The following is a 115,343-nucleotide window of genomic DNA, read 5'->3' as shown; positions in this document are numbered from 1 at the left end:
AGAAGTTGATCGGCTAAATCGCATTAAAATTTCCGATCACAAAGTCAAGGAGTACATGGAACTGCTACTGCCTTTGCCGGATGACGCGACAAAGATACAGGAGCGAAACGTTCAACAGCTGCGGGAGGATTTTCAGGCCCGATATTTCGATGCACCTGATCTGAAGGCGGTTGGGAAAACCGGGTATCGGTTTATCAATGCCGTTTCAGATTTTGCCACACATTCCAAGCCGCTTCGGGATACAGCTTCCTTCAAGGAAAACCTGTTTCTTCGGACGATGGAGGGTAATCCGCTGATTGATAAAGCTTATGAACTGATCTTGGCGTCGGCCTGATGTGGAGGTTGCCTATGTCGGAACAAATTCCATACGAATTCAGACGGCTGCTGGCAGACTCGCTTTGCGAAAAACCCGGCAGCTATATTATGGAGCAATTGTTTTCTGTGTTCCCAAGAACCGAGGATTTGATCGAAGCTACGGAACAAGAATTGGCTGCATCGATCAAAGGCATAGGGCATACAAAGGCCCGTCAAATAGTGGCCGCACTGTCACTCGCTCGATCCTTAACAGCTTCCCCCCTTCCTTCTGATAAAATCGTTTCCCCCGCCGATGTATACAGGCTAGTGGAGCCGGAACTGCGTTTTGCGAAAAGGGAACACTTCATCTGTCTGTTTCTGAATACAAAAAACATGATCATCGCCAAGGAACTGATTGCCCTTGGAAGCCTTAACGCTTGCATAGTTCATCCAAGAGAGGTATTCCGCCAAGCCATTAAACGTTGCAGTTCTTCAATCATTTGTGTGCACAACCATCCGAGCGGCAATCCCGAACCAAGCCCGGAAGATGTCGAGATCACCAAAAGATTAATGTCTGCCGGAACAATCATAGGCATTGACGTGCTGGATCATGTCATTATCGGCGATCAACGTTATATCAGCTTAACAGAACGCGGGTTAATGTCCCCCACATATTAACCCGCGTAGCCTTTATTCGGAGGTGCTTTTAAATTGATGTCCACAGCAATTAAATTTCACGCAGATATTCTTGTTGAAACCGAGCGGTTGTCGTACGATCAATGGCTGAACTATCGCCGCGGCGGAATCGGCGGCTCGGATATTGCAGCAATTTGCGGTTTATCCAAGTGGCGAACACCGATTCACGTTTACGCTCCAAGAGCATCGCTCGACAGGCTCAACAGCTCCATTAACTGGTCAAACCACTGCACTTGTCCACCTCGCACTTAATCTATGGAATGGTAAAGAATTTGATCTTACCGAAGGCTTAACTATCTGGGACTACGAACTATACCGCGTTGCACTACAAGCGATAGAAATACGAAGACATACACCGGAGCTTATCATTCAATAATATTCGTAATTTTAGGAGGCTAAACCAAATGAACAATACAGCACACACTATGAAGCTTAACCAACTTAATAATCATAACACTCTTACATTTTCTGAAGCCTGGGAATTTATTTTTCAAGGCAAGATCTCCAAGGACAAACTTTATAGCGAAGTACGGGCAGGCAGGATCCCACACTTTCGTATAGGAACCAAGATTTATTTTAGAAGAACCACATTAGACGCTTGGTTTCAAGAGCAAGAACGCATCAGCTTACGATAATTTCACAAATGTCAGAAAAGCTCGTCGTTCTCACGAGCTTTTCTGATTAGGCATCACTTGATTGTCCAACAAAAAGCTAAATTGGAATTAGGAGGTAACCCGATGGCAAGTATAGAAAAACGCGGAGAAAATTCTTGGAGGCTCGTAGTCGAGACTGGATATGATCCGAGTGGTAAGCGCCTCAAACGTTACAAAACGATCAAAATCGAAGATCAGGCGCTGTTAAAAACCACAAAGCGATTGAAAGATCATCTGCAAGAAGAACTTATGAAGTTCAAGATTGAAGTAGAAGCCGGAGAATATATTGCACCTGAGAAGATGACGTTTGGGGCATTTGTGAAAGAATGGGAAGACAAATATGCAAGTAAACACTTGGCAGAAAAGACCTTATACACTTATCAATCTAACCTAAAAAATAGAATTCTTCCGGCATTTAGTCATTTGCGGATCGACCAAATCAAAACCATGCACATCGTTAGCTTTATAAACTCATTATCAGATGAGGGTAAAAGGCTAGGGTTTAGAAAGGGAAATTTATCTGCCGGTACAATTGAGATCAATCATCGGATATTGAAAAATATTTTCAAACGTGCTGTCGAATGGAAATTAATCAAAGACAATCCGGTTGCTGGAGCGAAGAAGCCTCTCGTCAAACACAAGCAAATTATTCCCTATGATGAAGATGAAGTTCAGGACCTCTTACTTGCATTACAGAAAGAGCCGATACATTGGAGAATCATGATTACCTTAGCCCTTACAACGGCGCTAAGAAGAGGAGAGTTATTAGCCTTAGAGTGGAAACATGTCGATTGGAACACAGGTACTATTGATGTCTTGCAAAGCGTTTCAATGTCACCTGCTGGTAATGCGCATGTAAAAGAGCCGAAGACTAAAAACTCAAAACGGAAGGTATCACTTCCAAACTCCATGTTGGAAGAGCTGAGAGAGTATTATCTTCATAAAATTAAAGAACGTGATAAAATTGGAGACCGATGGCAAGGTGGGGACTACTTTTTCATGTTCTGTCATCCTGATGGAAAGGCCTTCCACCAAGAGCGACCTTACCTATGGTTCCGTCACTTCATCAAGAAAAACAAATTGAGGTACATTCGATTCCATGACCTTCGCCATACTTCAGCTACATTACTCATTAATCAAGGAGTACACGCTAAGATCATTTCCGAAAGACTTGGACATGGGAATATCAATACCACTATGAACGTTTACGGCCATGCATTAAGATCAGCCGATCAGTCAGCGGCTGACAAGTTCGAAACTATCCTATTACGAAAACAGGGACAACAGGGACGGAAATAACTTCCGTCCCCGTTTCGTCCCCAAATCCCCTAACCACCTACTCAAAACCCTTATAGATCAAGGAACAAACAGCCTCAACATGCACCGTATGCGGGAACATATCCACCGGTGTAACCTCGTCGACGCGATAGCCGCCATCAACGAGGACGCGCAGATCCCGCGCGAGGGTGGCGGGATTGCAGGACACGTACACGATGCGCTCGGGCTGCATGGCGAGCATCGTGTCAAGCAGAGCGGTGTCGCAGCCCTTACGGGGCGGGTCGACGACGATGACGTCCGGCGTGATGCCGTCGGCACGCCACGCCGGGATGATCTCTTCGGCCTTGCCGACGGCGAAGTCGACGTTGGCGAGGCCGTTCAGCGCCGCGTTGCGGCGGGCGTCGGCGATGGCTTCGGCGACAATCTCGACGCCATAGACGCGGCCGGCATGCTGCGCGAGGAAGAGCGAGATCGTCCCGATGCCGCAATAGGCATCGATGACGGTTTCGCCGCCCGTCAGCGCGGCATAGTCGAGGGCGGTGCGATAGAGCACCTCCGTCTGCACGGGGTTGACCTGGTAGAACGAACGGGCGGAGATGGCGAATTGAATGTCGCCAATGTAGTCGTGGATCACTTCGCTGCCCCACAGGACATCGGTGCGATCGCCGAAGATGACATTCGTCTGGCGTGTATTGCGGTTCAGGCAGATGCTTTTCACCCCAGGGAGTGCTTTGCGAATCTCTTCGACAAAGGTATCCGCATGCGGCAGCTTGTCTCCATTGATCACCAGCACCACCATGATGTCTCCCGTGCGGAAGCCAATCTTTGCAACCACATGACGAAGCAAGCCTTGGCCGGTTTCTTCCTGATAAGCATTTACGCCAAGCCGACGAGCTATCGCCTTCACCTTGTTTACGACCTCATCGTTGGCCTCGTGCTGGATCATGCAAGCATCCATGTCGATGATGCGATGACTCCCCTGCGCGTAAAAGCCGCCCACCAGACCGCCCTGCTCTTCCCCAAGCGGAACCTGAGCCTTGTTCCGATAGTTCCACGGATCGGACATACCCAACACCGGATGAACGGAAATTGGCTGTTGATGCCCCAAATTGGACAACTCACCCCTATCCGCTGAGTGAACCCGCGATTGCTCCTCCGTTGAATCAACGACAGCGACAATCGCATCCGAATGATCTTGCTGAACCGTTCCCGAAGTAAGCCCGAGGTTGAGGTTCCCCTCTTTGGCCACGGGAAGCTTGCCGATCCGTTCCAGCGCATCGACGACGATCTGCCGCTTGTGACGAAGCTGGGCTTCATAGCTCAAGTGCTGGAGCTGACAGCCCCCGCAGGCGTGGAAGATCGGACAGGGAGCCGCTACGCGGTCCGGGCTTGCCTCGATCACGTCCAACAGCTTGGCATAGCCGTACTGCTTCTTCACCTTCAAGACGCGAACCCGAACCTTCTCGCCGGGAAGCGCCCCCGCTGCAAAAAGGGTGAACCCGTTCACCCGAGCGACGCCTTCCCCATCATGCGTGAGGCCGATGACCTCTGCTTCGTATTCGCCATTCTTGTCTACCGGAAGATCACGAATCTCCAATTGCGTTCTCCCGGGCTCGCTGGATCTCCCGGACTCATGATTTCCTCTTCCGCTCTTTCCCTCTTTCGCCCTTCCGGGCACGGAGGATGATCCGGCTTGCCGTTCCTTCTTCCAAGGGGTGCGGCTCGTTTTGTTTTGCTTGCTCATGGGGGTTTCCACTCCTCAATGAAATGCCAATGGAAAGAGAAAAAGGGAGCGGCAAGCGCCCCCGATTGCTCTATGTATGGTTAATCTTTATGCCTAAGTATAGGCTTGCGTTAAGTATGGGTCGCCTGCTGATGGTGCTCTGATGATACCAGCTGATTACTGGCTCGACTTGCTTGCCGTTCGCCTGCCCGCTAATCTACTCGTCCAGCCCCTCCAGGAGCTTGGGCGGAATCTGGTGGTGCCGGCTTCCCGTCTTGTACGAGAATTGGCCGGATTCGTCCGCGAAGACCTCCAGGTGCGACGGCAGGACCGAGATATTCACCGGGAGCGTGCCGCCGTACTCCCCGTCCAGGTTCAATTGGACGTAATCCGGGGAAGTGACGTTCAACTTCGACGTACGAATATACTTTAGATGCGGATCATTCAGATGATCGCCGCGCATGGCGGAGGTGACGATGCGGATGAACTCCGCAAGGTTGCACTTGCGCAGCAGGATCAGGTCGAGCTTGCCGTCGTTCAGGCTGGCATCCGGCACGAGCTTCTCGAAGCCGCCGACCGAGTTGCTGTTCGAGGCAAGGAAGAGCATAATCTCCTCCTCGATCGTCTCCGTGTCCGTCTCGATGGTCGCCTTGATCGGCTTGAAGGACGGGAGCTTCTCCAGCCCCTTCACATAGTACGCAAGCTGGCCGAGCACCGTCTTCAGACGGCTTGGCACCTCGTAGGTCAGCTCCGTCAGCGACCCGCCGCCGGCGATGTTGATGAAGTACTTCTCGTTGACCTTCCCGATGTCGATCGGGACCGTCTGGTTGCGGGTAATGAGGTCGCACGCCGCCTCAAAATTGCGAGGAATGCCGAGCGCCCGTGCAAAATCATTGGTCGTCCCGAGCGGCAGGATGCCGAGCTTCGGTCGATAGGGCTGTTCCGCGAGTCCGTTGATGACCTCATTCAGCGTGCCGTCGCCCCCGGCGGCAATGACGACATCGAAGCCGCGCTCCACCGCTTCATGTGCGGCGAGTACAGCGTCTCCTTCGCCCGTTGTGGCGTGAGTGGACGTCTCCAGTCCTCCCCGCTCGAGCCGCTGAAGCACCTCCGGAAGCTTCCGGCGCATCGCTTCCCGCCCCGATGTGGGGTTATAAATCAACCTAGCCCGTTTCTTCATTCCCAACCACCCTATATGCAGTTTGTCCTGATTTCGCCAGTCTTCTTCATCCTGGAACAAGCTTATCCAGGAGTTGCGTGAACTGCTCCAGAAGCCAAACCGAGATCATGGGGCTTGGGAGCAGGGCTCCTTCCATATACGCATACTGGCCATGGCTTTCCGCGAGCCGGGAGGGGATCACCTGATGGGTGAACACTCCTTCGCTGAGGAAAACCGGGATTACCCGGACCATCCGGTCCGGCGCTTTGGAAGACAGGCGATCCACCTTGCGGCGCACCTCTTCGGAGTCCGGCAAGAGCAGAGCCGTCTTGGCTTCTCCGTATCCCGCCATCGCCTGCAGGCGAGCGGCCAGCTTGCGGATCATCCGGCGGTAGCGGCGCTCGAGCCGCGGATCCGAGCTTCCATGAGCGACGAGCAGGAGAGCTTCCTTCGTCGGGTCCGCCTGCTGCTCTTCTATTTTAGCATAGATGATTTGAGCGAGGATAGCATCCTCTTCCAGCGGCTGCCCCATATGCACCCTCGACCGCAGCGCAAGGGACGGGATCCTCTCCCGGGCATAGGATGAATCGGCCGCAGCCGAAATCTCGGCTTCCGCTTCCTCTTCCTCCAGCGAGTCCGGGACGAACCGCACCCCGAAGGCCTGAGCAATCTCCTCCACATGGCTGCTGCCTGAGGAAACAAACAACGGAAGGACGAGAAGGTCGGTTACCCCCTGCGCTTCCAGCTCGCGAACGCCGTCCTGAATCAGGCGGCCTTCCACTTGCTCGAGAAAACAGCAAGAAACCGGCGTTCCTTCGGGAAAAGGAACCCCGGCCACCGCTGTATCGACGAGCCTCACCCATTCGGAATCACGAGACCCGTGGCTGACAATGAGTACTCCATAAGTAGACATCTGAATCGCCGGCTTACCGATCGAGCCGTTCCAGTGCCATTTTGTACCCGTCATTGCCGTAGTTGAGGCAGCGTTTCACGCGGGAGATGGTTGCAGTGCTGGCGCCGGTCTCGGCTTCAATCTGGTTATAGGTATTGCCCTTGCGGAGCATGCGAGCGACTTCCAAGCGCTGAGCGAGGGACTGGATTTCATTCACCGTGCACAGGTCATCGAAAAAGACGTAGCATTCGTCCATATCCTTCAAAGTCAGAACGGCTTCGAACAGCTGGTCGATGGATTTGTCGTTGAGTTTTTTGAGCTGCATAGTGCGGTCTCCTTCATCGTGCGATACCTTATCTTTTCGATATGAAAAAGATAAATTCCTGCCGATTCGTTTTGAGTCTGTAAAATTTTTAAGCGTTAGCGCGCTAAATTGCACAAAAGCGGAAAAACTGGGGCATTCGTCCATACGAAACAAGTGCCTACCTCATAGATTATATACAAACACCCATAAAAGGAAAAGGGTTGTGGTTCAAGATGACTATACACCAATCGGGTTACTCCCGGCAACAAGCGGGAGCCCGCGCGGCAAACGCCCGCCCGGCTCCCTCGTATGCTCCGGCTCCTGCCCCCGCTCCTGCGGCAGCGCCGATCCAGGCCGGCGGCTATCCGGCCGCCCCCGGCCTCTGGGACGCTTCCGCCGCAAGCCGTGCCTTCCCCGGCGGCTTCTCGCTTCCGCCTGCCGGAACCGCCGGCATCCCCGGCTTTCCCGGCGGCAACCTCTTCGCGCCCGGCGGCTTCGCCGGAGCCCCGCCCGCCCTGCCAGGCGCAGCCCTTGGCGCCGGACGTCCTCCCGCCTTACCCGGCGCGGGCGGCGGGCTGTTCGGCGGTCGACCGCCGGCACTCCCCGGTGCCGCACCTGCCGGTGGCGGAGGAGGCGGCATTGGCAACCTCCTCTCCAACCTCCTCGGCGGTGGCGGAGGGGGAGGCGGAGCCGGTGGGGCCGCGGGCTTCCCTGGCGCCGCCGCAGGTGCTGGGGGTGCCGGCGCCCTTCCGGGCGGAATCGGCGGCATCCTCCAGAGCATGGGCGGTATCGAAGGGCTGATCGGCACCATCACCAAGGTGCAGAAGCTTGCCGGAACCGTGCAGCAGCTGGCGCCCGTGTTCAAGCTGTTCTCCAGCCTCGGCAAGTCCTCCTCTGGTGACGACGACGGCGACGGCCTCGCACCGGTGAAGCGACGCCGCCGCAAACGGCGCAAGAGCGGCGGCACCTCAAAGAAGAGACGCGGCACCTCCAAGAAAGGCCGCGCCAAAAAACGCAGCCCTCGGCGATAACCGGGGGCCCTCCCTCTACCGTGTCAAGCTCATGGAGTCTGCTTGACGCGGTAGAGGCTTTGTTCGTATTGGACAGGAATGTGACTTCCTGCCAGCTCGGCAGGGAGAGGCTTCCAGCTCCAGGAGGCTTTGTCGAAGAGAAGCCGGGTGTCTGCACCGGCAGTGCCGCTTTCCACAGAACTCCCGCCAGAACCCTCACCAATTTTCACGGCAAGCAATTGAGGGCCAAAGGGCTGGACCCTATACCCGTTGTTCCCTTCGCCCCCGCTGGGTAAAGGAGGCAGCACGCGATCCCGGAGCTTCTGACTCTTGGCAAGCGGGTCCCAATACCGATAGCGATCCGTGCCAACCGCCCCTTCTCCTTTTCGTTTCATCTCCTGCACGTACACGCCCTGTTCATCACCAGCCACCCAGCGAGTGTTTGGGGAGGTGATCGTAGCCCCGCCCTCCTGTTCAAACCAAGTCACAGGCGTTCCCTCCTGCATGCCTCTCCAGAAGATACCGGACCGAGTGATGTGCGGAAGTGCCGTTTGCGCGTTGTACAGTCCTTTTTCATACGTGTCGGTAAAAGCCCTTTCCCTGCTGATCTCTCGCCGTCCTTGCTCTGCATAGCGGATAACCTCAACCGGGAACTGATACTCCTCGCCTTCAAAATGCACATACCCCACGTAAAGACGATCCTTCGCCCGATCATAGGCGGTAAAGGAAGGCGTCACGCCCTCCATCGAGCTTAGGGGTTGAACGGCCTTTTTCCCTTCTTGTCGAGTGTCATATTCCAGTACGGCGTTGCCCTCTGTGAATAAGAAGCGATTCTGATCCAGCCAATGAATCGGACTTTTATCCACCGCATCGAAAAACATCAGCGGCTCCAAGATGCGCGGCGGCTGGCCTTTGCGTTCCAGGATCAAGGCGTACTCGAACCCCTTCGCATCGCCGTCTGCGGGCAGGAGGGGAACAAAACCTACGTAGGACGAACGGTCCGGCGAAAACGAAACCCGATCATAGAACCCGTCGAGCTTGCTCCAGGTGACGGCTTCTCCTTTTCCTGCCTCGGCCCAACGGGCTTCGGGTTTTCGAACCATCTCGATGATCGGCGGCCCAGACCGAGAGAGCGAGCTCCCCGATTCTCCAAAAAGATTGGTTAGGGTAATCCTGCTTGATTTTTCGTTCATGGGAAGAGTGACTCGCAAACGGAATTCATCCAGCCACTCGTGACCTTCCCCCTCGATACGAACCTCCTTCTTCCGGATGGGCTCTGAAAAGGTGATCACCGCAGTGGTTTGCGTTGGAGAGAGAAGAATTTGATAAAAAGGCATTTTATTGCTCAGCAGCGCCAGCCCATCCGTTTCCATTGCCAGAGGATTAGGAGGGGTTAACGTAATGGGGGGAAGATCACCCATTTCCAGAACAACGGGTTTCTGCAGCTTTGGAAGCTCCCATCGGAACTCGAACTTTGAATAATCGGGATTGGGGAGCGTGAGCTCGAGCGGCACTCCATCCACCCGAATATACGAGAGAAGCTGCTTCAGATCCTCCTCAGGCATCGGCTTTACCTTGATGAAGCCGTAGGGCACCCCCAGATTGACCGCATAGCTTCGAGACTCCCATGGAAGGTTCCCCGCTTCAAATTCTACAATGCGCCACGAAGAAGAGTCATCCCGCTGATAAAAAGAGACTTCCGTCACCATATCCCGAAAGCTTGGGATCATCGCCGCCGTAGTGGATGGTTGGACGGTAGGGCTCGCGGACGCTCCAATGGTTGATGAATGCGGAGGCGACTCCACCGTTGCAGCCGATGTGGCCGATGGAACGGCATTCGTTCCTTCCCGCCCATCACAAGCCGTTAACCCCCAGACCGCCAGCCCTAGCAAAACGGCAACCGCCATCCCCCTCCACCAGCGTTTCTTCCTGATTCCAATCCTCTCTTCCACCGCCGCACCCTCTTTATCCGGTTTTCTCCGCAGGTTTCATTCTTCGTGTTCTTCGCTGACACTTTTTCCAACATATGCTACCAAGAAGACGTGATTCGAAGTGTGTTGGTTGCATAAGAAAAAAGCCCCCCGGCGATAACCAGGGGCCCTCCCTCTACCTACGTCAAGCTCATGAAGTCCGCTTAACGCGGTAGAGGCTTTGTTCATATTGGACAGGAATGTGGCTTCCCGCCAGCTCGGCGGGGAGAGGCTTCCAGCTCCATGTGGATTTATCGAAGAGAAGCCGGGTGTCTGCACCGGCAGTGCCGTTTTCCACGGAACTCCCACCAGAACCCTCGCCCATTTTCACCGCAAGCAATTGAGGGCCAAATGGCTGGACCTTATACCCGTTGTTCCCTTCGCCCCCGCTGGGTAAAGGAGGCAGTACCCGATCTTGGAGCTTCTGGCTCTTGGCAAGCGGGTCCCAATACCGATAGCGATCCGTGCCAACCGCCCCTTCTCCTTCTTGTTTCATCTCTTGTAGGTATACACCCTGTTCATCGCCGGCCACCCAGCGGGTGTTTAGGGAAGTGATCGAAGCTCCGTCCTCCTGTTCGAACCAAGTCACGGGCGTTCCCTCCTGCATGCCTCTCCAGAAGATCCCGGACGGAGTGATGTGCGGCAATGCTGATTGCGCGTTGTACTTCCCTTTTTCATAAGTGTGAGTAAAGGCCCTCTCCCTGCTGATCTCTCGCCGTCCTTGCTCCGCATAGCGGGTAACGTCAATTGGAAACTGCTGCGCCTCGCTATTAAAATGCACATACCCCACATAAAGACGATCCTTCACCCGGTCATAGGCGGTAAAGGAAGGCGACACGCCCTCCATCAAGCTTAGGGGTTGAACGGCCTTCCTCCCTTTTTGTCGAGTGTCATATTCTAGAACGGCGTCGCCATTCGTGAACAAGAAGCGGTTCTGATCCAGCCAATCAATTGGATCGTTGTCCAGCGGATCGAAAGATACCACCGGCTCTAGAATGCGCGGCGGCTGGCCTCTGCGTTCCAGGATCAAAGCGTATCTGGAGTCCTTCGCATCTGTATCCACCGACTGGAGGGGAACAAAGCCTACGTAGGACGAGCGGTCTGGTGAAAACGAAATCCGATCATAGAACCCGTCGAGCATGCTCCAACTGATGCCCCCTTCTTTTCCTGCCTCGGCCCAATAGGCTTCCGGCTTCTGAATCACCTCGACTATTTGGAGACCCGGCAAACGCACTCCCTGGTTCATGGTTGCTGATCGATAGGAGAGTGTCACTCGGCCTGATTTTTCGTTCCGGGGCAGAGTGATTTGCAGACGACGTTCACCCAACCACTTGTGGTCCCCCCTTCCTTCCATGCTCAGCTCCTCCCTGCGAATCGGCTCCGAAAAGGTGAGCACCGTCGTCTTAATCGTTGAAGGCAGCAGAATTTGATAATAAGGCGCAGCACTCCGCAGCAGCACTGGCCCATCTGTTTCCATAGTGAACGGATGGGGTGGAGTTAGCGTAATGGCGGGAAAATCACCGATCTCCAAAACCGCTGGCTCTTGCAGCCTTGGAAGCTCCCAGCGGAACTCGAACTTATCATAATCGGGGTTGGAGAGCGTGAGCTCAAGCGGCTCTCCATCCACCCGAATATACGGAAGAAGCTGCTTCAGATCCTCCTCAGGCATCGACTTGAACTTGATGAAGCCGTAAGGCACCCCCAGATTGACCGCATAGCTCTGAGACTCCCTTGGAAATCCCCCCGCTTCAAAGCCCACAATGGGCCACGCAGAAGAGTCATCCTGCTGAAAAAAGGAGACTTCCTCCACCAAATCCCGAAAGCTCGGGATCATCGGCACTGTTTCGGATGGTTGGACGGTGGGACCCGCGGACGCTCCCGGGTTTGGCGAAGGCAACCCGACCGTTGCGGCCGATATGGCCGATGGAGCTGCTTTCTTTCCTTCCCGCCCATCACAAGCCGTTAACCCCCAGACCGCCAGGCCTAGCAAAACGGTAACCGCCATTCCCACCCACCAGCGTTTCTTCCTGATTCGGATCCCTTCTTCCACCGCCGCACCCTCTTTATCCAGTTGTTCTCCACAGGTCTCGTTCATCGAGTTCCTCGCTTATACTCTTTCCAAAATATGCTATCAAGAAGACGTGAATCGAAGCGAGTTGGTTGCATAAGAAAAAAGCCGCCGCATGTCGCGGCGACTCTCATATGCGTGATTTAGATACAGCGCGATGGACTTCCTCAGGAGCCCGACGAAACGGGAACCGTTCCGTAGTACTCCTCCAGGGTGATGCCCTTCTCGCCGATCTCCTTGGAGATCTCTTCGCCTACGTAGCGAAGATGCCAGGCCTCGTAGGTGTAACCGGTGATGGCTTCCTTGCCTTCCGGGTAGCGGATGATGAACCCGTACTCCGTCGCATGGGCGGCCAGCCATTCTGCTTCCGGGGTATCTGCGAAGCCGGGCTCGGCGGCAAACTTGCCGTCACTGCCGGATACGTCGATGGCGAGGCCGGTCTCATGCTCGCTGTGGCCCGGGACGGCGCTGTAGGTCTTCGCCTTTTCCTCGCCGTCCTTCTCCACATAGCGGTTAAACACTGCCGTTTGTGTCGCATGGGAGCGATAGGCCGATACTCCAGCCAGGTAGATGCCGTCTTGCTTGGCAGCGGCGAACAGCTTTTCGAGGGCGGCGGCCGCTTCCTTGCGCATCATGCGCTTCTCGATCTTTTCCTTGAACAGAAAGGGAACGTCCGGGTAGACGAGGTCATCCGGCGAATAGTCGTCCGGCAAAGCATACTCCTTGTTAACGAGCACTGCGGTACTGGCCGGATCGGTGATGACAGGACGCACTTCCGGAGAAGGGGAGGCCGCTACGATGGAGGTCGAAGTCGGCTCTCCGCTCGTCGAAGAGGCGGATGGAGTTGCCTCCTCCTTGTCACAGCCCACCAGAAGGGAAGCAACCAGCATCGAGGACAGGAGGGCGGCGGACAGTTGCTTTTTACGCAGGTTCATCTTAGGGATCTCCTTTGGAATGGACGTCATCGACAGGAAAAGACCGCCCGGAGGCCGGACGGTCTTGCAGTCGAACGGTCTGGATTGCGTCTGGCTCCGCCGCTAAGAGACTGCGACGAAAGGAGCTCCTTAATCCCGGGAGAACCCGAGCAGACGGAGCACATACAGGAACAGGTTGATGAAGTCAAGGTACAGGTTCAGCACGGCGAACGGAATCATTTCCTCTTCGAGGCCATGCTTGTAATGCGAGATATCATACAGGATGTAGCCGGAGAAAATCAGCGTGCCGCCGATGGCGATGCCGAGTCCAAGCGTGCCGCCGAAGCCGCCGGTGAACAATCCGATGACGCTAAAGCCGATCAGGGTGATAACCCCCATGACGAGGAAGCCGCCCAAGAAGCTGAAGTCCCGCTTGGAATAGTAGGCGTATGCGGTCAGGCCGCCGAAGATCAGCGCCGTGATCAGGAACGCGGTGTTCACGAGCGAGAACCCGCCTTGGGCCGAATAATGCGCGACCGTCGGGTACAGGGTAATACCGCTGATTAGCGCAAAGCTGAACACGAACGGATACCCGATTGCTTTCTTGCGGCGACGAACGAAGAACGCCGAGATGATCATCACGAACTCGACGACCACGAGCGGAATGAACAGGATGGTTGGAATAAACATTCCCACCAGGGTGCCGAGGAACGACACCAGGATCGAAAGCGTAAACATTTTCAGGAGCTTATGGAAGGATGAGTTGTATTCCCTCTCATAGCCGATTGATTGCTGTTGTTCGAAATCCAAACGAATTCCCACCTTTTCCCCTATTTTGGATGCGAGAGGCTCGCAAATCGTAAAGCTAGTATAGCATTCCTCTACGTGAAAAGCACGGTTTGGTTTCCATTTTCGGCAAAAAGCCGGAATCGCTTAAAAAAGCGGACCCTCCCAGGTCCGCTCTCTTCGGCATGCCCTTTTGGGGCTGCCGCTTATTCTTCTGATGCTTCAACAGCCTCCGCAGCCTCGATTGCCGCGATCCCTGCGAGCGCCTTTGCGGCGATGTCGCTTCGGTGATGCGCTCCTTCGAAGCGAATGCGCGCTACGGCGGCGTATGCACGGTCTCGCGCTTCGGCGATGTCGGCTCCGCGGCCGACAACACCGAGCACGCGGCCGCCTGCGGTCGCGACGGACTCGCCGTCAGGCGCCAGCGCGGTCCCGGCATGGAAGACGAGGGCGTCCCATTCGGCATCCTCGATGCCGGTGATGGTGCGGCCCTTCGGGTAGCTGCCGGGGTAGCCCTCGGAGGCGAGGATGACGCAGACAGCGGCCGAATCGCTCCAGCGAATATCCGATTCGTCCAGTCGGCCTTCGGCCACGGCGAGCAGGATGTCGAGCAGATCGGATTCCAGCCGGGGCAGAATCACCTGCGTCTCCGGGTCGCCGAAGCGGGCGTTGAACTCGATGGTCTTCGGCCCGTCCGAGGTCAGCATGAGACCTGCGAAGAGAACGCCCTGGAAGGGCCGCCCTTCCTCAACGAGCGCATCCGCCGTCGGCTGAACGATGGTGCGGATCGCTTCCTCGATGATAGCCGGATCGATGTGAGGCAGCGGCGAGTAGGTCCCCATGCCGCCCGTATTCGGCCCCTTGTCTTCGTCGAAGACCGGCTTGTGATCCTGCGAAGGCTCCATGACACGAACGGTTCGGCCGTCTACGAAGGCAAGCAGCGACATCTCCTGGCCTTCAAGGAACTCCTCGATGACCACTTTCTCGCCCGAAGCGCCGAACGCTTTGGTTACCATGATGCTGGCAAGGGCGGCTTCGGCTTCCTCTGCCGTATGAGCGACGATCACCCCTTTGCCTGCGGCGAGCCCGTCTGCCTTGATGACAATCGGCAAGGGACGCGTCTTCAGGTAGGCGAGTGCTTCATCATGTGAAGTGAAGGTCTCATAGGCCGCAGTGGGAATCTGATACTTGCGCAGCAGCTCCTTCATGAAGGCTTTGCTGCCTTCGATCTCGGCGGCGTTCTTTCGCGGACCAAATACCTTCAGCCCTTCGGCCTCCAGGTGATCGACGATGCCAGCAGCGAGCGGATCGTCCGGTCCGATGACGACGAAGTCGATGCTCTTCTCCTTGGCAAACGCGGCAATGCCGGCAAAATCCATCTCTTCAATCGGCACGCATTCCGCCAGTGCAGCGATGCCTCCATTGCCCGGTGCGCAGTAGAGCTTCTCCACGCGCGGACTCTGGGCGATGGCCCACGTGATTGCATGCTCCCGGCCTCCCCGGCCGACGATCAATACCTTCATGCTTCTTCCTCCCGTGCTCCGGTCTATCAACTTTGTTGGATCATGCCCGCATCTTGTTCATGCGGATCGATGAGGGAGCCCTTGGAACCAAACCAGACCCCAAAGACCCTCTCTGACCTGATTAATGCTTGAAGTGGCGAATGCCCGTGGCGATCATGGCGATGCCGTATTCGTTGGCCACCTTGATGGAATCCTCGTCGCGGATGGAGCCGCCCGGATGGATGACAGCGGTGATCCCCGCCTTCGCCGCTAGCTCCAACGTGTCACTCATCGGGAAGAACGCATCCGACGCCATCACCGAGCCGCTCGCTTTCTCTCCCGCTTGCTCGATGGCGATGCGGGCTGAACCGACGCGGTTCATCTGCCCTGCGCCGACGCCCACCGTCATGTCGCTGTTCGCGAGCACGATGGCGTTCGACTTGACGTGTTTCACGACCTTCCATGCGAAGAGCAGCTGCTTCAGCTCTTCCTCGGTCGGCTTGCGGTCCGTCACAACCTTGATATCCTCATCCGTCAGACGGCGCTTGTCCGTCTCCTGTACGAGCGCTCCTCCCTGAATAGACGTGACTGCAAGCTCTGGCCCTTGCTCGGCCAGCGCGATATCCAGCTTCAGGAGGCGGATGTTCTTCTTCGCCTTCAGGATGGCGAGCGCTTCGTCCGTGAAGTCCGGGGCGATGACGATCTCCAGGAAGATGCTGTGCATCTTCTCAGCCGTCTCCTTGCCTACCGTGCGGTTGGCAGCGACGATGCCTCCAAAGATGGAGACCGGATCGGCGTCATACGCCTTGGTGTATGCCTCGTCGATGGTCTCGCCGATGCCGACGCCGCACGGGTTCATATGCTTGACAGCGACCACCGCCGGCTCCGTGAACTCTGCGAGGAGCTGCAGGGCTGCGTTGGCGTCATTGATGTTGTTGTAAGACAGCTCCTTGCCGTGGAGCTGTTCGGCCTGTGCAAGCGTGCCTGCACCCCCGAGAGCCTTGCGGTAGAAGGCCGCTTGCTGGTGCGGGTTTTCTCCGTAGCGAAGCTCCTGAGCCTTTTCGTAGGTAACGGTAAAGGTTTCGGGGAACGCTTCGCCCGTCGTCTTACGGGTCAAATAGTCTGCGATGAGGGAATCGTAGTGGGCGGTGTGGCGGAACACCTTCGCGGCAAGGCGCTTGCGGGTAGCCAGCTCGGTATCGCCCGAGGCATGGATCTCCTCCAGCACCTGCGCGTAGTCCGAGGCGTCGACGATCACCGTCACGTCTGCGTGGTTCTTGGCTGCGGAGCGAAGCATGGTCGGACCGCCGATGTCGATATTCTCCACCGCATCCTCGTAAGTCGCATCCGGCTTGGCGATGGTCGCCGCGAACGGATAGAGATTGACCGCAACGAGATCGATGTAGCCGATGCCGTTCTCCTCCATTTGCGCCCGATGCTTCTCGCTCGCGCGAACGGCGAGCAGCCCTCCGTGCACGGCGGGGTGCAGCGTTTTGACCCGTCCGTCCATGATCTCGGGAAATCCGGTGACGTCCGAGATTCCGGTAACGGGAATCCCATTGTCCTTCAGCAACTGATAGGTGCCCCCCGTGGAGATGATCTCCACGCCCAGTCCAGCAAGCTCTTGGGCAAAGGGAAGAATTCCGGTTTTGTCGGACACGCTGATCAGCGCGCGTTTGATAGCCACAGCAGCAACCTCCTCAAGATGGGTAAAGGTGATGGATGGAACAAGGAAAAGCAAAACCTCACTTGCGCAAGCGAACCTTGCGCCCGTCGAGCTCGACGCGGCCTTCACTGAGAAGGCGGATCGCCTCGGGGTACAGCTCATGCTCGACCGCATGAATGCGGGCGGCGAGCGTCTCTTCGGTGTCGTCGTCCAGCACCTCGACGGCACGCTGGAGCAGCACCGGGCCGGTGTCGAGCCCGGCGTCGACGAAATGCACGGTCACGCCAGTCACTTTGACGCCGTACTCGATCGCTTGGCGTACCCCATCCACGCCGGGGAACGACGGAAGCAGCGAGGGGTGGATGTTGACGATCCGTCCCGCGAAGGGCGTGAGCAAGGTCGAGGTCACGAGCCGCATATACCCGGCGAGCACGATGAGATCGACCTCAAGCTCCGTCAGCCGCGCGACAATCTCGGCTTCGTAGGCCTCGCGGGAAGCATAGTCGCGCGGGCGGAAGGCAAACACCGGCACGCCGGCGCGCTCTGCCCGGTCGACCACGGCCGCCTGCGGCTTGTCCGTGACGAGCAGGACGAGCTGGGCAGCCGGGATGCGGCCTTCGGCGACGGCATCGGTCAGCGCCTGAAAGTTGCTGCCGCTGCCGGAAGCGAAGACGGCGACGCGGGTCGGGCGCTTCATCGGGCCGCCCCCGTGTAGTGCACCACAGATTCGCCGGCAACGGCGCGGCCGATGCGATAGGGCTTCTCGCCATGGGCGCGAGCGAGCTGTTCCACCCGCTCCGCATCTTCAGGAGCGACGGCGAGCACCATGCCGATTCCCATGTTGAAGGTGCGGAACAGGTCATCTTCGCTCAGATTGCCCTTGGACTTCATAAGAGTGAACAGCGGATGCACCGGCCAACTGCCGAGCTCGATCTCGACGCCGACGCCTTCGGGCAGCATGCGCGGGATGTTCTCGGTGAAGCCGCCGCCGGTGATGTGGGCCATCCCCTTCACAGCCACCTCTTCGAGAATGCCGAGGATCGGCTTCACATAGAGGTGCGTCGGCTCCAGCAGGGCATCGCCCAGCGTGCGGTCGGGTTGGCCGTTCTTTTCTGCCTCGCGGGTAAGCTCTTTCAGCTCCGCGATGGATGTAAGCGGCTGGTCGAGCGTGAGCCCGGCTTCTTCGAGAAGCAGGCGCCGCACGAGCGAGTAGCCGTTGCTGTGCACGCCGCTCGAAGCGAGGCCGATCAGCACGTCGCCCGGACGGATCGCCTGGCCGTCGATGATCTTCTTGCGGTCGACGATCCCGACCGCGAAGCCGGCGATGTCATAATCCTCTGCGCTGTACATACCGGGCATTTCAGCGGTCTCTCCGCCGATCAGCGAGCAGCCGGAGCGCACGCAGCCTTCGGCGATCCCGGCGACGATCGCCTCGATCTTTTCCGGTACGACCTTACCGCAAGCGAGGTAGTCGAGAAAGAACAGCGGCTCAGCGCCTTGTACGACAATGTCGTTCACGCACATGGCCACGGCGTCGATGCCGATGGTGTCGTGCTTGTCCATGGCGAAGGCCAGCATCAGCTTCGTGCCGACGCCGTCCGTCCCGGATACGAGGACCGGTTCCTCATACTTGTCCTTGTTCAGCCCGAACAGGGCTCCAAAGCCGCCAAGTCCGGCCAGCACCTCCGGGCGCATCGAGCGCTTTACGTGCTTTTTCATGCGCTCCACGGCTTCATTGCCGGCGGCGATGTCGACTCCTGCCTTTTTGTATGCGTCAGACACAGGGTTCACTCCTTCGAATGGATACGAGATACGGGGAACGGATCAAATCTTATCGAAAAACGGGCTATCTGCAGCAGGTACCGCTACGAAATGCTGACGCGCAGCAGATACGGAATGCTGATGCATATACAGATGCAAATGCGGTGTATACGCGATAAAACGAATCACCCTGCTGAGAATTCCTCAATCAACAGCCGCAGCTGTCCGCATCGGGCGGAACGCTCGTCGGGTAGTCGTTGTCGAAGCAGCCGGTGCACATGCCGCGGTTGTATTCTCCAACAGGCCGTCCGATGGCGGCGAGCAAGCCTTCCTTGGAGAGGAAGTAGAGCGAATCCGCATCGATGGCACGGCGAATTTCTTCGACGGTATGGCTGGACGCGATCAGGTCGCGGCGGCTTGGCGTATCGATGCCATAGAAGCACGGATTCGCGTAAGGCGGCGAGCTGATGCGCACGTGCACCTCTTTCGCTCCGGCGTCGCGGAGCATTTTGACGATGCGGAGGCTCGTCGTGCCGCGCACGATCGAATCATCGATCATGACGACGCGCTTGCCCTCGACCACCTTGCGGACTGCACTCAGCTTCATCTTCACACCGCGCTCGCGCAGCTCCTGGCTCGGCTGGATGAAGGTACGGCCGGTGTAGCGGTTTTTGATCATCCCGAGTTCGTACGGGATGCCGGTCTGTTCGGCGAAGCCGATGGCCGCCGAGGTGCTGGAGTCCGGTACGCCAGTGACCACGTCGGCATCGACGAACGCCTCCATGGCGAGCTGCATGCCCATCCGCTTGCGGGCAGCGTGCAGGTTGATGCCGTCCAGGTCACTGTCCGGACGAGAGAAGTAGATGTATTCCATGGAGCAGATCGCACGCCGCTCAAGAGGAGCGATACGATCCGTGCGCATGCCGCCGTCCTGGTCGAACACGAGCAGCTCGCCCGGTTCGATGTCGCGGATGTACTCCGCGCCGATCGTCTCGAACGCGCAGGTCTCGGAGGCGAACACATACGCCTCGTCGAGCTTGCCCATCGCGAGCGGCCGCAGGCCGTGCGGGTCGCGGGCCACAACGAGCTTGTCGTTGACCATGATGAGGAAGGCGTAGCCGCCCTTTACCTTTTGCAGGGCAGGCTTAACGGCCTCCTCCATCGCGATACCCCGGGCTCTTGCGATCAGATGGACGAGCACCTCGGTGTCGCTCGTCGTCTGGAAGACGGAGCCCGCCTCCTCCAGTTCGTCGCGAATTTCATCCGCATTGACGATGTTGCCGTTGGTAGCAATCGCGATGTGACCGTGCCGGAACCGGAAATGGAGCGGCTGGGCATTCGCGATCAGGCTCGCCCCCGATGTAGAGTAGCGCACGTGTCCGATCGCGGTGGAGCCCTTCAGCATCTCCATGTGCTCGTTGGTGAACACTTCCTTGACGAGCCCCATGCCCTTGTGGATGAAGAACTCGCTGCCATCCACAGTCGTGCAGATGCCGGCGCTCTCTTCGCCTCGGTGCTGGAGGGCGTGCAGGCCGTAAAAGGACAGGGCCGACGCTTCGGGATGGCCGAACACGCCGAATACCCCGCACTCCTCCTTCAGCTTGTCGAACGAGCCGTCCATTCCCTCGTTGTAATAGTCCCCGCACCAGTGCGGCACATAGAGGGAATGGCCCGCTGGTTCCCTTCCTGCCGGACGGCCTGCCATCAAGCGTTCATCCGGCATGGGATCGCGTCCTTCCAAACGGTTTTCAGTCCACCCACCGGGCGTTCGATCGCGGCGACGCCATTGACGGCGACCGTCAATTCCGTTCCGCCTACCGTGCCGATGGCCGTTACTGGAACATCGCGATCCTGGATGAGGCGGATCAGCTCATCCGCTTGCTCCGGCTTTACGCTGAGCAGGATGCGGGATTGCGTTTCGCTGAACAGCGCGTGGTCCGCACGCAGAGAGGTCGCGAGCTCCACCTTCGCACCAACGCCTGCGCCGAAGCAGCTTTCCGCAAGAGCGACCGCAAGACCGCCTTCGGCGAGGTCATGCGCCGATGCAACCAAACCCGCGCGAATGGCGGCAAGTACCGTTTCCTGCAAGCGTTTCTCGGTGACGAGGTCGAGCACAGGCGGACGGCCCTCCGTCTTGTCGAACAGGACCTTCTGAAGCTCGCTGCCGCCGAATTCAGCCTGGGTTTCGCCGAGCAGCAGGATAACATCCCCCTCTGCCGCAAAAGACTGAGTCGTGATGTGGTCGAGATCCTCCACCAGGCCGACCATACCGACAACCGGTGTCGGGTAGATCGCGCCCTTGGCGTTCTCGTTGTAGAGGCTGACATTCCCGCCGATCACGGGCGTGTTCAGGAAGCGGCAGGCTTCGGCCATGCCGTCGACGGCCTTTTCCAATTGCCAGAAGATTTCCGGCTTCTCCGGGCTTCCGAAGTTCAGATTGTCCGTCACCGCGAGCGGCAGAGCGCCGGAGCAGACCAGATTCCGTGCTGCTTCTGCTACGGCAATGCGTCCGCCCACCTCGGGATCGAGGTACACATAGCGGCTGTTGCAGTCCGTGGTCATGGCGAGCGCCTTGCGCGTTCCGGGAACACCGACAACCGCAGCATCCGAGCCGGGCTGTACGAAGGTCGAGGTCCGCACCATGTAATCGTATTGCGAGTAAACCCATTCTTTACTGGCTATGGAGGGAGAGCCGAGGAGGCTTTCCAGAACGGCATTCAGGTCTTCATACTCAGTAAAAGCCGCCGAGTCGACGGCACCGCCAAGCTCGTAGTAAGCCGGAACGGAGGAAGGCTTGTGGTAGACCGGACACTCGTCAACGAGCGCACGAACCGGCATGTCGCCGACCACTTCTCCGTGGTGGATGAGACGCAAGCGGCCGTCATCGGTCACGCGGCCGACCTTGTGGCAATCGAGGCCCCAGCGTGTGAATATCGCTCTTGCCTGTTCTTCATGCTCGGGCTTGACGACAAAGAGCATCCGCTCCTGCGACTCGGAAAGCATCATTTCGTAAGCGGTCATGCCGTTCTCGCGCTGCGGTACCTGATCAAGGTTCAGCTCCATGCCGTTCCCCGCCTTACTCGCCATCTCCGAACTGGAGCAGGTGAGGCCGGCGGCGCCCATGTCCTGAATGCCGACGACGATGCCCGACGCGATTAGCTCCAGGCACGCTTCCATGACGAGCTTTTCCATGAACGGGTCGCCGACCTGGACAGCGGAACGCTTCGCTTCCGTCTCCGCCGTGATCTCCTCCGAGGCGAAGGTCGCTCCGTGAATGCCGTCGCGGCCGGTAGCCGGTCCGACGTAGAACACCGGGTTGCCAATGCCGCTCGCCACCCCGCGCTGAATTTGATCGTGGTCGATGAGGCCGACGCACATGGCGTTGACGAGCGGGTTGCCTTCGTAGCTCTCGTCGAAGGTTACTTCGCCGCCTACGGTCGGAATGCCGATGCAGTTGCCATAGCCGGCGATCCCGGAGACGACGTGCTCGAAGAGATATTTGACGCGGGCAGACTCCAGCTTGCCGAAGCGAAGCGAATTGAGCAAGGCCACCGGACGGGCGCCCATCGAGAAGATGTCGCGGATGATACCACCCACTCCCGTAGCGGCGCCTTGGTACGGCTCTACTGCGGACGGATGGTTGTGACTTTCGATCTTGAACACGACAGCCTGGTTGTCGCCGATGTCCACGATGCCGGCTCCTTCGCCCGGTCCCATGAGCACCTTTTCACCCGTGGTCGGGAAGCGGCGGAGCAGAGGCTTCGAGTTCTTGTACGCGCAGTGCTCGGACCACATGACGCTGAACACGCCGATCTCTACGTAGTTAGGTTTGCGTCCCATAAAGCCGCAAATTTTCTCATATTCCTCGTCGGTGACGCCGAATTGACGGTATACCTTTTGCTCGGCGATCTGTTCGGCCGTCGGCTCCTTAGCGGTTAACTGCTGCGCCATTTGTTTCCCTCCATGCATTCAAGATCGACTCAAACATCCCCGCACCGTCTCCCGATCCGAGCCTCACGTGCACCGCACGCTCCGGGTGGGGCATCATGCCGAGCACGTTGCCTTCCTTGTTGATGATCCCGGCGATGTCATTAAGAGAGCCGTTCGGATTCTCGCCTGCATAGCGGAACACGATACGGTTCTCCCGCGTAAGCTCCGCCAGCGTCTCCTCGTCGCAGTAGTAGTTGCCTTCTCCGTGGGCGATCGGGATGTCGATCACCTGTCCCTCTTGATAGGAGCCCGTAAAAGCCGTTCCCGCGTTCTCGACTCGGAGAAGAGCAGAGTGACAGCGGAATTTGAGCGACTGGTTGCGAAGCAATGCTCCGGGCAGCAGTCCGGCTTCGGTAAGAATCTGGAAGCCGTTGCAGATGCCAAGGACGTATCCTCCACGGGCAGCGAAGGCTTGCAGGGCCGTCATGACGGGAGCAAAGCGGGCGATGGCGCCGCAGCGCAGGTAATCTCCGTACGAAAAGCCCCCAGGGACGAGAATCGCATCAAAACGAGACAGGTCCGTCTCGGTATGCCAAACGTATTCGACCGTTTGATCAATCGTATCTCCTACTGCTTTGTAGCAGTCGATGTCGCAGTTCGATCCCGGAAAGACAAGAACTCCGAAATGCATGTGGTTACCCCTCTCTTGAAGCTTGTTCTTGAGCTTGCGTCAGACTTGCCATCAGCCTGCCCTTCCTTACACCAGTTCAAATCGGAAATCTTCGACGACCGTATTGGCGAGCAGCTTCTCGCACATGGCGCGGAGTCTTTCTTCGGCTTCCGCACGGTCGTTCGTGTCGAGCTCCAGTTCCATGTATTTGCCAATGCGAACCTTGCCGACCTCTTCAAAGCCCATGGAGTGAAGAGCTCCTTGCACAGCGTTGCCCTGCGGATCGAGGACGCTTTCTTTGATCGTCACGTAGACGGTCGCTTTCATAACGGTTGGCCTCCTTCATATATGAACCCATTGAGGTTTCTTCTGACTTTGAAAAAGCACGCTTTACCTGTTCATGCTCCCAGCGACTCCCAGCGAAAAGTTGATCTCGCTTTTACACGAGTGCCTCCGAGGCCGGGGCGGTCAATCGGCGGAAAATCTCCTTGTAGCGCTGCGAAGTTCCCTCCACAACCTCCTGGGGCAGCGGGTCCGGCTCGCTGTTCTTGTCCCAGCCGCTGTCGGCCAGGTACGTGCGAACCGGCTCCTTGTCCATGCTGTCGATCTCGATATCGAGCGCATAGCTTCTCTCGTCCCAGAAGCGGGAGGAATCCGGCGTGAGCAGCTCGTCGATCAGGATGATCTCTCCGTCCAAAATGCCAAACTCGAACTTCGTATCCGCGAGAATGATGCCGCGTCCGGCGCAATAGTCGTGCGCATATTGGTAGAGGCGCACGCTCTTCTCCTCCAGCTCGGCTGCAAGCTCCGTCCCGACCAGCTCGGTGAGGCGGTCGATGGTGATGTCCTCGTCGTGGCCGATGTCGTTCTTCGCGGCCGGTGTGAAGAGCGGATGCTCCAGGCGGCCGTTCTTGCGCTTGCCGGAGCCCAGCTCATGTCCGTTCACCTGCCCGCTGTCGCGGTACTGCCGCCAGCCGCCGCCCGTCAGATACCCGCGCACAACGCACTCGATGTCGATGCGCTCTGCCTTCTTCGCGACCATGATCCGCCCGCGCAGCTTGTCCGGCTCGGTTACGAGGTCGCCCAGGCGATCTACATCGGTGTGCACGACATGGTTGTTCTGAAACACCGTCGTCTGATCGAACCAGAAGGCGGACAGTTCATTGAGCACGCGCCCCTTGTCCGGTACGCCCGGCCGAAGGACATAATCGAAAGCAGAGATGCGGTCGGTTACGACGATAAGATAGTGATCTCCGAGGTCGTAGAGCTCCCGAACCTTCCCCTTGTGAACGAGCGGAGCCCGAACGAGTCCTTCGGACGTGTACAGCGGGCTGGCGGCAATCGACATCTTTTCTTCTCCTCCTGAGCCTCGGCCGGCGCTCGGGGAGGAATCCCCGTGGAAACGGAGCAGCAGCTTCGGCTGCCCCTTTTCCTAAGAGGATACTCCTGCTTCCCCTAAACGCGAGACCGGGCGGTTCTGCTTCTTGCGGTTGGCAGAGCATGGTGCGCAGCCGACCTTCTATTCCAAGCCGAGACGGGCAAACACCGTGTCCACATGCTTGAGGTGCCAGGACGGATCGAAGCAATCCGCCAGTTCCTCCGGCGTCAGATGATCGGTGATCTCCGGCGACTCCTCCAGGATTTGGCGGAACGAGCGCTGCTCTTCCCAGGCGCGCATCGCGCGGGGTTGAACGGTGTCATAGGCTTGCTCGCGGCTCATGCCCTTGTCGATCAGCTTGGTGAGCACCCGGCCCGAGAACGGCAGCCCAAAGGTCCGTTCCATGTTCCGTTTCATATTTTCAGGATACACGTTCAGGTTCTTGATGATGTTCCCAAGGCGCGACAGCATGTAATCGAGCAGAATCGTCGAATCCGGCAAAATGATCCGTTCCACCGAGGAGTGCGAGATATCGCGCTCATGCCAGAGCGGCACGTTCTCGTAAGCGGAGAGCATGTGGCCGCGGATGACGCGGGCGAGACCCGAGATGCTTTCGCAGCCGATCGGATTACGCTTGTGCGGCATGGCGGACGATCCCTTTTGCCCCTGGGAGAACGGCTCCTCGACTTCGCGGAACTCGCTCTTTTGCAAGCCGCGGATTTCGGTGGCGAACTTGTCGAGCGAGGTGGCGATCAGGGCCAGCGTACTCAGGTAGTCCGCGTGACGGTCGCGCTGAAGCGTCTGGGTCGAGATCGGTGCGGCAGTCGTGCCGAGCTTGCCGCACACATACTGCTCGATCGAGGGATCGATGTTGGCGTAAGTGCCGACGGCGCCGGACATTTTGCCGAATTGAACACCATCGGCTGCCCGTTGGAAGCGGTCGTAGTTGCGCTTCATCTCTTCATGCCAGAGCGCCAGCTTGAGGCCGAAGGTCGTCGGCTCGGCATGCACGCCGTGGGTTCTTCCCATCATCGGAACGGACTTGTACTTCATCGCCTGCTCGCGCAAAATGGCGATGAACCCGCGAAGGGCTTCGTCCAACAGGTCGTTTGCCTGCTTCAGCAGGTACCCGAGCGCCGTATCCACCACGTCCGTGGAAGTCAGGCCATAATGAACCCACTTCCGTTCCGGTCCAACCTTCTCAGAAACCGCACGGGTGAAAGCGATGACGTCATGCTTCGTCTCCTGCTCGATTTCATAGATGCGCTCGATGTCAAAGCTGGCATTTTGCCGAAGTGCTGCTACGTCCTCCTTCGGGATGACGCCGAGCTCTGCCCACGCTTCGCAAGCAAGCAGCTCCACCTCGAGCCAAGCCTTGAATTTGTTTTCTTCCGTCCACACTGCGCCCATAGCAGGCCTTGTATACCGTTCGATCATGGTTGGATAGACTCCCCTTTGGTTTCATACTGGTTAATGAGTTGTTGCCGGATCCTCTTCGATGAGAATCAACGGGAAACTTCTTATGATTATGGTTGACGTAAGCAAGATAAGAAATAAGGATGTCCCATATCGTTATTTGGCTTCTTGGGCCGCATTTGATGCAAATAGCGATATCTCTAATCCCTATTTTGGACATATCTCTGTTCGTAAAGAGCTCCCAGCCAATTAGCGATATCCCATATCGTTATTTGGCTTCTTTGAGCCACATTTGATGCAAATAGCGATATCTCATATCGTTAATAGCCGCCCCCTACTCCCTCCAAATCCCGGACTGCTCTACCCATTGAAGTGCACGCTCGGGATCATCAGTGAGCAGGGTGATGTGCCCCATCTTGCGTCCCGGCTTGGCTTCCGCCTTGCCGTAAAGATGAAGCTTCACGGCAAGGCCGTCCTCCTCCCGCTCCTCGCGGGCGAGCCAGGCCAGAGCGGGCTCAACATGCTCGCCGAGCAGGTTCACCATGACGGCAGGCGTGACGAGCTCGGTGCTGCCGAGCGGCAAGCCGCAAATGGCGCGCAGGTGCTGTTCGAACTGCGAGGTGCGGCAGGCTTCGATCGTGTGATGGCCGGAGTTGTGCGGACGCGGCGCGAGCTCGTTCACGAACAGCTCCCCTTCCGGCGTCAGGAACATCTCCACCGCAAGCAGGCCGATCGCGCCCAAGCCTTCGACCAGGCGGGCCGCCAGCTCCTCCGCCCGCTTGGCGATCTCTGGCGAGATGCGGGCCGGAGCGATGGAGAGGTGCAGGATATTCCGGCGGTGAAGGTTCTCCGCCGGAGGGAAGGTCCGCACCTCACCCTGCGTGCTGCGGGACGCGATGACCGACAGCTCCCGCTCGAAGCAGATGAACTTCTCCAGCACCAGCTCGGTTCCGGCAGCCGCCAGCTCAAGGTACGCGTCATCCGCCTCTTCCGCGCGGCGAATGACGCGCTGGCCTTTGCCGTCATAGCCGCCGGTCGCCGTTTTGAGCACGACGGGCAAGCCAAAACGGCGGATTGCCTCATGCACATCCGCCTCACTTGTCACTTCCGCATAAGGGGCAACCGGCACGCCCGCGGCTTCAATCGCCTGCTTCTCCCGAAGCCGATGCTGCGTCGTATGCAAAAGCGCATGCCCCTGCGGGACATAGGAATCCTTCGCCAGCATCTCGGCGATCCCGGCATCGACATTCTCAAACTCGTACGTGATGACATCGGATAGACGGGCGAGCTCCTGGGCCGCCTCGGCATCGTCGTATCGGGCGACAAGCTGCTGATCCGCCGTTTGCCCCATCGGGCCGTCCTCGGTCGGATCGAGGGTCACAAAGCGGTAGCCCATCGCGCGTCCCGCAATAGCCAGCATGCGGCCAAGCTGCCCGCCGCCTAGAACCCCAATCGTGCTCCCCGGCAGGATGCGCGGAGCCTCCGCCTGATTCTGGGCGAGCTTACTTCTGCCACACTCCGCATCCGTTCTCGTCTGATTCTGGGCGAGCTCGCTTCCGCTGCAGCCTCTATCCGCCTTCGCCGTGCCCAGCGTGAGCCCGTTTCCTCCGAGCTCTATCCCTATCCCCGTCTCCTTCGTCATCACTGGTTGTCCTCCTCGCCCAGGCGGTCGCTTGATTCCAGCACCGACTGCTTGATCGCTTCGCGCCGTTCGCTCACCCGCTTGCGGACCTCAAGGTCGGACGCCCCGATGATCTGCGCGGCAAGCAGTCCCGCGTTTACCGCACCAGCGGTGCCGATGGCCACGGTAGCAACCGGGATGCCACCCGGCATCTGCACGATCGACAACAGCGAATCCAGCCCGTTCAGGGTGGAGGTCTTCACCGGCACGCCGATGACCGGCAGCACCGTCTTCGCCGCTACCATGCCCGGCAGATGCGCCGCGCCTCCGGCACCTGCGATGATGACGGCGAGACCCCGCTCTTCCGCCGTTTCGGCGTACTCGAACATGAGGTCCGGGGTGCGGTGCGCCGATACAACCTTTTTCTCGTAAGGGACCTGAAGCTCGTCCAGAACGCGGCAAGCCTCCTTCAAGGTGGACCAATCCGATTGACTGCCCATGATGACTCCGACACGTGCCGACATGTGCGCTAGCTCCCCTTTCTTTTCCAACAAAAAAGTCCAGCCCGGGGACATGCTTCCCCGAAAGCCGGACGAGAAAGAGCACCTGGCCTCCGAACGAAAGCGGCCCATCCCTACCTAAGGTCTGCTTCCATATCAAAAAGCCCAAGCGGTGTTCTTCCTCGTAGTCCAAAAATTTACGGTCTTTGGGTAGAGACTTTCGGGCCATATCCCCGATATTATACGAGATTTATTCTATCATCATTCAATGGCGGCGACATGCGCCAGCGAGTATCGTTCGTACCAGAGCAACCCTTGCCGACTGCTCTTGCCCGTCTTTCATAAGGAAAGCCGAGAGACAGCCGAACCGAACAGCCAGGAAAAAGCTGCCGCGTCAGGTTACCTTGTTCGTTTGCCCCTCTATCTTACCAGCCCTTTGCCGAATGTGTCAACGAAAGACGAACATTGGAAGCATTCACATTCGTAAAGTTCGTATTTTAGCTACTTTTGATGCAAAAAATCTGCTTTTCTCCTGCACAGCGTTTTCGAATCACATCAACTGAGCAGTGCGTGTCATCGTATACCTCGTCAAGCCGCACTTCGTCGAGCTATAATAGAAGAAACCATCATGAACCCGGAGGAGATTTCGTTGAAGATTGTTGTAATGGACGGGTACGCTTTGAATCCCGGAGATTTAAGCTGGGACGGGCTCTCCCGCTTGGGGGAGCTCACGGTTTATGACCGTCTGCCGCAAGAAAAGGTTATCCAACGGGCAGCCGATGCCGAGATTCTCTTGACCAATAAAGTCGCATTCCCCGCCTCGCGCCTGGAGCAGTTGCCGAAGCTGCGCTACATTGGGGTACTGGCAACCGGGTATGACATCATCGATACAGCCGCCGCGAAGGAACGCGGAATTACGGTCACCAATGTTCCTTCCTACAGCACCGACTCCGTCGCCCAGCTCGTCTTCTCCCTTTTGCTCGATCTGGTAAACCGGGTCGCACTTCATGACTCGGCTGTAAAGGCAGGAGAATGGACCTCCAGTCCCGATTTCAGCTTCACGCGCTCCCCTCTTACTGAGCTCGCGGGCAAAACCATCGGGCTGGTCGGGTACGGCAACACTGGCCGCAAGGTGGCCGAGATCGCTCGTGCCTTCGGCATGAAGGTACTCGCTTCAACGAGCGGCCGCCGGGCTTATCCCGCCGAGGAAGGCATCTCCTTCGTTCCGCTTGAGCAGGTGCTGGCGGACTCGGATATCGTGTCGCTCCATTGTCCGCTGACCCCGGACACGAAAGGGCTTATCAACCGGGAACGCATCGCACTCATGAAGCCGAGTGCCATCCTTCTCAACACCTCTAGAGGCCCGGTGGTCGTCGAAGAGGATCTGGCCGAAGCGCTGAACAGCGGCCGCCTGCGCGGAGCAGGTGTGGATGTGCTCTCCTCGGAGCCGCCGCGTGCCGATAATCCGCTGCTTGCAGCGAAGAATTGCGTGATCACCCCGCATATTGCTTGGGCCACTCAGGAGGCGCGGACTCGGCTCATGGCCGTCGCTACAGCCAACGTGGAGGCTTTCCTGCAAGGAGCTTCTGTGAATGTGGTGAACAAGTAGTGATGGACTCCTGCGTACGGACAGGCGCCCAATTGAAAGAGACCGGCTTCGGGTACACGCTTTCCTTAATCGGCGGCAAATACAAGATGGTCATTCTCTATTGGCTCGCCGAAACCAAAGTGATGCGGTTTAATGAGCTGCAGCGTTCGATCGGCTCCATTTCCTTTAAAACGTTGAGCGTGATGCTCAAAGAGATGGAGGCGGACGGCCTCGTGGATCGCAAGGAAATTCCCCAGATCCCGCCAAAGGTGGAGTACTCCTTAACGGAGCGCGGACAGTCGCTTATGCCGGTGCTCGACATGATGTGCCATTGGGGAGAGCAGAACCGGACTTCCGTCTTGGAGGAACAAGAGGAGTCCCCAAGCATCCGTATCGGCTAAAGCAGTCGCGCAGATCTAGCAAAAGCGCCTCCACGCCCACCGTTCAGGTGAGAGGGGAGGCGCTTTTTTACACAATCCGGGCGAATCGGACGAATCAGGAAAGAGTCCCTTCGCTTGCCCGTTCCTTCAAAAAGGAAAGATAGTCCCGGGTACTCTGTTCCAGCCAGAGGGTAGATGCTTCCATCTCGTTCTCGGCCCCATACAAGGCGTAGAACGACCGATAATCCGCACCGCAATAGAGAAAGGTCGTGGCAAAGGGAGAGAGAATCTCCTCAAGCGGCCGGCGATAACGCCCTGTTGTTTGGTATTCCTCCTCACTACTCCCGGCTGAAACCGCCAATGCCGTGATGCGGTTTTTCAGCTTGTCTCCCTTTGATCCGTATGCCCATCCGTAGAGGAAAACCTCGTCCAGCCATTGCTTGAGAAGAGGCGGGCTGCTGAACCAATAGATCGGAAATTGCAAAACAAGCGTTCCATGCGCCTCGATCAGCGCTTGCTCGCGGGCCACGTCCAAAACCCCATCCGGATAAGCCTCATATAAGTCATGGACCGTTACGTGATCGGGATCTTTTCGAAGCTCTTCTACCCACCTTTTGTTGATGACGGATTTCTCCATATGGGGATGTGCGACAATCACCAGTGTTTTCATGAGAATGCCTCCTTCTGCTCATTTGGCTTCCTTCCCAGTATAGAGAGGAGTCCACCTCTGCAAAAGTATGCACTTTTGGTTCACCTACTTACGAAAAGGTGAGTAACCCCCGCTGGTTCTCCTACCAGTAGGAATAGAAAAGAAGACCCGCAAGGGTGGCTCGCCGTTGCTGGGTCCTCTTCCTTATCGAAAACTCGCTCTGCACGGAATGCTCATTCAGCCTCGACGCTCGCACCGCTGAGTGATTCGTGAATCGCCTTCGCGGCTTTCTTGCCTGCGCCCATGGCGAGGATGACCGTCGCTGCACCGGTGACCGCGTCACCGCCGGCATAGACGCCCGCCTTGCTCGTCTCCATGGTCGATTCCTCGACCACGATTCCACCCCAGCGTTGGACGCTCAAGCCCGGCGTCGTCTGCCGGATGAGGGGGTTCGGGCTCTGCCCGATGGCGATGATCACCGTGTCGAGCTCCAGCACAAATTCGCTTCCCGCCTTCTCACGCGGGCTGCGGCGGCCGGAGGCATCGGGCTCGCCCAGCTCCATCTCCACGCATTCCATGCCCGTTACCCATACTCCGTCGCCGAGAATCCGCTTCGGATTGTTCAGCAGGCGGAAATGGATGCCTTCCTCCTGCGCGTGATGGATCTCCTCGGCGCGAGCCGGAAGCTCCTCCATCCCGCGGCGGTAGACGATGCTTACTTCCTCTGCACCGAGGCGAAGAGCCGTACGAGCGGCATCCATCGCCACGTTGCCGCCGCCGACTACGGCGACCCGCTTGCCTGTCTTCACCGGTGTCGGGTTGCGCGGGTACTCATAGGCGCGCATCAGGTTCACTCGCGTCAGGAACTCGTTGGCGGAGTATACCCCGTTCAGGTTCTCGCCCTCAATGCCCATGAAGCGGGGAAGCCCCGCACCGCTGCCGACGAAGACGGCCTCGAAGCCTTCCTCGAACAGCTCATCCACCGTAATCGAGCGTCCCACCACGACGTTTTTGTGAATGGTGACGCCAAGCTCGGTGATCTTGGCAATCTCTTCTTCCACGAGCGACTTGGGCAGCCGGAATTCCGGGATGCCATAGGTGAGGACACCGCCTGCCGCATGCAGCGCTTCGAAGATCGTCACCTCGTAGCCGAGCTTCGCCAGATCGCCCGCGCAGGACAGGCCGGCCGGGCCTCCGCCGACCACCGCGATCTTGCGGCCGTTCGTCAGCGGCTTCTCGGCGCCCGCCAGTCCAGATTGAAGCGCGTAATCCGCCGCGAACCGCTCCAGGCGGCCGATGGCGACAGGCTCGCCCTTTTTGCCGCGAACGCAGACGCCCTCGCATTGACTCTCCTGCGGACAGACGCGCCCGCAAATCGCCGGCAGGCTGTTCTCGGTCGTGATCGTCCGGTAGGCAGCCTCGAAGTCACCCGCCGCAATCGCCTGGATAAAGCCAGGGATCGGCACCTCGACCGGACAGCCGTTCACACACGGCTTGTGGCGGCACTGCAAACAGCGCTCCGCCTCTTCCATCGCTTGGCTCGGGGTATACCCGAGCGCCACCTCTTCAAAATTGCGCGCCCGCAGAAGCGGAGGCTGCTCCGGCATGCGGACCTTCTCTTTGCTCAAGTTCGCCATGATGTTCAGCCCTCCCGCCCGATCAAGCAGATATGCTCTTCCATGTCCTTATACATTCCCTGACGCCGGATGCACTCGTCGAAATCCACCAGCAGTCCGTCGAAGTCCGGCCCGTCCACACAGGCGAACATCGTCTCCCCGCCCACTGTCACGCGACATCCGCCGCACATCCCGGTTCCATCGATCATGATCGGGTTAAGGGAAACCCCGGTCGGAATGCCCTTCTCCTTCGTAATGTCCACGACGGCTTTCATCATCGGAAGGGGCCCGATGCAGATCACTTCGTCGTATTCGCGTCCTTCTGCGAGAAGCTGCTTCAGCACATCGGTCACAAAGCCCTTCGTTCCAGCGCTTCCGTCGTTTGTCGCAAGCAGAACTTCCCCGGAAAAGGCGCGAAACTCCTCTTCCAGAATGATGAACGAGTGCGTGCGCCCGCCGAGAATGACATCCACCTCGGCGCCCAGCTCCTTCATCCTTCGAATCTGCGGATAAAGCGGCGCGGCTCCGACGCCTCCGCCGATGCCCAATACCCGTTTCTTCGGCTCAAGATCAACCGGACGCCCGAGCGGACCGGCGAAATCGGAAATGAAATCCCCTTCCTCTTTCTCCGCAAGCAGGCGGGTCGAATAGCCGACCACTTGATAGATGATCGTGACGCTTTCCTTCTCCCGGTCATAGTCGGCGATGGTGAGCGGAATCCGCTCGCCTCCTTCTTCAATCCGAACCATGACGAACTGGCCGGGCTCGCACTTGCGGGCCACAAACGGCGCATGAATCACCATGCGCTCAACGGTTTCGTGTAAACGATCTTTTTGCAGGATGCGGTACATGGCTCTTAACTCCTCCGGCTAACATGAATCCATTATATCGGGAGACGAATTGGCTGTGGGTGGAGAAAGTTGACTTTTTGATGAAGTTTGAACACGCTGTCATTTCAGAGCTGGCGCGAAAAAACTCGAATTTTGACAGATCATCAGACGAAAGCAAAGAGCCCCCTTCACTCTCCCAATGGGAAGGGAACTCCTCTCCTCCGTAAATCCGGGAGTAAATGAGAAGGTCACGGGGCGATCGCGTTATTGGCCCATACTCCTATCGACCGAAATCTGTTGCGTATTCTATTGGGAAATCACAGCAACAGTCGAACGGCTCTCACGAATGAGGGATTTGCGAGCCGTGAGTAGCATCAGCAGGGAAACGAGCAGGCTAGCCGCGGAGCCGATAAACATCCAAGGGCCTCCCAACAGATCCATGAAGAGTCCGACAAAAGCGGGACCAACCGTCTGGGCGATCGAAGAGAAGAAGTAATAGAGTCCGGTGTACAGCCCGATGCGCCCGGCTCCGGCAAAGCTAACCACGAGCGGGTACGAATGAATGTTGACCAACGCCCAGAAGACTCCTCCCACCAGCAGCACGATGCGAATCACCATTAAATCCTGAATCCAAAAGAGGGAGAGGAACAGCACCGACAACCCGCAGATGCCCGTTGTAATCAGGCTGACCCGCCCGAAGCGTTTGGCGAGAAAGCCGCTCGGTACGGCGAAGAGGAGGAAGGCGAGGCTGAAAAAGCCGATGGTGAACGTGGCGTCTCCCGCCACTAAGCCGAGCGACTCTACCCCATACGTGGTGAATTGAGCTTCCACGCCGCTGTAGCCAACGAACCAGAAGAAGATCGCGAGCAAGATGAATAGAGCCGAGCGATTCTTGTCCACCAAAACATGGCGCAAGCCGCTGATTACGCCGCGAGGGCCGGAGGCTTCTTCTGCGAGCTCATCGGAGGAAGCTGCGATTCCAGGGGAATCCGCTTGTTTTTCGGTCGATGCTTGTTCACCACTCGCCGTCGTTTTGTCCGTACGCCGAAAGAACGGCCGCAGAGCGAACACCAGAGCGGTTAGAGAAATCAACAGAATGGCGGCACCAATGGCAAAAGGCAGCGAGCGCTGCTCGTCGTAGAGCTTCGCCAGAACAAACAAGGTCAGGAGCGAGCCGATGCCCCCCATCAAGTTGATGATGCCATTCGCTTGGCTGCGCTTGTCCGGCGGCGTCAGGTCCGGCATGAGCGAAACCGTCGGAGCCCGAAACACGGTCATGGAGAGAAGAAAGCCGATGTCGATGACAATGAGCATGGCAAGGCTGGTGTAGGCCGGCATGAGGAGCATGAATACGGCGGCAAGCGGCATGCCGATCAGAAGAAAAGGAAGCCGCTGCCCGAAGCGGGTGTTCAACCGGTCGCTCCAGGCGGCGATGAGAGGGATGAGAAAAATGTTAGCGAGGTTATCGAGGCCCATGATCGAGCCCCGGATGGTCTTCGATTCAATGAATTCACCGAGCATAAGCGGCATGAATGAATTGTAGAGCTGCCAAACCACCGAGATGGCAAAGAAGCCGAGGCCAACTACGGCAATCCGCGAATAAGAGAAGCGCTTCATGTTTCACCTTCCTCTACCAAGGTTTTCAGTCGGGCCGGGTAGTTGGTGATGATGGCATCGACTCCGCAGGCGAGCATCCGCTTCATCGTCTCGACGTCGTCAACCGTATACGGGCGTATTTTCACCCCTGCTTGATGCGCGCCTTGGACAATCTCGGGGTATACGCTGTAGAAGATCGGATGCAGGCTGTCCGCCCCGATGAGTAACGCATAATTCCATGGCTCGTATAGCCCTTCGACATAGAGAATCGCCCGCTCAATCTCCGGAGCGAGTTCCACCAGCCTGACGAGGCTATAGTGATTGAAGGAGGAGAAGATGACCCGATCCTCCATGCCGAACTCGCGAACGAGTGCGACAGCCTTTTCCTCCATGCCTTCATAGAGGACAATGCCGTTCTTCAATTCGATGTTGAGCGACAGCCCCGTCGGCTGCAGGAAAGCCAGTACCTCACGCAGGTAAGGAATCGGCTGAAAGCCGTATTCCGGGCTATGTGCCGCCGCATTCAGCTCGCGCAATTGGGCTGCCGTATGCCCTACTACGAGTCCTTTCCCATTCGTGGTGCGTTCGAGCGTCTCGTCGTGCATGACCACGAGCTCTCCGTCCTTGGACATTTGAATGTCCAGCTCGATCCCGTCCGCTCCTTGTTCCACGGCCAGTCGAAAGGCCGCCATCGTATTCTCCGGCGCTTCTCCAGCCGCTCCCCGATGAGCAAAAATCTTCGTGCGTTCCATGCCAATCCTCTCCTTGAATGAACCCGATCTCTCCTCTTCAGTCTAGCCCCCGAATGTTCGGTGAATGTTACCGGAAAGAGCGGTTTGTATTTTCTTCCATACTACTACCAAAAGAGCCGTTTTTAAACTATGGAAACGGTCGAAGAAGTTGGAAGCACCGTAGGTGTCTGTAGCAACGATCTACAAGCTACTACCGGGAAATAAAAAAGCCATCCCAAAAGCGGAATGGCTCAGCTGAAGAATCAATATGAGAATCGGGAATGGCTTTGTCCAACTGTGTTGATAAAATGACGCAGTTCATTCAAGCTGGTATCGCTGCCTGATCGACGCTGTAACCTCCCTCACCGCAGGGTCGAAATGACCTTGACTGCGGGGAGCGTCTCCACGCCGTCCCGGTCAGCGACGGCGGCTTCGATCGGCCGCAGGCGGAGCCGCACCGCCTCCTTGGCCGGAGCCAAGGGGCGGACGAGCCGCACGAGCGGCTTATCCAGCGGGAGAAGGCCCGACGAGGTGACGACAAGGCGGACTTCTCCCGGATGAGCGGGGTCGGGCAGCAGATATGCCCGAACCCCCGGCGCGAGCGGGACGGCGTCCACCAAGGCGGAAGCCGGCCGATTCCAGCGGCTGCCCATGCCGATGGAGAGGCGGACGACCGCCGCCTTGGTGCGGCTGCCCGTGCCGGCGAGCGACAGCTCGTAGCCCGGCCGGGCGGGACGCAGGCTGCGCACGAGCCGGACCTGGCCCGCGGGCGCGGACAAGGACGCGGCCCGGCTGGCAGGTGCGCTCGGCACGGACGCGGTCGGCCTGCCCGCAAGCGAGGCAGGTGCGCTTGGCGAAACCGCCTGCTGAGCCTGCGCTGCAGACGGCGCGCCCGGGCTCGCCAGCGGAGCGCCGCTTGTCGCCTGCGCGATCCCCGCCGAGGCAGCAGCCCCGGCAGCGCCCTTGCCGCTCCGCAACGCCGCCATCCGGTCAGGCGATGCCTGCCCGGCTTCCTTCGGCCGGAACATCCCGGGCAGCGGCCGCGAGTCTCCAATTCGCCGCTCGTCTCCGAGCGCGCTCAGGATCGTCGCGGCCACGTCGCGGGTGCGGCCTCCGGTCAGACGGCGCTCCCCGGCAACCGTGCGGCCGGATGCGCCGAAGAAGACCGTGGCGGCCTGCTTGCCGCCGTGACTGTGCGTTCGGCTGCGATAGAGCGCCTTGCCGACCGCGGTCGTCCCGCCGCCGTGATCCGCCACGAACAGGACGAGCGTATCGTCCAACAGGCCGTTTCGGCTCAGGGCCTCATAGATCCGGCCGACCTTTTGATCCGCCTGCTCCAACGCTTGGTAGTAGCTGCGGGTAAACCAGCCTCGCGCATGCCCGGCATTGTCCACCTCATCGAGGACGAGGAAGACAAGAGACGTGTCCACTGCCTGACCGGATTCGATGTACCGCACCAACTGGTTGACCAGCGCGTCATCTTCTCCAGAGTAAACGGACACACCGGCCTCCGGCTCTATATGGCCATCGCGCAGGTGGCTCCAATGGGAGAAGAACGCGAGACGCCGTTCCGGGGCTAACTCTCGCAGGCGGGAAAAGACCGTCGGGTACCTACCGCCGTAATAAGCCTCGCCGCTTACCTGATTGGACACACCGTGCTTTCCATACTCCACCCCCGTCAGCATCGCTCCCCAGTTTGGCGAGGAGGAGGTGGGCTCAGACGAGTGCACCGTATAGCTGACAGCTCCTTTTTCGAGTAATGATCGAAGGTGGGGCAGCCGGAAACGCTCCCCGATTCGGCGGGAATGCGCCGTCAAGAGCGGATAATAGGGAGCATCCGGCGAAACGGCATTCCCTGCTCCGTCGAGTCCGATCACGATAACCCGCTTGTACGGATAGATCTGCAGCTTTTCAGCGATCTTACGCTCATCAGCAGCCCCCGCCGAGACCGCCAAATCTCCGATGGATACAAGTCCGTCCCCGTTCTTGTCTTCCGGAGACCGAGGATGCAAACGCACGCGAGCGTGGTCCGTCATCAAGCGCTGCATGCGAATGGGTTCCCCCTTCTGGAAGATCCTTGTGCCTTCCAGAATGATGTCACTCTCCCCGCTGCCGGACAGCGCTCGAAAATAAAGCTGCACCACTCGAGATGCCCGATACTCTCCTTGATGCTCCTTCGCCATTGGGGATTTTATCTCCGCAGCAAGCCGAAGCCTCCCGGGCTCGGATCGGACTGGCCCCGCTGCCCCTTCCGCACGCTCGAAGGCAAAAAAGCGGCGGTCGAACCACAGGTTGGTCTCCAGTCGATCTGCGCTCACTTCGGGCGTCGAGGTATAGAGATGAAGACTGAGCCGGAAGATACTTCCCGGCACGGCATGCTCTGCACCGATCAGGGAAACCCGTCCCGAGAACTCCCGTTTCGGCTCATTCCCCGGGGCAGCTGCAGCCAAAGCCTGATGTCCAGGCCAAACGATTCTTATAAGGGATCCAACCGCCCTCTTCCCGAGTCGGGTACCTCCACCATCCCAATAAGCCATTGCGATTAATCCAACTGCCGCCAGGACTGCCAAACCTGCAAGCAGTACCCTGTTCCACATGTTTCCCGGTCGCATGATCGTCATCCCCCCGTTTTCCCATTTTGTCCTGCGGGAGGAAAACGATGCATGCGGTTATTCCCAGATGGAGGCTTCCAATTCGTCCACGAGCGTCCGCAAACGGCCGGCAATCTTTCGATTGATCGTGCCGTCCTCGTACATCCGTTGTACGGCGTTGCGCTGCTCCTGAATCATACGGCGCTCCTCCTCCAAGTCCTCCGTTCCCGCGACTCCTGGAAGAAGACCTCCGGAAAGGCTGTGCCCAAGCCGCGCTCGGATCGCTTGGTAACGGGTTACCACATAGCTGGTCACCCGTTCACTCTCCTCGGTTTTGGCTTCCTGGATTTCGGCAATCGCCGCATCGAGCATGGCGAGGCGGACGCGAACATAGGCCTCCTCGACGAGGCAGGGTTTCCCCTCTGCATCCTTGCACTCTTTGTTGAGTTGAGCCGTCGGGTCGCCAAACCAGCCGGTAAACAGTCGACCCAGCTCCGAGAAGGACAGCTTCATTTCCGCATCGAAGCCTCTTGTCAGCATATACTCCAGCTTGTCCAAGCGCTCCACCAAGCTGTCATACGTAGGGGAGTCCAGCTCCTCGCGATGCCGCTCGAGCTCCCTCCGCTCTGCCTGAAGGCCAAGGCGGCGTATCTGCAGCAACTGCTTCACAAAACCGCCGTCCGGAAACGCCTCCTGCCACTGACCGGGCCGAAGCTGCATGAGCTTCTCTTGAATCGCTGCCATCTCGGGTGTCGGCGCTCCCTCCCCCGGCTTCTGCCGGGCCAAAGCGAGGAGCTTCCGCATGCCGATCTCCATGAGCCGTTTTTCTTCTCCATGCCCTTCCTCTTCCTCCGGCTCCTTACCCGCCAATAGCGGAAGCACGACACTCGCAAGAATGAGTGAAACAAGGATCACACCAGCCGCAAGGGCAAGAATGAGGTCACGTTCGGGGAACGCATCTCCTTTGTCCGTGAACAGCGGGATGGAAAAGGCACCTGCGAGCGTTACCGCTCCGCGCACTCCCGAGATCGAGGTGAGTGCAATACCCCGCAAGGTTACCTCTTCGTTCTTGTTGCGGCGTAGCCGTGCGTACCCAACAATCCACAGAAACCGAATGATGATCAGCATCGCGGTAATCAGCAAGACATACAGCGCCACCTGTCCATTGCTGATTGCTTCATTGTGATAGATGACCTTCATGACATCCGGAATCAACAATCCGAGAAGGAGGAACACCAGACCGTTCAGAATGAACAGCAGCACCGACCAGGTGCTGGCGGACACGATCTGCAGCTTGTAATCCGGGGAAGTGGCCCGATCCTTGCGCACCGCAAACATCACCCCGGCCGCTACGACGGCAAGGATCCCGGACACGCCCAACTCTTCTGCAACCAGATAAATGATAAAGGGCGTTACCAATTGCAGCAGCACGTGCATGGTGACGTCTTCCATCCCGAGGCGCCGAATCCACACACCGAGACGGATGATGAGCAATCCGACAAGCGAGCCCACCACCACGCCGCCCACGGCAATGACCACAAAGCTGAGCGCTGCTTTTGGCAGAGAAAAGGACCCGCTCACTGCAGCCGCAACCGCAAATTTGAACGCCACGAGGCCGGATGCGTCATTGATGAGTGATTCCCCTTCCAGAATACGGTGAATGCGGCGAGGAAGATGAACGCGCCCCGCCATCGAACTGACGGCTACTGCATCTGTTGGGGATAGGATGGCCGCAAGCGCGAAGGCGGCTGGCAGCGGGATGGAGGGAATGAGGGCATGAATCGCCCATCCGCCAACCAGGACAGTGAAGAATACCAAGCCCAAGGCGAGCAGCAAAATCGGCGCCCGAAGATGCCACAGCTCGTCCCGCGGCGTTCTCCGCCCATCGTTGAAGAGCAACGGCGCAATAAACAGCACAAAAAACAGCTCCGGCTCCAGCTCAATGTGAACGGCCATGGGAAGAAGAGCGAGCCCAACCCCAAGGCCAATCTGAATGAGCGGGACCGGAACCGATGGAGCGAAGCGTCCGATCAGATGAGACACCCCGATCAAGATAAGAAGGACCAATACGAGCAAGAACGTTTCCATGTAGGTACACCATCCTTTATGATCCTCGTAGTATACCCCGGAAGAACCTTCCTTCGCAAAATCGGACAAAAAAATCCCCAGCCCAAAGGGCCGGGGAACGATGCGGATGGTGCTCTCTTCTATTCAGGAAAGGCGTGTAATTAGCCTTGGCTGCCGATAAGGGCATAGCGCAGGACGATCAGCACAGCCAGAATCCACATGAGCCAGTGGACTTCATACTTCTTGCCGTCCTTCTTGCGAAGGTTGGCGAGGGAAGCAAGGATCACATACGACAGGATGCCGAAGGAGATCCCGTTTGCGATGTTGTAGGTGAACGGCATGAACGTAACCGTGAAGAAAGCCGGAATGCCGACCACGAGGTCTTGGAAATCGATGTCCTTGACTGCTTGCATCATCAGTACACCGACTACGATCAGAGCAGCTGCTGTAGCGCCGCCCGGGATGAGGGCTACAAGCGGGGCGAGGAAGAGAGCGAGCAGGAAGCAGACGCCGGTGGTGACAGCCGTCAGACCGGTGCGGCCGCCTTCGGCAATCCCGGCAGAGCTTTCTACGTAAGCGGTCGTGGTGCTCGTACCGAGCAGAGCGCCGCCGCTGACAGCGAAGGCGTCAACGAGCATTGCTTTGCCGATGCGCTTTTTGCCTTCTTCCGGGTTCTTCATGAGACCGGCACGGGTAGCCGTACCGACCAGTGTTCCGAAGGTATCGAACAGCTCGACGAAGGTGAAGGTGGCGATGATGGTGATCAAGCCGTCATCCAGAACACCTTTCCAATCGAACTTAGCAAAGTTCAGCTCTCTGAAGTCCGGTACCCATTGAGCTCCGGTCAGTGTGGCTGTATCAATCTGACCCATAAGGGCTGCGATGATCGTCGTTCCGAGGATACCGAAGAGGATGGCACCCTTCACTTCCAACACCATGAGCACGGTGATCAGGAGAAGACCGATCAGGGCGATTTGCACGGTCGGGTTCGACAGGCTGCCCATGTGAATGACGGATTCGGAGCCGCCGAGGTCGGTGAATTGGCCAGCCGTTACTTTAGCGAAGCCTTCCACACCGATCGTCATGATGCCGCTGTTTTTCAAGCCGATGATGGTGATGAACAAGCCGATCCCTACGGTGATTGCATTTTTCAGGCTATCAGGAATCGCAACGATGAGCAATTGACGGACTTTCGTAACCGTCAGCACGATGAAGATCAAACCGGAGATGAAGACAGCCGTGAGTCCGATTTCCGGTGTAATGGTTCCATTCGAAGTAAGGACAACAGTAGCAAAGTAGGCATTCAAGCCCATGCCCGGCGCAACGGCAACCGGAAAATTGACGAACAGGCCCATACAAGCGGTGAAGATACCGGCTGCGAGTGCGGTAGCCATAAAGACGGCATACCATTCAAGGCCTGCTCCACTAAGTATGTTCGGGTTAACGGCCAGGATGTAAGCCATCGTCATGAACGTCGTAATCCCCGCCATGATCTCGGTGCGGACGGTTGTTCCATTCGCTTTCAGCTTAAAGAATCTTTCCATTGTGGTGCTTGTCCCCCTTGGAATAAGTGGTAAAAACAACAAAAAAAGCTCAGGCTCTCGACCTGAGACCGCGAAAAGCAACGAGTAAACCGGTATGACCCTACCGGAATAAACTCCTTGCGAAGACCGGGCATGAACACGAGCGCCCGGTCATTCCGGAAAGATCGGCAACGGAGGAGGCTGACTTCGACGAACATCGACAGCGTCATCTCACGAAGATCTTTCCCTTTTCGTAGCCAGATCATTTACGGTGATCCGTAGAAACTCCCGGGCCTATTCCCGAGATTATACGAAAGAGCATTACAGGCTTATTGTAGGGGGGAGACCCTACACTGTCAAGATGAAAATCCGAACATTACCTACATATTGTGAAGTGATGTTCGGTTTTTCGTCACACCCCTCTTCCCTAATGCGGTTAATCGACGGCTTTTTCCTGTTGAAACGATTCTGAACCCGATTCCCATCTCTTGTAAATCTTGATAGAATTCGAGATATCGCAGCCGTCATGCTGCACGAACGGTTGCTTGGAGGTGTTCTTATGAAAGCGATTACGAACACGGTATTAGAGAATCTCGCCCAATCCTACAAGACATCTGCGGTACTACTGACTTATTTTAACGGCGGTTATGAGTGGTCGGATGGGATTTTGTACACGTTCCCCTTGGAGGGAAAAACCCGCATTTTGAAAGTGATGGAGTTCCCTGTGGAAAAATCAGGGGATGCCCGAGTTGCCCTCTCGGCTCGTTTGGATTTTGTCCGGTTTCTGGGGGAACGGGGAGTACCGATCGTCTTTCCCGAACCGACTCAGGACGGAAAGCTATATTCCGAATGCGTAGAGGACGACCGCTTGTATATCGCTTATTCCTATGACAAGCGAGAAGGAATTCCCATCTACGAGGCTCCATTCGAAAATCGTCCTGCGTTATTCGAACAATGGGGCGAGGCGATGGGAAAGATGCACGCCACAGCGGAGCAGTATCCCTACTGGAATCAGATCCCCGAAGACCCGGAAGGGCGATTGCTCGGTTGGGAGCAGGAGTTGAACTCCTTTCACTCTTGGTGCAAGGACGAAGAAGTCAAAGCAGCCTGGAGGCAATTGAAGGAAAAGCTGGAGGTACTTCCGGTGGAGCGGTCGGGCTTCGGGTTCACACACAATGACCTGCACATCAGTAATTTGATCACGCAGGAGGGCAAGGTGACTGTGCTTGATTTCGATGTCTCGAATCCGCACTGGTTCGCATGCGATCTGGCCACTGCTCTCTACAGCTTGATCACCCATGCCGCCCACGGGAAGCTGGAGCATCCTCCAGAGGACGCCGAAATGCTAAAACAGAGCGTTCACTCCTTCCTCACAGGCTATTCCCGCATTCGACCGCAGGCTAGCTTCCCGCCGGAGCAGATCGAGCTTTTCCTGCACTATCGAAGACTGCTCCTCTTTACCGTGATGTACGACGAGATGGTGCGCAGCAATCCGGATCATCTTGCTGTGTGGCGTCAGCGCATTTTGGAGCAAGCACCTTTTCCAGACCTTGGCTTGTAGGGCCCTCGGTGAAGAACCGTGACTTTCTGCACGGGAAAAAGCCCGGCCATCCCTTATTCAGGGCTACCGGGCTTACTTGGCGATTGAGGTTCAATCCATCTTCCTTCTACTCAACTGGGAGCAGAAGCACGGAAAGAGAAATCCTCTGCTCCTCCCGCGGAAGCTGGAGCTTTCCTTTTGCCAGAAGGGCTTTGGCACTGTGCAGCAGGAAATAGCCATCCGCGGTGAACAAGTGCTGGTGAACAAACCGAAGCATCTTATGCAGGTGTTTGGGGGTACGACCCAGATCGTATTGAGCGAATCGGGCTCTCCACTCCTCCATCCGCGCTTGGTGCTGTTCCCGGACACGAAGCCCTAAATTCAACAGCTCCCTGCGAAGCTCGCGCGTCTTGATGTGGACAATCGCCAGCTCGAATTCGCCCGCATCCGTGCGCTTGAGAAATCCCATTTCGGCAAGGTAAGCGTAATCCTCAGCAGACAAGTGACGCCCCGCAGTGAAGGCTTCGAGCAGGTCCAGATCGCGGCTCACGTTACGAACGAACCCTTCCGTCTCCCGGTCGGGCGATGACCACTCGGAGCTGACAAACCAGAGAATCGATCGGTCGTTCCCATTCCAGCACGGGCCGCTCCACCGATTCATGCCTTCCGCGTAGGTAAGCTTCACCTCAGTCGCCTTCTGAACCGTGGCATAAGGGAGGAAGTAGCCCCCGTCCGGCCGCAGCACAGCCGCTTCTTCGAAGGGAACCGGATGATTAGCGGCTTTCTCTCCCGAGCACGCAGCGACGTAGAAGAAGAGGGCCCACATCAAGAAGTTGCGGTCTTCGTCCGGATAGGCGAGATCGGCATGCTCGAGCAGTCCGCTCGCTTCAAGCTCGTCAAACAAGTCGTTCGCCAGCGGTCCGACGACCGCCTCATACATGGCGTTATGGAGCTGATTGGCCTCGTCTGAGGGCTCGTCAATAAGGAAATTAACCCGATAACGCGCCCCCTCCCGAAGCAGGAAGCCGTATTCCTCCAGATACTCGACTTCCGACTCGACGAATACGGGAGAAACCCCCAGAGCATCGGCGATCTCGTTGATTGTTCGCGCCTTATGAAGCACGCTGTAGGCAATGTTCTGCGTCAATTTGCTGCGGAAGAAGTCAGAGGTGCCGCCTTTGGAGCCGACGGCTCCGGCGAGCCCCATCCGTTCGAATTGAATCGGCTCGCATTTCAACAGGCTTATATCGTTCATGGTCATGGCCTCCATTCCGTTCTTTAGCTCCCGCTTGGCCTCTCGCAGATGCCACTTTACCGTTCCGAGAGGAAGGTGAAGCTGCTCCGCGATCTCGGCCTGCTTCAGCCCGGCATAGTAATGCATCAACAGCACCTGTCGCTGGGTTTTCGCTAGATAGGCAATCCGCGTGTGCAGGTCATTGCGCGTTTCGCGGTCCACGAACTGCTCCTCCACTCGCGGATCATCGGCCGGCAAGTCCTCCGCGATCCCTGAGATCGGCCCGGCACCGGCCCGTGATCGTCCGCGATAATAGTTGGCGAGGGCATGATGGGCAATCGTCCAGACGAATCGATCCGGGTCGCGGATGTCCTCCTTTTGCAGGAAGGTTCGATACACGCGCAAGCAGATGTCCTGAGCCAAGTCTTCGGCATCCTGCTCCGAGCGAGTGCGGCTGCGGGTATAGGCATAGATGGGTTTGGCATAATCGGCGGCGAGCCGGCCGGCTCTCGCCTGCTTGGTTTCTAGCATGATGGGTCCCTCCAGAAGCGCTTCTGCTTACATAGACACCGGACCATCCAAAAAGGATGGGAATTCGCGAGAAAAAATTTGCTTAAAAGCCAGATCGAGATTTGCGCAGCGATTTGATTAACAATCCAAGAAGGCGTGATAAAAATGATAAGAGGGATTTCATTCCAGATTCCGAATGAATACGGAAGTTACCTTAAAGAAATTTTACAACCTATTGATGTTACTCTGTTCGATTGGTACACCGGTGGTGAAGAATCATACACCACCATAAATCAGCGACAAGAACCACTTTTTCCAAATGAAGTATTTGGTTTAGACGGAGCTGATCTAGGTGCAACCATTGAAAACAAAAACCAGTACTTAATCTTTGTGAATCTCAGAGCTTTTCCTAAAGGGAAATGCGTTGTGGACGTTGTAACGTACGAAGAATTTTTGAAGAGTGATTGCGAACTCGTCCTTTTGGTTATCGATTCTTCTTATGTCACCATCTACTGCAAGGATAAAGACCAACTTGACGATCTTTATAAGAATGCATTCAACAAGGAGTACGAGTACATCGATTACATAACTGATGATAATGATTTCAGAACGAAACTATCCGTATGGTAATACCACATGTCATTCGAAAAGAACAGCAAAAAGACGTGCCATTCCGCACGTCTTTTTTTCAGATGGCCTTAAGCTAAATTCCACGCTGATTGCGCAGCTCGACAATTGTTCCTTCCGGCGCTTTCAGTTTGCACAGCTGGCCATTTTCGACCGTATAGATTCGCTTCCCGTTCTTTAGGAGAAAGAGGGAATCATCGAAATCAAGGGTTCGTAAGGCCTTCTCCAGATCTTCCACCCAGATGCAAAAGTGAACCAGCCCTTCGGTTTCGGTGCCGCCTACCGGAGTCAACTCGCCTTTCCCGGTCTGCAACTCGATGTGAAATCCGTCTAACGTCAACCAGGTGTTATAGCTTCTGCCATGGAAGCCCGGGGTTTCTTGAACCAATTGAAAGCCCAGCTTCTGATAAAAGGCCAAAGATGCCTCGTATTGATTGGTTTGAATGCAGATATGATGAACAAAAGCTTCCATTCGCGTCTCCTTAAAGTCCATGCTCATATGTTTAAAGTCTCGTACAAGTATAAACGTTTGGAACGATCATTCCTATCCGTCCATCATAGAAAATCGGATATGGATTTATTTCCTAAAGTAAGGTAATCTATACTAGCTTACCTAGTTCCTTACCACGAAAGGGGATGTTTTATTATGGCAAATACTTATAAGGTGATTTTTTCTTAAAACCGAATAACAGGCATACTCATAAAAAGCGGGGAAACGCCCGTTTTATTTGGTATGCCAGCCAAAGTAACCTTTCGTGAATATTGCTGTTTGCGGGATACGATGAAGGTCGTATCTAGTTGTGTCCGAATGCCGCGCGACAGCAGCTTCTTATGAGGCTGCTTGTCCGCGGCATTTTTGCGTCCAAAAAAACAACAGGATGAGGAGCTAACCAAAAGCATGATTGATTTGAAAACCTATGGCTACAAAGAAATAGAAGCCGTTCCAAACGGGTTAATACCCGGTAGAATTACAGAACTTCAGCGGGATCGGTTCACGGTCATCACCGAGCAAGGCGAGGTAACCGCTGTGCTCAAAGGTGCATTCTATCACAGCGTAGAATCACGGGAAGACTTTCCGTGTGTCGGTGATTTTGTCCTGCTGCGCTACAACGAGAGCGGAGATTCGCTCATTGTCACGGTATTGCCCCGCCGCTCCAAGTTTTCTCGCGCGGATTACGCAGGCCATGCCACGGGCTATGCCAAAACCATTTTGGAACAGGTCGTCGCGACCAACTTTGACTATGTGTTTATCGTTTCCTCTCTGAATTGGGATTTCAAGATCAACCGCATCATGCGTTATCTGACCCAAGCTAGGCAGAGCGGCGGCCAGCCGGTCATCATTCTGACCAAGGCGGATCTCGTAGAAGATTTCAATATCCCGCTCGCCGAAGTCAAACAAAGCACACCGGATGTGCCTGTTCACGCCGTATGCAGTCACACAGGCCTGGGGTTGAGCGAACTGGGTGCATACTTGATGCCAGGGAAGACGGTCGTCTTTCTCGGCATGTCTGGTGTCGGAAAATCATCTCTGCTCAATGCGTTGATGGAACAGGACGTCATGACGGTTAAGGGGATCCGAGAGGTTGACAGTCGGGGGCGACATACCACGACGCACCGTCAGCTGTTCATGCTCCCCTCCGGGGCGATGGTGATGGATACGCCAGGTATGCGAGAGCTTGGACTGTTTGATGCAGACGAAGGCATCCGGGCGGGCTTTGCCGATGTAGAGCAATGGGTTGCGCAATGCAGATTTAGCGATTGCCGCCATCAAGCCGAGCCGGGCTGTGCCGTTCTCGCTGCTCTTGCCGATGGTTCGTTACCTCGTGAACGGTGGGAGCGTTACGTTATCCAGCAGGGGGAGAACAACTTTGTCCATAACAAAACGAGCTATCTCATCGAAAAGAGAGCTCGAACCAAATCGATTGCCATGAAGAACAAACAAACGAAGAAAAACGGAGGATCCAATAAATGAATATCAAAATAGAAGCACTGATCTCTGCATTAAGCCAACTGTTTAAAACGAATATCGTCTCTGCCGATTACCAAACCGTACCGTTACATGGCGGGACTGTGGGAAGTGTATTCCTGGTAACGGGGACAGCCGAAACCGCTGATCGAAAGCCATTGCCCTACCGTGTTGTTCTAAAAGTCCAGACGAAATGGGAACGCTACGCCGATCCGAACTCATGGCGTCGGGAATATGATCTCTATGCATCTGACTTAGAGTCCACGTTCTTGGATGATCTCCGCTGGCCGACCTGTTATCACGCCGAAATGAACGAAGAGGAAACGGAATTCCACCTGTGGCTGGAATACGTAGATGGCGTATCCAGTTTAGCCTTAACCGGTGACATGTATGAACAGGCCGCGCTGGAATTAGGACGGTATCAAGGCAAGCTGTTTGCCGAGCAGCCACCCGTACTGCAGAGCCTGACCAACCTGAGCTATGCGGATCTCATGAAAAAGACGTATCTGCATTACCGGTCCTGGCCTCTCGTCTACAACTACATTCGCTCGGAGGATTGTGAAATCCCGAAGCACTTGCGGGACATGCTCATTGCCATTGACGAGAACTCGGACGAGATCTTCTCCCGCATTGAACAATTGCCCCTCGTGCTCTGCCACCGGGACTTCTGGGTGGCCAACCTGATCCATACGAGCGGAAAAATCGTTGTCCTCGACTGGGATACCAGCGGATGGGGCTACCTGGGTGAAGATCTAGCAAGCCTGATTGCGGATGAAACGGGTGTCGATCTCATGGTCGACTACTACCATCGCTGTGTTCCTGCGTATTACAAGGGATTTTCGGAATATGCGGATGTCCCTCCGGTCGAGGAGCATTGCGTCTACGAAATGATCCTGATTGTCTTCGGATATCGTCTTGTGGAGTCGTATCTCCACGCAGAGGACGAGGTCGAGAAGAAGAATGCCCTCCGAACTCTCCAACAAGTCTATGAAATGAAGAACAAGTAAAAAAGAACTCCGAAATCCCTGAAACGTTGGCGGGATTTCGGAGTTTCTTTTTCATCACTTGCCTAATAATACGCAACGACTTTACGAATTGGGCAACCCATCAATTGCTCTAAATATTCTGTGTGTTCGATTTTCAATTCGTCTTGAGGGTTCCGTATTTCAATTGAGAACCGTGAAAATCCAGCGTTCCACTTATAGTTGAGGTCATTTAATGATGTCGCTTTACTGCAGCATTCAGTAACCACGCTTAACTGATGAAAGGCCGTTTCGGAAGCCCGGTCCATTTGTTCACTCCACCATTCAAGATCAATCCGGTTTAAGCAAAAGGGGCAACAGATGCTCTCGAAATTCTCACCTTGATCGATAAAACGGACTTCATCCGTCAGCATGTACTTTGTTTCTTCGTTACTTACGTTGAGTTTTATCCATTCTTGTACCAAGCCTAAACTCGTTTCACTCGGGACAAACTCAGGGTCTTTGGGGATTACCTTCACTACCACATCTGACATAGTGGAGTTTCTCCTCTCAATGAATAATAGAGTGGCTGTGAATATAAAATTCCTCCTGATCACGTTTCGGAAGCATCATTTTAATGTTGTTGCCAACGAGATTCGAAATCTACTTACCGAACTTCGTAAAGGCTACCCATTAATGGACATTACCGTAGAATATTTAGACAAGGAACGAAAGAGATCGAACATATTCTACAAAGCTTCGCACAAAGCCGCAAGAAGGGTCATTGGTAAATAGCCACCCAGTCGATAATGAAAGGTGGTGATAACAATGCCAAGCATCTCCTTCATTCTTGGATGCATCTTTACTATTCTGGTTTATGGGACATACATGCTGATTCAAAAATCAAGAAACAAGTAGGGAGAATACAATAAGGAGGTAGGATTCATGAAGAACATACCACATCAGAGTAATGACGAAGATGACTGGTATATGCAAACTAGAGATTCAAAAGGTTATCGAACACTTGCTGTAAACGAAATTATCATAGATGAAAGTTACGAACGTAAGCTAAAACTTTATGTGGAATGCATTCGTAAAAAAAGTATTGCTCCGCTTGAAGCTTTGTCTTTATTTATACCAGAATTCCATTTCTGTACAACTGGTTCTAGAGTCTTCCGTTTAGATGATGTATTTCAAGGTGGCATAGTCTATTGTGCCTTCGACAACAAGAAGCCGCTTTATGTTGGTCAAACATATATGTTAAGGAACAGGTTAATTTACCATCATCAGATATATAGCTTAATTCATGAAGAACAAGTTGTGGTAAAAGGATTCTTTGTCCCCTTTGACATTGACCGAATGATTTTCGAATTATACCTAATTAATTCATTAAAACCAGCTTTGAATAAACAGATTCGCTTCTATTGATATCTATTAAAGCAGCCACTTGAATGCTTGTGGCTGTTCGGTACAGGTGTAAGATAAAATAAACTCTCCTTCGTGCTACTGTAGTGCCTACCCCTTTATTGAAATCCACCTTGTTCTAATGACTAGAAACCATCCCCCTACCTATCGATACAAAACAAAAAAGCCCTCCGCAGAAGGTAACAAGGTCATACAACATATTCTTTAAGAGCATTCCAATTGTTATAATAGACTGCTCTCAACCCTTCTCTCTGATGAACAACTGTGCTTCGTTTATCAAAAAATTCATCGATTGGGACACAAGCGAAGCTAGTATCTCTGAAATTATACCCAACTACAAAATGTAATGAATGTCTTCCCTTATTTTTTTCTTCATCATCATTAAATGCTTGAATTTTATATACCTGATAAGGCAGTATTGATTCATTATAGGCGTTATCAAATTCTAAATGTCTAACCAAGATATAAACCTTCTTATCACCTTTAATAGCTTGTATACTGTATTTAGGCAGGTCAGACGAAGTACGTGTAATTAAAAAGCCCTGTTCGATCAGCATTTGTGAAATCAATTGTTCACATTTTTTCTGATCATACCTGATCATACTCATCACATCCCTACAGCATTATTTTAATTGGGAACTGCATAAAAATGCATGTTTGCGCATTATTACTAGATGTTAATCATTCTATTTCCCTTAAAAAACGCTAATGTCGCAAAAGACCAATTTTGGGACATTATATTAATCTATAAAAAACTAAGTTGATTTTGATATCTATTCAATCTGATTGAATATTTATACATCCAATCCTTGAAATAATTTATTAAGTTCTTGTTCACTTACATCAGGGAATAATTTTTTTAAAACATTTTTCTGATTATTAATGAGCCATTTAGAAGAACCTAACCTTGAAGTAAATCTATTGAACGATTCAGTTATAAATGGTTTTGGATCAAAGGTTTGATCACGCTGGTTTTTTAAATTACTATCGATCCTTGGCAACAGATACGCCACCCCAAATAATACTCCCCATATTTCATCTACTGTACTCTCGATATTTCCAACTGTGCTTTCGACACTACTTGAATTATTGTCCGCATTATCTGCGCTAGAGTAAATATCATCTAACATACTAGTCATACTCTTATCAAAGTCGTGAAGACGTTGTACCATACCCGAGGTCTCCTTTAGTAGCAATTCTCTTGTCGTATGTAAGTTTTCCTCCAGCTCTCGTGTTGCATCCTTAAAACTATTCATAAACTTATTCTTTTCACTTTCCATAAATAATGAAAGAAGTTCATTAGGGTATAATGAACGCTTCTGACCATCCCCACGAATTCGATATGTGCCACTATTAGTACAATAGGGTTTGAACTCTCCCGATCTGATCTCAATAATATATATACTTTTCCCATCGAAGTCTGAACTACTAATCTCCACATTTACTGGCGGTCGACAACTGTTAGCTTTATCAAGTATTGTTAATCTTCCTTTATCTCCTACTTCACAGCCAATTATCTTTCCAACCTGCCTACCATTTTCGTCTTTGTCGTCTCTGACACCAATTAGAATTGTGCCACCTGCCATTGAATTGGCAAACGCAACCATGTCTTCCGACTGTAGTCCTGACAACGACTCCTTAAATTCAATATCGTATCCTTCTTCTTTGCTTATTAGCCTTAATATTTCATCTTGTACCATTAATGTCTCTCCTCTAAACTCATTTAATATTCAGTTATTGAGAAATAATAAGCTGCTTATTCCACAACGCCAGCACTACATCCATCTGTGAATTATGTGACATCTCATTACCATGCATAACCACTCTCCACAGAGCAAGCTTGTCCTCAGATAATGCAGGTCTCCCCTTCAATACCTCGATAGCCTGAACTGCATAGCCCTTATTCTTTAAAGAGCCACTTTTTTCTATATAACTGCCACTAGCAATACCTCGAACTAAACCTTCCTCACAAAGACCAAGGAAGGCATTCTTAGGACATCCTTTTCGCTGCGCCCAAGTCCCTTCACCAAATGCTACCGCCGCTGCTTTCTTCCATGCAATCAGAGGGTGTACGTCTTCTCCACTCAAAATAGAGCGGACTGCATTAACTGCCACCTCACCGTATCTATTCATCGACATCCAACTCCTAAATCTATCAACATTCGTAAGTGATTTCTTCCATCGCTCTAATTAGATGGTTATAATTACCTATATACATCCTAACATATCCCAACAGAATCGAGGTACAGATTTTGGCAAGAAGACGCAAGAAAGACCCTACATTCGTTGATCTAGCAATGCAACTCGCAGTTGGCTGTGCATTTCTACTAGCCTACAACATCACCTTCAGCAAGTATGGAGCGTCTTTAGGCGGTGCGTGGCTGAACCCCCTTCTGGTCATCATTATCATCATGCTTGCCGTTAGCATTGGCTTTCGTATCTACTACGTTCAAGAGAAGCTAAAGAAAGCCAACATCCATGAAATCGATAAGATGAGCGGTACGATGTTCGAACGATATCTTGAACAGTTCTTCAAACGTCAGGGTTGGCAGGTAAAGCGAACTGGTGGCAAAGGGGACTATGGCGCTGATCTTATTCTATCGTCAGCGACGAAGAAGGTCGTTGTACAAGCCAAGCGCTGGAAGAAGAATGTGGGCTATGAAGCGATTCAACAAAGCTATACAAGCAAGGATGTTTATGGTTGCCATGAAGCATGGGTAATCACCAACAGCAGCTTCACTGAGCAAGCACGTGACGGTGCGAAACGCCTTGGTGTTAAACTGTGGGACAGAGAGGTTTTGATCGAGCAGATGGCGAATGTCAATGCAGCACAGACTATCGCTGTTAAGGAACCAGAACAGGTCGATCAAAATGCTACTGCACCGCTTTCTGCTAATCATAAACAAGACGAGGATTTATTCGTTTGTGCAAGATGTGGTAAGCCTGTTACGAATAAGGTCAAGGAATATTGCCTATCCAATCCGAAGCGATTTAATGGTCGAATATACTGCTATGATCATCAGCGTTAATTGAGGTGTAAAGATGCTTAACTATGGCGAAGAGATAGTTTATTGGTATTTACGTTTCAATGGTTTTTTTATTATTGATAATTTTGTTCTACATTCGTCTCCCACAGGAACAGAACGAACATCAGATTCAGACTTACTTGCTATAAGGCTACCCTATGTATATGAAGAAGTTGGTGGTCAAACGAATGATTGGGATGATCATAACATTTTCAAAAACCTGGATATAAATAAACGAATTGCTGTAATATGTGAAGTTAAAACAGGGGGATTTGATGCGAATCGAATTTACAGACGCCGACATCTCGAAAAAGCAATAGCTAGATTTGGAATATCACCTAACTATATGGACTATGTTTCACAGATTGAGAACAATCCAGTTACACAAATTGAAGATTTTTTAGTAGCTAAAATTCTATTTTCTAGAGAACAAGAGAGTCCTCGTCAGGACTGCCTACATATTAGACTGGATGAAGTAAGCAAGTTTATTAAGAAAAGACTACGCAAATTCAACAATCGTAAATACAATGACAGAATGTTCTTCCCTTCATCACTGATTCAGTATATGGCTTGGGAAGAACAAAAAAATCTGTAGACAAAGACTGACTTTTTTACAACAAAGTTTCCGAGGAAGGTGATAAATTGAACAAAGATGAAGAAATTACGAAAACACGATTTATTATTTCGGAAGTATCCAAAAAATTTTTGCTTGAAGGTGAGAGTTTTATTGTCCAAAAGGAACATGAACATGTCCGAGAGATTATGACCCTATATGCAAAGCAAACGAATTTATTGGAAAGTGTTTTATTGCTATCGGAAGCCAACATGAATGAGGAAGCAATTGTTCTTTTCAGATCGCAGCTAAATAATTACATGCTAATTGAATACTTAATGAATGATACTGGTAACCGAAAACACTATAAGGACTATATGTTTCAACCTGTTAAGTCTGAACTATCATTCTTAAAAAACATTCAATATGCTGTTCGTAAAGGTTGGATTGAAGCACCAGTTGACCTAAATACAAAGATAAAAGAATGGAAAAAAACACTAAAGGACAATGGTTATTATGATAAAAGTAAAAACGAATATGATACACGCCCTTTAAGCGTAGCCCATCTTGCAAAACAAAGCGCTATTCTATTTGGAAGCTATGCTCAATTCTATCGTGAAGGAAGTCAATTTGAACATTCTGACCCTTCTAGCTTAGAAATATACAGGACAAAATTTCTTGAAGAATACTCCAATCAACTCGTATTCACTATGAGTCTATCAAGAACTGATGAAAAACTAGGAGAAAAGACAATTCATTGGGCTAAAACAATTTATGGCTTATCATTCATCAAAGTAATGCAGTACCTGTCAAAATCGTATGAACACATGATACGTGAGGAATATAAGGAGGACCTTGCCAAATTGGCATTATTCATTAAAGAATCAACTGAATCAGAATAGTTCATGATTACATAAAACTCGGATTTCATGTAACCAAGGCACATTCACCAGCTACCGTTAAGGACTTAACGTGAATGTGCCTATTCTATTTGTAATTACCACTGTAGAATGTAATAACCTAACGATGTTCTTTACAAGCGGCAGTCTACAGATGCCATCACCAAGCAATAAGGAGTGTGATTTCTATCGAGACCTGTTTTCCCTTAGTAAAAACCAACAGATGTTTGATTTCTGCTTCACACCCCAAACATGCTATTTGAAACGTTACTGTCTAGACAGGAGGAGCAACTGTTTGAACATGTGTTTAACAGGGTTTTCTCTGTTTAACACATGTTCTACAATCATAATATATAGACTAAGAAAACAACTCTACAGCCTTTCAAGTTCAATTAGAATCTCGTCTATATCGTTTAGACATAAGACTTTGGTAGTGTACTTTTTATCAATACCAAGTTGAACAATTCTATTTTTCATCTTACGATCAGTAACAACAATATCAGAGTAAGGAAGGACAGTGCTTATATGATTTACATCCATAGAATCGCCAGACACAACTGGAGTTATACTAGTGACAATCTTAGCTAACAACCTACACCCTATGTCTATATGTGGTATTTCCTTATAACAATCGGATTTAAGAAAGTCTACAAGCCCCTCAGCGCTACCAGATAGTTGCCCCCACATGGCTCCTAGTTCAGTGATAATTGATAGTTGATCAATGTCCTCTGTAGTAATCATCAATCCATTACCTACTTTATCGCTTATTTTATCCATAACCGCTCTGCATGCCTGAATGATACCTGTATATTCCTTTTGAAGCTGCTGTTCATATGTAACTCCTGAAGCAACAAGGATCTGTCTTAATTCATTAAACTGTTCAAGTATAACTTGTTTACGATTGGTCCTTTCTCGTATTTCTTTCTCTGTAACTTCACCATGAACAGATATTATTAACCCATTAAGAGGACCACTGTTCCTATCCCTTACCTCCTCGACTGGATCACTATAGAACGCATCTCTATAGTCTAATATGACTGTATCCTGTTTATTTATATATGCATCCATAAAGGCATATAACTGTTCATCATGAATTGCCTTTCTATACTGGAACTTAATTCCCATTGATAGAAAAGACTGTGTCTTATGCGCTTCGCTATTCAAGCTATTTATTTCTTCATCTTGATCTCCTTCGACATACAATAGCTTTCCTGACCTTGTTTTCTGGTAGATGACATCAATTAACTTCGACACTCTATCTCTTTGCAGATCGTTTAACTCTACGTTCTCTCTATATTTGGTCATATCAATAACTACATTCGTATCGAGCCAAAGAATTGGAATAGGACAGTTTTCCATCTTTATTTTCATTTCAATCAATTACCTCCTTTTAATTTCTTGGACAAATAAGGTTGCAAATAATTCGTTCTCTGTAATGCCGATACCTGTTGAAGCCTTCAACGGCAAGATGTAATACAATTGTATCAAGAAAGTACTACATTAAACTACAGTAATCGTGGATGCAGGATTGCCGCTTGCGGCACGAGGAGCGAAGCGACTGGTTTTGACCTTCAGGGAGCGGAAGCGAAAACCCACCCAACCTCACCAAAAGGGTTTATAGGTAGGTTTTTTTCTTTCTCTAGTTCTTTGGTTTATACTGTATAGTCCCGTGTCAGATTTGACCAAGAATTAAACTTGCCTGAGTGTAAAACGAAGTCAAATTTGACACGAAATTATACTCCTGAGAATAAAACTGTGTCAGATTTGACTCGAAACTATACTTAGTCATTTCATGAAGTGTTATAAGACCTTATATTTGAAACAGCAAATAAGGGTAGTGAAAGACTACCCGTCACTCAGCTATCAGTCATATTGAATACCATCAGAATGGTAGTGCATATTCTTCTTCCTCTTGCGATGGTGTATCATCATCCAACATGGCATTGAAACGATTCTGCGCTTCTTGCTCTGCTTCTCTTGCCATTTTTTTTGCCTTCGCTTCCGCAAATGTTGGCTTGCCAGCATCTTCATCATAGTCAGCCCAAGTAGGGTCATAGGTTGGTAAAGGCTTTCTACTCTTACGTTCATCCTTTTCCTTGATATATGCCTTGCCTTCACGCTCAACATTAGCGTACAGGTCAGGTCTTGCCTTCTTGAACGCATTAAAGCGCTTCTCCAAGTGAAGCCTTGTATCTACATACTCCGTTACCATCCAAATCCAATATTCCTTTTTGCCAAGAAGGTCTTTCTTACCTGTCTTGTAGACATTCGTACCTTCGCATTTTGGGTCTATTCCGTCCAATTGGGCAACCCCTGCTTGAACGTCTATGTTGTGCTGGTGTGCGAATGAATACTGATCGTACTTAGCTTCTTCCTTGCGCTCTTGGCGTTCGTCTTCGCTCACAACGGAATATTGATTGGTTTCACGCTTTACCTTGCCGCTTGCGTCTTTGTACATTGCTCCACGATGCTTGTCTAACAATTTCAATTCATCAAGCTTTTCAAACAACTTAACCGCCGTTACATGGGATATGTCCAATACCTTTTCCCATTCATCCAGCGAAGTACGATATTTGCCTTGATTCTCTTGACCTCTGAAGAAGCGCCATTCAGTGTAGATCATGGCTCTGAAATGCCTAGCGTTACCATTGCAAGCGTCATACATCTCTTGCTTTACCTTCACCCAACCAAGATGATTGTAATTGTCGCTGCCAACACTCTCCATGACGTGCGGACTGTCCAAATCCACCATAGAAATAGTCAGAAGCGTATCGTATTTGAACGATTCTTCATCGAAGGTAATCTTAATCCATCCTCTATCGTGCAAGACCAACAACAAGCGTTTAATCTCATTCCTGTTGTCGCTCTCTTTATTCTTAATCCGTAATTGCTTGCTTAGTGTGACAACCGTTGTTTCAAGGCTGCCCCACGTCCAATAGTTTTGCGACAGTTTGCCCAAAATGAAATAAAGCAAGAAAGCGTCTTCATCTTTCTGCATAATAAATAAGCCTTCATGTGCGTAGGCATTCATCTTCATTGGGAACCCAATATATTTTTCTTTCGTCTCTGACTGTTTGTACATATAAACCACTTCTCCTTGTAATTTAACACTAATGTAATTTAACACTGAAGCTATGAAACCTTATTTACTCGCCAGCGTCATAGTGACGCTGACTGAACTCTACCAACGCTTTATTCATATCTTCTGTTCGCTTGAACTGCCAAAACTTCTGAAATGTCTTTTCATGCAGCCCTGAACAAATGTAGCTAATCCCTCTATCCATGCGAAGAAACTTGAACAGTTTCATTGAGTAGCAATAGAAGTAATCTTTATCGTTAACCATGTATTATCTCTCCTTATGTTCGCTGCTTTAGCCGAATACGGCTGTAATGCCCTTTACGGTAGCGTTTGAAAAGTCCCAAGTGCCATCGGCAACCGTTGCATTTGACGCATCGGAAAACGTCAATCGTGCATTCCCGTTATGTATAAGCGATACATGATCGATGCCGTTATAGATTGTGAAGTAGTTGCCGCCGTTGTAGTGAAGCTGGAGATCGCCGTAAGCACCGCCGATTTGAGCGTAATTCGCAGGATACCCCCGCTGATACACCTTCTGTGCTGCAAGGTTAGTCGTGTCGATGTTCTCTGCCTTAATCTTCCCTGCAATGATTTGATCAGCCGAAATAATTCCTGAATAGATGCCGTTGCCGTCAATGTAAGTCAGCCTTGTAGAATTAGCCATCAGACCGCCAAGCGCTGCCGCTGTCGGCTGATTGGTCACTTGTCCCCAAGACAATGTAGCGTTAGCGCCCATTTGAACATTTACGCCTAGGTTTAGCTGCCGATATTTTTTAAGATTCATTTGAAGTCCTCCATTCGTAAGCGTCTGTCCCCTTTGCGCTGATCACGTGCAAGGTAATCGTGCCGCCTACATCGTCCGTTTGGCTGTTGATGTATTTAAACGTGCCGAACACGCCTTCAATAATGTTGCTAGGGTCGAACTGGCTTCCCATGTATGCGAAGACCTTTTCACGTTCCACACCTCGTACCTTCAGGATTGAATCCCTTGAATCATTTGGTCTGAAGCCATCTGTTACACAAAATTCAAGTGCGCCGCTCTCATTCGTCGTCTTGTCATAATAAGCAATGACCGTTGCCAGCGCTCCGAATCCTGGCATTACTTCAAGGTAATCAGGATAGTCTTCTTCAAAGCGCTCCTGCACCTCGATGCTTGCCTTCTGAACGATCAAGCCCAATTCTTGAATGCATGTCCGCTCGTTCACTTGTGCTGCAACCATTGAACGCAATTGTTCGCAGTAATCCTGAGCGCCGCTGATGAAGATAGAAATATGCTCCGTCAGCTTAGTCATCTTCCTACGGTCATCTCGAACGATAACCCCACCTTTTGAGATTCGTCCGTCACCTGCGATAATTACGAAATTACTTGGATTGTTTAGTGCTACACATAGACTCATTTCGCTTCACTCCTTTCATATGCATCGATAAATTCTTTGTATTTATTGATCTTGTCTTCAGACATTCCGTATCTGCCATTTTCGTAGTGGCTGATTGACCCGATGTGACAACCTAGGTATTCCGCTAACTCTCTAAGTCTTATTCGTTTCTCTAATCTTGTTAATCTGTAATACTCCCTTAAATCTCTCTCCATTTTTGAAAACCCCCAATATATTTTCATAAATCTGCAACGCAAATAAGCGAAAGAGACATTGTCTCCCTCGCTTCTGCGCATTAAGAAGGAATCTCCTAGACAGGAAGGCTCCTTCACCACTAGAACTAGTATAACACAAAAACTTTTTTTGTCAATTATTACCATTTCCCTAAATACTTATTGAGTTTTCTTGATCTAAAAACAGATTCTTAGGTTTCCGATACATAAATTTTATGAAGGCAAGCAATTAGTCATAGCAATATTTTAACCGTGTCTGGATTCCTCTATAATCGGCTTGGAACCCTTCCCCTCGTTGTTATATATACTGACTTTCAAAAGCGTGCAGGAAGGCTAGAAGCGCTCTGAAGGCAATTTCTAACGAGGTCTTCATTACTACAACTGGGAGGGTCGCTATCATTTGCCCTACGTTGAAGCATGTCTTATTTTCAGCCCATTCAACGGGCTATGCAAACGTCCTATTTGCAAGACATCATCCTGTTCCAAGCCCCGTAAATATTTCGAGGTTATTTGCGTATCAAAATGCCCCATCAGCCTACTCAGGCTGTATACGTCAATACCATTCCGTAGCTGCTTCTGAGCAAAATAATGACGGCAATCATGCGGGGAACACCTAACTTCTTTTCTGACACCAGCATTTGTACAGTGTTCTTTCAGAATCTTGTTTATGCGGGAACGAGATAATTTCACAGCGGATTGGTCAAGGAAGTAATAATCCTCCACTTCTTCCAGTAGCTTTTTCTTAAAGCGCTCCCGTTTCAATTCCTCGTACTTCCTCATGTACTTTCGCATGATATTGCTGATATAGACCAAGCGCTGCTTTGAACCTTTGCCATGAATAAGAATATGCCTTCTGACAACATCAACGTTCTTGATGCTGCACAATTCAGAAGCACGAATTCCCGTATCAAAGAGAAAAATAAGAATTAGCTTATCACGAACATTAGAATATGTTTCTTCCTTCAGATCATTAATTATTCGAGACACTTCATCGTCATTGAACGTAACAATGACTTTCTTCTCTTCTTTGAGATTTCGAATCTTGCGTAGAGGATTATCCTGTTCGTTAATGAACTCTTCGTCCACCAAATACTGAAAGAAAACCTTTAAAGTAGCAAGGTTGTTATTGATCGTACTGTTCGATTCGCTGCCGACACTTTGACGATCTTGTATGTACTTTTTGATGTGGAGAGATGTCACATCCTCGACTTCCGTAATGCCCAATCCATTTACAATAAAACTTTCCCATCTGTGTAGTCGAAACATACACAGGTCTACGTACTTCTTTACTCTGCCTTGGATTTCTTGGTTTATCCTGAAATCGTCAATCAGTTCATTGATCTTTGTCATAAAAAATACTCCCTTCAATTTGCTAAACAACGCAAATAAAAGAGAGTAATTTTTTTGCACTATATTGTTGCAGGTGTACGATGGATTTTAATGCATTCAACGCTGGAAACCCTTATGTATAAAGGCTTCCAAGCGATTGATGACATCAAAATTGCCCAGCCTATTCCCACTCGATCGTAGCGGGCGGCTTGGAGGTGATGTCATACACCACGCGGTTGACGTTCTCTACTTCGTTGACGATGCGGACCGAAATCTTCTCCAGCACATCCCACGGGATGCGTGCCCAATCGGCGGTCATGCCGTCGATGGAGGTTACGGCGCGGATGCCGACGGTGTAGGAGTAGGTGCGAGCGTCTCCCATGACGCCAACGCTCTTCATGCCCGGCAGGGCGGTGAAGTACTGCCAGATTTCGCGTTCAAGACCTGCCTTCGCAATCTCTTCGCGCAGGATGGCGTCCGACTCCCGAACGATCTCCAGCTTGTCCTCCGTCACTTCGCCAAGCACGCGGATCGCGAGGCCCGGGCCTGGGAACGGTTGACGCCATACGATGGCATCCGGCAGACCCAGCTCGGAGCCGACCTTGCGGACTTCGTCCTTGAACAATGTCTTGAGCGGCTCGATCAGCTCAAACCGGATGTCCTCCGGCAAGCCGCCGACGTTGTGATGCGACTTGATCGTTTGAGCCGTTGCCGTTCCGCTCTCGACGATATCGGTGTAAAGGGTCCCTTGAGCGAGGAAATCGAAGCTGCCCAGCTTGGCCGACTCCTCGTCGAATGAATAGATGAATTCGTTGCCGATGATCTTCCGCTTCTGTTCCGGGTCGCTAACGCCCGTAAGCTTGCCCAGGAAGCGCTCTTGCGCGTCGACCTTCACCACGTGCATGTCGAATTTTCCGACGAAGGTCTCCATCACCCCGTCTGCCTCGCCCTTGCGCAGCAGACCGTGGTCGATGAACATACACGTCAGCTGATCACCGATTGCCTTGTGGATCAGGCGCGCCACGACGGAGGAATCCACCCCGCCGCTCAAGGCGCAGAGCACCTTGCGGTCTCCGACCTGATTGCGGATTTCGCGAACGGCATCCTCAATGAAGGTCCCCATGTTCCAGTCTCCGGTGCAGCCGCAGATGCGGTACAGGAAGTTGTGGATCAGCTCGTTCCCGTAAACCGAGTGGCGAACCTCCGGGTGGAATTGCACGGCGAAGAAATTCTTGTCCGTGTTGGCCATCCCGGCGATCGGAGCGTGCTCGGTGCTAGCCGTGACGGAGAAGCCCTCCGGCAGCAGCGTAACCTTGTCGCCGTGGCTCATCCAGCATTGTTGCTGCTTGTCCAAGCCTTCGGTCAGGCGGCAAACGTCTGCGAAGTCCACCATGGCCTTGCCATACTCCCGCTTCTCGGCGGGGCTGACTTTACCGCTCAATTGCTCGGCCATCAGCTGCATGCCGTAGCAAATACCGAGAATGGGCAAGCCAAGCTCGTAGACCGCCGGATCCACCTTCGGCGCATTTTCTTCGTATACGCTGGAAGGACCGCCGGAGAAGACGATTCCCTTCGGAGCGAGCTCGCGAATCTTTTCGATGGGGGTATTGAACGGAAGCAGTTCGCTGTACACGCCAAGATCACGGATCCGACGGGCGATCAATTGATTGTACTGACCGCCAAAATCCAGCACGACGACGATTTCATTCGGTTTACTCAAGGTTGGGCCCCGCTTTCTCAAGTTTGCACATGGCTTGAACGCCAAATGCTCTGTCTCAAATTGAGCCTATTATAGTTGACCTCCCTCGACCCGTCAAGGAAGGGGGCCGCCATGTACCGCCGCATCAGAGCCGAGATTCGGGGCTTTTCCCTGCGGCCTGACGCCATCGAAAGAATCGGGGGACGGACGCTTTTCGTTCACGGCTGAGTCGAACCGATCGCCTTGGTGCGCTTCGACGGGGAGGGCCTTCTGCATAGAGTTCGTACTCCGTAAGCTCGAGCAGCTCCGCAAGTGCATCCCCCGGCGGTTCAGGCAAAGTACCCAAGCGGTGAACGTATTCACGGAAGGTCTCCGTTTTGGCTTGCGGGCCGTAGCGGCGGTGAATTCTTTTCCAGGCGTGCAGGAGCTCTCGGGAGGTTCGGACCTCATCCGTTCTATTTGTGAAAAAGGAACGCGGAAGCGGCTCAAGTTTATGAGGCTTGCGCTTGCGGATGGAGCGATAGCAGAACAGAAGTGCAATCCCTACTGCAAAGGCAACTCCGGCGATCATGCGGTTTGTTCGGGCCGCTGCCAGAGTATCCAGCTTTTCTCCCATTCGGTTGGCGAAGAGGTACCCCTCAATAAGCAGCGCCGAAAGGAACTCCGTCACGTGTTCCTTTGCCGTCTCGAAAGCCTTCTGCACCTGGTGCATCCAAGGAAAGCCCGTCCGTTCTGCTGCATCAGCGGATGGAAGTATTCCGCCCGCCCGTGCTGGTGTGGGGTCGACAGGGACCCAGCCGATTCCGGCGTAGTATACTTCCACCCAGGAATGAGCGTCGCTGTTTCGTACCGTTACCTGATAAGGCAGATCTGCCGACTCCGTTTGCCTTCGTTCGCCGGATACGGCTTGTCCGCCAATCGCTAGCGCCGATAAACCCTTGAAGTCCATCGTCCCTGTATCCGATGAATTCGGCTGAACCGCGCTCCACTCACCGGGAGCAAAGCCGCGTACATAACGGGTAGGTATGCCTTCCGCTCGAAGCAGCACGGCAAGCGCTGACGAAAAATAATCGCAATACCCCCTCCGCCCCGGCTCCTCGAACAGAAAATAATCGACGAAATCCGTTCCGTTCGGCGGCGCGGTTGCATCCAAGCTATAGGTGTAGCGGGAAGCCAGATAGTCCTTCATGGCATTGACTTTCTCATAGGCCGTACTCGCCTGGCCGGACACCTCGTGAGCCAACTGCCGCACACGATCGGGGAGGCTGTCCGGCAGTGCCAAATAGGCCTCTCGAATATCCGCCGGAATGCTTCCTGCGCTAACCCTCAGCTGTTCCGGGTCGGTTTCGGGTACTCGAGTCACGGCCCGGTAGCGAAGCGGCCCCGCTCCCTCGACTTGAACGTCCCCGCTCAAGGGGGAGCGCGAGAGCCGGGCAAACGGGTAAGGCTCGCCGCGCTCCCCCTCTATCATTTGGAGCGCGGCCGCTTCTCCGCCGGTAAACAAGGCGCCGCGTGCCGGAACAGCGAGCTCCACATCTTGGACGAGCAACCGCGCTCCAGATTCCTCCTTCGCAAACTCCGGGACGGAGGCATAGCCAGGCGGCTCCGGCGAGTCCCAGCCGCTGCCCGTATAGCGGCTCTTGCTCACGCCGCGCCAAGAGACGGGCTGGGATACCCGCGCCGTAAAGGCGACACTGGTGTCCGGCTCAAGCGGCCCTCCAAGGCGAGAAGCATCCGGGCTGAAGCCCGTTTGAGCCGCGGATGGATCGGAAGCAGAGGAGCCGTGGAGGGCCTCCAGCAGACGGCTCCAGTCGAGAGGCTCGGGAGCCGCTGGCTTCTGGTAGGCGGCGGCGCTCCCTGCTCCGGCGCAGAGAGCGGCAAGAAGCATCGCACAGGCCAGCCAACGGGCCGAACCCGCTTGCGGCAGGTCCGTTCCCTGCTCGTGATGCAGCAGGCCCAGGGTGCTGCGCCGATGCAAGGCGGCGAACAGCAGGCCGATGGCCAGCGTGCGAATCACGCCGGGGGCGGACGGAAGTCCGGCGGCGGCATTCGCGAGCAGCAGGCCGGCCATGACCGCGAGGGCAAGCCAGAGCGGGCGGCTGTATTCCACGAGCCAGAGGATGACTGCCGCAAGCGCCATCCAGCCCAGCAGGAACGCGAAGGTCCGGCTCATGAGCCCGACGTCGCTCCAGCCCCCCGCGCTCGCAAGCTGGATATCAATGAGCAGTTGGCTCCAGAAATCCGAAGCGGCATCGAAGCCCGGGTAAGCTCCGCCATAGAACAGCTCGCCGGCAACGAATAAGCTCGCCGCAAACGCGACAAGGCACCGAAGCAGGAGCGGAAGCGGCAGGGCGGCGGCGAGGAGCGCGAACGCCATCCCGGCGTAAAACCAACCCGGGTCAAACACCTCGCTCATCTCGGTCACCTGGAGCACGATCCCGAGCCCTTCGCGCAGGAGCGCCCAGACAAGCGCGGCATACAACAGCCGCATCCCCAACCCTACGCGAGGATCGGCAGACTCTTCCACGGATTCGGTCAGCTCCGCGCTGCGAAGCTGCCGCTCAAGCACTCGTGCCATGGGAGACCCCGCTTTCCGCTGCCTGCGCGGCTATCGCATAGTACGAGCATCCGATCCTCCGGAAGTCCTCGACTCGTTCGAATCGATCCCCCTCCTGACTTGCTGCTCCTTCCTGAACATCGATCACCGTGACTCGGCACTGGCGCTCACTCCACATCTCGCACCACGCCGCCAGCCTCCGATCCGGGTTAGCCGTGATGAGGGTCAAGGACACGCCTGACGGTACTCCCGCAAGGGGTTTCCCCTGCCTGGAGGAGCGTTCAGCGACCAACTCCCTCTTCTCCATACCAAGCCCTTCCGCTCCCAACTCCTTTGCGCCTTCCCCAATAGGCAGGGAAGAGGGCAGGGATAAAGCGGCGAGCTCAAAGAACGCCTCCTCCAGCCGCCCTGGAGGGTATTCCTTGGAGGTGATGCTCCCCTCCTCCGTGCCTGCTTGGGCCAATCGAGCAAAGCGAAATGTCCTCCCTTGTCCCGAAGCCCGTTTCATCAGCCCGGCCATGACACGAACGGCGAGCTCAAAGCGTTCCGGCTGCCGTCCATCCAGCAGGAGAAACACCGGCCCTCCGTCGTCCGGCTCCCCCTCGGCGGCCATGAGGGTGCCGGTTCGAGCCGTCGCCAACCAGTGGATAACCCGAAGCGGATCACCCGGCCGATACTCTCGAATCGCCCCTGAGCGATAAGTTCCTTCCGGTCCTCTCGTCCCACCTGAATCATTCGGCGACGAGCCGCTTCCCCGATCCGGTTCGGCAATCTCCAGGGGTGCCGGAAACACCGCAAGCTGCTGGGCTACCGGCAAGCGCTTGGTTAAGGTAAGAAGGCCAAAGAGGTCACCGGCGATCAACTCGACGTCCTCATGTTGAAACAGGCCACGCTCCAAATCATCAATCCGGTAGCGAAAGCCGACCCTCTGCCTTCGGCCCGGGTACAAGAGCCGGGAAGAGCGATAGCGAACTTGCCCCGCGGGATCCGTCCATTGGCCGCGCACGACCAGCCAGGCGAGGGGAATCCAGCTATTCAGAGACAGCTCCAGCTTCACCTGGACGGATTCCCCTGCGGTCGCTCGCTCCACAGGCACGATCATTTCGCAGCTTGCCTTCCGCAAGCCCCAAGCCGGAACGAAGAAAGCATAGGACAAAAGCAACCCGATGCTTCCAGCCAAAAACCAAGGGACAAAGCCGCCTCGAACCAGACTAAGCGCAAGGGCAGCCCCTTCAAACAGGGCGAAGGTAACAAACAGCCGGTAACGTCCCATACCCGCCTCCCTCATGAGCGTCCGCCCCGCTTTTGCAACCCCGGGATAGGCGTTCGGTCAACGACCTCACTGACAAGCTCTTCGGAGCGTCTTCCCGCATAGCGGGCTGCCGACGTCAGAACCATCCGATGCGTGAGAACGGGGAGCACCATCTCTTTGACATCATCGGGCAGCAAATAGGATCGGCCGCTCAGGAAGGCATGTGCCTTCGCCGCTCTTAACAGGGCGAGGGAAGCCCGCGGGCTTGCTCCCCACTTCGCGTCCGGATGGCTTCGCGTTGCCTCGGACAGGCGGGCAATGTACTCGCACAGCGCTTCGTCGACATGGATACGGGCTGCCTGCTCTTGCAGAGCCAGAAGCTCCTCGCGAAGAAGGACAGGCCGAAGACGATCAACCGAGGCCATGCCGCTTCCTTGTCGGCCGAGAATGTCCGCTTCTTCCCGGAGAGTCGGGTACCCCAGGCTCACCTGCAGCAGGAAACGATCCAGTTGCGCCTCGGGCAGCGGATATGCCCCCTCTCCTCCCATCGCATTCTGAGTAGCCAAAAGCAGGAAGGGCTCCGGGAGCGCATAGGAGGTTCCATCAGCCGTAACTTGGCGTTCCTCCATGGCTTCGAGCAAGGCAGCTTGTGTCCGTGCCGGGGTTCGATTTAATTCGTCCGCCAGCACCACATGGGCAAACAGCGGTCCTTTGCGAAACGCGAAGTCATGACGCACGGGATGATAAACCGACGCACCGGTTACATCCGCCGGAAGCAGATCGGGCGTGAACTGAATGCGAGAGAAGCTGCAATCCAAGGAGCGAGCCAGCGCTTTGGCGAGAAGCGTCTTTCCTGTGCCGGGAACGTCCTCAATGAGGACATGCCCTCGGGCCAGCATAGCAGCCACACAAAGCTTAACGGTCTTCCGCTTGCCGATGAGCACTCGCTCAACATTGCTCAGGAGCGATTCCACCAGCCGCTCGGGGTCGCTCGGGGTCTCGAAGGGACGGGGACGATTGGAATGGGATAGGATGGACATGGATAACCTCCGCAAGTAGCTTGATAGGATCCAGTTTTCCCATCCCTCTAGCAGCTTACACCTGCAGGGTCAAAAGAATAGAGAATGCCTCATAGAGTTCCGTCAACCCACCACGTTGGAAACCCGATTGGCCACTCTGCTTCCACCATTCCCCCATCCCCCTGCAGCAGATAGCCGGCAATTCGGCCGCCCAAAAGCTCGACCAGCGTGCGCAATGGTACCGTAAGCTCACCATTTGCTCCTTGGTGGATAGGTACGAGGGCCGCCGTCACCGACCCTCGCCCAGGGGAGTCTACCCTCACCTGATGCGAGGAGGGATCAAGGGTGAGACGGGTCAGGCCGATCTGAGCCGTTTCCCCGTGCGATATCCCGGCCTGTCCCCCCATCCGGGAAACAAGATCAGGCAGGGAGACGAAGAAACGGCCCCGGATCAGTTCGTGCTCCCCTGGTTTCAAGGTCCAGGCTTGCCCATTCAGCAGAACGGTAAGAGTTTTGCCTGTCTGTGCAGAAGAGGCAGACGGCTGGGAGTTCCCCGCGCTAACAGGGTTACCCGTCTGTACATTACCGGAACTCGCAGAGTTTCCAGTCTTGCCAGATTGCCGAGAGCCCGTCGAATCGGTTGTTTCGGTCGTCCCTTCATCTGCGGAATCTGCCGATTTTACCGGCGGGGTCGAGGAGTGTCCCGCTGTCCCGTCCTCTCCGTGATCGGTACAATCCCCAGATGTTCCTGCCGGTGAGTCGGCAGTCCGAGCCCCCTCTGTGTCCATTTTCTCTCCACTCACCAGTTGAGGCTTCCCTTCCGATTCGAATTTCATCGCATGGGCACGGGCTTCCTCCAGCAGATAAGCAAACTCCGATTCCCCCATCGTCCGCTCCCACTTCGGCTTGCCCAACCGGAACTGAACGGAAGTGTCTGCCGCATCCAGCCGCTCGAAGCGGTACCCGTTGTCCTTGAAATGCTTAATGATGGCGGGGAGCGCCTTCACCGTCTCTTCGTGGCCGGCTCCGTCATGCATGAGCACCACCATTCGGTTCTTAAGCGGCGCTTTCACCACGGCGTTTAAGATGGCGGATGCCTTCACTCCTCGCTTGGAGGCATCGATGCTGTCGACGTTCCAATCGAAGACGCGATAGCCCGCTTGCTCCAACAAATAGAAGTAGAAGGAATCGAAATTCGTGTAGGACCCGCCTGGGGGACGAAGCAGGGATGTGCGGCTCCCGGTAATCTGGAAGAGCACCTCTTCCGTTCGGGTAATCTGGTCCCAAAACCCTTCAAAAGAGCTGTACAGCTCTCGATAGACGTGATTGTAGCTATGGTTGCCCAACGCGTGGCCTTCCTCCACCACCCTTTTCACAAGCGCCGGACGGGCTTCCGCCAGCTCTCCCAGCGCGAAGAAGGTCGCCTTCACCTGCTCCTGCTTCAAAAGGTCCAGCACGGCGGGGGTCAGCTTGCTCGGTCCATCGTCAAACGTCAAATACACCACTTTCTCCTCAGTTGCTTCTTGAGAAGCGGCTTGCTTGGAGGTGGTGTCGTCTGGCGGGAGTCCCTGTCCGGTTTTGAGAGTTTGATAGAGCTTTGCTCCTTCCGCTGAGTGAGCTTCAGCGAACGATGCTGCCGGATACGCAAGCAGCGTGAGCGCGAGTGTTGCAGCTGCGAGTGCCGATCGAACGGGTTTTCCGAATAAACCGCGCATGTTCTGTCCCTCCGTCGTCCCCGATCGTGCCGGGGCTATCAATTTTGGCAATTGATAGAGTATATGGGAGAGAAACAGTGGTTATGCCAATGCATTTTCTGATGCAGCATTCAGTCAAAAGGCCAACCACTACCGCGGCTTCAGCCATCCCCAGACCTTGTCCATCACCAAGGTCAAGTTGCTGCGTCCCTCTGCATCGGTTCGGTCTGTTCGAAAATAATCCGTATGCCCGCCCCGAATCGCGACAACCGCCGATTGCCTTGGGGCTCCGATGCAGGGTCTTCCCCACCAGGTAATCCCGTCGCCGATTCGTCCCGCCTTGCGGAGCGTCCACACCCGATCCTGCCAATCGTCTGCAATACTGTGGGTTGGAGTGCCGATGTGAATGACCGCTTCCACCGTATAGCCGCGGTCCGTGAGCAGCTTGGCCGTTTTGTACGCCGCCACTCCCCCGCCGCTGTGCCCGATCAGAACGATAGGCCCGCCACCCGCTTCCTCATAGTCCTTGCGAATCTCGCGAAAAGCGCGATGTCCCCCGCGATTGCGGGTATACCGCACATACATGTCGTGGCTCACACGCAGAGCCTGTCTTGCAAGGAAACGGTAAAACTGCTTCAGGGGAACATCATCCATCCAGCCGTAAGGATAGATGTCGCGGACGTGAACCGGAGCGATTCCGACAGAAGCATAGCGGGCCGCAATGTCCTTCATCGCGCCGCCAAACAAGTCTCCCGAGCGCCACGTTCCGATCCCCGACAGAAAGTAGATCGATTTCAAGGGCTCGAGCTCAGGCTCAGGCTGAGCATGGACAGCCGAGTCCGTTTGATCGGCATCCCTCATCGACAGTTCCCTCCTCCTCTGAAAAGACCCCGAACGGAACCCGCCCGCATCTTCCACAAGCCCCGTTCCTTCGGAGTCCATGAAAACGGCCAGCTTGCTACCCCTGCAGGGTACGAACCGCTTCCAGCGCCTCGTCGACATGACCGGCTACCTTGACCTTCCGCCACTCCCGAAGAAGCGTCCCATCCTCTCCAATCAGGAAGGTGGAGCGTTCGATTCCTTCGTATTCGCGTCCGTAGTTCTTTTTCAGCTTCCAGACGCCGTAAGCATTCGCGACCTGCCGTTGCTCGTCCGCCAGAAGGACGAAGGGAAGCCCGTATTTTCCCGCGAATTTCTCGTGCGATTTCACCGGATCGGTGCTGATCCCGATGATGGCGGCATTTACATCCGAGAAGGCCTCATGCTTGTCGCGAAAGTCGCATGCCTCCGTCGTGCAGCCGGGGGTGTTGTCCTTCGGGTAGAAGTACAGTACCACCTTTTTCCCGCGGTAGTCACGTAGCCGAACCGTCTCCCCGTTTGTAGACGGGAGTGCAAAATCCGGTGCTTGCTGTCCGATTTGAAGTTCCATCTTTGTTCCACCTTCCTGTGCCGACAAGGCCGGCCTACTCATTCCTTTTATTGTACCAGACCCAGGAAGGGCAACCAAATCGCTTCGTCTTCCGTTCGACAAAGGTTTCAAGTTGCGACCCGCCCTCTCGTCGCCGTATAATAGAACAAGCACTGCCTTTTGGGACGTGCAAATTCGACATTCGTCTTCATGAACCGGGCATAGGCCCGCATCTGGAAGGAGCATCTTCATGCGATTGCGCAAAACAGCCAAATGGCTGGCGCTCACGTTATCTCTCGTTGTCCTCATATCGGTCGGCTATTACGGATTCACCTTATACAATTCACTGGATGGCTTACACAAGAACGGAGCGATCAGCTCCATATTTGACGATAAGAAAACCGACAACCTGGGCTACCAGGAGCCGGCATCCACCTATGTTCCCCCGGAGTGGACCGGCAAGGATCGCGTCAACATTCTGCTGCTCGGCGGAGACTCGCGCGGCAAGACGAACGGCGAAATCCCGCGGTCCGACTCCATCATGATCGCTTCCATCGATCCCGTTACGAAAAAGGCTGCCCTCTTCTCGATCTTGCGTGACACCTATGTAAAGATTCCCGATCACGGGATGGATCGCATCAATGCTGCACTCGCTTACGGCGGGCCCAACCTGGCGGTGGAGACGGTGAGTGATTTCACCGGACTTCAAATTCAATACTACGTCTATACGGATTTTCAAGGCTTCATGTCTCTCGTGGACGCAATCGGCGGGATCGACATCGACGTCGAGAAGGACATGGACTATGTCGATGCATGGGATGGACATGAATTCGACATCCACCTGAAAAAGGGCTTCCAGCACCTCGACGGCAAAACGGCGCTGCAATACGTCCGCTTTCGCCATGACGCCACCTCCGACTTTACCCGGACGGAGCGCCAGCGCAAGTTCATGACGGCTGTTGCTCAGAAGATGCAAAGCACCACCAACCTGCTCAAGCTGCCGAAGATTGTCTCGGCCATGGACCCCTACATCGAGACCAACCTGTCTGTAAACGATATGCTGCGGCTTGGCACGCTGGGGTACAAAATCATGGCAGGCACCATTGCCAGCCAGCAGTTGCCGCCCGGCAACCTTGTACAAGAGCTGCGGGTAGGCGGCGCGCAGGTCGTCGGAACAGACGCCGATGCCGTCAAAGCCTTCATCACCGATTTTCTCGAGCAGCAGCTCGCCACACCGGAGCCGTCTTCGGACACGTCGGGTTCCCCCTCGCCGTCCCCAAGCGGAACGAGCCCCGGAGCCTGATCCTTCGCTCCCAAGCTTAGTTGCATAGAGTTAACCCTGCAAGTCTTCGCCGGCCATGAAGCGCCACATGCGAAGACTTGCTTATGTTCCATGAGCGGGAAGCTTCTGTCCCCCGCTAACGAGGGATGAGTTCGAATTCACCCCCTTATGTTTCCCTTCATGTCTTCCACTCGTTTCTCTCACCATTCTCCCTAAGGAGTGTCCCTTTCCATGATTCGTACCCGATCCGAACAGCTCTACCAAGAAGCGCTCACCCATATCGTTGGCGGGGTAAACAGCCCGTCCCGTTCCTTCAAGGCGGTTGGCGGAGGCGCGCCTGTTTTCATGAAGCGAGGCCAAGGCGCCCATTTCTGGGATGAAGACGGCAACCGCTACATCGATTACCTGTGCGCGTACGGGCCGATCATCCTCGGCCACGCTCATCCGCATGTCACGGAAGCGATCACCCGCGCCGCTCAAACAGGCGTGCTGTACGGAACCCCGACCGAGCTGGAGATTCAGCTCGCACGGATGCTCAAAACCACCATTCCCTCGATGGACAAGGTGCGCTTTGTTAACTCGGGAACCGAAGCGGTCATGACCGTCATCCGGGTCGCACGCGCCTTCACCGGACGGAGCAAGATCATCAAGTTCGCCGGCTGCTACCACGGCCATTCGGACCTCGTGCTTGTCGCGGCCGGTTCCGGCCCGTCCACGCTCGGGACGCCGGACAGCGCCGGGGTGCCCCAAAGCATCGCCGGCGAAGTCATCACCGTTCCATTCAACGACCTGGATGCTCTCTCTGCGGCGTTGGAACGGTGGGGCGCCGAGACGGCGGCCGTCATGGTCGAGCCCATCGTCGGCAACTTCGGCATGGTCATGCCGAAGCCGGGCTTCCTCGAAGGGCTCGGCAAGCTGGCGCGGCAGCACGGGGCCCTCGTCATCTATGACGAGGTCATCACCGCGTTCCGCTTCCATTACGGCTCCGCGCAGACGTACGAAGGGCTCGTGCCCGAGCCGCTTCGCGCCGCGAGCCTGGACGGCCCTGCGGCCGGGAGCCTGACCGCCGAAGCGGAAGCAGCAGCCCGGGCCGCGTTCTTCCGCGCCATCGAGCCGGACTTGACGGCTCTTGGCAAGGTGATCGGCGGCGGCCTGCCTATCGGCGCCTACGGCGGCCGCCGCGAGGTGATGGAGCAGGTTGCCCCGCTCGGTCCGGCCTATCAGGCCGGGACGATGGCCGGCAACCCGGCTTCGATCGCGAGCGGCATCGCCTGCCTGGAGGCGCTCGCCGAGCCGGGCGTCTACGCGCAGATGGACAAGCTGGCCATCCGCTTGACGGAGGGCATCGCCGAATCGGCGAGCAGGCACGATATTCCGCTCACGGTGAACCGGATTCGCGGGTCCTTCTCGACCCACTTCTGCGCTCACCCCGTCACGAATTACGACGAGGCCAAGGACACGGACGGCGAAGCGTTCGCCCAGTTCTTCCGCCTGATGCTCGACAAGGGCATCTGCCTCGCCCCCTCGAAATACGAGGCGTGGTTCCTGACGACGGCGCATACCGACGCCGACATCACCTACACGCTGGAGGCGGCAGAAGCCTCCTTCGCTCATATGGCGGAGCAGCGCAAATAAGTGTTTGTGGCTCAGTCCGCCCTTATCGGGGCGTGGCTGGTTTTCTCGAAGAGGCTCGCTCGGCCATATCCCGAATAGGATTCCGAGCAGCCGTTACGTTTCTCGTCATGATCTGCCTAAAAAAGCAGCCCGGATTCTCGTCCGCGGCTGCTTTCTATTCAATTGGAAAAGGCCGCCCCTGGGACGACCTCTGACAAACTCACATTACTTTATCGACGATTGTAATCTTAAAACGATGAAAGCCCTGCCTCTCTTCCATCCTTGCGGCTCCGATGACCGCGCCAGTGTGAATTAAGCTGTTCGTATCTGTCCGGGAATCGTTTCGTCCGGTGGGAATGAAATCCTAAGGGAAAGGAACGGTGCGTAGCGGGGAAAAGATTCGGTGAACAGTCAAGTAAAGGGGTTATTGAGTTTGGTACAAGAACATATTCTACCTCATTCTAAGAAAAATGTCAACCATTCACTTTCATAAGCCTGCGGTGACCGGTCTAAAACCTACTTCGTTCCGGCTCTCTCTCCTCCATGGTGCTCCGTTAGGCAGTAGAAGTCCAGAACTCCAGAATTGCAGAACTCCGATGTAAACTACTCTGAAGCTCCCCCCTTGAACAGCCTCTAATCCGCCCTCCTATGCTTCGCTAACCAGCCACGGCACGACATACTCTCGGAAGAGATCGACCGGCTGATGCCGCTTTCGCTTGAAGCGATCGGCGGTTAGGACGACTACGGTCTCCATGGCCGGGATCACGATCACATATTGGCCCCCGAACCCAAGGGCATAATAATAGTGGATCGCTTCGCCCTCGCTGCCCGGAGAAGATGACACCCACCAATGCCAGCCATACTGGCCGTTATGCGGCCCGGTGGCAGGAATCGAGGGACTGGTCGCTTCCTTGACGGTGCTGGCTTTTATCACCTGACGGCCCTTCCAGCTCCCCTGCTGCAGATGAAGCAGCCCAAACTTGAGCAGGTCCACAGGCTTCAGCCGTAACCCGAAGCCCCCGGTATGGACTCCTTGCGGGTCTCTCTCCCACTCGTAGCTGTCGATTCCCATCGGTCCGAACAGCTCCGATTCTGCAAACTCAGCCACAGATCGGCCTGCCGCCTTCCGCAAAGCCGCGGCCAGCAGCTGAGAGCAGCCGGAGTTGTATTCCATTCGCTCGCCAGGTTCATGAGCGAGCGGTCGTGACAAGACAAAATCCACCCAATTCGGAGTGCGAATCATCGTTGGAAAAGACTGCTGTCCGCCGAATTCGGTCCAGTCCAGCCCGGACGACATGGTCAGTAGATGGCGCAGGGTCATGGCCCTTTTTCGCAGGTCCTCATCCTGTCCCATTTCGGGGAAGAATTCCGAGACGAGTGCCTCCGGTCCAGGCATAACCCCCTGGTCCATGGCGATGCCGATCAAGGCAGACAATACGCTCTTGGTACAGGAGTTGATTTTGCCAACCTCATGGGCCAGTCGGGGTTCCCGGTATTTTTCCACGAGCAATTCTCCCCGGACCGAGACGAGACAAGCCGCAATCTGCTGCTCCTCCAACCCTGTCCACAAGCGTTCCCTAAGGCTTTCGGCCATACGTTCTCCTCCTGCTGTCTCCTGCTCCATCGAGTTTAGCAGGTTGGGGTGAGCGGATCAAACGCGGAGGTCAGACGCTCCTTCGGTTATAACGATTCTTTCCCGAGTTATAACGGTTCTTTCCCTTTCGCCGGAGCACCCTCCCCTTCTATACTGAAAAGGAAACAAACATGTTTTGTAAGCGGACGGACTTCTGCTGAACCCTCCGCAGGAAGAGAGGATGATGAGAATGTCCGATTCCATATATACCTTAACCGAGCGCATTCCGACAGTCGATGAATACGGATTCCACGATCACGCACCCGAAATGAACAGCATGTTCACCGTTATTTGTGAAGAGTAACGAACCGCATGAAACCAATCCATTATTAGGAGGAATTCTTCCTTACATGAATGATTTGTTTGAATCTCTTGTCCCTTGGGGCTGGACTGCCAAGTGGGCCGAAGCCTTTCAGGCTGCAGCAGAACCGGGCATGACGCCAGGCCGCGTCATTGCTGAACACAAGCAGCTCTACACCGTGCAAACCATCCACGGCGAATTGCTGGCCGAAGTAACGGGTAAGTTCCGCTTTGCCGCTACCGGCCGGGAGCATTACCCCGCCGTCGGCGATTGGGTTGTCTTGACGGCCCGTCCCGATGATGGACGCGGAACCATCCATGCCATCCTACCGCGCAAGAGCAAGTTTTCCCGCAAACAGGCCGGTGCGGTCTCCGACGAACAGATTGCGGCGGTCAATGTCGACACCGTATTCCTGGTCGCTGCCCTCAATTACGACTTTAACCTCCGCAGGCTGGAGCGATACCTGATCGCTGCATGGGAGAGCGGGGCTCAGCCGGTCATCGTGCTCAGCAAGGCCGATCTATGCGACGATCCCGCCCTCTATGCGGCCGAAACGGAAGGGATTGCACCGGGCGTTCCCGTTCATGCCGTGAGCGTCGTAACGGGCCAAGGCATGGAAGAGCTGCGCGCCTACCTTCTCCCCGGCCATACGTTGACCCTGCTCGGCTCCTCAGGTGCGGGCAAGTCCTCGCTCACCAACTACCTGGCCGGCAAAGAAATCATGGCCACGCAAGGCATCCGCGAGGACGATTCGCGCGGTCGTCACACGACAACCCATCGCGAGCTCATTCCATTAGAAGGCGATGCCATGATTATCGACACGCCAGGCATGCGTGAGCTTCAACTCGTATCGGCGGATGAAGGGTTTGGAGAGGCGTTCTCCGATATTGAGGAATTGGCCGACTCCTGCCGCTTCGGCGATTGCACCCACCGCAAGGAGCCCGGCTGTGCCGTCCGAGCAGCCCTGCAAGGGGGAACGCTGGAGCAAGCGCGCTATGACAGCTATCGCAAGCTGGAGGCGGAGCTCGCCTTTATTACCCGTCGCGAGCAGCAGCGTCAGCGCATGCTGGAAAAAGGCAGCCGCAAGCAAACAGGGACTTCCCGCATGCAAGTGCGAGACGCACAGCAGGATGACTAATCGGGCATACGCTCCAATCAAGCAGCCGGCTTCCGCCATGGAAGTCGGCTGCTCTTTGTCTGGGAGCTAAAACTGCCCGAACTGCGGCTCTTCTTAAAACGACGTGCCCCTTCTCTCAGATAGTGGTAACTTCCTTTGCGATGCCAACGTCTTATTCGTAGCGATCTTACGCGAGGTGACCCATGAAAAAGTTTTGGCTCGGCCTGCTCTGCGGCGCCTTATTGGCCGGTACGTCTGTCGCAGTTGTCATCTCTCTTCAAGCCCGGCAAGTGAACGTCTCCTTTCTCGTCAACGGCAAAGAAATCAAGCTGGAGAAGCCCGACAAAGTGCTGGAGGTGGACGGTCGTCTCTATGCTCCGGTTCGTTTTCTCGCAGAGAGCTTGGGCGGGACGTCCAGCTTTGAAGAGGAGAGCCGCAAGCTCATTCTTCAACATGGCCCTCTTTCGATCACCGATCCGAATGTCCCGAGCGTGTCCGTCGGCAATCTGGTTTTAACCCGATCCGGTAACCGGACGGAAATCATCGGCCAGCTTCAATACAGCGGCATCGGCAATACGGTGAAAAGCTTGGAGGGCAGCCTGACCTTCTATGATGCGGCAAACCAGAAGCTCGGAAGCGCCCTCGTAACAGGGACCTTTGGAGTGGAAACCCGGATTTTTACCACGTCAGCACCAGAAGATCTGCGTGCTTACGATACGATGATTCTAAATGTGCAAGCCGAGGATGGAAAATCGATTGCACCTGCTCCCACCTTCCTGTACGAAAATTGGGAAAATGGTTTCTCCCTCGCTCTTCCCGAGTTTTGGAGAGACAAATTCACTGTAATCCCCTCTATAGATTCTGATCATCAGGTCACCTCTCTCACGTTCGTGGATAACGCCAATGTAGAAACTGGGGGCGTTCTGTTCACCATCAACCTCTACCCGAAGAAGGTTTGGGAAGAATCGGGCAAGACCCTCTTGGAACAGGTCCCCTCCTGGCAAATGGGAGAAGCCAAGGGCCGGGTATATGCCATGGCAGCCGCCTCCGACGTCCAATACAACCTCCAGAACGAGGCGTTGGCCCAGGAGTATGAGGCGATGAGACGCTCCATGGAGCGCATTCGGATTTCCTTCTCAGCCCTTCGCTAGCCTGGAAACCGTCTTCATCAGGATGTCTGCCAAGCCGAACAAAAACACAAAGAGAGCGTCCCCAAGTCATCTGTGATGACCTAGGGACGCCCTCTTCTTATAGTCGCAACATAGAGATTACGCCGTAGGAATCGAACGACGAATTTCGTTCCACTTGCGTCCGTAGATGACAAGGTCGGTTACGACACCGGCAATCGTCAGCATCAGGAACGGCATCATGCCAAGCGTATAGCGGGTTTCCGGAATGAACAGCAGTTGAATGCCGAGGAACAGGAAGAAGTGAACGGCCAGGAAGCGGTACGGCCGACGAATGAACGGCATGATGGCCGTAAGCGACATTCCCCAGTAGACGAGGAACTTGTGCATCATCCGCAGGACATTCTCCCACGGCTTATAGTCCAGGTAAACGAAATAGTGAGCGGCGTAGATCCCGCGCAGGAACATCGCCTTCGTCTTCCCGGTGGTGTACCAGCGAATCCACGTATACGGATCTTCTTTCAGGCCTGCCTTAATCCGCTCCAGCCCGAGCTCGGTCTGGTGATCGTAATCGATGTCGTTCCACGGAATCGACTTCTTAAAGTAAGGCTCAGTGCCCGCAAGGAACGGGTTGCCGGAGCCTTGGGACAGCAGGATGAACTTGTCCATCGTAATCAGGTTGCGGATCCACCACGGCAGCATCATGACGGCGAAAGCGCCGGCTCCGATCAGGATCTGCTTCAGGAACAGCTTCTTGTGCTTCGCCCACAGGAACAGATACGGCACAACGGTGATCACGATGGTGTTCGGCCGAACGAGCGTAGCCGCTGCTGCGAGCGCCCCTGCAATGATATGATCAGAGATCCGATTGTCCTGAATGATGCGAATCTGGTAGTAGGCTGCCGCCATGAAGAGGAGCAGGAATAGATTCTCCGTCAAAATAAGGCCGGAGACAAAGAGATAAGGCCCGTAGACCGTCGCCATCGCGGCGGCGATCAGCCCCGCCCAGCGGTTGAACAGGCGGCTGCCAATCAGGTAGAGGAAGAAGATCATCCCTACGCCGAAGAAGCTGTTAAACACACGAATGATCGTAAGCGTATGGTCCATGTCCGAATAGCCGAACACTTTGAATATCCCAACGAGGAAAAGCGGCCAGCCCGGGGGCACCTTGGCGTTCGGCGTCTCCGTTTTGTATCCGTATACGCCGTCTTCGATAATCTGAGCGGCCATGACAGTGTAATAGTATTGGTCGTTCTTGATTTCGGGAAACTTGTAGTTGGTCACATAATCGAGCCGCATGAAGAGCGCCACTGCCAGGATGACGACAATCAGATACTTCGCTGCGGGTTTGAGTCGGTTGCCTAATGCTGCCACAGGTTTTGGTCAGCCCCTTTTCGACGAGTAATGGAGAAACAAAGAAGTCCGTAATGAAACAAACTCAGGTTGATTTTATCATTGAGAAACCGTCAACTCAATGAGGTTCTGCTTTTTCTCATGCACGATCCCCACTTTTGCAGCGGTACAGAACTCCCGCAGAGGCACCAGCAGCTCCTTCTCCTTCTCCTCCGGCACCAGGCCGGACAGCGGAAGCGGGTTCCCGTTAACATTCAGAACGCCCTTCGTCTCGGCATTCTCCAGCGTCTCCGCTCTCTTCTTCATCCGGGAGATGAGCACCTCGGGCTTTTCCCCTGCCTTGGAGCCATTCATTCGATAGCCGATCCGGTCGACCCTCGTATCGATCCCTTCCATCGTCGTAAACATGATTTCAATGCCGAGGGACTTGGCTACGTCAAGCGTGGTCAGGCTGTATTTGCCGTAAGGGAAGCAGAGAATGTTCCGCTTATTGCCCAGCTCGGCATTCAATCGCTCGTTGGCCTTGGCCAGATCGTTCTGAATGCGAGTGCGGTATTCCTCTTGTGTTTCCATACGCTTTTCATTCTTGAGGTACTTGGCGTGCATGAGAGCAGGCTTTTGCGAATCCTTCTCGTCAACGGGGATCGTAATGTGCTGATCGTACGTGTGGCTGTAGAAGCTCATTCCGTCGCGGTTCATTTCCTTGATCTGGTCCCACTTCAGCTTGGGCGAGCCCGGACGCGAGGGATCGTCGACTCCTGATACGATCAGGAAGACCGTTGCCGGATAGCCAAACTCCTTGAGCATCGGATAGGCATAGGTATAAAAGGTTTCGTACCCGTCATCAAAGGTGAGCAGAACGGCGTTGTCCGGAACCTTTCCGTTGTTCAGAAGAAAGTCCGCGTATTGATCCATCGAAATGACATGGAACCCCTCGGAGCGCAGCAGCTCTAACTGTTTGCGAAAATCAGCAACGGTAATGGAAGAACGCCCCGGTTGATCCTTGGGCGATATATCATGGTACATGAGTGTTTGGACACGGTTGGAGTAGTACACCTTCGGTCCTTTGGCTTCCGGCTCAGCCGGAACCGGTGTCCAGGTGACCTCCATGCCGAGCTGTTCCTTCAGGAAGGAAGCGGGAACGTAAAGCTCTCCCTCCTTCAGCTCGACCTCCGGCGCCGGAACCGCTTTGCCATTCACCTGGAAAGCAGTCGGCTTGGATTGCGATCGCCCGCAGCCGCCCAGCGTAAGAGCAGCTGAGAGTAGGATGAGGAGCGACAGAACCGACAGGCGCGACCATTTGCGATAAATAAACATCCAGATCCTCCCTTATGCCAAAAGACAAGTATACGAGATGCTCGGCTTCTCTGTAAAGCGTGAAAAAGCGAACATCGAAACAGGACCTCCTTGAGATCCTCCAACAAGAAGACGCTTGGGGGAGTCAAAAGGTTTCCTGCAAAGAATGGACGACTGGTGAACGAAAGCCCCTGCGGGAGACCGATTCGAAAAAGGCAGAAATCTGCTATACTCTTCGGATGGGAGGTTGACGCATGAAAACGCTCGTCATCGCCGAGAAACCCGACATGGGACGGAATATCGCAGCAGCCATCGAACCGAAGGCCGCGAACAAGCGAACGCATCTCGAAGGCGAAACCTATATCATCACCTGGGCGATCGGCCACTTGATTACGCTGGCCGAGCCTGACAAATACGACGACAAGTACAAGAAGTGGAAGATGGCTGACCTTCCGATTATTCCCGATCGATTCAAGCTCATTCCCGTCTACCGGACTCGGGATCAGTTGAAGGTCATCGGGGAGCTCGCGAAGCAATGCGACCGTATCGTCAACGCTTGTGACGCCGGAAGAGAAGGTCAGCTTATCTTCGCTTATATCCAGCAGCACCTGAAGCTTCGCCAGCCCGTCGATCGGTTGTGGATCTCCGACCTCACGGCGGAGACGATTCGCCGCGGCTTTCGCGAGCTGAAGAGCGGCGCCGATTACGACAACCTGACGAGCGCCGCGCGCGCCCGCAGCGAAGCTGACTGGCTCATCGGCATGAACGGTTCGCGAGCATTCACCGTGAAGCACAACGTCCTCCTATCGGTCGGACGCGTTCAGACGCCTGTCCTGGCGCTGATCTATGATCGGCAGAAGCAGATCGAGGCCTTTTCCTCGACGAAGTTCTATGAGGTCGAGGCTTTCTTCCTCCAAGGCGAGACGCGCTATCGCGGGCTCTGGCAGGGCGACCGCCTTACCGAGGCGGACAAGGCGAAGGCACTCGCCAGCAAGGTTGGCGGTAAGCCTGGACGGATAGCCAGCTACGAGCGCAAGGAGACGAAGGAATACCCGTTCAAGCTGTATGACCTGACGCTCTTGCAGCGGGAAGCGAATGCAAAGCTCGGCTTCTCTGCGAAAAAGACGCTGGATGTCGCGCAGGCGTTGTACGAAAAGCATAAGGTGATCTCCTACCCGCGGACGAACTCCAACTACGTCACCGAGGAGAATATCCCCGAGATGCACCAATCCTTGCAGATGTTGAAGGGAACGGCCTACGGGGAATTGGCTGCGGGAGCCGATCCGTCGCGTGTGCACAAGAACAACAAGGCCGTCTGCAATCCAGCCAAGGTGGAGGACCACCATGCCATCCTCCCCACTCGCAAAAAGCCGGGCGCCCTCTCCCCCGATGAGCAAAAGGTATACGATCTGGTGGTTCGGAGGTTTTTGGCGCATTTCTATCCTCCCGCCGAGTACAAAATCCACACGGTGCTGACCGAGGTGGAGGGCGAGCGCTTCAAGACGACGATCAAGGAACGGCTCGCTCTTGGCTGGAAGGTGATCTACGCCGGAGAAGAGAATGCGAAGGCCAAGTCGACCAAAGCCCGCAAGGAAAAGGAAGGCGAAGCCGAGGCGGACGAAGAGGAGGAAACCGATTCCCCCTTCCAGCTCGACTCGGGCGCTCCCGTGCACTGCAGCGAAGCGAACGCCCGCGAGAAGGAAACCCAGCCGCCCAAGTCCTTCACCGAAGGCACGCTCCTTCGGGCGATGGAAAGCGCGGGCAAGCAGGTCGAGGACGAGGAGCTGCGCGACGCGATGAAGGATTCCGGGCTCGGAACCCCGGCGACCCGGGCCGCTACCATCGAGCGCTTGAAGCAGGTCGGCTACATCGACATGCAGGGCAAGCGCATCCAGATCACGGCCAAGGGTCGCATGGCGATCGAGCTCATCCGCGGAGCAGGCGTCGACCTGCTCGCCTCGCCGGAGATGACCGGCCACTGGGAGCGCCGGTTGAACGAGATCGCGCGCGGGCAAGCGGACAGCGGAGCGTTCATGGAGAAGGTGAAGCAGTTCGCGCGCCTGATCGTGGACAAGGCAAGCGCCCAAGCCGCCGCCGACAAGGCGCTGTTCGGCGAGACCGCCGAAGCGGGGCGCCCCGGTGGACGCCGCGGAACGCGAGCCGCCGGGGGGCGTGCTGCGAGCGGCGGGACGCGCGGCGAAAGCGGCGCAGCCCGGGGCGTCGGCCCGGCGACAGCACCGCGGCGGGCGGGCGCGGGCAGCGGCGAAGCCGGAAACGCGGCGGGGGCCGCGAGTGGCGGAACGCGCGGCGGTGCCACGGCAGCAACAGCGCGGCGCGTGAGCAGCGGCGAAGCGCAAGGGGCGACTGCCGCCCCGCGGGAACTTCCCCGCGCGGACAAGCCCTCGAGCGCGGCATCGGCAGCGCCGGACGATTCGGAGCGCGCCTATGTTGCGCGCTGCCCGCGGCCCGGCTGCGGCGGCCAGCTCTTCATGGGCCGCAAGGGCTACGGCTGCAGCCGCTACAAGGATGGCTGCGGCTTCGTCATCTGGAAGGACAGCTTCGGGAAGAAGCTGTCCGACAGCATGGTCCGACAGCTTGCGGAGAAAGGAAGCACTGGCAAGCTCAAATTTACGGAACCAGACGGCGGCTCCTACGAGGCGCGATTGGTGCTTCTGGATCCGGTCAAAGGTTCCCTCAACTTGGAGAAAATCCAGTAGTATAAATCGCACGGTTTATCCTCTTCAACGGCTTGCTATATAAGTTGAACGAAAGAAATGACAGAGAAGCACGGAGAGAAAGATTGAAACTGGAGGAGCATAAGCGTTCGCCTTTGTTTTTCAATTCCAACCGTACAAAGAAAGATAGAATCAGGAATTGAAAAACAACAGCGACCGGAGGTTCAAGCTTTTCTCGCAGTGCGCACTCTCTGTGAAGTTTTCTAGTTCAACTTATATAGGAAGGGAACCGACACCCTCATCTGCCCTAATCGGTGGTGACCTCGGGTCCCTTCACCCCCTAGCCGTCCAAGACAAACGTTGCAATGATTTTGTATCGGTTCATTCCAGCCCCTCCTCAGATTCTTTTTCATGACTATCATAAAAGAATCTTCTTACCAAGAGGTTTCCAAATCCTTATCAAATCCTTATCTTTTTCGAAAAGGAACTTCAGCATGGGTAGGAAGGCGAGTCAGGAAAGCCGTTTCCGCCGAACTGCTTGCGACCTCAATGTGTCCCCCATGGGCTTCCACGATGCTTTTGGCAATGGCCAGGCCAAGACCGGTGCCACCGGTGTGCTTGGACCGGGATTCGTCCACCCGGTAGAATCGGTCAAACAGGTAAGGAAGATCCTTATTGGGAATCGAATCGCCGTAATTGACGATTTCGGTGACCACCTCGTCTCCCATTCCCTTGACGCGGATATCGATGAATTTGCCGTCCCGTCCGTACCGAATGGCATTAGAGATCAAATTCTCGTAAGCTCTAGCCAGCAGATCTCCATCCGCAAAGACGATCAGGTCCTTCTCCTCCGCATGGATCCTGCATTCCATCCCCGCTTTCTCCAAGCTCGGTACGAATTCCTCAGCCAGTTGACGGAGGAAGTCCGTCATATCCAGCTTCACTTTGTTCAAGGGCATACCGCCGCTTATCCGCGTGTAATCGAACAAATCGTCGATCAAGCGTTTTACACCCAAGGACTTTTCGTAGGCAATGCTGACGAAATGGCGCAATTCTTCCTCGTCCTGATAGCGGTCGTTTTCGACCAGCTCGAGGAACCCTAAGATGGACGTAAGCGGGGTCCTCAGGTCATGGGACATCCCGGTGATTAAATCGTTTTTCGTTTTTTCGGCATTGCGTTCTTCTTCGATCGACTGCTTGACCTGGCTGCTCATCTGATTGATATTGTAGGCGAGCATGCCCAGCTCGTCCGAGGAGCGAACCGGCAGGACCACATCAAACTGCCCTTTGGCAATCTCCTTGAGCCCTCCGGTGATTTCCTCCAAATACCGGATCATCTCCCGGCTGGTCAGAAAGAAGACGATGAGAAACAGCATGCATCCGGTCAGCGCCATGATCGGGACCGAGCCGATGTGGTTGACGATCCACGCAAGCGGCGCCTGGAAGGCAGAATGCCCGATCAGCGTGGAGATAAGCCAGTGTCCGGTAATGACGAGGCCCACCGTCACCGCAAGGCTGAGCAAGAAAACGAACATAAACTTCCAGCGAATCGTCCGAAACAGTCGGTATTTGCTCTCCTTCAACGCCCGATTAGCCTCTTCATCGGGATTCTGTCCGTTTGGAAACCGTTTACGTAAGAGCCGGTAGGAGAGGAAAAACACCACGAGGCCAGCAACCGCCATCACGGGTGCGGAGCCTATGTTTTCCACGATCCAGCGAAAAGGACGGTCTAGCGGAGAGACCTTCATGATATAGCCGATTAGTCTGTAGCCGATAGCCGTAAGCAGCGCCGTAATCCCTAAGCTGACCTGGATGACGGGAAAAGCGGCTTGTCGATTTTGGGTTTTCACGATTCCACATCCATCGTTTAAGTGAGGATAGAACGGATTTTTGCTCATCCGTCCTCTACAAATCGGTCATCATGTAGCCGATGCCCCATACGGTCTTGATAAATTTGGGCTCCTGCGGATTGCTTTCAATTTTTTCGCGAATCTTTCGGATATGAACCATCACGGTATTTTTTGATTCCAAAAAAGGCTCGTTCCACGCTTCCTCATAGATTTGCTCCATACTGAGGACGATCCCACGGTTTACCGCAAGCATACTCAGAATGGCAAATTCCCGGGGAGTTAGCCGGATCTCCCTGCCGTCCAGCGTAACCCGGTGGTTGGCCGTATGAATCACGAGATCGTCGATAATCAGCTCGTTCCGATCTTGGACAGGAGCCGAAAATTGCTTGTACCGGCGCAACTGAGATTTGATTCGGGCGACAAGCTCCAGCGGGCTGAAGGGCTTGGTCACGTAATCATCGGCACCCAGCGAAAGCCCGGTGATTTTGTCCAGGTCCTGGCTTTTGGCGGACAAGATGATAATGGGAATATGGTTGTCCTCCCTGATTTTCATGCACGCCGTTAACCCGTCCATCTCGGGCATCATGACATCCATTACGATCAAGTCAACCTTGTTCCGTTCTAAAAGCTCTAAAGCCTCCTGGCCATTTGACGCCGTAAGAAGCTGGTATCCTTCGTTTTTCAGGTATATCTCCATCAGCTTGATGATTTCTTTCTCGTCATCCACCATCAATAAGGTTTCCCTTGGCATGGTCATTCTCCTTACTTCCTCTTTTGCAGCAGTTCGCGACCATTTCTTTACGTGGCGACTGTTACCCTCATATTAGCAGACATCCCGTAAAAAAGAAGGGGCCGTTCTTGATAACCACAACGTAAACCCGTTCGTCTTGAACCAAGCCTCCCCCATCCGCTTGGAACGAGAAAAAGGCCCCAAATCGGTTGTGATTACCCGATTGGAGCCCTCTCCTGTATAAATCGCAGCGATCTCATGCTGTTCGTTATCCATACGATTAGCGTTGCCTGCGTACTAGTTTTCCACTTCGAGCTTCCGGGCCAGCTCCACCGCTTCTTGCGGGGCGATCGGCCGCTTCAGTTTCTCGGCTTCCTTGCGGACGCAGTTTAGGAGGTTCATGCCGCCCACGCGGTTCATGTTCACGCCCTCCAGGCTCAGCACGTGCTCCAGTGAATGGAGCCCCGAGTGCTTGCCGAGCAGGAAGCTGTGCTCGCGGTGCAACTCCTCCGGCTCGAAGCATTGGTAGACCGAGCGATTCTTGATCAGGCCGTCGACGTGGATGCCCGATTCATGCGCATAGACCATGCTGCCAACGATCGGCTTGGCCTCTGGCGTCCTCCGGCCCGATGCCCGGCTGATGCAATCGGCGAGCGGCTGGAAGGACTCGGCTTGCAGCCAATCGCAGCCTTGGTACAGATGCCGCCAAGCCATGGACACTTCCTCCATCGCCGCATTCCCTGCGCGTTCGCCAAGCCCGAGGATGGTTGTACTGGCGATAGCCGCACCTGCGGACAAGGCAGCGAGCGTGTTGGCCGTTGCGAGACCGAAATCATTGTGCCCGTGGAATTCGAGTTCCGCATCCGTCGGAATAGCATCGACCAAGCTCCGAATGCGCTCCCCGGTTGTGACCGGGTTGAGGGCGGAGACGGTGTCCGCATAGCGGAACCGACGTACGCCATCCTCATACATCGTATTGATCACCTGAGCCAGGAACGAGGTATCCGCTCTTGAAGCATCCTCCAGGCCGACGGAAACCGTCAGTCCCTTCTTCATGCCGTATTCGGCAGCGCGGCGGATCAAGGAGAGGGCTCCGGTCTTCGTGAGCCCCAGCTTGTCGCGGATATGCAGCTCCGAGGACGGAAGCGTCACGTGCGCCCACTTGGCGCCGGTCCGCAGGGTGGCGTCCAGGTCCTTCGCGAGCGCCCGGTTCCAGGTCGAAATGACCACGGGCAGCTCCAGCTCGACGATGCTGCGAATGGCGGCTTCTTCATCCGCTCCCATCGCCGGCGTGCCGACCTCGATCTGCTCCACCCCCGCTTGCGCCAAAAGCTTCGCAATTTCCCTTTTTTCCTCCGCCGTAAAGGCGACCCCGGCTGCCTGCTCTCCGTCTCTTAACGTCGTATCGCAATACCCGATCCGTTTCATCGCGCATCCCCGTTTCCGTTCCTCAGATTGGAAATTCCCTTCTTCATAATTCCATTATATTCGAAAAACCGTTCTTATCCATGACTGCTTTTCGATTCAATCATTCTATTATTGATATGGGTTGAAGCTCACTTCAAAAGCCCCCAAAGCAACCAGAGAGCGGTCCCCCATACGAAGAGGGCCGAGGCCTTTTGAATCCAGACGAATAGCCGACCGGTTCGGTCCAGGAGCCTGTGTCCCATGAATCGATCCATTTAGGCGCTGGTATATTGCTCCCACAGCTGTAGATACATTTTATCCTCAGCCAGCAGATCCTGGTGGCGGCCTTCGGCAACCACTCGTCCTCCTTGAAACACATAGATGTAATCCGCTTCTTTGATCGTCATCAGCCGATGCGCTATGACGATGACCATCTTGTCATGGGTTTTAACATACGTCCACAGGTCCCTCATCAGAGCACGCTCCGTATCATAGTCCAATGCAGAGGTTGCCTCATCCAGAATCAAGATCGGCCGATCGGCCAGAATAGCGCGGGCGATGGCCATTCTCTGTATCTCTCCTCCCGACAAGGACTGCCCTAGCTCTTGCAGCTTCGTATCAAGTCCATTCGGCAAAGCCCGGATGAACGCTTCGGCCTGGGCCATTCGAACGGCCTCCAGCAACTCGCTCTCGCTTGCCTCTGGACGAACCTTCTGCAAATTATCTCGAATCGTTCCCGAGAACAAGTAGGAGGTCTGCGGGATGTAGGCGATTTGAGACCTCCACACCTCTGCATTCACCCTTGAGTCGAGTCCTCCAAGAAGCAACTCTCCTTCGGAAGGCATCAACAAACCGGCTGCAATCTTGGCCGTGGTGGATTTTCCTGAGCCGCTCGGTCCGACAATCGCTACAAGAGAGCCCGGGGCCACTTGGATATGGACATCCTCCACACCCATAACCGAGTGGTTACCGACCGGAGATTCGCTCCGATCCTTCTCTCGGTTGTAATGAAGTCCGATGTGCCGCAGTTCCATCCCGCCATCGACGAGAAGGGGTTCTTCACTGACCGGGCTTGCGGGCTCCTTTTCCATTGCCAACACGTCGAAGATACGAGGGGAAACGCCGAGAATCTCCAAAACCTGCCCCCACATGCTACCGATGGATTGCATGGGACTCGTAACCCTCCACACCAGCGTGAAAAAGACAAGCAGCGAACCAAGTGCCATGGACTCGTGGATGGCCATCCAGCCCACCGTTAGAACGCAAACCAGGATTAACAGATTGGAAAAGGATGTCGTAATTAACGAAATGACTTGATAGTACCACGCTTTTTTCATATATAACTGATTCAGTTTTTTTCGTTCCTGGATAAACCGTTCGTTGATCCAATCCGACAACCCGTAGGACCGCACAACTTCGATGTTTTGCAGCGCCTCATGCTGGCATTGCCGAACGGCCGACTCCTGGTTTGCGATATTCGTCCCGATGGCCGACAGGTTCCTGCGCACCGAATGACTGATCAGCAGCATGACCGGCGACAAAACAAGAATAAGCACAGCTAATTTCCAGTTCAACCATAACAGATAAACCGATGCGAGCAGGAGCATAACAAACTGATCCAACAGCTGGTCCAAGGTGACGGTTAGCAGCCCGGCCACGCGCGGAGAGTCTTGCGTGACTCGCTGGACAAGATCGGAAGAGTGCATTTCGCTCACATGCTCGTATCGAGCACGATGCGCATGGTCCGCGACTTCCTCCATCAGATCGGTGTTCAAGCTCGCCATCGATGTCTTCTTCCAATACTCGCCAATCAAGCCTATCGCGGCCAGCAGCAGAAACGCCGCCAGGCTGATCCCGACAAGCAGCTTGATTTTCTCGAACTGTTGAAGCTCCAGGTAGTTGAAGAAGAGGTTCACAAACAAAGGCTCCAGCATCATGATCGAAGCCTGCGACAAGCTGAAGAACAGACCCGCAAGGAAGAGCCCCCGTTTGGGTTTCATTTTGTTCCACAGATGATGCCAGACTCGGGTAAACGGCACACTCGTCCCTTGTGAGCTCATGACGCGTCATCCGCCTCCATTCGATCCGTCCCGTTGCCGTCTTGGACTAGTTTGGCGTAACGTCCCTTTCGGGCAAGCAGCTCCCAATGGGTTCCTGACTCGATGATCCTGCCGTCCTCTACCACGCAGATGCGATCCGCATGGCGGATGGTCGACAACCGATGGGCCGCGATCAGGACCGTCCGATTGGCCATCAGCTGCTCGATCGTTTGCTGGATTTTCATCTCATTGATGGAGTCAAGCGCCGATGTCGGTTCGTCCATGACCAGAATGTCCGGATTCCGAATATAAGCTCGCGCGATGGCAATCCTCTGCTTTTCGCCGCCGGATAGTTGCTTCCCATGCTCTCCCAGATACGTGTCATACTGCTCCGGCAGATTTCGGATAAACTCATCCGCATTGGCTAATTCAGCCGCACGAACGATGTCTTCCTCAGAAGCATCCAATCTTCCGATGCGAATGTTTTCCCGTATGCTTTCATCAAAAAGGCTTTTATCCGGATTTTGCGGAACATAAGCGGTTCGTTGTCGCCAAGTCCCCAACGTTTTCTCATCAAGTGGGACACCGCCGACGGTTACCTCTCCCTCATCCGGGACAAGCAACCCTGCAACCAGCTTAAGAATGGTGCTCTTCCCCGCTCCGCTGGACCCAACCAAGGCAGTCGTTTTCCCGTGCTCGATGACCAAGGAGAAGTTCCTCAACTGCGCGGATTCGGCTTCGTACCCGAATGTCACATTGTCGAGAACAAGGTCTCCCTCGTTTGGCAGCATGCCGTTTTCATCGAACTCGCGAAGGGGAACTGTTGGATCGGCCAGTTCAAACACGCGGCGCAAATTCGTGATCACATTTTGAATCGCCACCCGGGTATTGACGATGTGGGACAGCGGATAAATCAACTGCTCATACGAAATGACAAAGGCGGCGATAATGCCCGCCTCAATGGTACCCTTGCTCAGCATATAACTGCCGATGCCAAAGATATAAATCTGTCCCAGCCAATAGCCTATAAAAATCGTAAGTCCCGAAGCCGTATAGTACAGATGAAGCCGAACGCCAGCCCGTTGAGCTACTCGGACCTTCTCCACCCAGTTGGCCAACAAGGATCGGCGCAGTCCGAAAACCCGGACCACCTCAGCTGCTTGAAATTGCTCCTGCAGATCGGCATATTGAAGGGCTTGCGATTCGTTAAGCTTCGTCTGCCACCTCTGAATCGGGATAGACAGTAAGTTCCCGGCTAGAGGAACCAGGAGTGCGATGACAATACTGCCGATAAGCAGCTCCCAAGATAAAGCCGTTAAGTAGAATAGCAAAAAAATCAGAGACAAAACCTTTTCAATCAGGAGGGGAATCGTGCTGTTTATCCCATCTTGCGCGGCAAGAGCGGAGTCGTTCAACCGTTGAATCTTATCTCCGCTGTGCCATTTGTGGAACAGGGTCAGCCTCATCCGGAGGAGTCGTTTCAAGACATTTCTTTGCAGATCAAGCGTGGTTCGATTGTTCAGGGACTGCTTGTAGATGTCCTTCGCAACGCCCACGAGGAGTCCCACGAGAAAGACACCGGTAAAAAAGAGCGCTGCATTCCACAACCCCGAGATGGACTTCTCCCTAACGGCGGCAAAAAGTCTCCTCATGCTCTCCGCTTGCCCAACCGGGACCAAGGCCGACAAAAAAACCAGAACCCCCATGAGCAGATACGACGTCCAATGGGCCTTAATCAGAGAGAACAGCTTGTGGTACATCACTTTTCTCGAAAAATGAGTGCTTTCGTCCATTATGCCCTCCTTGCGGCAGGTGGACCGTCCACAACAGGCTTCCGTAAGCATTCGTTTGCCGCCATGGGGTCCTCATCCACATGAAGTCTGACAGCCGTAATTCCGGGCCGCCCGGCTTGCTGCCACTCTTGTATCATTCGTTCCATATTATCCCATGTGGATCGACCGTCTGCAAAGCAAAGAATCACAAGCTGCAAACATTGCTGCTCCTGAACGCCTAATAGGCATACCCCATTCCGATCAAACGCTCCGACCGCCATCCCTTGAAATCCCGAGCTATGCAAAGGGCTCCCAAACCTCTCGGTCATGGCTTGGGTAGGGCCCGAAACTTGAAACAGGTTCTGCATCCGTGCTTGCAGCCACAGAAGCATTCCATCCGCTTCATCCTTTGACTCCAGGACAATCCCCGTGCGATGGCGCTCTGGACTCTTTTCCAAGCAACTCTTAATAAAGAGCAACCCCTTCGCATCCTCTGCTTCCGTTACCAGAGTGAAATGATCGTCAAAGGGGAGTGTCTTTCGGCTGTCCCGAAGAACCGTTCGGAATCGCAAGAAATCCGTATAGCCCGTTATTCTTCCGCTCAAGCCCGTCTCTGTCTTCACAAAACGGGTCAGGACCTGCATCCCCCCTATCGATAGGGGCATCACCAAGTCCCCGCCCATCTTCAATTGATAAATCCACTCGGGGGAAATCCCCCAGGTTCCGACCGTGACGATAATCTTATCGTAGGGTGCGTGATCTCTCAGCCCGAGAAAGCCGTCACCGGCCACAACCCTCACCCAATCGTAATGGTGTTGGCTCAGACATCGGGCAGCACGCGCTGCGACATCCTCCTCGATGTCTATGGTAACAATCGCTCCCTGCTCTCCCGTCAAATACCCGAGCAATGCCGCATTGTAGCCCGTCCCCGTCCCTATTTCCAATATGGACTGGTCCGGCTGGACTTGGAGCATCTCCAGCATGGTCGCCATGACGAGCGGGGAGGTGGAAGAACTAAGGACATCTTGATTTTGGTCGACTTTGGTGTAGATCACCTTGTCCGAGTAGATTCGGATAAGGGGCTCATTCGGGAGAAACCAATGACGATAGACATGAAGGAAGGCATCTCTCACGTTTGGATGCCGGAGATGGCCTCCTTTTTCCATTCGGGAAACCATACTCTTGTTTAGCTTAATCGCAAGCGTATTTCCATCTGCCATATCGTCTCTCCTTGGCTGCTGCCTGAGGATTTTATCGAAGCATCGGCAAATCCGATACCATGCTAGTTAGTGCGGTCAGGAAACGGGGAATGACCGAATCTGCTGAAAATTTCCTAACCGAGGCTATGCATGCTTCAGGAGCAGGCAGCCTTCTTTTCTCTAGTAAAATCTCGCTTACCAGCGAGCTAAGAGCATCCACATCGCCCACGGGATATAGCCAACCGTTGGTCCCGTCGATAATTTCTCGGGGTCCATAGGGGCAGTCACTGGCGAGCACAGGAATCCCGCAGGAGAGCGCCTCGACCAAAGCCAATCCGAAGGATTCGGATTCCGAGGCATGAATCAATGCCGTGCATTTCTCAAGATTGTTCCATGGGTTGGGGGTCCATCCGTGGAAAACCACTTTCGATTCGATCCCCAACGTATGCGCACTCGCGGCAAGGTTCGGGAGCTCATCTCCCTCTCCAAAGATATGAAGCTTCCAATTGGCCGGATTGATTCGAGAAAGGGCGACCAGAATGTCCTCGACCCTCTTTTCTTTCGTGAGTCTGCCAACATACGCGAATTCAGGAAATTCCGGTCTGGGAATTAGGGGGAGCTGGTGGATGTTCAGCGGATTATAAACCACGTGTATGCTACTGGATTCCGTCGCCTGCTCGATCTCTTCTTTGAGTGCCTGCGTGATGGCAAGATGGCCGTCCGCATAGCGTAAATCATCTTTGTTATTCAAGACATGATCGGTATTGAGCTGCAGCCAACTGATGACCTTCGTGTTAAGTCCCAGCCTCTGGGCGGCGAGCTTTGCAATTTTGGTTGATCGCGTCCCTAACGTTACCATGCAATCGATCGGAAGCTGCTGCTCGAATAAGACTTTTGTGAATCGATTCAGATAGCCGGAGATATCGACACCTCTTGCTGCTTTGATCGGAGTTTTCATCAGGTGAAGAACCGGAAGGCCTTCTTCCCATTCCGAATCCATCGATTGATGGGCCAGTACGATCTGGATATGGTGGTCCGCTGACAATGCTTGATAATAAGTGGATAGAACCCGCTCCACTCCGCCGCGCCCGCCCAAAGGAAAATCGACATAAAAGAGGATATTCATCTTGGATCGCTCTCCAACACCGTAAGGGTAAATTGCTTGGATACCTCACTCGCAAAAGGAAACGCTTTTGCTTTAGCACAGCTCGTAGATGGTGTAGGATTCCTGAACCGCATGAGTCTTTATTTGAAAGGAATGGATTTGTTCGATTTCTTGAAAAGACTGCATCAGCTGATTTCGGACTTCAAGCTGACTGCTGCTCAGCAGGTAAACGGTCTTCCCGATCCGCTGCATTTCTTTGAAAAAGGGCTGCAGCAGCGCATGAGGAACGATGCGCCAGCTGTCTGTAACAACCACGGTGTCATAGTGTTGGTCGTTCGCTCCAGACAACAAGCCCAACGTCTCCACTACACGGCACGCACCAACACCATCGCTTGAGCTCTGAAAAGTCGTGCTATTCATAGTAAAGCTATCCGTGGCCCCTACTTCATGCGCCAAACGATCGGAATGACACCCTACGGCCAGACGCTTTTCCGTAAGCATTGGAGGAATCGCCTCTCCAATCCCCGGATAGTCCATGCTTATCAAGGAGATCGCTTGTTTGAAATGCTTGATCAAGGAAAAGGGATTGTGCTCGGTTTGGATACTAGACAGCTCTACCTCGAGAGCTCGATGTTTCTCCACCAGCCGCACCCGATCCGCATCGCCCGGTGCCAATCGCTGCCGATTTCGGATGATGAGGCCCCGAAATCGGGGCTCAAATCGAAATAGACAGCCCTTTTGCCAAAGCCGAATGCCCAATTCCCGGTCCTCGAATCCCTGATCGCGGAAGTCTTCGTCGAACAGGCCGACCTCATGCAGGACGCTGGATTCAACGGAAAACAAGGCGGCATTCAGCAAGAGCCAAGGGGTAGACGAGGTGGAGAACGCTTCGAGGTCCTTCTGCCTCCCGTCACCAAACGTCGGAAGCAAGGGATGCTTGAAGCATTTCAAGGGATCAGCGGATTCATAAATCCTTCGGAGGAGAGGAAGTGCCGGATGATGGTCAGGCTGGAACAAGCCGTGGATTCGTCCGATGCAGACTCGATTGGGCATGCCATGAACTTGAAGCAAAGACTCGACCGCATCCGGTGCTAAGAGAACGCCTTCGTTCAAAAAGCAACAAATCGCATATCGAGCCTTTCGAATTCCGCGGTTTTTCATAGCCGCGCTGCTGTCTGATCCATCTGTCCCTTCAACGACCACAACCTCGTATGCCTCGGGATCGGCCGTTTGGGCATCGAGGGATTGCAGTGTTTTGCCCAGCAAATCACGCTCGCCATAGGAAGAAACAATTAGGCTCACTTTCATGGTCTCATCTCTCAAACCTGATTTAGTAACGGCACTTTAGAGACTTGATAAAGGGCATATTCCGCCGTTTGATCGACGGGCCCCATCGAAAATTCATCCGGCAACCGGGAGGAGCCGCGAAGGATTCCCGACTCCAACACGACATCCGGTTGATCGATGAGATACACATCTTCGGCAATTCTCAGCGCTTCATTCAAAAGCAAGCGTAGCAGCTCCGAGGGATACGCCTTCCAGATGTCCGTGATGATCACGGTCGAGTAGGTTTTCTCTTGCATGAGAGCAGCCAGGCCAATTCGATTGAAAACCTTACCCGAGGGAAGCTGTTCCGCAAGCCGCGAAGGGCGTTCCGTTTCGATGGTGAAGACCTCGTCAGCCTTTACCCGCGCTGCGAGCTCCGGAGAAAAGCCGCCGATGAGAAGCCTTTTCCCCTGTGGCAGCTGATCGGTAACGTACTCGAGATTGGGGTAATCCCGGGGAACGGACGGGGCGACCTTCACAAAATGATCAATCGTGTCGGACGAATTGTAAGGCATGCTGACCGTCCATAAGGTATACCACACCTCCACAGGAAACTCCTGATGAAGGGTATACATCCTCAAGATGTTCTCGTAGCTTTCGCGATTTTTATCCGTATATTGCTCATGCGGCAGATGGAGCGCCCTTACCTTGGAATCCGATCGAAATGGAATGCCGGCCTTCCACAGTCGATACCCCAGCTCCAAATCCTCATGCCCCCATCCGACAAAGGACTCGTCAAAGAGCCCCACTTCCTCGAACAAAGAGGTTTCGAGAGAGGTCATGCAAGTCCAGTAATACAGCCAAGGGGCATGAATGCGATTCAGGTCGTTGGCGTATTTGTCGTAGAGCATCTTCTGTCTAGCATCGGGATAAACCGAAAGCATTCGGTTCGTCAGGCATCTCTCCGGGTGATCCGACTCCGCCATCGGACGGAGCAGCCTTACCAGTTGCGGGTGTTTATCCGCTTGACTGATGCCATGGACGATCCCCAAACATACGCTTCCGCGATAGCGGGTATGGAACTGCGAAACACTTCGGATGAAATCCGCCCCCACCAAAACACCCGTGTCCAGCAATACGCATACTTCGTATTTGGCTAGGGAGATCCCCATATTTCGGGCCGCCCCCGCTCGGAACCCCAAGTCCGGCTGATAACAATACCGGAGATCCAGACGATCTTCAAACGAGCAGACGGTTTGTTTGGTGTTGTCTTGGGACCCGTCATCACAGATGATGACCTCAAAGTCAGGCGAATCCGGGTCTTGATGGGCCAAACAAAGCAGCGTTTGCTTTAGCAAATCCGATCCATTGTAGGTTGGGATAACTACCGTTACACGCATTCCGCTCCCCCATCCAAACGTTTATTATCTAGTAGCTCATCAGCTCTGTATCAACTGGGGAGCGGAAATAAGCTGATCCAGCGTGAAATTGTAGTTTCCCGCGCCTTGGTCCGCATGAGCCAGCCGATGATAGAACAAAGCCACGCCAGCCGATCCTGTACCGAAATCGGTAGAGATTCGGTAGGCTTGGTCACCGGGGAAGGCTAGTCCGCCCGGTCGCTCAATCCCGTACAAATTCATGGAGGTTCCGATTTCCATCGCTTTCTGGAGATAGTCCTCATCCCCGGTGAATTGGTACGCATCCAGCAAATAGTTTCCGATTCCCGTTACTCCCCGGAACAGGCCGCAAAAGGCTGTGCTACTCATAAAATTTTCTTTGCTCAGCGAAGTCATTAGCTCGAAATAACGCGAATCCCCGGTCGCTCTCCAGAATCTCAGAAGAGAGGTTCCAAGACCTGCGTTGCCTTCAAACCAGTACGGAGAAATGATCTGCATTCCTGATGTGCCCACGGGACCTCTCGGTAACCCCATGCTTCTGGGCAATGTCACCAAATAACTGATCTCATGTTCCACGGCAGCTTGGGCCGCAGCCAGAAACTTCGGATCGGTTGTCACCTGGCCCAAATACAACAAGTACAAGGCGATCCCGGATGCCCCCAAAGCATATCCGAGATTAACGCTTCCTTCGGGGTCTCTCCAGAAAAATTTATCTTCTTTGACTTCTTTCGTAGCGAGCAGCCAGTCTCCTATTTCAACCGCTTTATCCAGCCATTCCTGGTCCCCCGTCTGCATATGGAAATGTAGACAGGCCAACCCATATCCCGATGCTCCATAGAACAGGTCCGGCGTTTTCTTAAGCAGGGGATGGGAATGGAATCGCTTCATGATCTCCAGCGATTGTTCCTGAAGCCCCATCTCCCAGAAGGACCATGCGATGCCAGAAGCCCCTACATACAGACCCGGTGTATAGAGTTCGTCATCCACACTTCGATCAGCCATCCATTCTCGCACAGGCTTGTCCAGATTTCCGGTCAACTTGGTGATGGCATAGCCCACGCCTGCTGCCCCGTAGGAAAGACTGAGCGGATTGGTGTGAAACACCATCGGATCGGAGGGAAACAGGCGATCCGCACGACTGGGATCAGCCGTACTGAGGATATAGCGGAGACAGTCATCCCTTTTCTTGAGCAGCTCTTGCCGGTCCAACGCTTGGCGGAACGGGGAATGGTGATCGGCTTCCGGTTTCGTGCTGACCTGATCGATCATCTCCAGCAAGGAGGGTCTCCTCTCCGCTTGCTCATTCAAGGAACGAATGATCAGTTGGCGCAGATGGTTCGGCAGCCCCAGCTCCGACGCCTTCAGGTCTACAAGCTTCTCCAGCAACTCCGGCTCCAACTGGTACAAATTCACGCCCGTCGGAAAAATCATGCCCAAGAAATTCGCTCCCAGCGCATAGATGTCGTCCTGTTTATCCATCCCAGGACGCTTCGGTCGAAAGCCAGGCGTGCCAAAGGTGGCATCGGCTTGGCCTTTGCCGATCTCCCACGCCGCCTCTAAATCAAGGATTTTCACCGATCCTGTCTCTATATTGGAGACAATGATGTTATTCATGGACAGATCGCCTAAGGCGATGCCCCTCTCATGAATCTCATTCACGGCTTGTGCGAGGCTCTTCCATATTCGTAAAAGGATTTCAAGAAAAGCGTCGCATTCCTCATCCGTCGCCGTCCCCGTAATAAAGGGGTTGTACTTGCTGGTGAATTTACCGAGCGTCGGACCGAGCAGGTATTCTTCGACTAGAAATGTATGCTCCCATTCATGAAACAACTCTACCGGTTTCGGGGTGATCCCCGTGTCCGCAAGCTGCTCCAGCAGCGCGTATTCCTTTTCCAGGCGAGCCACCGCATCATCGCCATGCTCGTCAACGCCAATATGCTTCCGGGCTTCCTTGATGACGACGGCTGTTCCCGAATCGAGGTCTGTAGCTAAATAAACGCCTCCTGCAAGCGAATGGAGCAGCGAGGAATGAACCTCGTACCTTCCCTCATTCAAAGTCAGAGATAAATCAACGTCCGAATCGTCATCGGGAAAAGGATCTTCAACCCAATACGGAGGATTCCAGAAAGGGACCCGCTCGTCCATCATCAATCGGTTATCCGGTGTTCGCAGGGTATATTCTTTCGTTCCTCGCTCCGTCAATTGAAATTCGCCTTTGATGCCGCCATATCGATAGTGGACGACCTGTGAGCCGGGAAACCGCTTATCCGATAGGATATACGGTCCTTCGAAGGACGCTAGCTCTTTTCCCAAGAGAGTGATGACTTCTTTAAACTGCTCGTCATGGGCCGGGTAGATCGTGATGAACTTCCCCCCCGATTCCCTTCCCCACCCCTTGGATGTCATCCGCACAAGCATTTTCTTGTCCAAGGCAAATTTGAAAGCCAATGAGCGCTCCAAACAGATCCTTGCGGCGATTCGCAGGATTTCTTCACCATTATCAGACCGCGCCGAAAGGTGAATTTTCCAGCCCTGGTTGATCAGTACAGCATCGGTTGGCGTTACCTGACGCCAAATGCCCCTTCTATGTAAATGGTAGGTGGTGTCTGAAGTCACCGAGCGGATGATGTCGAGAAACTCATCGCTGGGCTGGTAGCTGTCGAAGGATTCATAAAACTCGGGGTGCTGAGCCAAGTGGTTGAGGTGATAAAATTTTTGACCTGCTTCCATATGAGCCCTCCGTTACATGGATAATGAATAGCCAAGAACATGTGAAATAGTGGTCGAAGAGGGGACGTTTTTTTATGAAACAGAATGGAATCTATTGCAGCTGGTTGTGATCCAAGAATCTCTGCTAACCGCGTTTCATCCCCATCTCCTGCTGTCCTGAAGCTTATGCCAAGCGATACCTAAGCAAAAGCGAAAGCACCCCACTCCTGGATCTGGCTGCCTATGTAAACGTATGGGGTACCCCTGTCCTCAATCAGTTACAGCTGTTCCATGCACAAGAACTGGCACTGAAAGCAAATTCCGATTCCAGGTTGTCCTGACCGCTAAGCATTTGCAGGGCAAGAATACGTGTCATAGTCGACTCCTTTCCCCCTCTTCGCTCCCTATTATACCTTTTTTTGGATGAAAAGCTATATTGACGAAATAGAATTTCTAATATATTTTAAAATGGCCTATTATATCCATTTTTTCGAGAGGGGACATACCGATGGTCGAAGCAACCCGCTTTGCCAATGGATTACAAGCATTTCTCTCCCCCCGGGTGCAGATCCCGAGCGCTTGCTTTGCTATCGCCTATAAAGTAGGAAGCGCTAGCGACCCTACCGGATGGAGCGGGCTTTCTCACTTTCTCGAGCACATGATGTTTAAAGGGACTCCCCCCTATCCAAAGGGCATGATGCAGCAGCTGATTACGAACCGGGGAGGACGGTTCGATGCCCTAACCTCCACGGATTTCACCCTTTACTTTTCCTTGGTTCATCGAAACGATATCGAAATTCCTATCCAAATCGAAGCCGATCGCATGCGAAATATGCAGTTTGATCCCTCTCTTATTCAAATGGAAAAAGAAATCATTTTGACGGAGCGAGCCGGGGCCTCCTCCAGCCCTTCGCGAATCCTCCAAGAAGCAATCCTCGCAACCGCATTCGAGAACAGTTCCTCTGGCCATCTGGTTATCGGTTCAGAGGAGGACATTAAGAAGGTCACCAAAGAAGCCCTCGAAGCCCACTACCATCGCTATTATCAACCGAACAATGCCATTGTCTCGCTCGTCGGCAACTTCGAACCAACTTCCGCAGAAAAGCTCCTGGAGCAGCACTTAGGTGAACTGCCAATCATGGTTCAAGAGGAAAAACCAATCGAACCGGGGATATCCTTACACCCACCACATCACAGCAATCGGAATCAATCTCCGCGCCGACTGGAATTGACCCATCCTCGCTCCTCGCGTCACTTGGCCATGGCGTGGAGAAGCCCCGGCCCTGCCCATCCGGATGCGATGGCCGCGGAAGTGATCAATATTCTGTTATGCGGAGCCCCTTCGCTCATCAATGGCGGAGCCAAAATCGGGGTAAGCTCCGGCATCCTGTTTGAGTTGGTTGAGAAGGAACTACTCCTTGAGGTGAACAGCAACTTAATTGTCTCGAACCCGGACAATCTATTGATGATCACGTGCACCTTGTCGCCGCACCAAAGCTTCGAAGAGGTGGAGTCCTACCTAACGGAACGAGTAGAAATGTTGAAAACCATACTCGTCCCGCAGGAAGCCCTGACTGCCGCAATCCGATGTGCAGAGAAGCAACATGCCATGGCAAGGAGCGACCTCATCACGGATACATTGGGTACGGTGAAGTCGATTATCCGAATCGGGGATACAGCCTCCTGGATGAAATACTCCAGCACCCTTCACGCCGTGACTCCCGAAGAAATTCGAAGAGTGGCCCAGCGCTGCTTTCAGGACGATAGCGCGACGATTGTCCATTTGCTCCCGTCCGTTCCAGGAATCCATGCTCCTCATCCGGTGACGAAGCCTTCCGTTGAAGCGCCTTTGTTGCCGCCTCCCCCCTCCTACCAAACGCTTCCGTCTACCAACCCTAAACAAGGTGCCATACCCAAGACTGTTGCATGGGAGGAAGTTCAACCGGCAGACTCCTCCACCTTCTCAAGGAAGCTATACAGCAACGGGATGACCTCCCTGGTCTATCGCTTGAAAGAGGTGAAGGTCATCACGATCCGGCTTTCCTTCGAGGCAGGCTCCCTGTACGATCCCGCCGATAAGGACGGCCTTTCTCGGTTGACGGCTTTCCTGCTGCAGCAAACGATCTACGAGGGAACACCCTCCCCCGACCATTTCGGAATTCAGATTGAGCTGGAGCACACCCCTGAAACGGTAGCGATCGCCGCAAGCTGTACGGTGGACATGCTCCCCTTGTGTTTGCAGATCCTGGCGGATGCCCTTCTATCCCCGTCCTATAAAAAGGACACCTTCGATCAGGTGAAGGAACTCTTTCTCTACCACAAACGATATCCCCATGCGACCCCGTGGCTCTACCCAAAGGAGCCGTTCCTGATCGAGCTCTACCCGAATGAACACCCGCTAGCCCGATGCCAGGACGGCAATGCGGACACCCTCTCCCAACTACAAATGGAGGATGTCTATGCGTTTCATCTTCGCTATTTTGCTCCTGCAGGTTGTGTTCTCGCCATTGTAGGTGATGTAAGCGGTGAGGCCGTTGAGGAGTTATTGGCAAGAAGTCTGTTCCGTTGGCCCTCACAAGGCGAATCGGAGCGGGTCATTCCCCCTGAGGTGGACGTCACCCGCCAATCGTCTTTCACCAGGGAGCATAGAAATGTCGTCTCTACTTTGACCGAACTTTCATTCAACTGGCTCACCGTGAGCAGAACCCATCCGGACTTCCTTCCCCTCAATGTTCTCGCGACCCTCTTGGGTAAGAAAGAATCGGCCTTCGCAGGGCGATTAAGCGCTGTGTTTCGCGAACAATACGGTCTCTCTTATTACCAGCATGTTCAATTTCCAGCAAGCGGCGTTCAAGTTCCCTTCCGCATCATCATGGGAGTCAACGGGGCCAATACGGATCGATCCATGGAGCTTCTTCATCAGGAGATCGCATCTTTGCAAAGAACCTTGATCCGACAGGAAGAATTGGAGGCAGTCCTCTCCTTCATGGTCGGCCATCAGGTGATTCTGTGGAGTGACGCCTCTTATATTTCGGAACAGCTCATTCAATACGCTCGTCATAATCTTGGAATGGAGTACCGACACACGTACCCCATCCTGCTGTCGAGCATCACACCGGATCGCTTATGTCAGACCGCACAAAACTACTTCAATCGTGAGACCCTGTTCACGCTCATCAGTAAACCATAGGAAGGGATACCCCATGGCAACGATCCTGATCGACGATGTATCGCCCAACCAGCATGGAGCCGTTACGACGAGCGTTTCCCATTTCCTCGACCAGTTGGAGGAAATCCTCAAGCCCCGCCACTTGACCCGCAGGCTCTCCCCCTCCATGCTCGAATGGTCGGAGCAGCACTTGCAGGACTGGACGCAGAGGCATGGTGGCGATATCGACATCTACTTAGGAAACAACTTACGAGTCATCGAGAAATTACGAGCCCATGATTGGCCAGGCAAAATCATCTACAACGCAATGGGCGATCTCCCAAGAGGAGCCAGCGGCTTGCGGCAAATCATCCGCTGTCTCTATCGGACGGATCGGATCTGGTGCTCGAGCCATGCTGATCGGATGATTGCTGAGCAGTTGATCCAATCAGACGGCGAGCAGCCAGAGATCACAGTCATTCCTTATGGAATCGATACGGGCTTCTTCACCGCGATGGACCCGCAGGATAGACGAACGATTCGGACAAAGCTGGGATTTCAGGAAGGGGATATTGTACTCGGATATGTCGGCAGAATTTCGCTTGAGAAAAATGTTCACTCGCTGTTCGAGCTGCTGTCCTATCTCCATGTGGATGAGCGATTCAAATTGTTGATCGTGGGCGAAGTGGACCTTGTGCCGTTTAAAGAGTTCAATATATGGCCCTCCAAGCTGGAGAAAACCATTCAAGCCTTGTTGGCGACAAACCAAAATCGGGTGGTGCACCTCAACTGGGCGAGCCGCGATCAAGTACGGGAACTGTACAATGCACTGGATATTTTGCTAAACCTAACCCTGCATCATGATGAGAATTTTGGCTATGCTCAAATCGAGGCGATGAGCTGTGGAGTTCCTATCGTGGGGACGGCGTGGGGGGGATTGAAGGATTCGATAACCGCAAGCACGGGCGTTCCGATTGACACTTGGGTTACTGACTTTGGCATTCGCTATCATTTTCCGAAAGCCTTGGCAGCGGTAACCGGACTGGCCGCGAAGGAAGCCGACAGACGGGAATTGGGCCGACAGGCTGCGCAGACGGCAAGAGCAAGCTACTCCATTGCGGCCTATCAAAAAAACGTGCAGCACATGATCGAGGAAATGCTAAAGCAGACAACCCAAAAAAGCACGGCCTCTCTCACCGAATTCGGCCGCCGATATGACGAGCGGTTCAGCAAGAGGGATGCTTCGGGGAAAAGGCTGTCTTTGTTTCCACGGTACGAAGGCCTGTCAGATCCTGACTACCGGAAGTGGATCTCCCCCTATGCATCCATGAGTTTGACAGATCCCTCGCTGGTACTTAACCCAAGCTATTTTTTGGCACTTCCAGGCAAAATCAGCGGTTCCTACTTCCACTCGACAGACTTGCTATGGAATTATCGGGTCCCTCTTCTGGAGGAAGAGAGAGCTTTTCTTAATCGTTTGAAAAGGAATGCGGTGATCCCGGCAGCGATTCCGGCAGACGAAGGGAGCCCTTGTCGGGACTGTGTGGATTCGCTGATCCGAAAAGGCCTTCTCGGCATCAGCGAATCCTAGTCGAGTTACACGGCGTTTCATGGACGGCCCTTGGTTTCTGAGAATGCTTAGCTGACACCAGTTGGCTTTCCCTATACATGAGCGGCAGCAAGCTTCTGCTGAATCTCTTGAAACTTAGCTTGCCGTTCCGCAGTACTTAGCTTGGGACAATTGTAGCAATAGCCGTAATCGGTGTCCGTTTTGTATGCGAGACAGCAGGTCGAGCGAATGAGCACACGTTCTCCGGGTTTATAGGGACTCTCCGCATAGCGGAATTTCAGGTCAAACGGGTTGCGGGTGAGCCCGGCCACCGCTCCCGGCATCCCCTTCATCACATAGCCGAAGTCATGCTCGAATCTTTCTCGGATCGCCTCTGGCAGTTCCCGGCCTTCCAACTGGTCTTGTCCATAACGCAGGTTGGTCGAAAGCACTGCCCATAGGGTCCGAACCGGGATTTCTGTCGCCTTCGCACTCGCTTCCAGAAGCGGCCGTATGACTTCCCCGTAAAAGCGGTCCATCGCCTGCTTCGCCGCTGCGGGACGCTCCTCTCCTTCTGGCAAGAGCGGCACCTCCGAGCCCTTTAGGTAAAAGGCGATCTTCGGATATCCATCTTCCACGCTAAGCCTGAGGACAAAGGACTCCAAAGAAGAGATCAGAATGGCGTTCTGCATCAAGAGCATCTCTTGAAGAGCTCCGCACAAGCGGGAGAGCCAAGAAGCCCAATAGGTCCCCGCTACATCCAACGTTCGCGAAGGAATAAGAGGTGCGTATTCTTTGGCAAAGCGGCGCGCCCCTTCCATCTCGGTCAATTCCGAGAAGGAATACAAATGCCCCTCTCCGGCGGGTTCGCCCAGAAATACGTTGTATTTGGCGACCATGGCGGAATCGAGAATCAAAGTGCCGCTGCCCATTTCTCCATCTCCTTCTCTTGAATAGCCGAAGCTTCCTTATGCGCCAGCTCGTAAGGCAGGCACAGCGGAACGCCGGTGCGCGGGTCGGCCACCAGATCGGCCTCAATCCCGAAGACCGCGCGAAGCACGTCCTGGGTAACCACTTCGGTGGGCGTGCCTTCCGCCACGACTTTGCCGGAACGAATGGCGACAACATGCTGCGCATAACGGGTCGCATGGTTGAGGTCATGCACCACCATAACGACGGTGCGGCTCTCCTCTTCGTTCAGCTTTTGCAGCAGCTTGAGGACTTCCAGCTGGTGCGCCATATCGAGATAAGTCGTCGGCTCATCCAGGAAGAGGATGTCCGTCTCCTGCGCGATCGCCATGGCGATCCAGGCACGCTGCCGCTGTCCGCCGGACAGCTCATCGAGCGGCCGGGAAGCAAACTCCATCATCCCCGTGACCTGGAGCGCCTGCTGGATCGCTTCCTTGTCCTTGCGCGACATGCTGCCAAAGCCCTTCTGGTGCGGAAAACGCCCGAACGAAACGAGCTCGCTCACGGTGAGCCCCTCCGGAGCGGTTGGATTCTGCGGCAGGATCGCCAGCTGCCTCGCGACCTCCACCGTCGATTGCGAGTGAATTGACTTACCGTCGAGGTACACCCCTCCGCGCTGCGGCTTCAGGATGCGCGCCATCGTCTTGAGCAGGGTCGATTTGCCCGATCCGTTCGCCCCAACGAGCGCGGTGATCTTCCCTTCGGGCACCGACAGGTTCATTCCTTCTACAATAAGACGGTCCGCATAAGCGATATCGAGCGCTTTTGTCTCCAGTGTGTTCATTTCGGGTTCCTCCCCATCTTCTCTATCCCTCTATCCAAAGTCGGCCGACAAATCGTCTGCCCGCCTTCATCTGATCTTCATGTACTAATTATCAATGATAATCGTTATCATTTGGGTTCGTCAATGTGATTTGTCCTTAATTCTGTGGAGACTTGTTGACAAGACACCCTCTCCGACTGGCGTTCTCCGGGCAGCCCAACAAAAAAAACGCCCGGTAAACGGGCGGCTTTCGGTTTAGTGACAGGACTACACAGGACAGCGGCATCACGACATCTTATGAGCAGATCATAGAGAGCCTCCGATCATCCATCACCCCGATGAACGGATGCATCCCGTTCATCCAAAGCCCCTCTCCCCTGCTACTCCCTCGTTTTCGGGCGGTAAACCAGCTTCAACTCCAGAAGCTCGGAGCGACTGGCGATGCGGATCGCCGGTCCCCAGGTTCCAAAGCCGGATGACACCGCCACATGCATGCGTTCCTTGCGCATATAGCCCCAGTCCAGCTCGAACAATCGGCGGGTAATCCAATGATTTGGAGCAAATTGCCCGCGGTGGGTGTGCCCGCAGACGAGCAGGTCTGCCCCGGCTGCCGCCGCTTCCGCGAACTTGTACGGCTGATGGTCCATCAGCAGAATCAGCTTGCTAGGGTCGAGGCCGGACAACAGCTCGGCCACAGGCAGCCGTCTTCCCGGCTCCATCGTCTCGGCTGTCTTGTCCTTGCGGCCGACTACATAGAAGGAATCCGCAACAAGAACCGTTTCGTCGCGCAGGACTGGAATGCCAATCTCCTTCATCCGGCTCACATAATCCTCAATGTGCCCCCCGTAATACTCATGGTTTCCCAGCGAGGCGTACACGCCGTATGTCGCTTTTAGCTTTTTCAGGGTATCGGCCATGCTGTTACGAATGAACGGCTCGATGTCCTCATCGAGCACATCTCCCGGCAGGAGCACCACATCCGGCTCGAGTGCATTCATGCGCTGCACCAGCCGCCCCAAGTGGCGATTGCCGACGATGTTGCCCAGGTGGATGTCGGACGCCATCGCAACGGTGAGCTCGTTTCGATCGCCGATGGGCTTGTCGATCTCGAGCTCATACGAGCGGACGACAGGCGACCACGCATTCCACGAGCCATAAAGCATGATCAGAACAAGAATTGCCGTCAAGATCCAGCCTGCCCCTTGAAGGAGGGGAATCCGGTCGGCTCCCGCCTTTATACTGATCCAGACGATCAGATTCGTAAGAGGAAGCAGAATCAGCAAGTATTCAAACAGCCCGAAATAATACGAGCCCACCACCTTCAAGATTCGGGTGATTCTTCCCTGAGCATAGGGGGAGCGGCCCACCAGGTAAGCCAGGCTCAAGACAATCAGCACCGGCCAATAAATCCAGCCGTTAACCGACCCTCCCAAAGCATCGACAAAAACTAGGCCGTTCCAGCCAACATAGTAAGTAAGAACCCCATACAGCCCAACAAAAAGAACGCCGATCAACAGCATGCGCAGTTTCATATTCAGGACCTCTTTTCCAAGTGGTAGCTCATCAACTCTTTCTGTATCCTTTCAACCTAACGACGCGCAACCCGGAATACCCGTTGTAAGCACACAATGAGAGTGGATGAGCTACTAGAGCGTGCTTCAAACAGGCTCATGTACGTATCTCCCGATTATACCAAGAAGCTATCCGAAAATCATGGAGACTCACCTCCCGCCGAAACGACCTTTCTGGGCAGGAGTTCTTCGAGAAAGTGGAGAGGAACCACACGGGATGAATTCCGGGCATTTGAGTGCGCTTTCTTTTCATTGCCAAACCGTTGAAAATGCCCTACAATGGGTTGTGAACACGCGTTTACAAGAGGAGTCCACTATGCGCAGTGAAGATATCGCCCGGTTGGCGGGAGTTTCCCGCAGCACCGTGTCCCGCGTCATCAACCAGTACCCCAACGTTCCGGAGGAGACGCGGCGAAAGGTCATGAAGGTCATCGAGGAGCATCATTACGAGCCCAACACCAATGCCCGTGTTCTCGCCGGCAAAGGAACCGACACCATCGGCCTCTTCGTCATCAGCACTGCCGAAGGATCATCCCGCAGCAATCGAATTTACCAGAACAGCTACTTTGCCCCGTTCGTGGATGCGCTGGTCGACACGGCCAATGCGCTCGGCTACTACGTGCTCATCCACACGGTCTACTCGGAGGAGGACTTCCAGAAGATCCGCCAGGCGTTCTCGCAGAAGCGGGTCGACGGAGGCGTCATCGTCGGCACTCAGAAGAACCTCGAAGAGATTCGCAGCATCGTCCAGCTCGGAGAGCCGCTCGTCCTGATCGACTACGATCCGGCGGAGCTTGCCCTGCATCATATGGACGACAACACCGTCTCCGTGATCAACTCGCGGGACTTCGCGGGAAGCTGCGAAGCCGTGCGCTACCTGATCGGGCTCGGTCACCGCGACATCGCCTTCATCAGCGGCCGGCTCAACACCTATTCCGGCCGCGAGAGACACCGCGCTTACGAGAATACGCTCAAGGAGCATGGCATCCCCTACCGGGAGGAGCTCGTCATCGACGGCGATTTCCGGCGCAAGCCCTCGTATGAGGCCATCTCTGCCTTCCTCGCAAGCGGAGCTCGACCGACCGCCTTCTTCAGCGCCAATGACGAGATGGCGCTCGGCGCCCTGGACGCCTTCCGGGATTTCGGCCTTCACGTTCCCGAGGATGTCTCGATCATCGGCTTCGATGATTCGACGATCGCATCCCGGCTGACGCCGGCGCTCACCTCCGTTCGCCTTCCCATCGCGGAGATGTCTCAGAAGGCTGCGGAGACTATCGTCGCCATGTGCCGAAGGCCCAATGACGCTTTTAACGCCGTGAGCCTCCCGACCGAGCTGATCGTCCGCGGTTCCTGCAGCCAGAAAGCGCAGGATCACTAGAGGGATCGTCGGGCAAACTATGGCAACCCTGCCTCGGCCTCTGTTTCCGTATGGAGGCCGCACTACCCTGCAAATGCCCCGTCTCGGGGTTCATTTGACGCGCTGTGAACGCGCGTTTATAGCAAGCCTGCTTTTCCTAACTTTGAGAGGAGTTGAATTCATTGAAATTCGGACATTTTGATGATGCCCACAAGGAGTATGTCATCACAACCCCGCAAACGCCTTATCCCTGGATTAACTACTTGGGCAACGAAAACTTTTTCGGACTGATCTCCAATACGTCCGGCGGCTACTGCTTCTATCGTGACGCCCGGATGCGCCGCCTTACCCGCTACCGCTACAACAACATCCCGGTAGACAACGGCGGTCGCTACTTCTACGTGCATGATGAAGGCGACTTCTGGACCCCAGGCTGGATGCCGGTGAAGCGCGACCTCGATTTCTACGAGTGCCGCCACGGCCTCGGCTATACCTCCATCACGGGTGAACGGAACGGCGTACGCGTCAACCAGCTCGCTTTCATTCCGCTGAACTACACCGGTGAAGTCTACAAGGTTACCGTGAAGAACACAACGGACAAGAAGAAGAGCGTGAAGCTGTTCTCGTTCGTGGAGTTCTGTCTGTGGAACGCACAAGACGACATGACGAACTTCCAACGCAACCTGAGCATCGGCGAAGTGGAGATCAAGGATTCCGTCATCTACCACAAAACCGAATACCGCGAACGTCGCGACCACTATTCCTTCTACTCGGTTAACCGCGCCATCGACGGCTTTGACACCGACCGCGAGTCCTTCCTCGGCCTCTACAACGGGTTGGATAACCCGCAAGTCGTGGCCAAGGGCGAGCCTTCGAACTCGGTAGCCAGCGGCTGGTCCCCGATCGCTTCGCACCACCTGAAGCTGGATCTGGAACCAGGCGAAGAGCAAACCCTCGTCTTCGTTCTCGGCTATGTGGAGAATCCACAAGAAGAGAAATGGGAAGCGCTCGACGTCATCAACAAGACCCGCGCCGAAGCCATGATCGCCAAGTTCTCCGAGCCGGCGCAAGTCGACGCTGCACTGGCTGAGCTCGCTGCTTACTGGAACAACCTCCTGTCCAAGTACATGATCGAGACGGGCGACGAGAAGCTTGGCCGCATGGTCAACATCTGGAACCCGTATCAATGTATGGTTACGTTCAACATGTCCCGTTCGGCTTCCTACTTCGAATCCGGCATCGGCCGCGGTATGGGCTTCCGCGACTCCAACCAAGACTTGCTCGGCTTCGTGCACCAAATCCCGGAACGTGCCCGCGAACGGATCATCGATATCGCGTCCACTCAATTCGAGGACGGCAGCGCTTATCACCAATACCAACCGCTCACGAAACGCGGCAACACCGAAGTCGGCATCGGCTTCAATGACGATCCGTTGTGGCTGATCAGCGGCACCGCGGCTTACGTGAAAGAAACCGGCGACTTCAGCATCCTGGATGAAGACGTTCCGTTCGATAACGACACGAACAACTCCGCTTCGCTCTTCGAGCACTTGAAGCGCTCCTTCTACCACGTGCCGAACAACCTCGGTCCGCACGGGCTGCCGCTTATCGGCCGCGCCGACTGGAACGACTGCTTGAACCTGAACTGCTTCTCCAACACGCCGGGCGAATCGTTCCAAACGACGGAGAACATCGAAGGCAAGGTTGCTGAATCCGTCTTCATCGCCGGTCTGTTCGTCTTCGTAGGTCCGGACTATGTGGAAATCTGCCGTCGTCGCGGCTTGGAGAAGGAAGCGGCTGAAGCCGAGGCCCTTATCCAAGGCATGAAGGAAACGACGATGAAGCATGGCTTCGACGGAGACTGGTTCCTCCGCGCCTATGACCACTTCGGCGACAAGATCGGGTCGAAGGAATGCGAAGAAGGCCAAATTTTCATCGAGCCGCAAGGCATGTGCGTCATGGCAGGCATTGGGGTAGAATCCGGCGACGCCGAGAAGGCCCTCGATTCCGTTATCGAGAAGCTGGAGACGAAGCACGGGATCGTGCTGCAACAGCCGCCTTACTCCAAGTACTACATCAACCTGGGCGAAATCTCCTCCTACCCTCCGGGCTACAAGGAGAATGCCGGGATCTTCTGCCACAACAACCCGTGGATCATGATCGCCGAAGCCGAAATCGGCCGCGGCGACCGCGCGTTCGAGGTATACAGCCGCATTGCTCCGGCCTACCGCGAAGATATCAGCGACCTGCACCGCATGGAGCCGTATGTCTACTCGCAAATGATCGCAGGCCGCGATGCCGTTCGTCACGGGGAAGCCAAGAACTCCTGGCTGACCGGTACGGCATCCTGGAACTTCGTCGCCATCACCCAAGCAATCCTCGGCATCAAGCCGGACTTCGACGGGCTGAAGGTCGATCCTTGCATTCCGAAGGATTGGGACAGCTACACGATCACCCGCGTCTTCCGCGGCGACACGTACCGCATTAAGATTACGAACCCGAACCATGTCTCGAAGGGCGTGGCCAAGCTGACCCTGGACGGCCAAGAAATCACCGGCCAAGTGATCCCGGTTGTCGGCGACGGCAAGACGCACGAAGTCGAAGTAGTCCTCGGTTAATCCAGATCCAAGAAAATACCCGAGCAGGATTCTCCTGCCCGGGTATTTTTGTGTTGGTTAGGGCTTGGCGGTACCTTCTTCAGTGGACACCTTATAATTTTTACAATAGCCGTCCAAATAGCAGCGCATGGTCTTGAGAACATCTGCCTTGAAATCTCGTTTGAACCCATCCAGCTTATTCGAATCGATGATTTCAATGACATCCGCCGGCAAGGTCGCCGATAATTTACAGCCGGTTATAATGGAGGCCTCCGCCTGGAGGATATCCATCACATCTTCCTCCGTTACAGCACCATATTGACAAATAATGGACACCGGCTCCGCCATTAACTTGTACAGATTCATTTTCTGATTTAACATGGTCTCTGCATCAACATTTCGTTCAAAAATGGCCGTACGCATGGATTCCAGCTTAATGTACAAAGGGTTTGAATCTACAAGTCCAGTAAGCTCATTCATAACAAGATTCTTGAAGTCATCGAAGTCCCGGATGGGGGATTCGTTCGCCATTTCCGTCATTCGTGCAAGCCTTGCCTCATATTCACGGCACAGCAGGCTAAAGAACAACGCTTCTTTTGTCTTGAAGTAAACAAATAATATTCCGTTGGACATGCCCATCTGTTTGGCAATATCGGACATTTTAATTTTTTCATACTCGAATGCAAGAAACAGTTCGGCTGCTTTATCCAGAATGGCCTGGGCTTTCAGGGCTTTGGCTTCAGGAGTCATTGCACGCTTTGCCATACTCTCATCACTCCATTTCGATCCATTTTAAGCCCTAATCGATCTGGAGTCAAAATAAGCATCACATGGTGTCTATACGAGCAGGAAGGCCCTGACTTCCTCATTAAAATCGCTGCAAAACGCTCTGGAGAAGGTCTCCGCTCCATTGCTTCGGGAAAGTCGGTTGATCTGCATCGCAGCGATGGTGTCGCTTGTTAAGGTAGCGACCTTCTTCAGATGTTCCCCATGCTCCCTGCTGATTTCAGCCGAAACCTCCATCCAGACCTTGTTCACTTCCTGGGTCCAAGCCCCTCTTGCTTCCCGGTTATGAATGACGACGGCATGAGTCCCCTTGTCCCTGTGTGCTTCTTTGAGCAGTTCCCCAATGGCTTTAGCTTCCTCCATGGTGATGAAAAAATTCGTATGCTTGATGAAAAAGATGCCTTCCTCCACCCAATAAGTCGTTGTTTTCGGCAATTGAGAATCAAATGCTGCCATCATGATCATCCTTCCCACGCATCTTTTATTGTCGCAGATGGTTAGCCAAACCTTTTGATGATTCTGTCGAAAGCGCGATCTCCAAAAACGTTCTTCATGAACACCATCGGCTTTGCCATAAAGCCGACAAGGTAGCGAGTCTTGGGTTTTCTCACGGTTACCGCCTTGCCAATCGTGCGCGCAATGAGCTCCGGCTTTGACAATTGATTGCCTGTATAATTTTTAATCATGCCTTCGGCTGTCTTGCTGGCGGCCTGAGCATACGGGCCTTTTGCAGAAACTTTCTTAAGCTGTTCCGCGGCAATGATTCCCCAATCCGTCTTAATTCCACCCGGCTCTACGACAATGACATCAATGCCAAACGGTTCCAACTCCAAACGAAGGCAATCCGAAAGGCCTTCAACCGCAAACTTGGTTGCATGGTACCACCCGCCAAAGTTCGTCCAAATTTTCCCGCCCATCGAAGAGACGTTCACGATTTTTCCGAATTTGTTCTTTCTCATGTGGGGTACCACAAGCTGAATCATTCTGGCCAGTCCGAATACATTCACTTCCATCTGACGCCGGGCTTCATCCATCGGAACATCCTCAACCGCTCCATAAGAACCGTAGCCTGCGTTATTGACCAGGATGTCAATTCGTCCCTCCTTCTTCAAAATTTCATCCACACCATGCATCATGGATTCATCATCGGTTACATCCAGTGAAATAGGATGGATTCCTTTGGCCGCAAGGTCCCGCATTTTATCGATACGCCGAGCAGCCGCATAAACGGTAAACCCCTTGTTCATTAACTCGATTGCTGCTTCCTTCCCAATGCCGGATGATGCCCCTGTAATCAACGCAACCTTTTTACTCATCATATAACCTCCGTTTGATTCTTATTTGACTTTGAGTCAATTATAATTGACCCAAAGTCAGTTGTCAATTCCATTTGGCTCCAACAAAAAAAACACCTTCAAGGATTCCCCCGTGTTCTACGCGGGGATCATGCACTTAAAGGTGTTATTGTGGTGGGTTTGCTTGGGTTCTAGTCCTCTTCCTTCAGGCACAGCTCCACAAATTCAAACAAACCGGAGGCTTCCGGTACCCGATAGCCCCAATCATGATAAAACATGAGCACTTGCCCAAACCTGCCGGACTCGGTCGGATCCGTGTCGATGCAGAGATGGTCTCCTCCTCCATTGCCCGCGATCGGAATCCACTTGGGGTTCCACAGGAGAGGCTTCACCTGCGGGGCAATCTTCTCAACCTCCATGTCATCCGGTTCAAACTCCTCATTCAAGAACTCCCAGTCTTCCATCACTTGTTGAATGGGAGAAAGCGTCAAGTTTCGGAGAAAGCATGTGCTGCCCAGATCCCACTCTTGTCCATTGTGCACTGTGTAGAAATCCTTGAGTTCTCCGGGAAGCTCTACCCCCAGATGCTTCTCCAACTCCTCCAGCTCTTCCTTCGTAGCACCGGGCTGCACATTAAGCTTTTCTCGAAAGTCGGGATGTTCCGCACTTCCTTTTTCAACGATTCGCTGCCACAATTGTTGGGCTATGGTCGTCATGATAAGTTCTCCTTCGACATAGTAGATGGGAACGTTCGGGTTGATGCCTTCACTTGAGACAAAGAAATGGGAGCAAAACTCACTTTCCTTTATTTGAAAGAAAGATACAGGATGTACATATCTGAATATAGCCCATTCTTTAAGCGAAAGCCACCGGGAATCGTCCCGACGATCTCAAACCCTGTCTTTTGATAGGTGTGAACGGTCGCCGTATTCCCTGCGACAACGGCATTGAATTGCATTCCGCGAAATCCCAACTCTTTCGCTTGCTCAATCGATTTACTCACCAGCGGCTCCGCCAGTTTCCGGCCCCTGTATTGTTTGGAGATGGCGTAACTGGCATTTGCCACATGGCTGCACCGACCGATATTGTTCGGATGTAAGATGTAAAATCCCGCCACTTCATTCTCAACCAAAAGACAAGTAACAGCGGACTGCTCCGCCAGCATCTTTTCAAACTCCTTCTCCTCATACAACACTTCTCCGGGAAAGGCCATACCCTCTAGCAGAACCTCATTCCATATTTCTCTCAAACGCCTCGCATCATCCGCTTGATAGGATCGAAAAGCAATCGTCATGTCCGTTCTCCTCGGTTTGATTTTTTCTTTAACCTGCACTATAACAATATCATCGAGTAGTAGAGTAAAGTGCACCGATATTGTCAGATAATATGGATATATCATCAGGTTTGGAGGGCCTCATGAACAAGGAATTACACGAAAGCAATCGTTATCCGGACATGCATTTCCCAATCCAAATGTACACGGTATCCCGATGGACCTGCACCCCTCACGGAAGGGGATTCCAGGATTTACACTGGCATGAAGAGCTGCAGTTTACTTTGGTCACGAGCGGCCGGATCACCATCCAAATCAATGGGGAGGATCATCACCTTCACTCAGGAGAAGCGATCTTTATCAACAAAGGAGTACTTCATGTCACTACGGAACTGCCGGAGGACGGGACCTATGTAAGCTTTAACTTCCCCGAGAGCCTCCTTTGCTTTTTCCCTGGAAGCCGTATGGAACGCGATCACGTTCAGCCCTATATGGACGGGTTTGTTTTTCCAGCAAAGATCCTTTCCCCCAACGTAAGTTGGCAGGCAGATCTTTTGCAGGGGTTGTGGCACTTAAAACAATTTCAGGACGGGGAAAAACCCTTCGGGTGGCAGTACGAAGTGGCATGTTCGATCACTCGCATATGGCTTTTGTTGATCCGACATGTTGCTTTATTGAACCCCAGCGGGCACCATAAGGCGATGGTCCAGCAGCAAGAACGCATTCAACGGCTACTTGGTTACATCCACCAACACTACTCGGAGTCGATTTCATTAGCAGACATAGCAAAAGCAGCGGCAATCAGTGTGGCAGAATGCGGGAGATGTTTTACAAAAACGGTTCATACCACACCCTATAAGTATCTAATGGAGTACCGAATCAAACGAAGCAAGGATCTGTTGAGCACGACGGGCTTAGCCGTTACCGATATTGCGACCCGCGTTGGATTCAATCATGCCAATCACTTCATTCAAACCTTCAAAAAGAGCCAGGGCGTTACCCCGAATGAATATAGGAAAAGAATGAAAAGCGGCAATCGGAGAGGAATGACTTGAAAAAAAACAGGCCGATTCCTCTTCCTTAGAGGTCAGCCTGTTGAACGATTTGATATTTAGTATAGCTTAACGATTGGTCTGCTTTTGCGCCACAATCAGATAGCGGTGAATCGTTCCGTCTATGCTACCGTGAGCCTCTACCCATTGGTGCGCCTGGTACAGCCTATCGAAGCAAGCTTCGACGGAGAACCCGGGGAATTCTTACTCGAATCTTTCCCATGATGAGTACACCGCCTTTCCAAGAGATAAATGCCCATGGGGCTTAAACCACCACTCCGTACGGAGTGCGACATGGACAAACGTCCGCTCGATAATCCCGTTAATATTTCAGTCCACGCACTCCATACGGAGTGCGACTTCTCAGCCCGTTTCGTTTCCGCTGCCGACTCGGGATTTCAATCCACGCACTCCATACGGAGTGCGACTTCCAGCTTCCAGGTGTATTTCCTATCAGACGTCTTATTTCAATCCACGCACTCCATACGGAGTGCGACTTGTCCGCCTTTTTCAAGGCGCTACTTGCAATTTTATTTCAATCCACGCACTCCATACGGAGTGCGACGCCGATGGGCCGGGCAGCCGTTCGAACTGTCCATCATTTCAATCCACGCACTCCATACGGAATGCGACGGAGGTGAGTACCCCCAATGCGCGGCGCGTGTCATTTCAATCCACGCACTCCATACGGAGTGCGACTGTTCCTTTCTGTATCATAGGCTTGTCCTAAGTGATTTCAATCCACGCACTCCGTACGGAGTGCGACTCGTTACCGGGATCGCCATAGTGGCGCTTACCACTATTTCAATCCACGCACTCCGTACGGAGTGCGACTGCGCATTCTTGACGATTCCCGCACGGGCGAAGACATTTCAATCCACGCACTCCGTACGGAGTGCGACTGGAGGAGATCCAACATGACAACGCGCAAAAATATTTCAATCCACGCACTCCGTACGGA

94 protein-coding genes and 2 riboswitches (1 of these 96 running past the window's edge) are annotated in these 115,343 nt (G+C 54.2%); of the genes, 26 read left to right on the top strand and 68 right to left on the bottom strand.

The annotated features are described in order from the left end of the window. The 5 genes from AAFN83_RS12205 to AAFN83_RS12185 form a co-directional block, all read left to right on the top strand. On the top strand, positions 1-334 hold the final stretch of the coding sequence (locus AAFN83_RS12205; RefSeq protein ID WP_347769683.1) for a DUF932 domain-containing protein. Its footprint begins 602 nt before the window's first position; only the last 334 of its 936 coding nucleotides appear in the window; its start codon lies off the left edge, out of view; it ends in the stop codon at positions 332-334. Between the two features lie 14 nt (positions 335-348). After that, entirely contained in the window at positions 349-972 is a 624-nt protein-coding gene (gene radC, locus AAFN83_RS12200) for a RadC family protein (RefSeq protein WP_347769681.1), read from the top strand. A 36-nt stretch (positions 973-1,008) separates the two neighbouring features. Further along, positions 1,009-1,242 carry a YqaJ viral recombinase family protein gene (locus AAFN83_RS12195; RefSeq protein ID WP_347769679.1) on the top strand — a complete coding sequence of 78 codons (234 nt, stop codon included), beginning with the start codon at positions 1,009-1,011 and terminating at the stop codon, positions 1,240-1,242. Positions 1,243-1,394: 152 nt separating this feature from the next. Then, positions 1,395-1,625 carry a helix-turn-helix domain-containing protein gene (locus AAFN83_RS12190; RefSeq protein WP_347769677.1) on the top strand — a complete coding sequence of 77 codons (231 nt, stop codon included), beginning with the start codon at positions 1,395-1,397 and terminating at the stop codon, positions 1,623-1,625. A 102-nt stretch (positions 1,626-1,727) separates the two neighbouring features. Next, positions 1,728-2,942 carry a tyrosine-type recombinase/integrase gene (locus AAFN83_RS12185; RefSeq protein ID WP_347769675.1) on the top strand — a complete coding sequence of 405 codons (1,215 nt, stop codon included), beginning with the start codon at positions 1,728-1,730 and terminating at the stop codon, positions 2,940-2,942. Positions 2,943-2,979: 37 nt separating this feature from the next. On the opposite strand, the gene rlmD is transcribed toward AAFN83_RS12185, so the two are convergent. From rlmD to AAFN83_RS12165, 4 genes are all read right to left on the bottom strand, one after another. Continuing rightward, a complete protein-coding gene (gene rlmD, locus AAFN83_RS12180) occupies positions 2,980-4,665 on the bottom strand; it encodes a 23S rRNA (uracil(1939)-C(5))-methyltransferase RlmD (RefSeq protein ID WP_347769673.1) in 1,686 nt (561 codons plus the stop codon). 196 nt (positions 4,666-4,861) lie between these two features. Then, positions 4,862-5,824 (bottom strand): diacylglycerol kinase, encoded by a 963-nt coding sequence (locus AAFN83_RS12175; protein WP_347769671.1) that lies wholly within the window; start codon positions 5,822-5,824, stop codon positions 4,862-4,864. A gap of 46 nt (positions 5,825-5,870) precedes the next feature. Next, positions 5,871-6,716 (bottom strand): sirohydrochlorin chelatase, encoded by an 846-nt coding sequence (locus AAFN83_RS12170; protein ID WP_347769669.1) that lies wholly within the window; start codon positions 6,714-6,716, stop codon positions 5,871-5,873. 13 nt (positions 6,717-6,729) lie between these two features. Next, entirely contained in the window at positions 6,730-7,020 is a 291-nt protein-coding gene (locus tag AAFN83_RS12165) for a YerC/YecD family TrpR-related protein (protein WP_347769667.1), read from the bottom strand. A gap of 758 nt (positions 7,021-7,778) precedes the next feature. Between AAFN83_RS12165 and AAFN83_RS12160 the strand changes: the two genes are divergently transcribed. Then, positions 7,779-8,030, top strand: coding sequence for a hypothetical protein (locus tag AAFN83_RS12160; protein WP_347769665.1), 252 nt, complete (start codon positions 7,779-7,781; stop codon positions 8,028-8,030). A gap of 29 nt (positions 8,031-8,059) precedes the next feature. Here the strand turns inward: AAFN83_RS12160 and AAFN83_RS12155 are convergent, their stop codons facing one another. The 16 genes from AAFN83_RS12155 to purE all read right to left on the bottom strand — a co-directional run bounded on the left by AAFN83_RS12155 (position 8,060) and on the right by purE (position 28,215). Then, complete coding sequence (locus AAFN83_RS12155) at positions 8,060-9,961, bottom strand: hypothetical protein (protein WP_347769663.1); 1,902 nt, start codon at positions 9,959-9,961, stop codon at positions 8,060-8,062. A 169-nt stretch (positions 9,962-10,130) separates the two neighbouring features. After that, positions 10,131-12,074 (bottom strand): hypothetical protein, encoded by a 1,944-nt coding sequence (locus AAFN83_RS12150; protein ID WP_347769661.1) that lies wholly within the window; start codon positions 12,072-12,074, stop codon positions 10,131-10,133. Between the two features lie 140 nt (positions 12,075-12,214). Further along, the gene (locus AAFN83_RS12145; RefSeq protein ID WP_347769659.1) at positions 12,215-12,982 is read right to left on the bottom strand and encodes a M15 family metallopeptidase; all 768 of its coding nucleotides are present in this window, start codon (positions 12,980-12,982) and stop codon (positions 12,215-12,217) included. A gap of 129 nt (positions 12,983-13,111) precedes the next feature. After that, positions 13,112-13,771: a Bax inhibitor-1/YccA family protein gene (locus tag AAFN83_RS12140; protein ID WP_347769657.1), complete on the bottom strand. Its 660-nt coding sequence runs from the start codon at positions 13,769-13,771 to the stop codon at positions 13,112-13,114. A gap of 182 nt (positions 13,772-13,953) precedes the next feature. Then, on the bottom strand, positions 13,954-15,270 hold the full coding sequence (gene purD, locus AAFN83_RS12135) for a phosphoribosylamine--glycine ligase (protein ID WP_347769655.1): 1,317 nt from the start codon (positions 15,268-15,270) through the stop codon (positions 13,954-13,956). A gap of 121 nt (positions 15,271-15,391) precedes the next feature. Continuing rightward, positions 15,392-16,936, bottom strand: coding sequence for a bifunctional phosphoribosylaminoimidazolecarboxamide formyltransferase/IMP cyclohydrolase (purH, locus tag AAFN83_RS12130; RefSeq protein ID WP_347769653.1), 1,545 nt, complete (start codon positions 16,934-16,936; stop codon positions 15,392-15,394). Between the two features lie 58 nt (positions 16,937-16,994). Further along, a complete protein-coding gene (gene purN / locus AAFN83_RS12125) occupies positions 16,995-17,612 on the bottom strand; it encodes a phosphoribosylglycinamide formyltransferase (protein WP_347769651.1) in 618 nt (205 codons plus the stop codon). After that, positions 17,609-18,697 carry a phosphoribosylformylglycinamidine cyclo-ligase gene (gene purM / locus AAFN83_RS12120; protein WP_347769649.1) on the bottom strand — a complete coding sequence of 363 codons (1,089 nt, stop codon included), beginning with the start codon at positions 18,695-18,697 and terminating at the stop codon, positions 17,609-17,611. Before purM ends, purN begins: the two co-directional genes overlap by 4 nt. A gap of 187 nt (positions 18,698-18,884) precedes the next feature. Continuing rightward, on the bottom strand, positions 18,885-20,399 hold the full coding sequence (gene purF, locus AAFN83_RS12115) for an amidophosphoribosyltransferase (protein WP_347769647.1): 1,515 nt from the start codon (positions 20,397-20,399) through the stop codon (positions 18,885-18,887). After that, positions 20,381-22,627, bottom strand: a complete 2,247-nt coding sequence (purL, locus tag AAFN83_RS12110) for a phosphoribosylformylglycinamidine synthase subunit PurL (protein ID WP_347769645.1) — start codon at positions 22,625-22,627, stop codon at positions 20,381-20,383. Before purL ends, purF begins: the two co-directional genes overlap by 19 nt. After that, entirely contained in the window at positions 22,605-23,297 is a 693-nt protein-coding gene (gene purQ / locus AAFN83_RS12105; RefSeq protein ID WP_347769643.1) for a phosphoribosylformylglycinamidine synthase subunit PurQ, read from the bottom strand. The genes purL and purQ overlap by 23 nt, the downstream gene beginning before the upstream one ends. A 66-nt stretch (positions 23,298-23,363) precedes the next feature. Next, positions 23,364-23,603 (bottom strand): phosphoribosylformylglycinamidine synthase subunit PurS, encoded by a 240-nt coding sequence (purS, locus tag AAFN83_RS12100; RefSeq protein WP_347769641.1) that lies wholly within the window; start codon positions 23,601-23,603, stop codon positions 23,364-23,366. A gap of 112 nt (positions 23,604-23,715) precedes the next feature. Next, a complete protein-coding gene (locus tag AAFN83_RS12095) occupies positions 23,716-24,624 on the bottom strand; it encodes a phosphoribosylaminoimidazolesuccinocarboxamide synthase (protein WP_347769639.1) in 909 nt (302 codons plus the stop codon). A 171-nt stretch (positions 24,625-24,795) separates the two neighbouring features. Next, complete coding sequence (gene purB, locus AAFN83_RS12090; RefSeq protein WP_347769637.1) at positions 24,796-26,091, bottom strand: adenylosuccinate lyase; 1,296 nt, start codon at positions 26,089-26,091, stop codon at positions 24,796-24,798. A gap of 313 nt (positions 26,092-26,404) precedes the next feature. Next, entirely contained in the window at positions 26,405-27,712 is a 1,308-nt protein-coding gene (gene purK / locus AAFN83_RS12085; protein ID WP_347769635.1) for a 5-(carboxyamino)imidazole ribonucleotide synthase, read from the bottom strand. After that, a complete protein-coding gene (gene purE, locus AAFN83_RS12080; protein WP_347769633.1) occupies positions 27,712-28,215 on the bottom strand; it encodes a 5-(carboxyamino)imidazole ribonucleotide mutase in 504 nt (167 codons plus the stop codon). The genes purK and purE overlap by 1 nt, the downstream gene beginning before the upstream one ends. Before the next feature lie 141 nt (positions 28,216-28,356). Next, a riboswitch (purine riboswitch) is annotated at positions 28,357-28,458 on the bottom strand. Between the two features lie 382 nt (positions 28,459-28,840). Between purE and AAFN83_RS12075 the strand changes: the two genes are divergently transcribed. Then, entirely contained in the window at positions 28,841-29,800 is a 960-nt protein-coding gene (locus AAFN83_RS12075; protein WP_347769631.1) for a D-2-hydroxyacid dehydrogenase, read from the top strand. A gap of 2 nt (positions 29,801-29,802) precedes the next feature. After that, positions 29,803-30,180, top strand: coding sequence for a winged helix-turn-helix transcriptional regulator (locus tag AAFN83_RS12070; RefSeq protein ID WP_481810506.1), 378 nt, complete (start codon positions 29,803-29,805; stop codon positions 30,178-30,180). Positions 30,181-30,274: 94 nt separating this feature from the next. Here the strand turns inward: AAFN83_RS12070 and AAFN83_RS12065 are convergent, their stop codons facing one another. The 8 genes from AAFN83_RS12065 to AAFN83_RS12030 all read right to left on the bottom strand — a co-directional run bounded on the left by AAFN83_RS12065 (position 30,275) and on the right by AAFN83_RS12030 (position 41,783). Beyond that, the gene (locus AAFN83_RS12065; protein WP_347769627.1) at positions 30,275-30,829 is read right to left on the bottom strand and encodes an NAD(P)H-dependent oxidoreductase; all 555 of its coding nucleotides are present in this window, start codon (positions 30,827-30,829) and stop codon (positions 30,275-30,277) included. Between the two features lie 212 nt (positions 30,830-31,041). Then, entirely contained in the window at positions 31,042-32,445 is a 1,404-nt protein-coding gene (gene gltA, locus AAFN83_RS12060) for an NADPH-dependent glutamate synthase (RefSeq protein ID WP_347769625.1), read from the bottom strand. 5 nt (positions 32,446-32,450) lie between these two features. Next, positions 32,451-33,275 (bottom strand): sulfide/dihydroorotate dehydrogenase-like FAD/NAD-binding protein, encoded by an 825-nt coding sequence (locus tag AAFN83_RS12055; protein WP_347769623.1) that lies wholly within the window; start codon positions 33,273-33,275, stop codon positions 32,451-32,453. Positions 33,276-33,560: 285 nt separating this feature from the next. After that, on the bottom strand, positions 33,561-34,871 hold the full coding sequence (locus AAFN83_RS12050) for an MFS transporter (protein WP_347769621.1): 1,311 nt from the start codon (positions 34,869-34,871) through the stop codon (positions 33,561-33,563). Continuing rightward, positions 34,868-35,602 carry a glycerophosphodiester phosphodiesterase gene (locus AAFN83_RS12045; RefSeq protein WP_347769619.1) on the bottom strand — a complete coding sequence of 245 codons (735 nt, stop codon included), beginning with the start codon at positions 35,600-35,602 and terminating at the stop codon, positions 34,868-34,870. Before AAFN83_RS12045 ends, AAFN83_RS12050 begins: the two co-directional genes overlap by 4 nt. Before the next feature lie 341 nt (positions 35,603-35,943). Next, a complete protein-coding gene (locus tag AAFN83_RS12040) occupies positions 35,944-38,031 on the bottom strand; it encodes an alkaline phosphatase family protein (protein WP_347769617.1) in 2,088 nt (695 codons plus the stop codon). Between the two features lie 219 nt (positions 38,032-38,250). After that, a complete protein-coding gene (locus AAFN83_RS12035) occupies positions 38,251-40,260 on the bottom strand; it encodes a Na+/H+ antiporter (protein WP_347769615.1) in 2,010 nt (669 codons plus the stop codon). 140 nt (positions 40,261-40,400) lie between these two features. Next, positions 40,401-41,783 (bottom strand): NCS2 family permease, encoded by a 1,383-nt coding sequence (locus tag AAFN83_RS12030; RefSeq protein ID WP_347769613.1) that lies wholly within the window; start codon positions 41,781-41,783, stop codon positions 40,401-40,403. A gap of 213 nt (positions 41,784-41,996) precedes the next feature. After that, positions 41,997-42,096, bottom strand: a riboswitch (purine riboswitch). 225 nt (positions 42,097-42,321) lie between these two features. On the opposite strand from AAFN83_RS12030, the gene AAFN83_RS12025 reads away from it, so the two are divergent. Beyond that, positions 42,322-43,323: a phosphotransferase enzyme family protein gene (locus tag AAFN83_RS12025; RefSeq protein WP_347769611.1), complete on the top strand. Its 1,002-nt coding sequence runs from the start codon at positions 42,322-42,324 to the stop codon at positions 43,321-43,323. A gap of 106 nt (positions 43,324-43,429) precedes the next feature. Here the strand turns inward: AAFN83_RS12025 and AAFN83_RS12020 are convergent, their stop codons facing one another. Continuing rightward, a complete protein-coding gene (locus tag AAFN83_RS12020) occupies positions 43,430-45,067 on the bottom strand; it encodes an RNA polymerase sigma factor (protein ID WP_347769609.1) in 1,638 nt (545 codons plus the stop codon). Between the two features lie 144 nt (positions 45,068-45,211). On the opposite strand from AAFN83_RS12020, the gene AAFN83_RS12015 reads away from it, so the two are divergent. Next, entirely contained in the window at positions 45,212-45,676 is a 465-nt protein-coding gene (locus tag AAFN83_RS12015) for a DUF2691 family protein (RefSeq protein WP_347769607.1), read from the top strand. Between the two features lie 73 nt (positions 45,677-45,749). Here AAFN83_RS12015 and AAFN83_RS12010 read toward each other — a convergent pair whose 3' ends face one another. Further along, positions 45,750-46,145, bottom strand: a complete 396-nt coding sequence (locus AAFN83_RS12010) for a VOC family protein (protein WP_347769605.1) — start codon at positions 46,143-46,145, stop codon at positions 45,750-45,752. A 426-nt stretch (positions 46,146-46,571) separates the two neighbouring features. Between AAFN83_RS12010 and rsgA (AAFN83_RS12005) the strand changes: the two genes are divergently transcribed. Beyond that, positions 46,572-47,645, top strand: coding sequence for a ribosome small subunit-dependent GTPase A (rsgA, locus tag AAFN83_RS12005; RefSeq protein WP_347769603.1), 1,074 nt, complete (start codon positions 46,572-46,574; stop codon positions 47,643-47,645). Next, positions 47,642-48,646, top strand: coding sequence for an aminoglycoside phosphotransferase family protein (locus AAFN83_RS12000; protein ID WP_347769601.1), 1,005 nt, complete (start codon positions 47,642-47,644; stop codon positions 48,644-48,646). Before rsgA (AAFN83_RS12005) ends, AAFN83_RS12000 begins: the two co-directional genes overlap by 4 nt. A gap of 62 nt (positions 48,647-48,708) precedes the next feature. Here the strand turns inward: AAFN83_RS12000 and AAFN83_RS11995 are convergent, their stop codons facing one another. Further along, positions 48,709-49,155, bottom strand: coding sequence for a hypothetical protein (locus tag AAFN83_RS11995; RefSeq protein WP_347769599.1), 447 nt, complete (start codon positions 49,153-49,155; stop codon positions 48,709-48,711). 391 nt (positions 49,156-49,546) lie between these two features. On the opposite strand from AAFN83_RS11995, the gene AAFN83_RS11990 reads away from it, so the two are divergent. After that, the gene (locus tag AAFN83_RS11990) at positions 49,547-50,029 is read left to right on the top strand and encodes a GIY-YIG nuclease family protein (RefSeq protein WP_347769597.1); all 483 of its coding nucleotides are present in this window, start codon (positions 49,547-49,549) and stop codon (positions 50,027-50,029) included. A gap of 185 nt (positions 50,030-50,214) precedes the next feature. On the opposite strand, the gene AAFN83_RS11985 is transcribed toward AAFN83_RS11990, so the two are convergent. The 3 genes from AAFN83_RS11985 to AAFN83_RS11975 all read right to left on the bottom strand — a co-directional run bounded on the left by AAFN83_RS11985 (position 50,215) and on the right by AAFN83_RS11975 (position 52,159). Then, entirely contained in the window at positions 50,215-50,628 is a 414-nt protein-coding gene (locus AAFN83_RS11985; RefSeq protein ID WP_347769595.1) for a hypothetical protein, read from the bottom strand. Positions 50,629-50,820: 192 nt separating this feature from the next. Then, positions 50,821-51,726 carry an AlbA family DNA-binding domain-containing protein gene (locus AAFN83_RS11980; RefSeq protein WP_347769593.1) on the bottom strand — a complete coding sequence of 302 codons (906 nt, stop codon included), beginning with the start codon at positions 51,724-51,726 and terminating at the stop codon, positions 50,821-50,823. 34 nt (positions 51,727-51,760) lie between these two features. Then, the gene (locus AAFN83_RS11975; RefSeq protein ID WP_347769591.1) at positions 51,761-52,159 is read right to left on the bottom strand and encodes a DUF6979 family protein; all 399 of its coding nucleotides are present in this window, start codon (positions 52,157-52,159) and stop codon (positions 51,761-51,763) included. 119 nt (positions 52,160-52,278) lie between these two features. Between AAFN83_RS11975 and AAFN83_RS11970 the strand changes: the two genes are divergently transcribed. From AAFN83_RS11970 to AAFN83_RS11960, 3 genes are read left to right on the top strand one after another with little or no spacing between them, the layout of a single operon-like run. After that, positions 52,279-53,055: a restriction endonuclease gene (locus tag AAFN83_RS11970; protein ID WP_347769589.1), complete on the top strand. Its 777-nt coding sequence runs from the start codon at positions 52,279-52,281 to the stop codon at positions 53,053-53,055. 13 nt (positions 53,056-53,068) lie between these two features. Beyond that, positions 53,069-53,647: a hypothetical protein gene (locus tag AAFN83_RS11965; protein WP_347769587.1), complete on the top strand. Its 579-nt coding sequence runs from the start codon at positions 53,069-53,071 to the stop codon at positions 53,645-53,647. 47 nt (positions 53,648-53,694) lie between these two features. Further along, positions 53,695-54,507, top strand: a complete 813-nt coding sequence (locus AAFN83_RS11960; protein ID WP_347769585.1) for a DUF5677 domain-containing protein — start codon at positions 53,695-53,697, stop codon at positions 54,505-54,507. Between the two features lie 369 nt (positions 54,508-54,876). On the opposite strand, the gene AAFN83_RS11955 is transcribed toward AAFN83_RS11960, so the two are convergent. From AAFN83_RS11955 to bcp, 13 genes are all read right to left on the bottom strand, one after another. After that, positions 54,877-55,875, bottom strand: a complete 999-nt coding sequence (locus AAFN83_RS11955; protein WP_347769583.1) for a hypothetical protein — start codon at positions 55,873-55,875, stop codon at positions 54,877-54,879. 511 nt (positions 55,876-56,386) lie between these two features. Further along, entirely contained in the window at positions 56,387-57,586 is a 1,200-nt protein-coding gene (locus tag AAFN83_RS11950) for a hypothetical protein (protein WP_347769581.1), read from the bottom strand. 64 nt (positions 57,587-57,650) lie between these two features. Further along, positions 57,651-57,848, bottom strand: a complete 198-nt coding sequence (locus tag AAFN83_RS11945; RefSeq protein WP_347769579.1) for a hypothetical protein — start codon at positions 57,846-57,848, stop codon at positions 57,651-57,653. A 27-nt stretch (positions 57,849-57,875) separates the two neighbouring features. Then, the gene (locus AAFN83_RS11940; protein WP_347769577.1) at positions 57,876-58,367 is read right to left on the bottom strand and encodes a hypothetical protein; all 492 of its coding nucleotides are present in this window, start codon (positions 58,365-58,367) and stop codon (positions 57,876-57,878) included. Beyond that, positions 58,357-58,980, bottom strand: coding sequence for an Ntn hydrolase family protein (locus tag AAFN83_RS11935; RefSeq protein WP_347769575.1), 624 nt, complete (start codon positions 58,978-58,980; stop codon positions 58,357-58,359). Before AAFN83_RS11935 ends, AAFN83_RS11940 begins: the two co-directional genes overlap by 11 nt. A 617-nt stretch (positions 58,981-59,597) precedes the next feature. Continuing rightward, complete coding sequence (locus tag AAFN83_RS11930) at positions 59,598-60,542, bottom strand: tyrosine-type recombinase/integrase (protein WP_347769573.1); 945 nt, start codon at positions 60,540-60,542, stop codon at positions 59,598-59,600. Positions 60,543-60,702: 160 nt separating this feature from the next. Continuing rightward, positions 60,703-62,241: a glutamine-hydrolyzing GMP synthase gene (gene guaA / locus AAFN83_RS11925; protein WP_347769571.1), complete on the bottom strand. Its 1,539-nt coding sequence runs from the start codon at positions 62,239-62,241 to the stop codon at positions 60,703-60,705. A 124-nt stretch (positions 62,242-62,365) separates the two neighbouring features. Continuing rightward, positions 62,366-64,798, bottom strand: coding sequence for a transglutaminase-like domain-containing protein (locus tag AAFN83_RS11920; RefSeq protein ID WP_347769569.1), 2,433 nt, complete (start codon positions 64,796-64,798; stop codon positions 62,366-62,368). Then, the gene (locus AAFN83_RS11915) at positions 64,782-66,050 is read right to left on the bottom strand and encodes a DUF58 domain-containing protein (protein ID WP_347769567.1); all 1,269 of its coding nucleotides are present in this window, start codon (positions 66,048-66,050) and stop codon (positions 64,782-64,784) included. The genes AAFN83_RS11920 and AAFN83_RS11915 overlap by 17 nt, the downstream gene beginning before the upstream one ends. A gap of 11 nt (positions 66,051-66,061) precedes the next feature. After that, positions 66,062-67,069: an AAA family ATPase gene (locus tag AAFN83_RS11910; protein WP_347769565.1), complete on the bottom strand. Its 1,008-nt coding sequence runs from the start codon at positions 67,067-67,069 to the stop codon at positions 66,062-66,064. 89 nt (positions 67,070-67,158) lie between these two features. Next, positions 67,159-68,763 carry a polysaccharide deacetylase family protein gene (locus AAFN83_RS11905; RefSeq protein ID WP_347769563.1) on the bottom strand — a complete coding sequence of 535 codons (1,605 nt, stop codon included), beginning with the start codon at positions 68,761-68,763 and terminating at the stop codon, positions 67,159-67,161. A gap of 129 nt (positions 68,764-68,892) precedes the next feature. Then, positions 68,893-69,603 (bottom strand): thioesterase domain-containing protein, encoded by a 711-nt coding sequence (locus AAFN83_RS11900; RefSeq protein ID WP_347769561.1) that lies wholly within the window; start codon positions 69,601-69,603, stop codon positions 68,893-68,895. A gap of 97 nt (positions 69,604-69,700) precedes the next feature. Continuing rightward, on the bottom strand, positions 69,701-70,171 hold the full coding sequence (gene bcp / locus AAFN83_RS11895; RefSeq protein WP_347769559.1) for a thioredoxin-dependent thiol peroxidase: 471 nt from the start codon (positions 70,169-70,171) through the stop codon (positions 69,701-69,703). Between the two features lie 235 nt (positions 70,172-70,406). On the opposite strand from bcp, the gene AAFN83_RS11890 reads away from it, so the two are divergent. Together AAFN83_RS11890 and AAFN83_RS11885 are read left to right on the top strand one after the other, a co-directional pair. Then, positions 70,407-71,453 (top strand): LCP family protein, encoded by a 1,047-nt coding sequence (locus AAFN83_RS11890; RefSeq protein WP_347770210.1) that lies wholly within the window; start codon positions 70,407-70,409, stop codon positions 71,451-71,453. 210 nt (positions 71,454-71,663) lie between these two features. After that, complete coding sequence (locus tag AAFN83_RS11885) at positions 71,664-73,067, top strand: aspartate aminotransferase family protein (protein WP_347769557.1); 1,404 nt, start codon at positions 71,664-71,666, stop codon at positions 73,065-73,067. Between the two features lie 625 nt (positions 73,068-73,692). Here the strand turns inward: AAFN83_RS11885 and AAFN83_RS11880 are convergent. Continuing rightward, the gene (locus AAFN83_RS11880; RefSeq protein WP_347769555.1) at positions 73,693-74,640 is read right to left on the bottom strand and encodes a serine hydrolase domain-containing protein; all 948 of its coding nucleotides are present in this window, start codon (positions 74,638-74,640) and stop codon (positions 73,693-73,695) included. Between the two features lie 389 nt (positions 74,641-75,029). Here AAFN83_RS11880 and rsgA (AAFN83_RS11875) point away from each other — a divergent pair, with 389 nt between their 5' ends. Both rsgA (AAFN83_RS11875) and AAFN83_RS11870 read left to right on the top strand, forming a co-directional pair. Further along, positions 75,030-76,118: a ribosome small subunit-dependent GTPase A gene (gene rsgA / locus AAFN83_RS11875; RefSeq protein WP_481810505.1), complete on the top strand. Its 1,089-nt coding sequence runs from the start codon at positions 75,030-75,032 to the stop codon at positions 76,116-76,118. A 182-nt stretch (positions 76,119-76,300) separates the two neighbouring features. Then, complete coding sequence (locus tag AAFN83_RS11870; protein ID WP_347769553.1) at positions 76,301-77,248, top strand: stalk domain-containing protein; 948 nt, start codon at positions 76,301-76,303, stop codon at positions 77,246-77,248. A gap of 117 nt (positions 77,249-77,365) precedes the next feature. Here the strand turns inward: AAFN83_RS11870 and AAFN83_RS11865 are convergent, their stop codons facing one another. Together AAFN83_RS11865 and AAFN83_RS11860 are read right to left on the bottom strand one after the other, a co-directional pair. Continuing rightward, positions 77,366-78,598, bottom strand: a complete 1,233-nt coding sequence (locus tag AAFN83_RS11865) for an ArnT family glycosyltransferase (protein ID WP_347769551.1) — start codon at positions 78,596-78,598, stop codon at positions 77,366-77,368. A 78-nt stretch (positions 78,599-78,676) separates the two neighbouring features. Then, positions 78,677-79,894 (bottom strand): polysaccharide deacetylase family protein, encoded by a 1,218-nt coding sequence (locus tag AAFN83_RS11860; protein WP_347769549.1) that lies wholly within the window; start codon positions 79,892-79,894, stop codon positions 78,677-78,679. 233 nt (positions 79,895-80,127) lie between these two features. Between AAFN83_RS11860 and AAFN83_RS11855 the strand changes: the two genes are divergently transcribed. Beyond that, complete coding sequence (locus AAFN83_RS11855) at positions 80,128-82,590, top strand: type IA DNA topoisomerase (protein ID WP_347769547.1); 2,463 nt, start codon at positions 80,128-80,130, stop codon at positions 82,588-82,590. Positions 82,591-83,015: 425 nt separating this feature from the next. Here AAFN83_RS11855 and AAFN83_RS11850 read toward each other — a convergent pair whose 3' ends face one another. The 10 genes from AAFN83_RS11850 to lanKC form a co-directional block, all read right to left on the bottom strand. Continuing rightward, positions 83,016-84,398, bottom strand: coding sequence for an ATP-binding protein (locus AAFN83_RS11850; RefSeq protein ID WP_347769545.1), 1,383 nt, complete (start codon positions 84,396-84,398; stop codon positions 83,016-83,018). A gap of 55 nt (positions 84,399-84,453) precedes the next feature. Next, complete coding sequence (locus AAFN83_RS11845; RefSeq protein ID WP_347770207.1) at positions 84,454-85,149, bottom strand: response regulator transcription factor; 696 nt, start codon at positions 85,147-85,149, stop codon at positions 84,454-84,456. Positions 85,150-85,425: 276 nt separating this feature from the next. After that, positions 85,426-86,556 carry a homocitrate synthase/isopropylmalate synthase family protein gene (locus AAFN83_RS11840; RefSeq protein WP_347769543.1) on the bottom strand — a complete coding sequence of 377 codons (1,131 nt, stop codon included), beginning with the start codon at positions 86,554-86,556 and terminating at the stop codon, positions 85,426-85,428. A gap of 254 nt (positions 86,557-86,810) precedes the next feature. Next, positions 86,811-88,595 (bottom strand): ABC transporter ATP-binding protein, encoded by a 1,785-nt coding sequence (locus AAFN83_RS11835; RefSeq protein WP_347769541.1) that lies wholly within the window; start codon positions 88,593-88,595, stop codon positions 86,811-86,813. Then, positions 88,592-90,367 (bottom strand): ABC transporter ATP-binding protein, encoded by a 1,776-nt coding sequence (locus AAFN83_RS11830; RefSeq protein ID WP_347769539.1) that lies wholly within the window; start codon positions 90,365-90,367, stop codon positions 88,592-88,594. The genes AAFN83_RS11835 and AAFN83_RS11830 overlap by 4 nt, the downstream gene beginning before the upstream one ends. Beyond that, positions 90,367-91,566 (bottom strand): class I SAM-dependent methyltransferase, encoded by a 1,200-nt coding sequence (locus AAFN83_RS11825; protein ID WP_347769537.1) that lies wholly within the window; start codon positions 91,564-91,566, stop codon positions 90,367-90,369. The genes AAFN83_RS11830 and AAFN83_RS11825 overlap by 1 nt, the downstream gene beginning before the upstream one ends. A 31-nt stretch (positions 91,567-91,597) precedes the next feature. Beyond that, positions 91,598-92,671 (bottom strand): glycosyltransferase, encoded by a 1,074-nt coding sequence (locus AAFN83_RS11820; protein ID WP_347769535.1) that lies wholly within the window; start codon positions 92,669-92,671, stop codon positions 91,598-91,600. A gap of 72 nt (positions 92,672-92,743) precedes the next feature. Beyond that, positions 92,744-93,958, bottom strand: a complete 1,215-nt coding sequence (locus AAFN83_RS11815) for a glycosyltransferase family 2 protein (RefSeq protein ID WP_347769533.1) — start codon at positions 93,956-93,958, stop codon at positions 92,744-92,746. A gap of 11 nt (positions 93,959-93,969) precedes the next feature. Then, positions 93,970-95,316 (bottom strand): glycosyltransferase, encoded by a 1,347-nt coding sequence (locus AAFN83_RS11810; protein ID WP_347769531.1) that lies wholly within the window; start codon positions 95,314-95,316, stop codon positions 93,970-93,972. Between the two features lie 39 nt (positions 95,317-95,355). Next, the gene (gene lanKC / locus AAFN83_RS11805; protein WP_347769529.1) at positions 95,356-98,043 is read right to left on the bottom strand and encodes a class III lanthionine synthetase LanKC; all 2,688 of its coding nucleotides are present in this window, start codon (positions 98,041-98,043) and stop codon (positions 95,356-95,358) included. Between the two features lie 487 nt (positions 98,044-98,530). Between lanKC and AAFN83_RS11800 the strand changes: the two genes are divergently transcribed. Continuing rightward, a complete protein-coding gene (locus AAFN83_RS11800; protein ID WP_347769527.1) occupies positions 98,531-101,212 on the top strand; it encodes a M16 family metallopeptidase in 2,682 nt (893 codons plus the stop codon). A 13-nt stretch (positions 101,213-101,225) separates the two neighbouring features. After that, entirely contained in the window at positions 101,226-102,761 is a 1,536-nt protein-coding gene (locus AAFN83_RS11795; RefSeq protein ID WP_347769525.1) for a glycosyltransferase family 4 protein, read from the top strand. A 71-nt stretch (positions 102,762-102,832) separates the two neighbouring features. Here AAFN83_RS11795 and AAFN83_RS11790 read toward each other — a convergent pair whose 3' ends face one another. From AAFN83_RS11790 to AAFN83_RS11780, 3 genes are all read right to left on the bottom strand, one after another. Beyond that, positions 102,833-103,651, bottom strand: coding sequence for a hypothetical protein (locus AAFN83_RS11790; RefSeq protein ID WP_347769523.1), 819 nt, complete (start codon positions 103,649-103,651; stop codon positions 102,833-102,835). After that, a complete protein-coding gene (locus AAFN83_RS11785) occupies positions 103,633-104,472 on the bottom strand; it encodes an ABC transporter ATP-binding protein (RefSeq protein ID WP_347769522.1) in 840 nt (279 codons plus the stop codon). Before AAFN83_RS11785 ends, AAFN83_RS11790 begins: the two co-directional genes overlap by 19 nt. 359 nt (positions 104,473-104,831) lie before the next feature. Beyond that, positions 104,832-105,983, bottom strand: coding sequence for a metallophosphoesterase (locus tag AAFN83_RS11780; RefSeq protein WP_347769520.1), 1,152 nt, complete (start codon positions 105,981-105,983; stop codon positions 104,832-104,834). Between the two features lie 355 nt (positions 105,984-106,338). Here AAFN83_RS11780 and AAFN83_RS11775 point away from each other — a divergent pair, with 355 nt between their 5' ends. Continuing rightward, on the top strand, positions 106,339-107,400 hold the full coding sequence (locus AAFN83_RS11775) for a LacI family DNA-binding transcriptional regulator (protein ID WP_347769518.1): 1,062 nt from the start codon (positions 106,339-106,341) through the stop codon (positions 107,398-107,400). 161 nt (positions 107,401-107,561) lie between these two features. Then, entirely contained in the window at positions 107,562-109,997 is a 2,436-nt protein-coding gene (locus tag AAFN83_RS11770) for a glycoside hydrolase family 94 protein (RefSeq protein WP_347769516.1), read from the top strand. A gap of 57 nt (positions 109,998-110,054) precedes the next feature. Here AAFN83_RS11770 and AAFN83_RS11765 read toward each other — a convergent pair whose 3' ends face one another. The 5 genes from AAFN83_RS11765 to AAFN83_RS11745 form a co-directional block, all read right to left on the bottom strand. Beyond that, complete coding sequence (locus AAFN83_RS11765) at positions 110,055-110,741, bottom strand: TetR/AcrR family transcriptional regulator (protein WP_347769514.1); 687 nt, start codon at positions 110,739-110,741, stop codon at positions 110,055-110,057. Between the two features lie 72 nt (positions 110,742-110,813). Beyond that, on the bottom strand, positions 110,814-111,218 hold the full coding sequence (locus AAFN83_RS11760; protein ID WP_347769512.1) for a hypothetical protein: 405 nt from the start codon (positions 111,216-111,218) through the stop codon (positions 110,814-110,816). A 41-nt stretch (positions 111,219-111,259) separates the two neighbouring features. Further along, positions 111,260-112,078, bottom strand: coding sequence for an oxidoreductase (locus AAFN83_RS11755; RefSeq protein ID WP_347769510.1), 819 nt, complete (start codon positions 112,076-112,078; stop codon positions 111,260-111,262). 170 nt (positions 112,079-112,248) lie between these two features. Then, complete coding sequence (locus tag AAFN83_RS11750) at positions 112,249-112,773, bottom strand: SMI1/KNR4 family protein (protein WP_347769508.1); 525 nt, start codon at positions 112,771-112,773, stop codon at positions 112,249-112,251. An 89-nt stretch (positions 112,774-112,862) separates the two neighbouring features. Then, positions 112,863-113,351, bottom strand: coding sequence for a GNAT family N-acetyltransferase (locus AAFN83_RS11745; RefSeq protein ID WP_347769506.1), 489 nt, complete (start codon positions 113,349-113,351; stop codon positions 112,863-112,865). 122 nt (positions 113,352-113,473) lie between these two features. On the opposite strand from AAFN83_RS11745, the gene AAFN83_RS11740 reads away from it, so the two are divergent. Next, the gene (locus tag AAFN83_RS11740) at positions 113,474-114,385 is read left to right on the top strand and encodes a helix-turn-helix domain-containing protein (RefSeq protein WP_347769504.1); all 912 of its coding nucleotides are present in this window, start codon (positions 113,474-113,476) and stop codon (positions 114,383-114,385) included. Positions 114,386-115,343: the final 958 nt, after the last annotated feature.

This window comes from Gorillibacterium sp. CAU 1737, from assembly GCF_039888655.1.
In the GTDB taxonomy this organism is placed as follows: Bacteria; Bacillota; Bacilli; order Paenibacillales; family NBRC-103111; genus Gorillibacterium.
This window is presented reverse-complemented; position numbering and strand designations above follow the sequence as displayed.

Coding starts and splice junctions, on each gene's coding strand:
- radC (WP_347769681.1), top strand. CDS start 349: ATGTCGGAACAAATTCCATACGAATTCAGACGGCTGCTGGCAGACTCG.
- AAFN83_RS12195 (WP_347769679.1), top strand. CDS start 1,009: ATGTCCACAGCAATTAAATTTCACGCAGATATTCTTGTTGAAACCGAG.
- AAFN83_RS12190 (WP_347769677.1), top strand. CDS start 1,395: ATGAACAATACAGCACACACTATGAAGCTTAACCAACTTAATAATCAT.
- AAFN83_RS12185 (WP_347769675.1), top strand. CDS start 1,728: ATGGCAAGTATAGAAAAACGCGGAGAAAATTCTTGGAGGCTCGTAGTC.
- rlmD (WP_347769673.1), bottom strand. CDS start 4,665: ATGAGCAAGCAAAACAAAACGAGCCGCACCCCTTGGAAGAAGGAACGG.
- AAFN83_RS12175 (WP_347769671.1), bottom strand. CDS start 5,824: ATGAAGAAACGGGCTAGGTTGATTTATAACCCCACATCGGGGCGGGAA.
- AAFN83_RS12170 (WP_347769669.1), bottom strand. CDS start 6,716: ATGTCTACTTATGGAGTACTCATTGTCAGCCACGGGTCTCGTGATTCC.
- AAFN83_RS12165 (WP_347769667.1), bottom strand. CDS start 7,020: ATGCAGCTCAAAAAACTCAACGACAAATCCATCGACCAGCTGTTCGAA.
- AAFN83_RS12160 (WP_347769665.1), top strand. CDS start 7,779: ATGGGCGGTATCGAAGGGCTGATCGGCACCATCACCAAGGTGCAGAAG.
- AAFN83_RS12150 (WP_347769661.1), bottom strand. CDS start 12,074: ATGAACGAGACCTGTGGAGAACAACTGGATAAAGAGGGTGCGGCGGTG.
- AAFN83_RS12145 (WP_347769659.1), bottom strand. CDS start 12,982: ATGAACCTGCGTAAAAAGCAACTGTCCGCCGCCCTCCTGTCCTCGATG.
- purD (WP_347769655.1), bottom strand. CDS start 15,270: ATGAAGGTATTGATCGTCGGCCGGGGAGGCCGGGAGCATGCAATCACG.
- purN (WP_347769651.1), bottom strand. CDS start 17,612: ATGAAGCGCCCGACCCGCGTCGCCGTCTTCGCTTCCGGCAGCGGCAGC.
- purF (WP_347769647.1), bottom strand. CDS start 20,399: ATGCCGGATGAACGCTTGATGGCAGGCCGTCCGGCAGGAAGGGAACCA.
- purL (WP_347769645.1), bottom strand. CDS start 22,627: ATGGCGCAGCAGTTAACCGCTAAGGAGCCGACGGCCGAACAGATCGCC.
- purQ (WP_347769643.1), bottom strand. CDS start 23,297: ATGCATTTCGGAGTTCTTGTCTTTCCGGGATCGAACTGCGACATCGAC.
- purS (WP_347769641.1), bottom strand. CDS start 23,603: ATGAAAGCGACCGTCTACGTGACGATCAAAGAAAGCGTCCTCGATCCG.
- AAFN83_RS12095 (WP_347769639.1), bottom strand. CDS start 24,624: ATGTCGATTGCCGCCAGCCCGCTGTACACGTCCGAAGGACTCGTTCGG.
- purB (WP_347769637.1), bottom strand. CDS start 26,091: ATGATCGAACGGTATACAAGGCCTGCTATGGGCGCAGTGTGGACGGAA.
- purK (WP_347769635.1), bottom strand. CDS start 27,712: ATGACGAAGGAGACGGGGATAGGGATAGAGCTCGGAGGAAACGGGCTC.
- purE (WP_347769633.1), bottom strand. CDS start 28,215: ATGTCGGCACGTGTCGGAGTCATCATGGGCAGTCAATCGGATTGGTCC.
- AAFN83_RS12070 (WP_481810506.1), top strand. CDS start 29,803: ATGGACTCCTGCGTACGGACAGGCGCCCAATTGAAAGAGACCGGCTTC.
- AAFN83_RS12065 (WP_347769627.1), bottom strand. CDS start 30,829: ATGAAAACACTGGTGATTGTCGCACATCCCCATATGGAGAAATCCGTC.
- gltA (WP_347769625.1), bottom strand. CDS start 32,445: ATGGCGAACTTGAGCAAAGAGAAGGTCCGCATGCCGGAGCAGCCTCCG.
- AAFN83_RS12055 (WP_347769623.1), bottom strand. CDS start 33,275: ATGTACCGCATCCTGCAAAAAGATCGTTTACACGAAACCGTTGAGCGC.
- AAFN83_RS12050 (WP_347769621.1), bottom strand. CDS start 34,871: ATGAAGCGCTTCTCTTATTCGCGGATTGCCGTAGTTGGCCTCGGCTTC.
- AAFN83_RS12045 (WP_347769619.1), bottom strand. CDS start 35,602: ATGGAACGCACGAAGATTTTTGCTCATCGGGGAGCGGCTGGAGAAGCG.
- AAFN83_RS12035 (WP_347769615.1), bottom strand. CDS start 40,260: ATGGAAACGTTCTTGCTCGTATTGGTCCTTCTTATCTTGATCGGGGTG.
- AAFN83_RS12030 (WP_347769613.1), bottom strand. CDS start 41,783: ATGGAAAGATTCTTTAAGCTGAAAGCGAATGGAACAACCGTCCGCACC.
- AAFN83_RS12025 (WP_347769611.1), top strand. CDS start 42,322: ATGAAAGCGATTACGAACACGGTATTAGAGAATCTCGCCCAATCCTAC.
- AAFN83_RS12020 (WP_347769609.1), bottom strand. CDS start 45,067: ATGCTAGAAACCAAGCAGGCGAGAGCCGGCCGGCTCGCCGCCGATTAT.
- AAFN83_RS12015 (WP_347769607.1), top strand. CDS start 45,212: ATGATAAGAGGGATTTCATTCCAGATTCCGAATGAATACGGAAGTTAC.
- AAFN83_RS12010 (WP_347769605.1), bottom strand. CDS start 46,145: ATGGAAGCTTTTGTTCATCATATCTGCATTCAAACCAATCAATACGAG.
- rsgA (WP_347769603.1), top strand. CDS start 46,572: ATGATTGATTTGAAAACCTATGGCTACAAAGAAATAGAAGCCGTTCCA.
- AAFN83_RS12000 (WP_347769601.1), top strand. CDS start 47,642: ATGAATATCAAAATAGAAGCACTGATCTCTGCATTAAGCCAACTGTTT.
- AAFN83_RS11995 (WP_347769599.1), bottom strand. CDS start 49,155: ATGTCAGATGTGGTAGTGAAGGTAATCCCCAAAGACCCTGAGTTTGTC.
- AAFN83_RS11990 (WP_347769597.1), top strand. CDS start 49,547: ATGAAGAACATACCACATCAGAGTAATGACGAAGATGACTGGTATATG.
- AAFN83_RS11985 (WP_347769595.1), bottom strand. CDS start 50,628: ATGATCAGGTATGATCAGAAAAAATGTGAACAATTGATTTCACAAATG.
- AAFN83_RS11980 (WP_347769593.1), bottom strand. CDS start 51,726: ATGGTACAAGATGAAATATTAAGGCTAATAAGCAAAGAAGAAGGATAC.
- AAFN83_RS11975 (WP_347769591.1), bottom strand. CDS start 52,159: ATGAATAGATACGGTGAGGTGGCAGTTAATGCAGTCCGCTCTATTTTG.
- AAFN83_RS11965 (WP_347769587.1), top strand. CDS start 53,069: ATGCTTAACTATGGCGAAGAGATAGTTTATTGGTATTTACGTTTCAAT.
- AAFN83_RS11955 (WP_347769583.1), bottom strand. CDS start 55,875: ATGAAAATAAAGATGGAAAACTGTCCTATTCCAATTCTTTGGCTCGAT.
- AAFN83_RS11950 (WP_347769581.1), bottom strand. CDS start 57,586: ATGTACAAACAGTCAGAGACGAAAGAAAAATATATTGGGTTCCCAATG.
- AAFN83_RS11945 (WP_347769579.1), bottom strand. CDS start 57,848: ATGGTTAACGATAAAGATTACTTCTATTGCTACTCAATGAAACTGTTC.
- AAFN83_RS11940 (WP_347769577.1), bottom strand. CDS start 58,367: ATGAATCTTAAAAAATATCGGCAGCTAAACCTAGGCGTAAATGTTCAA.
- AAFN83_RS11935 (WP_347769575.1), bottom strand. CDS start 58,980: ATGAGTCTATGTGTAGCACTAAACAATCCAAGTAATTTCGTAATTATC.
- AAFN83_RS11930 (WP_347769573.1), bottom strand. CDS start 60,542: ATGACAAAGATCAATGAACTGATTGACGATTTCAGGATAAACCAAGAA.
- AAFN83_RS11920 (WP_347769569.1), bottom strand. CDS start 64,798: ATGGCACGAGTGCTTGAGCGGCAGCTTCGCAGCGCGGAGCTGACCGAA.
- AAFN83_RS11915 (WP_347769567.1), bottom strand. CDS start 66,050: ATGGGACGTTACCGGCTGTTTGTTACCTTCGCCCTGTTTGAAGGGGCT.
- AAFN83_RS11910 (WP_347769565.1), bottom strand. CDS start 67,069: ATGTCCATCCTATCCCATTCCAATCGTCCCCGTCCCTTCGAGACCCCG.
- AAFN83_RS11905 (WP_347769563.1), bottom strand. CDS start 68,763: ATGCGCGGTTTATTCGGAAAACCCGTTCGATCGGCACTCGCAGCTGCA.
- AAFN83_RS11900 (WP_347769561.1), bottom strand. CDS start 69,603: ATGAGGGATGCCGATCAAACGGACTCGGCTGTCCATGCTCAGCCTGAG.
- bcp (WP_347769559.1), bottom strand. CDS start 70,171: ATGGAACTTCAAATCGGACAGCAAGCACCGGATTTTGCACTCCCGTCT.
- AAFN83_RS11885 (WP_347769557.1), top strand. CDS start 71,664: ATGATTCGTACCCGATCCGAACAGCTCTACCAAGAAGCGCTCACCCAT.
- AAFN83_RS11880 (WP_347769555.1), bottom strand. CDS start 74,640: ATGGCCGAAAGCCTTAGGGAACGCTTGTGGACAGGGTTGGAGGAGCAG.
- rsgA (WP_481810505.1), top strand. CDS start 75,030: ATGAATGATTTGTTTGAATCTCTTGTCCCTTGGGGCTGGACTGCCAAG.
- AAFN83_RS11870 (WP_347769553.1), top strand. CDS start 76,301: ATGAAAAAGTTTTGGCTCGGCCTGCTCTGCGGCGCCTTATTGGCCGGT.
- AAFN83_RS11860 (WP_347769549.1), bottom strand. CDS start 79,894: ATGTTTATTTATCGCAAATGGTCGCGCCTGTCGGTTCTGTCGCTCCTC.
- AAFN83_RS11855 (WP_347769547.1), top strand. CDS start 80,128: ATGAAAACGCTCGTCATCGCCGAGAAACCCGACATGGGACGGAATATC.
- AAFN83_RS11845 (WP_347770207.1), bottom strand. CDS start 85,149: ATGCCAAGGGAAACCTTATTGATGGTGGATGACGAGAAAGAAATCATC.
- AAFN83_RS11840 (WP_347769543.1), bottom strand. CDS start 86,556: ATGAAACGGATCGGGTATTGCGATACGACGTTAAGAGACGGAGAGCAG.
- AAFN83_RS11835 (WP_347769541.1), bottom strand. CDS start 88,595: ATGAGCTCACAAGGGACGAGTGTGCCGTTTACCCGAGTCTGGCATCAT.
- AAFN83_RS11830 (WP_347769539.1), bottom strand. CDS start 90,367: ATGGACGAAAGCACTCATTTTTCGAGAAAAGTGATGTACCACAAGCTG.
- AAFN83_RS11825 (WP_347769537.1), bottom strand. CDS start 91,566: ATGGCAGATGGAAATACGCTTGCGATTAAGCTAAACAAGAGTATGGTT.
- AAFN83_RS11820 (WP_347769535.1), bottom strand. CDS start 92,671: ATGAATATCCTCTTTTATGTCGATTTTCCTTTGGGCGGGCGCGGCGGA.
- AAFN83_RS11815 (WP_347769533.1), bottom strand. CDS start 93,958: ATGAAAGTGAGCCTAATTGTTTCTTCCTATGGCGAGCGTGATTTGCTG.
- AAFN83_RS11810 (WP_347769531.1), bottom strand. CDS start 95,316: ATGCGTGTAACGGTAGTTATCCCAACCTACAATGGATCGGATTTGCTA.
- lanKC (WP_347769529.1), bottom strand. CDS start 98,043: ATGGAAGCAGGTCAAAAATTTTATCACCTCAACCACTTGGCTCAGCAC.
- AAFN83_RS11800 (WP_347769527.1), top strand. CDS start 98,531: ATGGTCGAAGCAACCCGCTTTGCCAATGGATTACAAGCATTTCTCTCC.
- AAFN83_RS11795 (WP_347769525.1), top strand. CDS start 101,226: ATGGCAACGATCCTGATCGACGATGTATCGCCCAACCAGCATGGAGCC.
- AAFN83_RS11790 (WP_347769523.1), bottom strand. CDS start 103,651: ATGGGCAGCGGCACTTTGATTCTCGATTCCGCCATGGTCGCCAAATAC.
- AAFN83_RS11785 (WP_347769522.1), bottom strand. CDS start 104,472: ATGAACACACTGGAGACAAAAGCGCTCGATATCGCTTATGCGGACCGT.
- AAFN83_RS11780 (WP_347769520.1), bottom strand. CDS start 105,983: ATGAAACTGCGCATGCTGTTGATCGGCGTTCTTTTTGTTGGGCTGTAT.
- AAFN83_RS11775 (WP_347769518.1), top strand. CDS start 106,339: ATGCGCAGTGAAGATATCGCCCGGTTGGCGGGAGTTTCCCGCAGCACC.
- AAFN83_RS11765 (WP_347769514.1), bottom strand. CDS start 110,741: ATGGCAAAGCGTGCAATGACTCCTGAAGCCAAAGCCCTGAAAGCCCAG.
- AAFN83_RS11760 (WP_347769512.1), bottom strand. CDS start 111,218: ATGGCAGCATTTGATTCTCAATTGCCGAAAACAACGACTTATTGGGTG.
- AAFN83_RS11755 (WP_347769510.1), bottom strand. CDS start 112,078: ATGAGTAAAAAGGTTGCGTTGATTACAGGGGCATCATCCGGCATTGGG.
- AAFN83_RS11750 (WP_347769508.1), bottom strand. CDS start 112,773: ATGACGACCATAGCCCAACAATTGTGGCAGCGAATCGTTGAAAAAGGA.
- AAFN83_RS11745 (WP_347769506.1), bottom strand. CDS start 113,351: ATGACGATTGCTTTTCGATCCTATCAAGCGGATGATGCGAGGCGTTTG.
- AAFN83_RS11740 (WP_347769504.1), top strand. CDS start 113,474: ATGAACAAGGAATTACACGAAAGCAATCGTTATCCGGACATGCATTTC.